The 113,967-nt window shown below is 73.8% G+C and carries 110 protein-coding genes and 4 tRNA genes (2 of these 114 only partly in view); 91 read left to right on the forward strand and 23 right to left on the reverse strand.

The window, feature by feature from the left end; translation table 11 throughout:
* Positions 1-1,069: the 5' portion of a pyridoxal phosphate-dependent decarboxylase family protein gene (locus tag ACI790_RS08240; protein WP_456569308.1), read on the reverse strand. It extends 167 nt beyond the left edge of the window; 1,069 of the gene's 1,236 nt are visible here — the first part of the coding sequence; its start codon is at positions 1,067-1,069; its stop codon lies beyond the left edge, outside the window.
* Positions 1,070-1,206: 137 nt separating this feature from the next.
* Between ACI790_RS08240 and ACI790_RS08245 the strand changes: the two genes are divergently transcribed.
* The 9 genes from ACI790_RS08245 (at position 1,207) to ACI790_RS08285 (ending at position 12,387) form a co-directional block, all read left to right on the forward strand.
* Positions 1,207-2,634, forward strand: a complete 1,428-nt coding sequence (locus ACI790_RS08245; protein WP_456569309.1) for an amidase — start codon at positions 1,207-1,209, stop codon at positions 2,632-2,634.
* A 199-nt stretch (positions 2,635-2,833) separates the two neighbouring features.
* Positions 2,834-3,958, forward strand: coding sequence for an alanine dehydrogenase (gene ald / locus ACI790_RS08250; protein ID WP_456569310.1), 1,125 nt, complete (start codon positions 2,834-2,836; stop codon positions 3,956-3,958).
* A 132-nt stretch (positions 3,959-4,090) separates the two neighbouring features.
* Positions 4,091-4,969: a transketolase gene (locus ACI790_RS08255; RefSeq protein WP_456569311.1), complete on the forward strand. Its 879-nt coding sequence runs from the start codon at positions 4,091-4,093 to the stop codon at positions 4,967-4,969.
* Complete coding sequence (locus ACI790_RS08260) at positions 4,966-5,985, forward strand: transketolase family protein (RefSeq protein WP_456569312.1); 1,020 nt, start codon at positions 4,966-4,968, stop codon at positions 5,983-5,985. Before ACI790_RS08255 ends, ACI790_RS08260 begins: the two co-directional genes overlap by 4 nt.
* Positions 5,982-7,223, forward strand: a complete 1,242-nt coding sequence (locus tag ACI790_RS08265; protein ID WP_456569313.1) for an aminotransferase class III-fold pyridoxal phosphate-dependent enzyme — start codon at positions 5,982-5,984, stop codon at positions 7,221-7,223. The genes ACI790_RS08260 and ACI790_RS08265 overlap by 4 nt, the downstream gene beginning before the upstream one ends.
* A 127-nt stretch (positions 7,224-7,350) precedes the next feature.
* Positions 7,351-8,022, forward strand: a complete 672-nt coding sequence (locus ACI790_RS08270; RefSeq protein WP_456569314.1) for a class II aldolase/adducin family protein — start codon at positions 7,351-7,353, stop codon at positions 8,020-8,022.
* Entirely contained in the window at positions 8,019-8,993 is a 975-nt protein-coding gene (locus ACI790_RS08275) for a cyclase family protein (protein WP_456569315.1), read from the forward strand. The genes ACI790_RS08270 and ACI790_RS08275 overlap by 4 nt, the downstream gene beginning before the upstream one ends.
* 11 nt (positions 8,994-9,004) lie before the next feature.
* Entirely contained in the window at positions 9,005-10,006 is a 1,002-nt protein-coding gene (locus tag ACI790_RS08280) for a carbohydrate kinase family protein (protein WP_456569316.1), read from the forward strand.
* Positions 10,007-10,080: 74 nt separating this feature from the next.
* A complete protein-coding gene (locus tag ACI790_RS08285; protein WP_456569317.1) occupies positions 10,081-12,387 on the forward strand; it encodes a penicillin acylase family protein in 2,307 nt (768 codons plus the stop codon).
* 68 nt (positions 12,388-12,455) lie between these two features.
* Here ACI790_RS08285 and ACI790_RS08290 read toward each other — a convergent pair whose 3' ends face one another.
* On the reverse strand, positions 12,456-13,862 hold the full coding sequence (locus ACI790_RS08290) for an amidase (RefSeq protein ID WP_456569318.1): 1,407 nt from the start codon (positions 13,860-13,862) through the stop codon (positions 12,456-12,458).
* 442 nt (positions 13,863-14,304) lie between these two features.
* On the opposite strand from ACI790_RS08290, the gene ACI790_RS08295 reads away from it, so the two are divergent.
* The 6 genes from ACI790_RS08295 (at position 14,305) to ACI790_RS08320 (ending at position 22,556) form a co-directional block, all read left to right on the forward strand.
* Positions 14,305-16,443, forward strand: a complete 2,139-nt coding sequence (locus ACI790_RS08295) for a dipeptide ABC transporter ATP-binding protein (RefSeq protein ID WP_456569319.1) — start codon at positions 14,305-14,307, stop codon at positions 16,441-16,443.
* Between the two features lie 249 nt (positions 16,444-16,692).
* Complete coding sequence (locus tag ACI790_RS08300; RefSeq protein ID WP_456569320.1) at positions 16,693-18,153, forward strand: ABC transporter substrate-binding protein; 1,461 nt, start codon at positions 16,693-16,695, stop codon at positions 18,151-18,153.
* 32 nt (positions 18,154-18,185) lie between these two features.
* Complete coding sequence (locus tag ACI790_RS08305; RefSeq protein ID WP_456569321.1) at positions 18,186-19,130, forward strand: ABC transporter permease; 945 nt, start codon at positions 18,186-18,188, stop codon at positions 19,128-19,130.
* Between the two features lie 74 nt (positions 19,131-19,204).
* Positions 19,205-20,122, forward strand: a complete 918-nt coding sequence (locus ACI790_RS08310; RefSeq protein ID WP_456569322.1) for an ABC transporter permease — start codon at positions 19,205-19,207, stop codon at positions 20,120-20,122.
* A 108-nt stretch (positions 20,123-20,230) separates the two neighbouring features.
* Positions 20,231-21,607, forward strand: coding sequence for an amidase (locus ACI790_RS08315; protein ID WP_456569469.1), 1,377 nt, complete (start codon positions 20,231-20,233; stop codon positions 21,605-21,607).
* A gap of 358 nt (positions 21,608-21,965) precedes the next feature.
* Positions 21,966-22,556 (forward strand): TetR/AcrR family transcriptional regulator, encoded by a 591-nt coding sequence (locus ACI790_RS08320; protein WP_456569323.1) that lies wholly within the window; start codon positions 21,966-21,968, stop codon positions 22,554-22,556.
* A gap of 35 nt (positions 22,557-22,591) precedes the next feature.
* Here the strand turns inward: ACI790_RS08320 and ACI790_RS08325 are convergent, their stop codons facing one another.
* Entirely contained in the window at positions 22,592-23,455 is an 864-nt protein-coding gene (locus tag ACI790_RS08325; protein ID WP_456569324.1) for a class I SAM-dependent methyltransferase, read from the reverse strand.
* Between ACI790_RS08325 and ACI790_RS08330 the strand changes: the two genes are divergently transcribed.
* On the forward strand, positions 23,389-24,498 hold the full coding sequence (locus tag ACI790_RS08330; RefSeq protein ID WP_456569325.1) for a UDP-N-acetylmuramate dehydrogenase: 1,110 nt from the start codon (positions 23,389-23,391) through the stop codon (positions 24,496-24,498). The genes ACI790_RS08325 and ACI790_RS08330 overlap by 67 nt on opposite strands.
* Before the next feature lie 2 nt (positions 24,499-24,500).
* On the opposite strand, the gene ACI790_RS08335 is transcribed toward ACI790_RS08330, so the two are convergent.
* Both ACI790_RS08335 and ACI790_RS08340 read right to left on the reverse strand, forming a co-directional pair.
* Positions 24,501-25,007, reverse strand: a complete 507-nt coding sequence (locus ACI790_RS08335) for an N-acetyltransferase family protein (protein ID WP_456569326.1) — start codon at positions 25,005-25,007, stop codon at positions 24,501-24,503.
* Positions 25,004-25,789 carry an SDR family oxidoreductase gene (locus ACI790_RS08340; protein ID WP_456569327.1) on the reverse strand — a complete coding sequence of 262 codons (786 nt, stop codon included), beginning with the start codon at positions 25,787-25,789 and terminating at the stop codon, positions 25,004-25,006. Before ACI790_RS08340 ends, ACI790_RS08335 begins: the two co-directional genes overlap by 4 nt.
* 84 nt (positions 25,790-25,873) lie before the next feature.
* Between ACI790_RS08340 and mshA the strand changes: the two genes are divergently transcribed.
* From mshA to ACI790_RS08365, 5 genes are all read left to right on the forward strand, one after another.
* Positions 25,874-27,211, forward strand: a complete 1,338-nt coding sequence (mshA, locus tag ACI790_RS08345; RefSeq protein WP_456569328.1) for a D-inositol-3-phosphate glycosyltransferase — start codon at positions 25,874-25,876, stop codon at positions 27,209-27,211.
* Positions 27,208-27,753 carry a YbjN domain-containing protein gene (locus ACI790_RS08350; RefSeq protein ID WP_456569329.1) on the forward strand — a complete coding sequence of 182 codons (546 nt, stop codon included), beginning with the start codon at positions 27,208-27,210 and terminating at the stop codon, positions 27,751-27,753. The genes mshA and ACI790_RS08350 overlap by 4 nt, the downstream gene beginning before the upstream one ends.
* Positions 27,750-29,342, forward strand: coding sequence for an MFS transporter (locus ACI790_RS08355; RefSeq protein ID WP_456569330.1), 1,593 nt, complete (start codon positions 27,750-27,752; stop codon positions 29,340-29,342). The genes ACI790_RS08350 and ACI790_RS08355 overlap by 4 nt, the downstream gene beginning before the upstream one ends.
* Positions 29,343-29,440: 98 nt before the next feature.
* Positions 29,441-30,691, forward strand: coding sequence for an aminotransferase class I/II-fold pyridoxal phosphate-dependent enzyme (locus ACI790_RS08360; RefSeq protein WP_456569331.1), 1,251 nt, complete (start codon positions 29,441-29,443; stop codon positions 30,689-30,691).
* Positions 30,692-30,750: 59 nt separating this feature from the next.
* Positions 30,751-31,518, forward strand: a complete 768-nt coding sequence (locus ACI790_RS08365) for a phosphoglyceromutase (protein ID WP_456569332.1) — start codon at positions 30,751-30,753, stop codon at positions 31,516-31,518.
* Between the two features lie 3 nt (positions 31,519-31,521).
* On the opposite strand, the gene phoU is transcribed toward ACI790_RS08365, so the two are convergent.
* Complete coding sequence (gene phoU, locus ACI790_RS08370; RefSeq protein WP_456569333.1) at positions 31,522-32,169, reverse strand: phosphate signaling complex protein PhoU; 648 nt, start codon at positions 32,167-32,169, stop codon at positions 31,522-31,524.
* Positions 32,170-32,336: 167 nt separating this feature from the next.
* On the opposite strand from phoU, the gene ACI790_RS08375 reads away from it, so the two are divergent.
* Complete coding sequence (locus tag ACI790_RS08375) at positions 32,337-33,539, forward strand: sensor histidine kinase (protein WP_456569334.1); 1,203 nt, start codon at positions 32,337-32,339, stop codon at positions 33,537-33,539.
* Positions 33,536-34,222, forward strand: a complete 687-nt coding sequence (locus tag ACI790_RS08380) for a winged helix-turn-helix domain-containing protein (RefSeq protein WP_456569335.1) — start codon at positions 33,536-33,538, stop codon at positions 34,220-34,222. Before ACI790_RS08375 ends, ACI790_RS08380 begins: the two co-directional genes overlap by 4 nt.
* A gap of 8 nt (positions 34,223-34,230) precedes the next feature.
* Here ACI790_RS08380 and ACI790_RS08385 read toward each other — a convergent pair whose 3' ends face one another.
* Positions 34,231-34,419, reverse strand: a complete 189-nt coding sequence (locus ACI790_RS08385; protein ID WP_456569336.1) for a DUF3072 domain-containing protein — start codon at positions 34,417-34,419, stop codon at positions 34,231-34,233.
* Between the two features lie 10 nt (positions 34,420-34,429).
* A complete protein-coding gene (locus ACI790_RS08390) occupies positions 34,430-34,648 on the reverse strand; it encodes a hypothetical protein (protein WP_456569337.1) in 219 nt (72 codons plus the stop codon).
* Between the two features lie 81 nt (positions 34,649-34,729).
* On the opposite strand from ACI790_RS08390, the gene ACI790_RS08395 reads away from it, so the two are divergent.
* The gene (locus tag ACI790_RS08395; RefSeq protein ID WP_456569338.1) at positions 34,730-35,809 is read left to right on the forward strand and encodes a helix-turn-helix domain-containing protein; all 1,080 of its coding nucleotides are present in this window, start codon (positions 34,730-34,732) and stop codon (positions 35,807-35,809) included.
* Here ACI790_RS08395 and ACI790_RS08400 read toward each other — a convergent pair.
* A complete protein-coding gene (locus ACI790_RS08400) occupies positions 35,702-36,520 on the reverse strand; it encodes a hypothetical protein (RefSeq protein ID WP_456569339.1) in 819 nt (272 codons plus the stop codon). The genes ACI790_RS08395 and ACI790_RS08400 overlap by 108 nt on opposite strands.
* 41 nt (positions 36,521-36,561) lie before the next feature.
* On the opposite strand from ACI790_RS08400, the gene ACI790_RS08405 reads away from it, so the two are divergent.
* Together ACI790_RS08405 and ACI790_RS08410 are read left to right on the forward strand one after the other, a co-directional pair.
* The gene (locus ACI790_RS08405; protein ID WP_456569340.1) at positions 36,562-37,506 is read left to right on the forward strand and encodes a Ppx/GppA phosphatase family protein; all 945 of its coding nucleotides are present in this window, start codon (positions 36,562-36,564) and stop codon (positions 37,504-37,506) included.
* A complete protein-coding gene (locus tag ACI790_RS08410; RefSeq protein ID WP_456569341.1) occupies positions 37,506-38,270 on the forward strand; it encodes a hypothetical protein in 765 nt (254 codons plus the stop codon). Before ACI790_RS08405 ends, ACI790_RS08410 begins: the two co-directional genes overlap by 1 nt.
* Positions 38,271-38,286: 16 nt before the next feature.
* Here ACI790_RS08410 and ACI790_RS08415 read toward each other — a convergent pair whose 3' ends face one another.
* Positions 38,287-38,853 carry a type 1 glutamine amidotransferase domain-containing protein gene (locus ACI790_RS08415; RefSeq protein WP_456569342.1) on the reverse strand — a complete coding sequence of 189 codons (567 nt, stop codon included), beginning with the start codon at positions 38,851-38,853 and terminating at the stop codon, positions 38,287-38,289.
* Between the two features lie 59 nt (positions 38,854-38,912).
* On the opposite strand from ACI790_RS08415, the gene ACI790_RS08420 reads away from it, so the two are divergent.
* From ACI790_RS08420 to ACI790_RS08445, 6 genes are all read left to right on the forward strand, one after another.
* Positions 38,913-39,560, forward strand: coding sequence for a hypothetical protein (locus ACI790_RS08420; RefSeq protein WP_456569343.1), 648 nt, complete (start codon positions 38,913-38,915; stop codon positions 39,558-39,560).
* A complete protein-coding gene (gene proC, locus ACI790_RS08425) occupies positions 39,557-40,375 on the forward strand; it encodes a pyrroline-5-carboxylate reductase (RefSeq protein WP_456569344.1) in 819 nt (272 codons plus the stop codon). Before ACI790_RS08420 ends, proC begins: the two co-directional genes overlap by 4 nt.
* Before the next feature lie 331 nt (positions 40,376-40,706).
* Positions 40,707-41,051 (forward strand): helix-turn-helix domain-containing protein, encoded by a 345-nt coding sequence (locus ACI790_RS08430; RefSeq protein ID WP_456569345.1) that lies wholly within the window; start codon positions 40,707-40,709, stop codon positions 41,049-41,051.
* A 425-nt stretch (positions 41,052-41,476) separates the two neighbouring features.
* On the forward strand, positions 41,477-41,575 hold the full coding sequence (locus ACI790_RS08435) for a 30S ribosomal protein bS22 (protein ID WP_012854759.1): 99 nt from the start codon (positions 41,477-41,479) through the stop codon (positions 41,573-41,575).
* A 10-nt stretch (positions 41,576-41,585) separates the two neighbouring features.
* Positions 41,586-42,692 (forward strand): NAD-dependent epimerase/dehydratase family protein, encoded by a 1,107-nt coding sequence (locus tag ACI790_RS08440; protein WP_456569346.1) that lies wholly within the window; start codon positions 41,586-41,588, stop codon positions 42,690-42,692.
* Complete coding sequence (locus ACI790_RS08445; RefSeq protein ID WP_456569347.1) at positions 42,685-43,593, forward strand: lysophospholipid acyltransferase family protein; 909 nt, start codon at positions 42,685-42,687, stop codon at positions 43,591-43,593. Before ACI790_RS08440 ends, ACI790_RS08445 begins: the two co-directional genes overlap by 8 nt.
* 9 nt (positions 43,594-43,602) lie before the next feature.
* Here the strand turns inward: ACI790_RS08445 and ACI790_RS08450 are convergent, their stop codons facing one another.
* The 3 genes from ACI790_RS08450 to ACI790_RS08460 form a co-directional block, all read right to left on the reverse strand.
* Positions 43,603-44,517, reverse strand: coding sequence for an HAD family hydrolase (locus ACI790_RS08450; RefSeq protein WP_456569348.1), 915 nt, complete (start codon positions 44,515-44,517; stop codon positions 43,603-43,605).
* 107 nt (positions 44,518-44,624) lie between these two features.
* Positions 44,625-45,767: a DUF5667 domain-containing protein gene (locus ACI790_RS08455; protein WP_456569349.1), complete on the reverse strand. Its 1,143-nt coding sequence runs from the start codon at positions 45,765-45,767 to the stop codon at positions 44,625-44,627.
* A gap of 100 nt (positions 45,768-45,867) precedes the next feature.
* Positions 45,868-46,635: a sigma-70 family RNA polymerase sigma factor gene (locus tag ACI790_RS08460; protein ID WP_456569350.1), complete on the reverse strand. Its 768-nt coding sequence runs from the start codon at positions 46,633-46,635 to the stop codon at positions 45,868-45,870.
* A 202-nt stretch (positions 46,636-46,837) separates the two neighbouring features.
* Here ACI790_RS08460 and ACI790_RS08465 point away from each other — a divergent pair, with 202 nt between their 5' ends.
* The 15 genes from ACI790_RS08465 (at position 46,838) to ACI790_RS08535 (ending at position 61,716) form a co-directional block, all read left to right on the forward strand.
* On the forward strand, positions 46,838-48,478 hold the full coding sequence (locus tag ACI790_RS08465) for an AMP-binding protein (protein WP_456569351.1): 1,641 nt from the start codon (positions 46,838-46,840) through the stop codon (positions 48,476-48,478).
* Positions 48,471-48,719, forward strand: a complete 249-nt coding sequence (locus tag ACI790_RS08470; protein ID WP_456569352.1) for a glutaredoxin family protein — start codon at positions 48,471-48,473, stop codon at positions 48,717-48,719. The genes ACI790_RS08465 and ACI790_RS08470 overlap by 8 nt, the downstream gene beginning before the upstream one ends.
* Before the next feature lie 286 nt (positions 48,720-49,005).
* Positions 49,006-49,665 (forward strand): redox-sensing transcriptional repressor Rex, encoded by a 660-nt coding sequence (locus ACI790_RS08475; RefSeq protein ID WP_456569353.1) that lies wholly within the window; start codon positions 49,006-49,008, stop codon positions 49,663-49,665.
* Positions 49,666-49,738: 73 nt separating this feature from the next.
* Positions 49,739-51,091: a glutamyl-tRNA reductase gene (locus ACI790_RS08480; protein WP_456569354.1), complete on the forward strand. Its 1,353-nt coding sequence runs from the start codon at positions 49,739-49,741 to the stop codon at positions 51,089-51,091.
* On the forward strand, positions 51,088-52,068 hold the full coding sequence (gene hemC / locus ACI790_RS08485; protein WP_456569355.1) for a hydroxymethylbilane synthase: 981 nt from the start codon (positions 51,088-51,090) through the stop codon (positions 52,066-52,068). Before ACI790_RS08480 ends, hemC begins: the two co-directional genes overlap by 4 nt.
* 121 nt (positions 52,069-52,189) lie before the next feature.
* A complete protein-coding gene (locus tag ACI790_RS08490; protein ID WP_456569356.1) occupies positions 52,190-53,734 on the forward strand; it encodes a uroporphyrinogen-III synthase in 1,545 nt (514 codons plus the stop codon).
* Positions 53,731-54,747 (forward strand): porphobilinogen synthase, encoded by a 1,017-nt coding sequence (gene hemB, locus ACI790_RS08495; protein ID WP_456569357.1) that lies wholly within the window; start codon positions 53,731-53,733, stop codon positions 54,745-54,747. The genes ACI790_RS08490 and hemB overlap by 4 nt, the downstream gene beginning before the upstream one ends.
* Before the next feature lie 23 nt (positions 54,748-54,770).
* On the forward strand, positions 54,771-55,256 hold the full coding sequence (locus ACI790_RS08500) for a hypothetical protein (RefSeq protein ID WP_456569358.1): 486 nt from the start codon (positions 54,771-54,773) through the stop codon (positions 55,254-55,256).
* Positions 55,253-56,620, forward strand: a complete 1,368-nt coding sequence (gene hemL / locus ACI790_RS08505; RefSeq protein WP_456569359.1) for a glutamate-1-semialdehyde 2,1-aminomutase — start codon at positions 55,253-55,255, stop codon at positions 56,618-56,620. The genes ACI790_RS08500 and hemL overlap by 4 nt, the downstream gene beginning before the upstream one ends.
* Positions 56,617-57,252 (forward strand): histidine phosphatase family protein, encoded by a 636-nt coding sequence (locus ACI790_RS08510; RefSeq protein WP_456569360.1) that lies wholly within the window; start codon positions 56,617-56,619, stop codon positions 57,250-57,252. The genes hemL and ACI790_RS08510 overlap by 4 nt, the downstream gene beginning before the upstream one ends.
* Positions 57,249-57,878, forward strand: coding sequence for a TlpA family protein disulfide reductase (locus ACI790_RS08515; RefSeq protein WP_456569361.1), 630 nt, complete (start codon positions 57,249-57,251; stop codon positions 57,876-57,878). Before ACI790_RS08510 ends, ACI790_RS08515 begins: the two co-directional genes overlap by 4 nt.
* A gap of 2 nt (positions 57,879-57,880) precedes the next feature.
* Positions 57,881-58,744: a cytochrome c biogenesis CcdA family protein gene (locus ACI790_RS08520; RefSeq protein WP_456569362.1), complete on the forward strand. Its 864-nt coding sequence runs from the start codon at positions 57,881-57,883 to the stop codon at positions 58,742-58,744.
* Entirely contained in the window at positions 58,741-60,357 is a 1,617-nt protein-coding gene (gene resB, locus ACI790_RS08525; RefSeq protein WP_456569363.1) for a cytochrome c biogenesis protein ResB, read from the forward strand. Before ACI790_RS08520 ends, resB begins: the two co-directional genes overlap by 4 nt.
* On the forward strand, positions 60,350-61,303 hold the full coding sequence (gene ccsB, locus ACI790_RS08530) for a c-type cytochrome biogenesis protein CcsB (RefSeq protein ID WP_456569364.1): 954 nt from the start codon (positions 60,350-60,352) through the stop codon (positions 61,301-61,303). Before resB ends, ccsB begins: the two co-directional genes overlap by 8 nt.
* Before the next feature lie 122 nt (positions 61,304-61,425).
* On the forward strand, positions 61,426-61,716 hold the full coding sequence (locus ACI790_RS08535; RefSeq protein ID WP_456569365.1) for a hypothetical protein: 291 nt from the start codon (positions 61,426-61,428) through the stop codon (positions 61,714-61,716).
* A gap of 25 nt (positions 61,717-61,741) precedes the next feature.
* On the opposite strand, the gene ACI790_RS08540 is transcribed toward ACI790_RS08535, so the two are convergent.
* Positions 61,742-61,954, reverse strand: a complete 213-nt coding sequence (locus ACI790_RS08540) for a hypothetical protein (RefSeq protein WP_456569366.1) — start codon at positions 61,952-61,954, stop codon at positions 61,742-61,744.
* Between the two features lie 106 nt (positions 61,955-62,060).
* Here ACI790_RS08540 and ACI790_RS08545 point away from each other — a divergent pair, with 106 nt between their 5' ends.
* Both ACI790_RS08545 and ACI790_RS08550 read left to right on the forward strand, forming a co-directional pair.
* The gene (locus tag ACI790_RS08545; RefSeq protein ID WP_456569367.1) at positions 62,061-62,489 is read left to right on the forward strand and encodes an Lrp/AsnC family transcriptional regulator; all 429 of its coding nucleotides are present in this window, start codon (positions 62,061-62,063) and stop codon (positions 62,487-62,489) included.
* Positions 62,482-62,805: a DUF4229 domain-containing protein gene (locus ACI790_RS08550; RefSeq protein ID WP_456569368.1), complete on the forward strand. Its 324-nt coding sequence runs from the start codon at positions 62,482-62,484 to the stop codon at positions 62,803-62,805. The genes ACI790_RS08545 and ACI790_RS08550 overlap by 8 nt, the downstream gene beginning before the upstream one ends.
* Before the next feature lie 4 nt (positions 62,806-62,809).
* On the opposite strand, the gene ACI790_RS08555 is transcribed toward ACI790_RS08550, so the two are convergent.
* Positions 62,810-63,679, reverse strand: a complete 870-nt coding sequence (locus ACI790_RS08555; protein ID WP_456569369.1) for a 1,4-dihydroxy-2-naphthoate polyprenyltransferase — start codon at positions 63,677-63,679, stop codon at positions 62,810-62,812.
* A 2-nt stretch (positions 63,680-63,681) separates the two neighbouring features.
* Positions 63,682-64,833 (reverse strand): o-succinylbenzoate--CoA ligase, encoded by a 1,152-nt coding sequence (menE, locus tag ACI790_RS08560; protein WP_456569370.1) that lies wholly within the window; start codon positions 64,831-64,833, stop codon positions 63,682-63,684.
* 41 nt (positions 64,834-64,874) lie between these two features.
* Between menE and ACI790_RS08565 the strand changes: the two genes are divergently transcribed.
* Together ACI790_RS08565 and menD are read left to right on the forward strand one after the other, a co-directional pair.
* Positions 64,875-65,840 (forward strand): o-succinylbenzoate synthase, encoded by a 966-nt coding sequence (locus ACI790_RS08565; RefSeq protein WP_456569371.1) that lies wholly within the window; start codon positions 64,875-64,877, stop codon positions 65,838-65,840.
* A complete protein-coding gene (menD, locus tag ACI790_RS08570) occupies positions 65,837-67,525 on the forward strand; it encodes a 2-succinyl-5-enolpyruvyl-6-hydroxy-3-cyclohexene-1-carboxylic-acid synthase (RefSeq protein ID WP_456569372.1) in 1,689 nt (562 codons plus the stop codon). Before ACI790_RS08565 ends, menD begins: the two co-directional genes overlap by 4 nt.
* Positions 67,526-67,527: 2 nt before the next feature.
* Here the strand turns inward: menD and ACI790_RS08575 are convergent, their stop codons facing one another.
* On the reverse strand, positions 67,528-68,772 hold the full coding sequence (locus ACI790_RS08575) for an isochorismate synthase (protein ID WP_456569373.1): 1,245 nt from the start codon (positions 68,770-68,772) through the stop codon (positions 67,528-67,530).
* 35 nt (positions 68,773-68,807) lie between these two features.
* Between ACI790_RS08575 and ACI790_RS08580 the strand changes: the two genes are divergently transcribed.
* The 20 genes from ACI790_RS08580 (at position 68,808) to ACI790_RS08675 (ending at position 92,181) form a co-directional block, all read left to right on the forward strand.
* Positions 68,808-69,527, forward strand: coding sequence for a demethylmenaquinone methyltransferase (locus tag ACI790_RS08580; RefSeq protein ID WP_456569374.1), 720 nt, complete (start codon positions 68,808-68,810; stop codon positions 69,525-69,527).
* Between the two features lie 66 nt (positions 69,528-69,593).
* Positions 69,594-71,108 (forward strand): DUF222 domain-containing protein, encoded by a 1,515-nt coding sequence (locus ACI790_RS08585; RefSeq protein ID WP_456569375.1) that lies wholly within the window; start codon positions 69,594-69,596, stop codon positions 71,106-71,108.
* Between the two features lie 255 nt (positions 71,109-71,363).
* Positions 71,364-72,023 carry a phosphoribosyltransferase gene (locus tag ACI790_RS08590; RefSeq protein WP_456569376.1) on the forward strand — a complete coding sequence of 220 codons (660 nt, stop codon included), beginning with the start codon at positions 71,364-71,366 and terminating at the stop codon, positions 72,021-72,023.
* 89 nt (positions 72,024-72,112) lie between these two features.
* Positions 72,113-73,384 (forward strand): geranylgeranyl reductase family protein, encoded by a 1,272-nt coding sequence (locus ACI790_RS08595; protein ID WP_456569377.1) that lies wholly within the window; start codon positions 72,113-72,115, stop codon positions 73,382-73,384.
* Positions 73,385-73,477: 93 nt separating this feature from the next.
* Positions 73,478-73,840 carry an NADH-quinone oxidoreductase subunit A gene (locus ACI790_RS08600; RefSeq protein ID WP_347060736.1) on the forward strand — a complete coding sequence of 121 codons (363 nt, stop codon included), beginning with the start codon at positions 73,478-73,480 and terminating at the stop codon, positions 73,838-73,840.
* Between the two features lie 13 nt (positions 73,841-73,853).
* Positions 73,854-74,528, forward strand: a complete 675-nt coding sequence (locus ACI790_RS08605) for a NuoB/complex I 20 kDa subunit family protein (RefSeq protein ID WP_456569378.1) — start codon at positions 73,854-73,856, stop codon at positions 74,526-74,528.
* Positions 74,525-75,277, forward strand: a complete 753-nt coding sequence (locus ACI790_RS08610; protein WP_456569379.1) for an NADH-quinone oxidoreductase subunit C — start codon at positions 74,525-74,527, stop codon at positions 75,275-75,277. The genes ACI790_RS08605 and ACI790_RS08610 overlap by 4 nt, the downstream gene beginning before the upstream one ends.
* Positions 75,274-76,605, forward strand: coding sequence for an NADH-quinone oxidoreductase subunit D (locus ACI790_RS08615; protein ID WP_456569380.1), 1,332 nt, complete (start codon positions 75,274-75,276; stop codon positions 76,603-76,605). Before ACI790_RS08610 ends, ACI790_RS08615 begins: the two co-directional genes overlap by 4 nt.
* A complete protein-coding gene (gene nuoE, locus ACI790_RS08620) occupies positions 76,602-77,684 on the forward strand; it encodes an NADH-quinone oxidoreductase subunit NuoE (RefSeq protein WP_456569381.1) in 1,083 nt (360 codons plus the stop codon). The genes ACI790_RS08615 and nuoE overlap by 4 nt, the downstream gene beginning before the upstream one ends.
* 3 nt (positions 77,685-77,687) lie before the next feature.
* Positions 77,688-79,016 carry an NADH-quinone oxidoreductase subunit NuoF gene (nuoF, locus tag ACI790_RS08625; protein ID WP_456569382.1) on the forward strand — a complete coding sequence of 443 codons (1,329 nt, stop codon included), beginning with the start codon at positions 77,688-77,690 and terminating at the stop codon, positions 79,014-79,016.
* Positions 79,013-81,508, forward strand: a complete 2,496-nt coding sequence (locus ACI790_RS08630; protein ID WP_456569383.1) for an NADH-quinone oxidoreductase subunit G — start codon at positions 79,013-79,015, stop codon at positions 81,506-81,508. The genes nuoF and ACI790_RS08630 overlap by 4 nt, the downstream gene beginning before the upstream one ends.
* Complete coding sequence (nuoH, locus tag ACI790_RS08635; RefSeq protein ID WP_456569384.1) at positions 81,505-82,989, forward strand: NADH-quinone oxidoreductase subunit NuoH; 1,485 nt, start codon at positions 81,505-81,507, stop codon at positions 82,987-82,989. Before ACI790_RS08630 ends, nuoH begins: the two co-directional genes overlap by 4 nt.
* Positions 82,982-83,596 (forward strand): NADH-quinone oxidoreductase subunit NuoI, encoded by a 615-nt coding sequence (gene nuoI / locus ACI790_RS08640; RefSeq protein WP_456569385.1) that lies wholly within the window; start codon positions 82,982-82,984, stop codon positions 83,594-83,596. Before nuoH ends, nuoI begins: the two co-directional genes overlap by 8 nt.
* On the forward strand, positions 83,593-84,450 hold the full coding sequence (locus ACI790_RS08645; RefSeq protein ID WP_456569386.1) for an NADH-quinone oxidoreductase subunit J: 858 nt from the start codon (positions 83,593-83,595) through the stop codon (positions 84,448-84,450). Before nuoI ends, ACI790_RS08645 begins: the two co-directional genes overlap by 4 nt.
* Positions 84,447-84,746 carry an NADH-quinone oxidoreductase subunit NuoK gene (gene nuoK, locus ACI790_RS08650; RefSeq protein ID WP_456569387.1) on the forward strand — a complete coding sequence of 100 codons (300 nt, stop codon included), beginning with the start codon at positions 84,447-84,449 and terminating at the stop codon, positions 84,744-84,746. Before ACI790_RS08645 ends, nuoK begins: the two co-directional genes overlap by 4 nt.
* A 16-nt stretch (positions 84,747-84,762) precedes the next feature.
* On the forward strand, positions 84,763-86,658 hold the full coding sequence (gene nuoL / locus ACI790_RS08655; RefSeq protein ID WP_456569388.1) for an NADH-quinone oxidoreductase subunit L: 1,896 nt from the start codon (positions 84,763-84,765) through the stop codon (positions 86,656-86,658).
* A gap of 112 nt (positions 86,659-86,770) precedes the next feature.
* Positions 86,771-88,363 carry an NADH-quinone oxidoreductase subunit M gene (locus ACI790_RS08660; RefSeq protein ID WP_456569389.1) on the forward strand — a complete coding sequence of 531 codons (1,593 nt, stop codon included), beginning with the start codon at positions 86,771-86,773 and terminating at the stop codon, positions 88,361-88,363.
* Positions 88,360-89,916 (forward strand): NADH-quinone oxidoreductase subunit NuoN, encoded by a 1,557-nt coding sequence (gene nuoN, locus ACI790_RS08665; protein WP_456569390.1) that lies wholly within the window; start codon positions 88,360-88,362, stop codon positions 89,914-89,916. Before ACI790_RS08660 ends, nuoN begins: the two co-directional genes overlap by 4 nt.
* The gene (locus ACI790_RS08670) at positions 89,916-90,971 is read left to right on the forward strand and encodes a polyprenyl synthetase family protein (RefSeq protein WP_456569391.1); all 1,056 of its coding nucleotides are present in this window, start codon (positions 89,916-89,918) and stop codon (positions 90,969-90,971) included. The genes nuoN and ACI790_RS08670 overlap by 1 nt, the downstream gene beginning before the upstream one ends.
* A gap of 22 nt (positions 90,972-90,993) precedes the next feature.
* The gene (locus tag ACI790_RS08675; protein ID WP_456569392.1) at positions 90,994-92,181 is read left to right on the forward strand and encodes a PQQ-dependent sugar dehydrogenase; all 1,188 of its coding nucleotides are present in this window, start codon (positions 90,994-90,996) and stop codon (positions 92,179-92,181) included.
* Here the strand turns inward: ACI790_RS08675 and ACI790_RS08680 are convergent.
* Positions 92,165-92,851 (reverse strand): pyridoxamine 5'-phosphate oxidase family protein, encoded by a 687-nt coding sequence (locus ACI790_RS08680; protein WP_456569393.1) that lies wholly within the window; start codon positions 92,849-92,851, stop codon positions 92,165-92,167. The genes ACI790_RS08675 and ACI790_RS08680 overlap by 17 nt on opposite strands.
* A gap of 84 nt (positions 92,852-92,935) precedes the next feature.
* On the opposite strand from ACI790_RS08680, the gene pdxR reads away from it, so the two are divergent.
* Positions 92,936-94,360: a MocR-like pyridoxine biosynthesis transcription factor PdxR gene (gene pdxR, locus ACI790_RS08685; RefSeq protein ID WP_456569394.1), complete on the forward strand. Its 1,425-nt coding sequence runs from the start codon at positions 92,936-92,938 to the stop codon at positions 94,358-94,360.
* 1 nt (position 94,361) lies between these two features.
* Here the strand turns inward: pdxR and ACI790_RS08690 are convergent, their stop codons facing one another.
* Both ACI790_RS08690 and ACI790_RS08695 read right to left on the reverse strand, forming a co-directional pair.
* Positions 94,362-95,468 carry a 2-oxoacid:ferredoxin oxidoreductase subunit beta gene (locus ACI790_RS08690; RefSeq protein ID WP_456569395.1) on the reverse strand — a complete coding sequence of 369 codons (1,107 nt, stop codon included), beginning with the start codon at positions 95,466-95,468 and terminating at the stop codon, positions 94,362-94,364.
* Positions 95,465-97,465 (reverse strand): 2-oxoacid:acceptor oxidoreductase subunit alpha, encoded by a 2,001-nt coding sequence (locus ACI790_RS08695; RefSeq protein ID WP_456569396.1) that lies wholly within the window; start codon positions 97,463-97,465, stop codon positions 95,465-95,467. Before ACI790_RS08695 ends, ACI790_RS08690 begins: the two co-directional genes overlap by 4 nt.
* Positions 97,466-97,658: 193 nt before the next feature.
* Here ACI790_RS08695 and htpX point away from each other — a divergent pair, with 193 nt between their 5' ends.
* Positions 97,659-98,537 carry a zinc metalloprotease HtpX gene (htpX, locus tag ACI790_RS08700; protein WP_456569397.1) on the forward strand — a complete coding sequence of 293 codons (879 nt, stop codon included), beginning with the start codon at positions 97,659-97,661 and terminating at the stop codon, positions 98,535-98,537.
* Between the two features lie 102 nt (positions 98,538-98,639).
* Here the strand turns inward: htpX and ACI790_RS08705 are convergent, their stop codons facing one another.
* The gene (locus ACI790_RS08705) at positions 98,640-99,131 is read right to left on the reverse strand and encodes a YajQ family cyclic di-GMP-binding protein (RefSeq protein WP_456569398.1); all 492 of its coding nucleotides are present in this window, start codon (positions 99,129-99,131) and stop codon (positions 98,640-98,642) included.
* A gap of 106 nt (positions 99,132-99,237) precedes the next feature.
* On the opposite strand from ACI790_RS08705, the gene ACI790_RS08710 reads away from it, so the two are divergent.
* A tRNA-Tyr gene (locus ACI790_RS08710) sits at positions 99,238-99,319 on the forward strand.
* A 59-nt stretch (positions 99,320-99,378) separates the two neighbouring features.
* On the opposite strand, the gene ACI790_RS08715 is transcribed toward ACI790_RS08710, so the two are convergent.
* Positions 99,379-99,810 (reverse strand): pilus assembly protein TadG-related protein, encoded by a 432-nt coding sequence (locus tag ACI790_RS08715; protein WP_456569399.1) that lies wholly within the window; start codon positions 99,808-99,810, stop codon positions 99,379-99,381.
* 688 nt (positions 99,811-100,498) lie between these two features.
* Here ACI790_RS08715 and ACI790_RS08720 point away from each other — a divergent pair.
* The 6 genes from ACI790_RS08720 to ACI790_RS08745 all read left to right on the forward strand — a co-directional run bounded on the left by ACI790_RS08720 (position 100,499) and on the right by ACI790_RS08745 (position 104,508).
* Positions 100,499-103,033 carry a putative bifunctional diguanylate cyclase/phosphodiesterase gene (locus tag ACI790_RS08720; protein WP_456569400.1) on the forward strand — a complete coding sequence of 845 codons (2,535 nt, stop codon included), beginning with the start codon at positions 100,499-100,501 and terminating at the stop codon, positions 103,031-103,033.
* Between the two features lie 96 nt (positions 103,034-103,129).
* Positions 103,130-103,202: transfer RNA gene (locus tag ACI790_RS08725), tRNA-Thr, on the forward strand.
* 55 nt (positions 103,203-103,257) lie between these two features.
* A tRNA-Met gene (locus tag ACI790_RS08730) sits at positions 103,258-103,331 on the forward strand.
* A gap of 107 nt (positions 103,332-103,438) precedes the next feature.
* Entirely contained in the window at positions 103,439-103,603 is a 165-nt protein-coding gene (rpmG, locus tag ACI790_RS08735; RefSeq protein WP_456569401.1) for a 50S ribosomal protein L33, read from the forward strand.
* A 33-nt stretch (positions 103,604-103,636) separates the two neighbouring features.
* Entirely contained in the window at positions 103,637-104,095 is a 459-nt protein-coding gene (locus ACI790_RS08740) for an FAS1-like dehydratase domain-containing protein (RefSeq protein ID WP_456569402.1), read from the forward strand.
* On the forward strand, positions 104,092-104,508 hold the full coding sequence (locus tag ACI790_RS08745) for a MaoC family dehydratase (protein ID WP_456569403.1): 417 nt from the start codon (positions 104,092-104,094) through the stop codon (positions 104,506-104,508). The genes ACI790_RS08740 and ACI790_RS08745 overlap by 4 nt, the downstream gene beginning before the upstream one ends.
* A gap of 53 nt (positions 104,509-104,561) precedes the next feature.
* On the opposite strand, the gene ACI790_RS08750 is transcribed toward ACI790_RS08745, so the two are convergent.
* A complete protein-coding gene (locus tag ACI790_RS08750; protein ID WP_456569404.1) occupies positions 104,562-105,818 on the reverse strand; it encodes a pyridoxal phosphate-dependent aminotransferase in 1,257 nt (418 codons plus the stop codon).
* A 226-nt stretch (positions 105,819-106,044) separates the two neighbouring features.
* Between ACI790_RS08750 and ACI790_RS08755 the strand changes: the two genes are divergently transcribed.
* The 11 genes from ACI790_RS08755 to ACI790_RS08805 all read left to right on the forward strand — a co-directional run.
* Positions 106,045-106,117: transfer RNA gene (locus ACI790_RS08755), tRNA-Trp, on the forward strand.
* A 74-nt stretch (positions 106,118-106,191) separates the two neighbouring features.
* Positions 106,192-106,728: a preprotein translocase subunit SecE gene (gene secE / locus ACI790_RS08760; protein ID WP_456569405.1), complete on the forward strand. Its 537-nt coding sequence runs from the start codon at positions 106,192-106,194 to the stop codon at positions 106,726-106,728.
* A gap of 45 nt (positions 106,729-106,773) precedes the next feature.
* Positions 106,774-107,661, forward strand: a complete 888-nt coding sequence (gene nusG / locus ACI790_RS08765; RefSeq protein WP_456569406.1) for a transcription termination/antitermination protein NusG — start codon at positions 106,774-106,776, stop codon at positions 107,659-107,661.
* A 44-nt stretch (positions 107,662-107,705) separates the two neighbouring features.
* Positions 107,706-108,137, forward strand: a complete 432-nt coding sequence (rplK, locus tag ACI790_RS08770; protein WP_456569407.1) for a 50S ribosomal protein L11 — start codon at positions 107,706-107,708, stop codon at positions 108,135-108,137.
* Between the two features lie 95 nt (positions 108,138-108,232).
* A complete protein-coding gene (gene rplA / locus ACI790_RS08775) occupies positions 108,233-108,952 on the forward strand; it encodes a 50S ribosomal protein L1 (RefSeq protein ID WP_456569408.1) in 720 nt (239 codons plus the stop codon).
* A gap of 402 nt (positions 108,953-109,354) precedes the next feature.
* A complete protein-coding gene (gene rplJ, locus ACI790_RS08780; protein ID WP_456569409.1) occupies positions 109,355-109,966 on the forward strand; it encodes a 50S ribosomal protein L10 in 612 nt (203 codons plus the stop codon).
* A 17-nt stretch (positions 109,967-109,983) separates the two neighbouring features.
* Positions 109,984-110,376, forward strand: a complete 393-nt coding sequence (gene rplL / locus ACI790_RS08785; RefSeq protein WP_456569410.1) for a 50S ribosomal protein L7/L12 — start codon at positions 109,984-109,986, stop codon at positions 110,374-110,376.
* Between the two features lie 332 nt (positions 110,377-110,708).
* Positions 110,709-111,845, forward strand: coding sequence for an ABC transporter ATP-binding protein (locus ACI790_RS08790; RefSeq protein WP_456569411.1), 1,137 nt, complete (start codon positions 110,709-110,711; stop codon positions 111,843-111,845).
* Positions 111,842-112,657 carry an MlaE family ABC transporter permease gene (locus tag ACI790_RS08795; RefSeq protein WP_456569412.1) on the forward strand — a complete coding sequence of 272 codons (816 nt, stop codon included), beginning with the start codon at positions 111,842-111,844 and terminating at the stop codon, positions 112,655-112,657. The genes ACI790_RS08790 and ACI790_RS08795 overlap by 4 nt, the downstream gene beginning before the upstream one ends.
* Complete coding sequence (locus ACI790_RS08800) at positions 112,657-113,526, forward strand: MlaE family ABC transporter permease (RefSeq protein ID WP_456569413.1); 870 nt, start codon at positions 112,657-112,659, stop codon at positions 113,524-113,526. Before ACI790_RS08795 ends, ACI790_RS08800 begins: the two co-directional genes overlap by 1 nt.
* An 87-nt stretch (positions 113,527-113,613) precedes the next feature.
* Positions 113,614-113,967: the start of an MCE family protein gene (locus ACI790_RS08805; protein WP_456569414.1), read on the forward strand. It continues 1,026 nt past the right edge of the window; 354 of the gene's 1,380 nt are visible here — the first part of the coding sequence; its start codon is at positions 113,614-113,616; its stop codon lies beyond the right edge, outside the window.

Raw genomic sequence — 113,967 nt, forward strand, 5'->3', positions numbered from 1 at the left:
TGTACTTGGCGATCGCGGGGAGGGAGAACACGTCCGAGCCGAAGGCCAGGAGACTGGCGTGCGGGGAACCGAGAACGTGCAGGCCGGGGATCCGGCCGATCCCGGCCAGGATCGAGTCCGACGCCGTCAGCGCGCGCTGGGTCAGGCCGTCGTACCCCTCCCGCCCCAGGTGGGTGAGCGCGGCCCAGGCCGCGGAGATGGCACCGCCGGGCCGGGTGCCGGCCACGTTCGGTGCCGCGTAGTGGCCGCCGGACCAGTCGTCGAAGACGAACGGCTGGTGGGCGAAGTAGGACGGGTCCCGGTAGAGCACGAGTGACGCGCCCTTGGCGGCGTAGCCGAACTTGTGCAGGTCGACGGACATGGAGGACACCCCGGGGACCGTGAAGTCGAAGTCGGGGATGCTCCTGCCGAGATCCCGCACGAACGGCAGGAGCATGCCCCCGACGCACGCGTCCACGTGGAGCGGGATGTCCCGTGCCGCGACGAGCGCAGCCAGTTCGGCCACCGGATCGACGACCCCGTGGGGATAGGACGGGGCGGACGCGACCACGAGGGCCGTGTCGTCCGTTGCGGCGTCCAGCATCCGCCCCGGATCCGCTCGGAGGCTGACCGGGTCCACCGGTACGCGCGTCGTGGTCATCCCGAGCAGGTGAGCCGCTTTGCTGAACGCGGGATGTGCCGACATCGGCAGGACGACCCGCGGTCGGCCGACCGCGGGATGCCGCTCGACCAGCCTGTCGCGTGCGGTCTTGACCGCGAGGAGGATGCTCTCCGACCCGCCGGAGGTCATGCTGCCCGCGGGGGACGGGCAGCCGAGGAGATCGCCGACCATCTCGATCACCTCGCCCTCCATACGGGCCAGGCTCGGGAACGCCGACGGGCTGAGGCCGTTGGTCGAGAAGCCGGCCAGGTACGCCTGCTGGAGCAGGTTCTCGAGCGCCTCGTCGCCGTGGTAGACGTAGGCGAAGGCGCGGCCGTCCCGCCAGGCGATGTCCTCGTCCTGCAGAGCCTCGATCCGGCTGAGGACTGCGGACGCGTCGGCGGCCGACGCCGGGAACGGTGTGCTCATGCGGGTGCCTCCGTCGTCGTCCGTCGTCGGGCTCGGCGCCGACGCTAGACGACATGCCGGAGGGAGCAGGGACCGTCGCGACCCGGCCTGCGTTGACGCGGCGGCTACGTTCGGCCACACCCGACACGGAGGCGGTCATGGATCTCGAGCTTTGCTACATGTCCGCGGTCGAGCAGCGGTCGCTGCTCCGCGCCGGTGAGCTCTCGGCACGCGAGCTGCTGCGCAACTCGCTCGAGCGCATCGAGCAGGTCAACCCCCTCCTCAACGCCGTCGTGACCCTCGACCCGGAGGGGGCGCACCGTCAGGCGGCCGCCGCCGACGAGGCCTTCGCCCACCGTGAGGACCTGCCGCCGCTGCATGGTCTGGTGATGGCGCACAAGGACCTGCTGGCCACGGGGGGCATGCGCACCACCTGGGGCTGCCGGCTGTTCGCCGACCACGTCCCGGCCGCGGATGCGCATGCCGCCGCCCGCATGGCGAAGGCCGGGGCCGTCCGGGTCGGCAAGACCAACGTCCCCGAGTTCGGGCTCGGTTCGCACACCGTCAACCCGGTGTTCGGCAGCACGGGTAATCCCTACGCCCCGGACCGCAGTGCAGGTGGCTCGTCGGGCGGCGCCGCCGCGGCGCTGGCCTCGGGGATGGTCAGTCTCGCGGACGGTGGCGACATGGGTGGTTCCCTTCGCAACCCCGCTTCCTTCTGCAACGTCGTCGGCCTGCGCCCTCCGGCGGGGCGCGTGACCCAGGCTCCCCTGGAGCGGGGGAGCTGGCCCGACCTCGCCGTCCTGGGGCCCATGGGGCGCACGGTTGCGGACACCGCCCTCCTGCACGGCGTGCTCAGCGGCTTCGACGCCGCTGACCCGAACTCGATCCCCGGTACGGGGGAGGAGTTCCTCGCCATCGCCGACGAGCCGCCCCGGGACCACTGGTCCCACCTCCGGGTCGCGTGGACGCCCGACCTCGGCGGCCTGCCTGTCGACCCCGAGGTGGCCGCGGTCCTGGAGCGGGCCGGACTGGCCGCACTGGAGCATCTGGGCACGTCGGTCGGCGACTGGGCGGCTGACTTCCGCGGGGCCGACGCGGCCTTCCACACCATCCGGGCCTGGAGCATCGCAGGCCGGTTCGGGTCGATGTACCGGCAGCACCCGGACGTCCTGGGCGAGAACCTGCGGACCAACGTCGAGGACGGTTTCCGGGTCACCGCGGCCGATCTGTACCGCGCGGTCCAGCAGCAGTCGGCGGTACGGGCGCGCGTGCTCGCGGCGTTCGACCATGCCGACGTGCTGGCCATGCCCACCGTGCAGCTGCCACCGTTCCCCATCGAGTGGGACTGGCCGCACGAGGTGGCGGGTCAGCGGCAGGAGCACTACCTGACCTGGATGCGGTCCTGCTGGTACATCACCCTCACGGGGTTGCCCGCCATCTCGGTGCCCTGCGGGTTCACCGACGACGGCCTCCCCGTTGGCATCCAGCTGGTCGGCAAACCGTACGGCGAGGTGGAACTGCTCCGCGTCGCAGCCTCGTTCGAGCTGGTCGATCCGGCGGGGGCCAGGCGTCCCCCGCTCTGACGGGAGAGGCGGAAAGGGCTGCTCGGGCCGGCACACCCCCACCCCTGCTGTCGGCGTGCTCGAAGGTGTGGGTCCGCAAGCGGATAGGCGTCTCCGAGACGGTGGTGATTATGCCGGACGAGTGATATAAAACCCGCACCGGTCGCTGCGGATGCCGACCGCCCTCACCTCCTTCCCACCGTGTGCACGAGGAGTCCCGTTGAAGGTCGGAGTTCCCAAGGAAGTCAAGGCCCACGAGTTCCGGGTCGCCCTCACCCCGGCCGGTGCGCACGAACTCGTGGCACGCGGTCACGACGTGTACGTGGAGAGCGGTGCCGGCGCCGGCTCCGGCATGGCGGACGAGGAGTACCTCAGCGCGGGCGCGAAGATCCACGACGTCGACGACGTGTGGGCTCAGGCGCAGCTCGTCCTGAAGGTCAAGGAACCCGTGGCCGGTGAGTTCCACCGCATGCGCCGCGGGCAGACCCTCTTCACCTTCCTCCACCTCGCGGCCTCCCGCCCCTGCACCGAGGCGCTGCTGGATTCGGGCATCGACTCGGTCGCCTACGAGACCGTGCAGCGGGCCGACCGTTCGCTGCCGCTGCTGGCCCCGATGTCGGAGGTGGCCGGGCGACTGGCGACCCAGGTCGGGGCGTACCACCTCATGCGGCACGCCGGTGGGGGAGGCGTCCTCATGGGCGGGGTTCCCGGCGTCGCACCCGCGAAGGTGGTGGTGATCGGCGCAGGGGTCGCCGGCCTGAACGCCACCGCGATCGCCGTGGGGATGCACGCCGACGTCGAGCTGCTGGATCTCGACGTCGACCGGCTCCGGGCGGCCGACGCGCTGTACCGGGGGCGCGTGCGAACCACCACGTCGAACGCCTACGAGGTGGCCCGGGCCGTCGCGGGGGCCGACCTCGTCATCGGGGCGGTGCTGATCCCGGGGGCGCGAGCGCCCCGCCTGGTGGACAACGCCCAGGTGGCAGGGATGAAGCCGGGCAGCGTGCTCGTCGACATCTCGATCGACCAGGGGGGTTGCTTCGAGGACTCCCGCCCCACGACGCATGCCGACCCCACCTATCCCGTGCACGGCTCGCTCTTCTACTGCGTCGGCAACATGCCGGGGTCGGTCCCGTCCACGTCCACGCGCGCGCTGACGAACGCGACGCTGCGCTACGTCCTCGCCCTGGCCGACAAGGGCACCCGCCGAGCGGTGGAGGAGGACGCGGAGCTGGCCGCCGGTGTCAGCACCATCGGTGGCGCCCTGGTGTCCTCGGCTGTCGCGGAGGCCCTCTCACTGCCGGCCACCGAGCTCGGTCGAGTGCTGTCCGGGACGTCCACCTAGCGCGGCGACGGCCGGCTGGGCGTGGCCGCGCCTACCTCTTCCGGGGCGGGCTGACCACTTGCTATACCGGACGCCCGGCCAATATAGTGAACCCCACTCCCGTACCCCGGTACGGGCGACCGAAGGACGATCATGAGCCTCAGCACGGTTCGACCGGCGTCTGCCGCCGCGAGCCCCGACCTGCTCGCGCAGAAGGCGATGTTCATCAGGCTGGAGACGGTCCGGCTGAGCCGGATCGCCGGCGCCGGTCACTACTCGGCCGTCTTCTCCGCCGCGGAGTTGCTCGCGGCGCTGTACTACTCCGAGCTGCAGGTCGACCCGGCCAACCCCCGCGACCCTCGGCGCGACCGGTTCGTGCTGAGCAAGGGGCACGCCGCTATCGGCCTCTACCCCGTCCTGGCCGACCTGGGTTTCTTCGACCCGGCCCTGCTGGACGACTACACGCGGCTCGGCAGCGCCTTCGGCGACCACCCCGACATGAAGAAGATCCCCGGCATCGACTTCAGCTCCGGCTCCCTCGGTCACGGGCTGTCCGTCGGGTTCGGCATGGCCATGGCAGGGCGGATGTCGGGCGCGGACTATCGCACGTGGGTCATGCTCGGCGACGGCGAGCTCGCCGAGGGGCAGATCTGGGAGGCGGCCATGTCGGCCGGTCACTACCGGCTCGGGCGGCTGCGGGCGCTCGTGGACGCCAACCAGCTGGGCATCGACGGCTTCACCCGGGACGTGATGACGGTGGAGCCGATCGCGCAGCGGTTCGAGTCGTTCGGCTGGGCGACCCACCGCATCGACGGGCACGACATCCCCAGCATCCTGGCCGCCTTCGCTAGCCTGCCGGACGCCGACGACGGGCGACCGCAATGCATCATCGCCGACACGGTCAAGGGCCGCGGTGTGCGCCGGATGGAGCTGAGTCCCGACTGGCACGTCGGAAACCTCGTCGGCGCCGACTACGACGACGTCGTCGCGGAGCTGTCGGCCGGCCTCTCGAGCGGCGGTGACCCCCGATGAGTGAGTGGCAGGACCAGTCGGAGATCTTCAACGGCACGGCCGACACCGGGCTCAAGGACGTCAGGTCCGCCGACGGCAACGACCGGCGCGGGACCACCGCCTTCGTCTTCGGCGACGAGCTCGCCGACATCGCCGACCACGACCCACGCGTCGCGGTGCTCACCGCCGACCTGGCGCGGTCGAACCGTGCCGTGGACTTCCAGGGGCGCCACCCCGAGCGGTTCGTCAACGTGGGGATCGCCGAGAAGAACATGATCACCGCGGCCGCGGGGATGGCCTCGTGCGGGTACGTCCCCTTCGCCGCCACCTTCGCCTCGTTCGCCGCGCTGCTGGGCTGCGAGCAGATCCGGACCGACTGCGCGTACCCGCGGCTGCCGGTCCGCATCGTCGGCCACCACTCCGGCATGTCGATGGGCTTCTACGGCACCAGCCACCACAGCCTCGAAGACCTCGGCATCATGCGGACGATCGCGGATCTCACCGTCGTGTGCGTCACGGACGAGAACCACCTCCGCGCCGTGCTGCGGGCGTCGATGGACCATCCCGGCGCCATGTACCTGCGCCTCGGCCGAGGACGTGACCCCGAGGTCTACCCCACCGTCCCGGAGATCACCTTCGGCCGCTCCATCCGGTTGCGGGAGGGGAGCGATCTCACGATCTTCGCGACGGGCTCCACCGTCCGTCCGGCACTCGATGCCGCCGCCCTGCTCGCCGACGACGGGTTCTCCACGCGCGTCGTCGACATGTTCACGGTCAGCCCGCTGGACAAGGACGAGGTCGTGTCCTCGGCCGCGGCCACCGGTGCCGTCCTCACCGTGGAGGAGCACAACATCACCAACGGCCTCGGGACGGCGGTCGCGGAAACGCTGTTCGAGGCCGGGGTGTCCGGGTCGCGGTTCAAGCGCCTCGGCGTCCCCGACGAGCATGTGCTCCTGGGACCGCCCGCCGCCCTCTACGCGCACTACCAGCTCGATGCGACGGGCATCGCCACTCAAGCGAAAGAGTTGATGAGATGACGCAGGTTCTCGCCGCCCGGACGGCTGATGCCGCCCTCCGTGCCCGGGCCAGTTCGGTGATCCCCGGTGGCATGTACGGGCACATGAACGTGGCCGGCATGCCCGACGCCTACCCGCAGTTCATGACCGCCGGCGAGGGGAGCCGGCTGTGGGACGCCGACGGGAACGAGTACATCGACTTCATGTGCGGCTGGGGTCCGGTTGTCCTCGGCCGGAAGCACCCGGCTGTCGAGGCCGCGGTGCGTGCGCAGCTGGACACCGGGGACCTGCTCAACGGGCCGTCACCGGTGATGGTGGACCTCGCCGAGCTGCTCGTCGACATGGTCCCGCACGCGGACTGGGCCATGCTGGCGAAGAACGGCACCGATGCCACGACTGCCTGCGTCACGATCGCCCGGGCGTCCACGGGACGGCGGAAGATCCTCATCGCCGACGGCGCGTACCACGGCGCGATCCCGTGGTGCACCCCCAAGGCCGGGGGAGTCCTGGCCGAGGACCGCGCCCACCTGGGCTATTTCGAGTACAACGACGTCGCGTCGTTGGAGGCCGCCGTCGCCGAGGCGGGGAACGACCTGGCCGGCATCATCGTTGCGCCGGCCCGTCAGGGACTGGCCAGTGACCAGCAGATGGGAAGCGTCGAGTTCGCCCGTGCGGTCCGGGCCATCTGCGACCGCACGGGAGCGGTCATGATCCTCGACGACGTGCGGTGCGGCTTCCGCCTGGACCTGGGTGGCAGCTGGGAGCCGTACGGCGTCCAGCCCGATCTGGCCGCCTGGTCCAAGGCGATCGCCAACGGGTACTCGCTCGCCGCGATCACCGGCAGGGACAGCCTCCGCCAGGGCGCGACGAGCGTCTACGTCACCGGTTCGTTCTGGTACTCGGCCGTGTCCATGGCGGCGTCGGTCGCCACGCTGACCGTGCTGCGGGACACCGACGCCCTCGCCCGGATGGCGGATGCGGGGCAGTACCTGCGTGAGGGGCTGACCGCCCAGGCGGCGGCGCACGGCTTCGCCGCGCGGCAGACCGGGCCGGTCCAGATGCCGCTGATGCGCTTCGCCGACGACACCGCCGACTCCACGCTGGCCCGGATCTGGACCAACGAGGCCGTCAAGCGCGGGGTGTACCTCCACCCGGTGCACAACTGGTTCGTCTGCGCCGCCCACACCAGGGCGGACATCCACCAGGCGCTGGAGCGCACCGACGACGCATTCGCCGAGCTCAGCCGCCTCGTGGGCTAGTCCGACCGGGCCCGGCCCGGTCCCGGGCGCCCGGCGGCCCGGCCAACTGAACGAAGACCCGAGATCCAGGCGGGCGTCCCGGTCCGCGGGCAACCCGACCGCCCCGGCACGAGGATGGCGAGCAGAGATGGTCCCCGACCCCGAACGACGTGCGGCCGCCGGCAGCCTGATCGAGTACGGACGGCGGCTGAACCCCGACGGATTGGCGGTGGGTCCGGCCGGGAACCTCAGCGTGCGCCTCGGCGACGTCGTCGCGATCACCCCGTCGCAGATCCGCTACGAGGAGATCACTCCCGAGTCGATCTGCTTCGTGACCCTCGACGGCGAACACGTCGGGGGGCAGGGCAAGCTCTCGGCGGAGACGCCCATGCACCTGTCCGTCTACCGGGACACGGATGCGGCCGCGATCGTGCACACGCACTCCCCGCGCGCGGTCGCGGCCTCGACAGTGGTGGACGAACTCCCGGCCGTGCACTACTGCGTCCTGCGCGCCGGTGGTGGCCCGACGATCCGCGTCGCGCCGTACGAACGGTTCGGATCCGATGCGCTGGCGAGGGTGGCGTTGGAAGGCCTGGCGGACCGGACGGCGGTCCTCCTGCAGAACCACGGGGCCATCACCTATGGGCCCGACCTCGCCGAAGCCTACGAGCGGGCACAGCTCGTCGAGTGGCTGGCGGACGTGTACCTGGCCGCGCGCGGGTTGGGGGCGCCGCGCATCCTGACCCCCGAGGAGCTGGGCGAGGTCGCGTCGGAGTCCGCTCGTCGGAGGTACGGCGGAGCGAAGGCGGCGAGCCGGTGATCGGGGACGGCCACGGCGGGCTGCCGGCGTACGACGCCCTGCCGCGGGACGATGCCGGCGCACCAGTCGGGTGGGGCGTCTTCGGCCCGGGGGACGCCGTCGGCCGCATGAACCTGCAGTCGACCGGAGCGGTCGCGGCCGCCGCGCGTTCGGTGGAACGAGGGGCGGTCTTCCCGCTGAACGCGCCGCACGACCTCTTCACCCCGCCGCTGTTCGGCCGCGGGAGGATCCGGCACACCCGGCTTCCCGTCGCCGGTGGGGCGGCCTTCGATGACGTGTACGACAACTACTACCCGCAGGCGTCGAGCCAGTGGGATGCGCTGGCGCACGAGGCGTACCGACCCGACGCGTTCTACCAGGGCGTCTCGGCGGCGGAGATCGCCCGGGGGGAACGCAACGGCATCGAGGCGTGGGCGCAGCGGGGCATCGCCGGCCGGGGGGTCCTGCTGGACGTGTCCCGGACGCTGGCCGCGGCGGGCCGGCCCCTCGACCCCGGGAGCAGCACCCCGCTGACGGTGGCGGACCTGGAGCTCACCCGGAGCGAAGCGGGCATCGAGTTCCGGCCTGGTGACGTCGTGCTCATCCGCACCGGGTTCGTGGAGTGGTACCAGCGGCAGGACCAGACCGCTCGGATCGCGATGTCCCGCCCGGGTGGGCTGACGGCCGCGGGCATCGAGCACACGGAGGCGATGGCGCGGTACGTCTGGGACAGCGGAGCGGCCGCCTTCGCCAGCGACGCGCCGGGGCTTGAGGTGTGGCCACCGGACCCCCGCCCTGAGGCGGCCCCCTTCGGCTACCTGCACCGGGTCCTGATCGGACAGTTCGGCCTGGCGGTCGGCGAGCTGTGGTGGCTGGCCGATCTCGCGGACGACTGCGCCGCCGACGGACGGTACGACTTCCTGTTCTGCAGCGCTCCGGTGAACGTGCCCGGCGGCATCGGCTCCCCGGCCAACGCCGTGGCGATCAAGTGAGGAGGACGGGCATGTCCACGAACGGCGAAACACCGTCGATGACGCACGAGGGCGGCACACCCGATGCGCCGCGGGTCGCCTGCGTGGGGATCTACATCCTCGACGTCCTGGGCCGGGCCATCGACGAGCTCCCGACGACCCAGCGGTCGCTGATCATCGACGAGATCCGGATGACCGTGGCCGGCACGGCCGGGGGAACGGCCGTCGACCTCGCCCGCCTGGGCGCCGACGTCCTGGCCGTGGGCGCCGTGGGACAGGACAGCGTGGGTGCGTTCGTGCGGACCGTGCTGCAGCAGGAGGGCGTGGACGTCAGCGGCCTGGTGGTCAAGCCGGGCGTGCCGACCTCGGCCACCATGCTCCCGATCAGCAGCGCCGGTGTCCGTCCCGCCTGGCACGTGCGCGGGGCGAATGCGGAGCTGGGCCCGGCGGACCTGCCGTGGGACGCCCTCGCCCGTGTCGACGTCCTGCACTACGGCGGGGTCTCCGCGTTGCCCGGGCTGGACGGCGACCCCTCCTGCGAGCTGCTGTCCTTCGCCCGGGCGCACGGCGCCCTCACGACTGCCGACTGTCTGGGCGTCAAGCGCCCCGACGCGCTGGAGCTGTTCGCCGCCTCGCTGCAGCACGTCGACGTCTTCATGCCCAACCGGGACGAGGTCGCGCTGCTGACCGGCGTCTCCTCGCCGTACGACGGGGCCCGGGCCATCCTCGACCTCGGCCCGCGGGCGGTGCTCGTGAAGCTGGACGCCGAGGGATGCTTCGGGGTCACCGCGGAGGGCGAGTTCTCCCTCCCCGCCATCCCCGGGCCGATCGTGGACTCTACCGGCTGCGGCGACGCCTTCTGCGCCGGCGTGATCCGCGGGTTGTCCCTCGGATGGCCGTTGGAGAAGGCGGCGGAGCTCGGCATCGCGTCGGGCACCCTGACCGCGGGGGGCCTCGGCTCCGACGCCGGCCTGCGGGATCTGGACTCGACCCTCGCCTTCCTCGACGGGCACCGCGGCACCCGCTCCCGGTGACCCGTGGCGCACGGCAGGCCCACGGAGGCGGCCACGTCGCAACCGAACCCAGCCCGACGACGAGCGGAGCGACCATGCAGAGCGATAGCGGTACCCGAGGCAGGACACGTCTGGCCGGACTGGCCGACGACGTCGAGATCCACCGGGACGAGTGGGGCATCCCGCACGTCCGAGCGCGCTCCTCGGACGACCTCTTCTTCGCCCAGGGGTACGTCCACGCGCAGGATCGGCTGTTCCAGATGGACGCCGCTCGGCGGAAGATGGAGGGGCGCTGGGCGGAGTGGGTGGGGCCGGAGGGGGTCGCGGCCGACGTCCTCGCGCGCCGGCTGGGGGTGCCGGCCGCGTGCCGGCGCGACTACGACGTCCTGGCCGCAGAGGCGCGGGAGATGCTCACCGCCTACGCGGCAGGGGTCAACGCGTACCTGGGGGGCGTCGACCGGCTGCCCCTGGAGTACGGACTGCTCGACGTCGAGCCCGAGCGCTGGGAGCCGTGGCACAGCATCGCCGCGATGCGGCAACGCGGCTATCTGATGGGGTCGGTCTGGTTCAAGCTCTGGCGGGCCGCGGCGCTGCGCGCCATCGGTCCCGGCGAGGTCGGTCTGCTGCGGTACGACGACGGCGGCACGGACCGGCTCTGCATCCCGCCCGGCGCCGACGCGCAGCGCTGGGTCGCCCTGCTCGAGACGCTCGCCCCGGCCATCGAAGCCGTGGCCGGGCTGGCGGGTCCGGACGCCACCGGCGGGGGAAGCAACAACTGGGCGGTGTCCGGCACGCGCACGTCCACCGGCCGCCCGCTGCTGGCCGGCGACCCGCACCGTGCGTTCGAGATGCCGGGGATGTACACGCAGACCCACCTGGCGTGCGACCAGTTCGACGCCATCGGGCTCACCGTTCCGGGGGTGCCGGCCTTCCCCCATTTCGCCCACAACGGCTCGGTGGCCTGGTCGGTGACCCACGCCTTCGCCGACATCCACGACCTGTACGTCGAGCAGTTCGCATCCGATGGCTCCAGGTACCGGTTCCAGGACGGCTGGCGCCCGACGCGCACCCGCTCCGAGCGCATCCTCGTCGAGGGCGGCGATCCGGTGGACGTACGCGTCGTCGAGACCCATCACGGCCCGGTCGTCGCGGGGGATCCCGCGGATGGTGCCGCGCTGACGCTGCGGTCGGTGCAGTTCGCCGAGACCGATCGATCGTTCGACTGCCTGCTGCCGATGCTCCGGTCGCGCACCTCCGCAGAGCTGTTCGAGGCATGCCGTGGCTGGGGGCTGATCGACCACAACCTCGTGGCGGCGGACACTGCCGGCAGCATCGGGCACCTGGTGCGGGCCGTCGTCCCGAAGCGGCCCCGGCTCAACGGCTGGCTGCCGGTCCCCGGCTGGACCGGGGAGTACGAGTGGGACGGGATGATCCCGTGGGAGTCGATGCCACGGACGTCGGACCCTGCCCGGGGCTACATCGTCACGGCCAACAACCGCGTGGTCGCCGACTCCGGGGAGGGGGACTACCTCATGACCGATTGCCATCCCTCCTACCGCGCCCGCCGGGTCGAGGAGCGGCTGGCCGGCCTCCCCGAGGCGACCGTCGAGGACATGCGGGACATCCACGGAGACGTGCGGAGCCTGAGCGCTCCGGTGTTCCAGCGGGCGCTCGCGGCGACGGAGGTTCCCGACGACCGGTGCGCCGATCTCCGCGATCTCATCGTCGGCTGGGACGCCGAGCTGAGCGCGACCTCGGTGGCCGCATCCGCCTACACGTCGTTCCGCTGGGCGCTGGCCGAGGTGCTGACCGAGCGGTCCGGGCTGGACCGGGCGGCTGCTGATCCGCTGGTCGTCGCACTGCCGCCCGGAGTGGACGTCCGGAACCAGCTCTGGTGGACGCTGCCCGGGCTGCTGCGCGCGGACGACACCTCGCTCCTGGGCGGGTGGACCTGGGAGCAGGCGATCATCGAGGCGCTGGGTCGCACGGCAGCTCTCGTGGAGGCCGAGCCGTGGGGCCAGCGGCACCCGGCCACGATGGTCCATCCGCTGGCGAGCGCGTTCCCCGGCGCCGCCGGCCGGCTCGCTCCACCTGGGGCTGCGGTGGGTGGGGACAACGACACAGTGCTGGCCAACGGCTGCCTGTCGGCGTCCGGAACGCGTGCGGTGTACGGGGCCGTGGCGCGGTACGTCTTCGACGTGGGGGCCTGGGACAACAGCTCCTGGGTGGTCCTCACCGGAGCCTCCGGTGACCCGGATGACGAGCACTACCTGGACCAGCACCGCTCCTGGGCCGCGTGCGAGATGGTCCCCATGCGCTACGACTGGCCCACCATCGCGTCCCTGGGGCAGTTGGCGGTGCTGCGCCCGGCGGCCGACGAGGAGGCCGCCGGGGCGAGGTAGGCCCCGTCCGGACCGACCGCCGGCGGGCCGACCGGGTGCGGTGGTCGGTCCGCCGGCGTCTCAGCGTCTCAGCGCGTCGGGGGGCGCAGGTGCGCCCACGGTCGGGCGCTCTCCACCACGGCGGCCAACCGGAGGACGTCGGAGTCGGCCCACCACGGGCCCACGATCTGGACGCCGGTGGGAAGGCCGTCCGCGCCGAATCCCGACGGCACGGAGGCGGCGGGGTGCCCGGTCAGGTTGAAGGGATAGACGTAGGCGTTCCAGCCCTTCATCAGCCGTGGTTCCTGGCCCTCCGCGTTGTCCACCGCGGCCGGGGCCGTCGTCGGCAGCGTCGGCGTGAGCAGGAAGTCGACCTGATCGAACAGCGCCTGCACGCCGCGGTAGAGGGCGCTCCGCGCGAGGCCCGCCGTCCGGTAGTCGCGCACCGTGTAGTTGCTGCCCCCCTCGATGTATTCGATCAGGCTGGGGTCCAGCCGGTCGCCGTACTCGGCCCGGAACGGGCCGTAGGCGACGAACTGGTGGGCGAGGTAGAGCACGCGGGCGGCGTGGGCGGCCCAGTCCAGGCCGTCCCCGACCTCGTCGACCTGTGCGCCGCGGTCTGCGAGCGACGCGAGCGTCGCGAGCGTCTGCTCCTGCACGTCGTCGGCCACCGTGGTGTTGGACATCCGCGGGATGTAGCCGATGCGGACCCCGGAGAGGTCGTCGCCGATCAGCTGAGGCATGCGACGCGCTCGACCACGACCGAGCGACCACGGATCGATGGTCGTCGGCCCGGCCAGGGAGTCCATCATCAGAGCCGCGTCGGCGACGGTGCGCGTCAGCGGGCCCGCCGCCGCGTAATTGCTGAACACATCGCTGGCCTGCTCGTAGGGCACTGCCCCGTTCGTCGGCTTCAGGCCGACGACCCCGCACGCTGCTGCGGGGATCCGGATCGATCCGGCGCCGTCCGTGCCGAGTCCGAGGGGGCCGAAACCGGCCGCGACGGCGGCCGCGGCTCCACCGCTGGATCCACCGGCCGCACGATCGAGATCCCAGGGGTTGCGGGTCACCCCGAACACGGGGCTGTCGGTCACCCCCTTGTGGCCGAACTCGGGGGTCGTCGACTTCCCGACCATGATCGCGCCGGCGGAGTTCAGCCTCTGGACCAGCACGTCGTCGTGGTCGGGAACGTTGTCGGCGTACACCACGGAGCCGTAAGCCGTCCGGACTCCCGTGGTGGCGAACAGGTCCTTGATGTTGACCGGCACGCCGTGGAGGGGACCGAGCTCCGCACCGTCGACGACCGCCTGCTCGGCGCGTCGTGCCGCCGCGCAGGCAGCCTCCGCCGTCACCGTGGCGAAGGCGTTGATCTCCCCTCCGCTCGTGTCGATGGCCCTCAGCACGCGGCCCACGTACTCGACGGGGGACAGTTCCTTGCTCCGGATCAGGGCCGCTGCCCTCGTCGCCGGCAGGAAGAGCAGGTCATCGTCGCTCATGAGCAGGTCCACGTCCTTCTCGAAAGGGGCACAGGTGGGGGGCGGCCGGGCCTGCGGCCGAGGATCGACCGCGTGCCCGGCGGGATCTCTGCGGCGGTGGAGGCGCGGACGGGACGGTCCGTCACCGGGCTACGAACGAGGGAAACTGCTGCAGATCGAACGTTCGTAATAAAAAGACGATCGTTGGTGGCCGCGTGGCGGCGAGATTAGCAGCATGTCCACGCTGCGAACAGATCCCGCGCCGCCCTGAGACCCAAAGGCGACGAGTCGGCTCGTCCCAGCGACGCGGCGGCGTCCACGGCATGGTGCGGCTTCGAAATTTCTTGTCGATCGCTCTTTCTTATTTCGGCCGCTCGCTGCAAGATGACCCGCATCCAGACCGTCGGTGATGATCTCCATCACATCTTGGTCGGGGTGCTGTCCCCCGCGAGGAAGGACGACCGTGTCGCTGCTGGACGTTCGTGATTTCACCGTCGATCTCGACGGTGAGGACGCGCCGATCTCACTCGTCCGCGAGCTCTCCTTCGCCGTGGAGCGGGGGGAGTTCCTGTGCATCGTCGGGGAGTCCGGGAGCGGCAAGACCGTGGCGGCGCTCTCGCTCATGCGGCTGCTGGAGTTCACCGCTCCCACCGCCCAGACCGGGCAGGCCCTCCTCGACGGCGACGACCTGGTCGCGGCCGGCCAGGAGCAGATGGCGACGCTGCGCGGCCGCAAGATCGCCATGATCTTCCAGGAGGCGATGGAGGCCCTGAACCCGACGAAGGTCGTCGGTGCGCAGCTGATCGAGGCCGTCCAACAGCATCCTGAGGGACTGCTGGCGTCGACCGGGTCGAACCGACGCGGAATCGCCGACGCCGCCCGGACGAAGGCGGTCGACCTCCTCAGGCAGGTGGGCATCCCGGACCCGGTCGGCTGCATGGACAAGTACCCGCACCAGCTGTCCGGCGGCATGCAGCAACGGGCCATGATCGCCATGGCGCTGATGTGCGACCCCGAGCTGCTCATCGCGGACGAGCCGACCACCGCGCTCGACGTCACGATCCAGGCGGAGATCCTCACCCTGCTCGTGCGGCTGCAGCGCGAGCGCGGCATGGCCTGCATCCTGATCACGCACGACATGGGCGTCGCAGCCGAGATCGCCGATCGGGTGGCGGTCATGTACTCCGGCCGCCTCGTCGAGATCGGCGCCGTCCAGGAGATCCTGTCCAGGCCCCGCCACCCCTACACCCGGGCTCTCCTGGAGTGCGTGCCGCGCGTCGGGCTCATCGCCCAGAAGGAACTGAAGACCATCCCCGGCTCGGTGCCCCACCCGGGCATGCAGTTGCCGGGTTGCCGGTTCGCGCCCCGGTGCCCCCACGCGTCCGAGCAGTGCACGTCCACCGAGCCGGCGCTCGCCCCGGTGCCGCTGCAGATCGCTGTCGGCGTCGGCGTCGGTGCCGGTGCTGGTGTCGGTGCCGCGGCACTCCGGACGAGCGACCGGCTCGTCGCGTGCTGGCACCCGGAGGCCACCGCCCCACCAGGGGACGTGGAGGAATCGGCCCAGCTCGACGACGAACTGGCAGCAGCCTCCGGGCCGGCGGAGCCCTACCTGGTGCTCGAAGGCGTGTCCAAGCGGTATGCGTCGAGCGCTCGTCGCGAGTCCCTCGGCTCGGGTCGCGGTGGCGGTGGCGTGCTCGCCGTCGACTCCGCGACGGTCTCGATCGCCCGAGGTGAGTTCTTCGGCCTGGTGGGTGAGAGCGGATCCGGGAAGAGCACCCTCGGTCGGCTCATCGCCAAGCTCGAGGCGCCGACGAGCGGTTCGATCCAGGTCGGCGACGTCTCCGTGGAGCAGCTCCGGGGCCGCAAGCGGATCCACAGCTTCCGGCGCGACGTCCAGATCGTCTTCCAGGACACGACCGGGTCGCTGGACCCCCGGCAGACGATCGGTCGCTCGGTGAGCGAGCCGCTCCGCTCGCTGACCGACGTCCGGGGGGAAGCGCTCGACGCCCGCGCCAGGGAGCTGCTCGAGACCGTCGGCCTACCGCTGGACTACTTCCACAAGATGCCGTCGGAGCTCTCGGGCGGGCAGCGGCAGCGCGTCGCCATCGCCCGCGCGATCGCCTCCGACCCCCGGCTGGTGGTCGCCGACGAGCCGACGTCGGCGCTCGACGTCTCCGTGCAGGGCCAGATCGTCAACGTGCTGCGGCGTCTGCAGCGGGAGCTGGGCCTGACCTACGTGTTCATCACCCACAACCTGAGCCTCGTGCTCTCGGTGGCCGACCGGATCGGGGTGATGTACCTCGGCGCCCTGGTCGAGATAGCCGATGCGGCGACGCTCGTCCGTGCACCCGCGCACCCGTACACCCAGGTGCTGCTTCGCGCGAACCCGGACCCGCACAACCCTCGGCGCCGGTCGCCCGATGCGCCCGAGGGTCAGAACCTCGGCCTGGACGCCGAAACCGCCCTCGTCGACCGGACGCAGGGATGCCGGTTCCGGGACAGGTGCCCTCGACGCCAGGCGCGGTGCGACGTCGAGTCCCCCCCGCTCACCGAGAAGCAGCCGGGCCAGTTCGCGGCCTGCCACTTCCCGCTCGTCTCCTGATCCAGCACATCTCGCACTGCCCACCACCACCGATGTCCGCAGTTACCCGAGACAAGGAATGACATGAGAACTCGAAGCTCGTTCCACGGAAAGCGCCCACTCCGGTCGTCGCGGCTACGTCTCGCCGTCGCGGGCACGGCACTGGCGATGGGGCTCGCGGGCTGCGGCTCGGAGGCAGGGGGAGAGGGTGACCCCGCCGCGGCCGAAGGCTCCTCGACGCCAGTCGAGGGCGGCACCATCATCGCCGCGTTGGCCGGTGACCCGCAGAGCCTCGACGTGGCGCAGAACAGCGGCGCGCTCACGATCTACGCGGGGCAGAACGTCTTCGAGCAACTGTTCGCGTACGACGCGGAACTGGTTCCCCGTCCCATGCTCGCCGAGGACCACACCATGTCCGACGACGGGCTGACGTACACGATCCCGCTGCGCGACGGGATCACGTTCCACGACGGCCAGCCGATGACCGCGGACGACGTCGTGGCGAGCCTCGAGCGCTGGATGGTCGTATCCGGCCCCGGCAAGCTGGTTGCGCAGGACATCGCCTCGGTCACCGCGACGGACGACTCGACGGTGGAGATCGTCCTCAACAAGCCCCGCTACTCGCTGATCAGCGACCTGGCGGCGTACGTCCAGGCCGCGATCATCGTTCCGGCCGAGATCGCCGAGGCCGCCGGCGACCAGCCGATGTCCGACGACCAGATCATCGGAACCGGTCCGTACAAGCTGGCCGAGTACACCCACGGTCAGCGGATCGTGCTGGAGAAGAACCCTGACTACTCGTCCCTCGAGGAGGAATGGGGCGGATTCGCCGGCGCCAAGGAGGCGTACGCCGACGCGATCGAGTTCCGCTTCGTCGCGGACCCGACCCAGCAGCTCAACGGCCTGCAGACCGGGCAGTTCCACTGGGCCCAGTCGGTCAGTCCGGACCAGTACGACGCCATCAAGGACAATCCGGCGCTCGACGTGCAGGTGACCGACACCGGTCTGGTCAGCACGGTGCTGCTCAACCACGACCCGGCGTCCCCGTTCAGCGACCTCCGGGCGCGGCAGGCCATGAACATGCTGATCGACAAGGAGGCCATGTCGAGGGCGGCCTTCGGTCCCGAGATCCTTTGGACGCCGCTGAGCGGTTCGTTCGCCTTCGAGATCAACAAGCCGATGTACTCCGACGCCGGCAGCGAGGTCTACGAGACCTACGACCCCGAGCAGGCGAAGGAGCTGTTCGCCGAGGCGGGGGTGACCGCGAACACGCCGATCCGCATCGCGACGACCCAGACCTACGAGAAGTACTTCCAGATGGCCGTCGTCATGCAGGCCGAGCTGGAGGAGATCGGCCTCACCGCGCAGGTCGACGTCTTCGACTTCCCGACCATGATCGACAGGCTCACCTCCGCCCCGACCTCGTGGGACATCAGCATGACCGGTTTCAGCGGGATCCCCGGAGCGCCCAGCCAGGTCAACTACCTCACGCCGACCTGGCCCGGCGGGTACAAGTCGCCGAAGATGGACGCCCTCCTGGCCGAGTACAACCAGGCCACGAGCGCTGACGAGGCCCACGACGTCGTCGACCAGATCCAGCAGACCGTGTGGGACGAGCTCCCGGTCATCCCCATCTCGCCGAACAAGAGCCTGCAGGTCTCAAGCGCGGATCTGAAGAACCTGTCCACCTTCAGGCCCGGAATCCTCTGGAACGCCTGGCTCGCCGAGTAGGTCCCGCGACGGAGGAGTGAAGGGAGCGACAGGTGGCTGGTCTGGTCCTCAGACGGATCCGGGATCTCGTGATCGTCTTGTTTCTGGTGGGAACGGCGATGTTCTTCATCATCCACCTGATCCCGGGCAACCCGGCGATCGCGTTGCTGGGTCCGTACGCAACGCAGGAACAGATCGCGGACCTCACGGCATCGCTGGGACTGGACCAGCCACTGGTCACCCAGTACGTCACCTGGCTCCGGAATGTCGTCCAAGGCGACATGGGAACGTCGATCATCTTCGCGCAGCCCGTGCTCCCCGTGATCCTCGATCACCTCACGCCGACGATCCTGCTGGCGCTGGGGAGCACGGTCATCAGTGCCGTGATCGCCGTCCCGCTGGCGATCCACGCGGCTGCGAAACCGCGGTCGCTCTGGGCCCGGATGGTGACGCCGGTCACTGCCTTCGGGCTCGCCATGCCCTCGTTCTGGCTGGCGCTGGTCCTGGTCCTGGTGTTCGGCGTCATCTTCCGGCTGCTGCCGACCAGCGGGTACGTCGACTTCTCGACCGATCCGGCGGAGGCGATCAAGTACCTCATCCTCCCGATCGTGGTCCTGGTCTCGCACCAGGCCGCGCTGTTCGTCGCGACTCTCCGGGAGAGCATGTCCGGTGAGCTGCTGAGCCTCTACCTGCGCTCTGCGCGGGCCAAGGGCGTCAAGGAGCGGGGAGTGCTCTACCGGCACGCGCTCCCCAACGCGCTGCTGCCCGCCATCACTGTCATCGGCAGCAGTTTCGGCAACGTTCTGGGCGGGGTGGTCGTCATCGAAACCGTGTTCTCGATCCCGGGGTGGGGCCAGCTGCTCTACAACGGGATCACGTCACGTGACTACCAGCTGATCATCGGGGTCACCCTGATGATCGCCGTGGTCTACGTCGTCGTGAACCTCATCGCCGACCTGCTCTACCTGGTCGCCGACCCGCGGGTGCGCGTCCGATGAGCGTCGAAGCGGTGCTCGTGAGAAACGAGGAGCCCGGGGTCGTCGACGACCAGGGCCCTCGGAAGCGCGGGCGGATGAGCGGCTGGCGGCGTGGGCTGGGGGGGCTGTGGCAGCGCGACGCACCGGCCATCGTCTGGGGGGCCGTCCTCCTGTTTATGATCCTCGTGTCGGCGATCGGTCCGTTCTTCCTGCCGTCGCCCGATGCCATCGAGCCGGCCAACCGGCTGATGCCACCGTCGATGGCGCACCCGTTCGGCACCGACGAGTACGGCCGCGACCTGCTGTCCCGCGTCGTCTCCGCGGGTCGGGTCTCGCTCGGACTGGGCGTTCTGATCACGTTCGTCGCGGTGCTGATGGGCACCCTCGTCGGCTCGATCGCCGGCTTCTACGAACGGTCCGCCGGGGTGCTGATGCGGCTCATGGACGCGTTGATGGCCTTTCCGGCGATCGTGCTCGCGATCGCACTCGTCATCTCCCTGCGGTCGGGGATCTGGAGCGAGATCATCGCCCTCGGAGTTGTCTTCATCCCCTACGTCGCCCGGGTGGTGCGCAGCCGCGTCCTCACCCTGCGGGAACGCGGGTACGTCACCGCGGCACGCGCGGCGGGCGTCTCGGGGCCGAAGATCCTGCTCACCCACATCCTGCCGAACGCGGCGCCGGCGATTCTCGTGCAGGCGGTGTTCGTCTACGCCTCGGCGCTGCTCGCCGATGCCGCGCTCAGCTTCCTCGGCCTGGGCGTCCAGCCCCCCACGCCGACCTGGGGGAACATGATCGGCGAAGCGCGCACTTTCATCACGCTCGCGCCCGGCTTCATGATCTTCCCCGGTCTCGCCATCGTGATCAGCGTGATGGCGCTCAACATGGTCGGCGAAGGGGCGCGTGGCCTCATCGACCAGCGTGCCCGGGCGGTGCTCGAGCTGGAGCGGGTGCGGAAGAGGCAGGCCAAGGAAGAACGCCGCCGACGCGCCGCGCAGGGTTCCGTCATCGACTAGCGGCAGGTCCAGCAGCCGCCGCGGCCGGACCGCCGCGCGGCACAGACGAGAGGAGTGTGCGTGAGCGGCAACGAGTTGTGGGCGACGTCGGCGACAGAGCTGGCAGGGATGATTCGGTCGAAGTCCGTCTCGCCGGTCGAGATCCTCGACTCGGTCCTGGACCGGATGGACACCGTCGAGCCGACGGTCCACGCCTTCATCACCGTCACCGACGACCTGGCGCGGAGCGAGGCGGCTGCCGCGACGGAGCGGGCCCAGCGTGGCGAGCTGGTCAGTGCCATGGACGGCATCCCCTACTCGATCAAGGACCTGGAGAACACCGCGGGAATCCGGACCACCTTCGGGTCGATGTTCTTCACCGACAACGTTCCTGACACGGACAGCGTGGTCGCCGGCCGGCTGCGCTCGAGCGGTGGCGTGCTGCTCGGCAAGACGAACACGCCCCACTTCGGTTACAAGGACATGGCGGACAATCTCGTCGCCGAGACAACCGTCAACCCCTGGAACATGACCCGCACGGTCGGTGGTTCCTCCGGTGGTGCCGCTGCGGCCGTGACCGCAGGGGTGGGCCCGCTGGCGCAAGGATCGGACGGGGCCGGGTCCATCCGCATCCCGGCGGCCCTGTGCGGCGTCGTCGGCTTCAAGCCGTCGTTCGGTCGGATCCCGGTGCACCCGGGCCGCGAGTACTGGTCCCACCGCACGCACAACGGCCCTCTTACCCGCACCGTCGCCGACGCCGCGCTCATGACCGCGGTGATGGCCGGCAACGACGACCGCGACGCCTTGTCGCTCACCTCCGACCTCGAGGCATTCACGCCGCTGCCGCCGTCGGAGCGTCCGCTCGCCGGCCGCAAGATCCGGTGGAGCCCAGACCTGGGATACGGGATCGTCAGTGCAGAGGTGGCAAGCATCGTCGCGGGCGCGGTGCGGTCGCTGGAGGAGCTCGGCTGCTGGGTCGAGGAGAAGGCCCCCGGATGGGACGACCCCAGCAGCTTCCACCGAGTCATCTACACCAGCCAGATCGCCGCCGGGATCGGGCCGCTCGCCGACCGTCATCCGGAGTGGGTCGAGGACACCCTGATGCAGCTGATCTCGGTCGGCAGGTCGTTCTCGGCGGTCGACCTGAAAACCGCGGAGATCAAACGGGGTGCTCTCTACAACGCCGCCCGAAGCCTCTTCGAGGACATCGACTTCCTGGTCACGCCGGCCATGCCGCTCGAGGCGTGGTCTGCGGAACCCGGTTCCGGCCTGCGGGAGATCGACGGCACGCCGCTGCCGGCCGACATGGGGCGGTCCTACGCGGTCAACCCGTTCAACCTGACCGGCCAGCCGGCGATCAGCATTCCGTGCGGCTGGACCGAGGCCGGTCTTCCGGTCGGTCTGCAGATCGTCGGGCGGCGGAACCGCGACATCGATGTGCTGCAATTCGCGCACGTGCTGGAGCAGCACCTGTCGCTCATGGACCGGTGGCCGTCGTTGCCCTGACCGAGCCGCCGATCATTCGTAGACGGAGGGGCACGACCATGCTCGTGCAACCGCGTCAAAGCCGTCCCCGTGCGTCGTCCGTTTCATCACGATGGAGCGCTCGTGCCAGGCGCAGTTGGTCGCCGAGGCTGCGGGGACCCCATCCTCATCGATCACGAGACAGCGGAACGGACCTAGCGCGAGATCGGCGGCCCCGAATCGGCGTGGCTTAGCTTCCAGCCCTGTAGGAGAACATGCTGAGGATGCAGCCGGACCTGTGTGACTGATCAAAGAGAAGAACCGGCAGAATTGGCCGCGGATCACGGGCGCGCCCCCACTCCTCACCGAATCGGCGCGGTACCAGGCCCAGGGGGCACAGTTGCCAAAGATCGTCGACCACAACGAACGCCGTCAGGCCGTCATAGAGGCGACGTGGCGCGTCATCGCCCGGGAGGGCATCGCCAATGCGACCACCCGGGAGATCGCCCGGGAGGCCAACTGCTCCAGCGGCATCCTGGCGCACTACTTCAAGGACAAGGCCGACATCATGGCCTCCGCGATGCTTGCCGCGCACGCCGAGGTGCACGTGCGTCAGGATCCGCGGCTGACCGGTCTTGCCTCCGTGCGTCAGTACATGCTGGAGTGCCTGCCCCTGGACGAGCGGCGTCGCTTCCTGGCCGTCATCGAGGTCAGCTTCTGGGGGCAGGCGGTCGGCAACCCCCGGCTCATCGAGGTCTACACCAACGAGGTGGAGAGTTTCCGTCGGAGGTTGCGCATCCGCCTGCTCGAGGCGCGTGACCACGGGGAGCTCAAGCCCGAGGTCGAGGTCGAGGCGGTCGTGCACGAACTCCACGTGCTGATGGACGGGCTGAGCATCCAGGCGGCGCTGCACCCACACAGCGCAACGAAGAAAGACCAGGTCGCAATGCTGGACGCCGTCCTGGACCGGGTGCGCAATCACGGGGCGTGAGCCTCCGGACGAACCGCGCCGGAGGCGGCGGCTCCTCAGATGGGCGCGACCGCCGACCAGCGCACGGTGACCTCTCCGTGCCGCCACCGCCGGCTCGAGCCCACCAGCGGCCAGCCCTGCTCGCCCAGCGCCTCCACCGCCGCCGTCCACCGCTGCCGGGGGCCGAACGCGCTCATCCCGGCCGCGGCGGCCCAGGCGGCGTCGAAGGCGCGCAGGAACGCGTGCACCGGCTGCCCCGGCACGTTGTGGTGGATCAGCGCCTTGGGCAGCCGCTCGGCGAGGTCCGACGGCGTGGCGATGTCGGACACCCGGGCGGCCAGCGTGAGGGTGAGCGGACCGTCGGCGTCGAGGGCCACCCAGGCCGAGCGGCGGCCCCACTCGTCGCAGGTGCCCTCGACGAGCAGCCCGCCGGGCGTCAGCGCCCCGCGCATCGTGTCCCAGGCGCGGGCGGCGGACTCCTCGTCGTACTGGCGCAGCACGTTGAAGGCGCGCACCAGCACCGGCTGCAGCCCGGCCAGCTCGAAGCCGCCCACCCGGAAGTCCACCCGCGGCGGGTCCCGGTCGGCCGCCACCGCGGTCACGCGCTCGGGATCGATCTCCAGGCCCACGACCTCCAGGCCGTCGACCTCGGGCCCGAGCCGGTCCACGAGCTCCAGCGTGGTGACGGCGGACGAGCCGTAGCCCAGGTCGACGACGAGCGGTCGCGCCGAGTCGCGCAGCCGCGGGACCTGGGTGGCGACGAGCCAGCGGTCGACCCGGCGCAGCCGGTTGGCGTTCGTCGTGCCGCGGGTGGGCAGGCCCAGCGCCCGCGCCCGGCCGGCGGCCAGCCGGGGTGCCTTGCGGGCCGGCTGAGGGGACAGCGAGGCCCGGCGCTTGTGCTCGTTGCCCGCCTCGCTCACCGGGCGGAAGCGTAGTCCCGGCTACCGTCGACCCCGTGCAGGTGCGATCCGACGTCCCGCTGGCGGAGCTGACCACCCTCGGCGTCGGCGGCCCCGCCGAGCGGTTGATCGAGGTGGAGACCGCTGCCGAGCTGGTGGCTGCGGTGCGCGACGCCGACGAGGCCGGCCGCCCGCTGCTGCTCGTCGGCGGGGGGTCGAACCTGATCGCGCCCGACGAGGGCTGGCCCGGTGACGTCGTCGCCGTCCGCAGCCGGGGCATCGCGCGGACCGGGGACCGGCTGACCGTGCAGGCGGGGGAGGACTGGGACGCGCTGGTCGCGCACACCGTCGAGCACGGGCTGGCCGGCATGGAGGCGCTGTCGGGCATCCCCGGCTCCACCGGGGCCACGCCGGTGCAGAACGTCGGCGCCTACGGCCAGGAGGTCGCGCAGACGATCACCGCCGTCCGGGTGTACGACCGCGCCGAGAAGACCCAGCGCCTGCTCGCTCCCGCCGAGTGCGGCTTCGCCTACCGCGACAGCCGGCTCAAGCGCGAGCCCGGCCGCTTCGTCGTCCTGGACGTGACCTTCGCGCTCGACCCCGGCGAGCTGTCGCGGCCGGTGGCCTACGCGGAGCTGGCCCGCAGCCTCGGCGTCGAGGTAGGGCAGCAGGCTCCGCTGGCCGACGTCCGGGACGCCGTCCTCGCGCTGCGCCGGGGCAAGGGCATGGTCTGGGACCCGGCCGACCCCGACAGCCGCAGCGCCGGGTCGTTCTTCACCAACCCGATCGTGCCGGTGGCGCGGGCCGTCGAGGGCTGCCCGGGCTGGCCCGCCGGCGACGGCCTGGTCAAGCTCAGCGCCGCCTGGCTGGTGCAGCACGCCGGGTTCGGCCGGGGTACCCGGTACGGCCACGTCGGGACGTCGTCGCGGCACAGCCTGGCCCTCACCACCGAGGACGGCGCGACGGCGGCCGAGCTGCTCGCGTTCGCCGACCGCGTCGTCGCCACCGTGCGCGAGCGCTTCGGCGTCACCCTCGACCGCGAGCCGACGACCGTCCGTCCCTGAGGTCAGCCGCGGGTCAGGTCCAGGTGCATCACGTGCAGGCCGACGTAGCCGTGCTCGGGGTGCTCGAAGGCGCCGGGCACCGTGCCGACGATGCGGAAGCCCAGCGAGCGCCACAGCGCCACCGCGCCGGTGTTGGTCTCGACGACGGCGTTGAACTGCATCGCCCGGTAGCCGGCCGCGCGCGCCCACCCGACGACGTGCTCGCCCAGCGCCCGGCCGATGCCGCGGCCCTGCGCCGCCGGATCGACCATGAAGCCCGCCGTCGCCACGTGGGACCCGCGCCCCGGCCGGTTGGGGCCGGCCTTGGCGGTGCCCAGGACGGCATCGCCGTCGACGGCCACCACGGTGCGGCTCGGCGGCGGCTCCATCCACACGGCCCGCGCCTGGTCGGACGACAGCCCCGCCGGATAGGTGTAGGTCTCCCCGGCATCGACGACCGCCCGGAAGATCGGGTGGATGGCCGGCCAGTCGGCGTCGGTCGCCTCGCGGATGCGCACGGGCCCGGTCATCCGTCCCGGGCCACCTTGTGCTGCGCGGCCTGCGCCCGCGGGCGGACCACCATGAGGTCGACGTTCACGTGGTGCGGCCGGGTCACGGCCCAGGCGATGCAGTCGGCCACGTCCTCGGCGACCAGCGGCTCGCGCACCCCGCGGTACACCGCGTCGGCGGCGTCGGCGGACCCCAGCCGGTTCAGCGAGAACTCCTCGGTGTGCACCATCCCGGGCGCGATCTCGATCACCCGCACCGGCTCGCCGGCGAGTTCGAGGCGCAGCGTCTCGGCCAGCGTGTGCACCCCGTGCTTGGCCGCCGTGTACGACGCTCCGCCCTCGTAGGAGATCAGGCCGGCGGTCGAGCTCACGAACAGCACGTCGCCGGCGCCCGAGGCCCGCAGCGCCGGCAGCAGCGCCGTGGTCAGCCGCACCGTCCCGAGCACGTTGACGTCGTAGGTGCGCGCCCACGAGTCGAGGTCCGCCTCGGCCACCGGGTTGGCGTCGAACGCCCCGCCGGCGTTGTTGACCAGCACGTCCACCCGGTCCAGCGCGCCGGCGAACGCCGCCACCGACGCCGCGTCGGTCACGTCCAGGGGCAGGGCCCGGGCGCCGATCGACCCGGCGAGGGCGGTCAGCCGGTCGGCGCGGCGGGCCCCGACGACGACGTCGAAACCCTCGGCGGCCAGCCGGGCGGCCGTGGCCGCGCCGATGCCGCTGGAGGCGCCGGTGACGACGGCGGTTCGGCCCGTCCCGGGCAGCGTGGGGTACCCCGACGGGGCGGGGAGTGAGGGACCTGACATGTGCCCATCCTGGCGCTGATGCAGGATGGGGGACCGACAGGGGTGCCGGTGGTGGGCCCTCGCGGGAGCAGAGCGGAGGTCCACGTGCCCGTTCGTCGCTTCTCCCGGCCGGGTCTGCCCTCGCGGGTGGCCACCCTCTCGGTGCACACCAGCCCGCTCGACCAGCCCGGCGCCGGTGACGCCGGCGGCATGAACGTCTACATCGTCGAGGTCTCCCGCCGGCTGGCCGCGCGCGGCATCGCCGTCGACGTGTTCACCCGGGCCACCTCCAGCGAACTGCCGCCCGTGGTGGAGATGAGCCCCGGGGTCACCGTGCGGCACGTCAGCGCCGGGCCGTTCGAGGGCCTGGGCAAGGAGGAGCTGCCCGCGCAGCTGTGCGCCTTCACCGCGGCGGTGCTGCGCGAGGAGGCCCAGCACGAGCCGGGCTACTACGACGTCGTCCACTCGCACTACTGGCTCTCGGGCCAGGTGGGCTGGCTGGCCCGGGACCGGTGGAGCGTGCCGCTGGTGCACACCGCGCACACCCTGGCCAAGGTGAAGAACGAGGCCCTGGCCGCCGGCGACCGCCCCGAGCCGCGGGCCCGCGTGATCGGGGAGGAGCAGGTCGTGGCCGAGGCCGACCGGCTGATCGCCAACACCGACGAGGAGGCTCGCCAGCTGGTGCGCCTGTACGGGGCCGACCCCGCGCGCACGCTCGTCGTGCCGCCCGGCGTCGACCTCGACCGGTTCACGCCCGGCAGCCGGGCCGCGGCCCGGCGGGCCGTCGGGGTGGCCGACGACGCCGTCGCCCTGCTGTTCGTCGGCCGGATCCAGCCGCTCAAGGCGCCGGACGTCCTGCTCGCCGGCGCCGCGCGGATGCTGGCCGAGGCCCCCGCCCTCCGCGCCCGCCTGGAGGTGCACGTCGTCGGCGCGCCCAGCGGCTCGGGGCTGGCGGCGCCCCGGCAGCTCGAGCAGCTGGCCGTCGCCCTGGGCATCGCGGACGTGGTCCGGTTCCACCCGCCCCAGCCACCCGACCGGCTGGCCGAGTTCTACCGCGCCGCCGACGTCACCGTGGTGCCCAGCCACAACGAGTCCTTCGGCCTGGTGGCGCTGGAGTCGCAGGCCTGCGGCACCCCCGTCGTCGCCGCCGCCGTGGGCGGGCTGCCGACCGCGGTCCGCGACGGAGTCTCCGGCGTGCTGGTCGACGGCCACGACCCGGCCGACTACGCGGCCGCGGTCCGGGCGGTGCTGGCCCGCCGGGAACTGCTCGCCGCCGGCGCCCGCCGGCACGCCGCCCGCTTCTCCTGGGACCGCACCGCCGACGCCCTCGTCGACGCCTACGTCTCGGCCGCGGCCGAGATGGCGACCGGGCCGGCCGCCCCGCTGCGGGACCGGCGTCCCGGCCCGCTGCGGGCGCTCCCCGGGTTCGGGGTGGCCCGGTGAGCCGGGCGATCGAGGAGCTCGACGCCGTCATCGAGCAGACCCTCCGGGACAGCGAGCTGGTGCACGAGCACCCCCGGCCGGGCACCTGGCTGGTCGACCTCCCGGGCACCAAGAAGCTGAAGACGGTCTGCGGGCTGATCGTGGGCGAGCACGCGCTGCGGGTCGAGGCGTTCGTCTGCCGCCAGCCCGACGAGAACCGCGAGCAGCTGTGGACCTACCTGCTGCAGCACAACGCCCGCATGTACGGCGTCGCCTACTCGGTCGACTCGGTCGGCGACGTCTACCTGACCGGCCGGCTGCCGCACGCCGCGGTCACCCCCGAGGAGCTCGACCGGATCCTGGGCTCGGTGCTCAGCTACGCCGACGACCACTTCAACACCATGCTCGAGATCGGCTTCGGCACCTCGATCCGCCGCGAGTGGGAGTGGCGGGTCAAGCGCGGGGAGTCCCTGCGCAACCTGGAGGCGTTCGCCGCCTTCGTCGACCCCTCGCACCGCGCGGGCGGGCGCCCCGCCGGCGCCGACCCGGCCCCCGGGGCGTGACGGCGACGGACAAGCCGCAGCCGGGCGCCGTCGCGCCCGGTGAGGAGCGGGGTCCCGGCTACGAGCGCCGGTGGTGGGTGCTCGCCACCATGACCGTCTGCCTGCTCGTGGTGATCATGGGGAACACCATCCTCAACGTCGCCATCCCGACCCTCCAGCGGGAGCTGGGGGCCACCCAGGGCGAGCTGCAGTGGGCCGTGGACGCCTACATCCTCGTGTTCGCCGGCCTGCTGTTCTCGTGGGGCGTGATCGGCGACCGGATCGGCCGGCGCCGGGTGCTGCTGATCGGGCTCGGGATCTTCGCGGTCGGCTCGGTGCTCGCCGCGTTCAGCGACAGCGCGCTGGAGCTCATCGGGTGGCGGGCGGTGATGGGCATCGGCGGCGCCGCCGTCCAGCCGACGACGCTCGCGGTGATCACCAACGTCTTCCCGGGGCGGGAGCGCGGCCGCGCCATCGGGGTGTGGGCCGGTACCGCCGGGATCGCGGTCGCCGGCGGGCCGCTGGCCGGCGGCGCCGTCCTGGAGCACTTCTGGTGGGGTGCGGTCTTCCTCGTGGGCGTCCCCGTCGCCGTCCTCGGGATCGTGGCGGTGCTGGCCGTCGTCCCCGAGTCCCGGGACCCCCACCCCGGGCGGCTGGACGTGCCGGGCGTGCTGCTGTCCATCGTCGCCCTGGCCGGGCTGGTGTTCGGCATCATCCGGGGCGGCAGCGGCGCGGGGTGGACGTCGCCCGGTGTGCTGGTGCCGCTGGTCGGCGGCGTGCTGCTGCTGGTGCTCTTCGTCTGGCTGCAGCGCCGGTCGGCCCATCCCGCGCTGGACGTCTCGCTGTTCCGCAACCCGGCGTTCTCCGCGGCCGCCGGGGCGCTCGGCCTGAACTTCTTCGCTCTGCTCGGCGCGACCTTCTACCTCGTCTACTACCTGCAGGGCGTGCGCGACTACAGCCCGCTGCAGAGCGGCGCGGCGCTCATCCCGGTCGCCCTCGGCATGGCGATCATGGCGCCGAACAGCTCCCGGCTGGCCGAGCGGTTCGGGGCCAAGGCCGTCTGCGCCACCGGGTTCCTGCTGATCGCCCTCTCCTTCGCCGGCGTGCAGCTGCTCGACCTCACCTCGCCGGTGTGGCTGCTGCTGACCGTGCTGTCCGTGCAGGGCGTCGGCATGGGGGCGGTGATGGCGCCCGCGACCGAGTCGATCATGTCCGTCGTCCCCCGCGAAAAGGCCGGTGCCGGGGCAGCGGTCAACAACTCCGTGCGCCAGGTGGGCGGGGCCCTCGGCGTCGCGATCCTCGGCTCCCTGCTGGCCGCCACCTACTCGGCGCAGCTCGGGTCCGCGGCCGAGGGCCTGCCCGCCGGAGCGCGCGAGGACGCGCGCCACTCGATCGTGGCGACGCTGGAGGCGGTCCGCGGGGCGCAGGCCGAGGGGACGCCGGAGGCGGCCCGCGCCGCCGCCGCGGTGGTGGAGCCGGCCCGGGAGGCGTTCGTCACGGCGATGCACGTGACCGCGATCGGCACCGCGGCCGCGACCCTCATCGCGGCGGTGGTGGTGCTGATCTGGCTGCCGGGCCGGCCGAAGCGGGTGTCCTCGGTCACGCAGTGACTCGATAGGGCAACGGAGGGTTGACGCTCGCCGGTCCGTTGCCCAGGCTGACCGCGACGCGAGCGGGGCTCCCCCGCGCCGAACGGAGGGAGTCCGCCGTGCCCGACCACGCCCACGACCAGGGCCCGGGGCGCCGCGACCCCTTCGCACCGCTGCTGCAGAACCCGCTGGCGGCAATGCTCCGGGAGCACAGCCGCGCCGGCGAGGCGACCCACTCCGTGCCGACCGGTGGGGCACCGCTGCCGGTGACCACCTACGCCGACGGCCGGGCCCGGATCAACCTGGGCACCGGCAACTACCTCGGGCTGGCCGGCGACCCGCGGGTCGTCGAGGCCGCGGCGGCCGCGCTGCGCCGCTACGGCACCAGCGCCTCGGGCAGCCGGGTGCTCAACGGCACCACCGCGCTCCACCTGGAGCTCGAGGAGGAGCTCGCCGACCACTACGGCACCGAGGCGGCGGTCCTGACCTCCTCGGGCGTCAACGCCAACCTGGCGCTGCTGTCGACCGCCTGCGGGCCCGACGACGTGCTGCTCGTCGACGCCCACGTGCACGCCAGCCTGCACGCCGCCGCGGCGGCCAGCCGGGGCACGGTCGTGCGCTGGCGGCACAACGACCTCGAGTCCCTCGCGGAGCGGCTGGAGGGCGTGGACCCGCGTGCCGGGATCGTGGTCGTGGTCGACGGCGTCTACTCGATGACCGGTGAGCTGGCCCCGCTGGCCGGGCTCGTGGCGCTCTGCGAGCGGTACGGGGCGCGCCTGGTCGTCGACGAGGCGCACGGCCTCGGGGTGCTCGGGGCCGCCGGGCGGGGCGCCGCCGAGCAGGTCGGGGTGCTCCACCGGGTGGACGCGGTGACCGTGGCGCTCAGCAAGTCGCTGGCCAGCGTCGGCGGCGCGGTGCTGACCTCGCGCGCCGCCGCCGACGGCATCCGCGCCGGCGCCATGCCCTACGTCTTCAGCGCGGGCAACGACCCCGCCTCGGTGGCGGCCGCGCTCGCCGCCCTGCGCATCCTGCGCAGCGAGCCCGAGCGGCTCACCCGTCTCCAGCACAACGGGGAGCTGCTGCGCCGCGAGCTGGCCGCGGCGGGGGCCGCCCCGGTCCCGGGCCGCGGCGCGGTCCTCGCGGTGCCCACCGGGACCGAGGAGGTCACCGCGGCGGCGTGGCGGGGCAGCTTCGACGCCGGCGTCTACACGAACGCGGTCGCCTACCCGGCCGTTCCGCGCGGCAAGGGCGTGCTGCGGCTGACCGTCATGGCCACGCACACCGACGAGCAGCTCCGCGAGGCCGCGCACGTGGTGGCCGCCGCGGTCCGCGCCACCCGGGACGGGGAACGCGAGCTGGCCTTCGCCTGACCGGGCTGCCGGGGTCCCGTCCGACGGCGCTGCTGCCCGCGCGGACGCCGTCGGGCAGGATGATCGCCGTGACGACCTCCCCGGGAACCCTGGTGCTGCTCCGCCACGGCGAGAGCGAGTGGAACAAGGCCAACCTCTTCACCGGCTGGGTGGACGTCCCGCTGTCGGAGAAGGGCCGGGCCGAGGCCGCCCGCGGCGGCCGGCTGCTCGCCGAGCACGGGCTGCTGCCCGACGTCTCGCACACCTCGCTGCTCCGGCGGGCGATCATGACCGCCGAGCTGGCCCTGCACGAGGCCGACCGGCAGTGGATCCCGGTGCACCGCTCCTGGCGGCTCAACGAGCGGCACTACGGCGCGCTGCAGGGCAAGGACAAGGCCGCCACCCTCGCCGAGTACGGCGAGGAGCAGTTCATGACGTGGCGCCGGTCCTACGACACCCCGCCGCCCCCGATCGAGCCGGGCAGCGAGTACTCGCAGGACGGCGACGCCCGCTACTCGTTCCTGCCGCCGGAGGCCCGCCCGGCCACCGAGTGCCTGGCCGACGTCGTCGTCCGGATGCTGCCCTACTGGTACGACGCGATCGTGCCCGACCTGCGCCTGGGCAAGACGGTCCTGGTCGCCGCCCACGGCAACAGCCTGCGGGCGCTGGTGAAGCACCTCGACGGCATGAGCGAGGACGACGTCGTCGGCCTGAACATCCCCACCGGGGTGCCGCTGCGCTACGACCTCGACGCCGACCTGCGCCCCACGAAGCCCGGCGGCGAGTACCTCGACCCCGCGGCGGCCGCAGCCGCCATCGAGGCCGTCCGGAACCAGGGCAAGAAGTAGGCCCTAGACCGCGTAGCGCTCGCCGGTGACCAGGTAGACGACCCGGCGGGCGACGCTGACCGCGTGGTCGGCGAAACGCTCGTAGTAGCGCCCGAGCAGGGTGATGTCGATGGCCGTCTCGATGCCGTGCGGCCAGTCGTCGGAGAGCAGCTGCCGGAACAGCCCGCGGTGGATCTGGTCCATGTCGTCGTCGTCGGTCTCGAGCTCGCGCGCGGCCTCGAGGTCGCGCTTGGCGATGACCGTGGCGGCCTTCGTGATGAGCAGCTCGGCGACCTGACCGGCCTCCAGGAACGCCGGGCGGACGTCCTGCGGCACGGCGTGGTCGGGGAACCGCATCCGGGCGACCTTCGCGATGTGCTCGGCGAGGTCGCCCATGCGCTCGAGGTCGCTGACGATGCGCATCGCCGTGGTGATGATCCGCAGGTCGCCGGCCACCGGCTGCTGGCGCGCGAGCAGCGTGAAGCAGCGCTGCTCGATGCTCTCCCGGGTCGCGTCGATCTCCTGGTCGCCGGCGATCACCAGGTCTGCCAGGGCGACGTCGGCGTCGAGCAGCGCGGTCGTCGCGGTCCCCATCGCCGAGCCCACCGAGTTGGCCATGGCCACCAGGCAGTCGTTGATGTCGTCGAGCTCCTCGCGGTAGCTGTCCCGCACGGTCGTCCTCTCGTCGTGGTTCCCCGGCGACAGTAGGCGCGCCGGGGGCCGGCCCGGCCGCCACCGGGTGAACGTCGGCCCCCCGCGCGGTGAACAGTGGCCCGTCCGAGCGGTGAACCTCTCGCCGAGTGCTGTCCACCGGCCCCGACGGACCTACCATTCGGGCCGTGAGCCCACTGGTCGCCCTGGTGGTCGGCCTCATCCTGGGTGGGGTGGTGGCCGCCACAGTCATCATCCGCTCCCGCCCCGGGATGGGGCGACGTGCCCACGACGGCGCGGCCGTACCGCTGCCCGAGGGCGCACTGGCCCGGCGCCTGGTGGACCTCATGGACCCGGCGGTCGTGGTCCTCGGCATCGACGACGCCGTCCTGCTGGCCAACCCCGCCGCCCGCGCCCTCGGCATCGTGCGCGGAACCCGGTTGCTGGTCCCGGAGCTGCTGGACCTCGCCCGCGCCGTGCGCAGCGGGGGCACCCGGCGCGCCGACGTCCGGTTGCCCGGCGACCTGGTCGGCTCCGGTCCGCGGCTGGTCGGGGTGCACGGCGCCCGGCTGGACAGCGGCACGGTGACGCCGCCCGGCCCCGTGGCGCTGGTCCTGCAGGACGTGACGGAGGCCCGCCGGATCGAGGCGGTGCGCCGCGACTTCGTCGCCAACGTGGGCCACGAGCTGAAGACGCCGGTGGGCGCCCTGGCGCTGCTGGCCGAGGCGATCGAGGGCGCGGCCGACGACCCGGAGGCGGTGCAGCGGTTCGCCGCGCGGATCGCCCACGAGGCCGACCGGTTGGGCCGGCTGGTGCGCGAGCTGATCGACCTCTCCCGGCTGCAGGGCGGCGAGCCGCTCCCCGAGCTGGTGCCGGTGGAGGTGGACCGGGTGCTCAGCGAGGCAGCGGACCGCACCCGCACGGCGGCCCGCGCCAAGAAGCTGGAGATCGTGCTCGGTGGTCAGCCCGGCCTGGTCGTGCGCGGCGTGGAGAGCCAGCTGGTCACCGCTGTGACGAATCTGCTGGCCAACGCGGTGGCCTACAGCACGGGCAGCAGCCGGGTCGCGGTCGCGGCCCGGGCCCGGTCGGGGTTCGCGGAGATCGCGGTCACCGACAGCGGCATCGGCATCCCGCGCGCGGACCGGCACCGGGTGTTCGAGCGGTTCTACCGGGTGGATCAGTCCCGGGCCAGCAGCACCGGCGGGACCGGGCTGGGCCTGGCCATCGTCAAGCACGTCGCGAGCAACCACGGTGGCTCGGTGACCGTCTGGAGCGAGGAGGGGCTCGGCTCGACGTTCACCCTCCGCATCCCGCTCGCCGCTCCGGCCGATCCTCCGGCGGAGTCGCCCACCGTTCCGGCCAACCAGAGTCTGGAGACCAAGCGTTCATGAGCCGTGTCCTGGTCGTCGAGGACGAGGAGTCCTTCTCCGACGCGCTGTCCTACATGCTGCGGCGGGAGGGCTACGAGACCGTCGTGGCCGCCACCGGGCCCGATGCCCTGGCGGAGTACGACCGCGGTGGCGCCGACATCGTGCTGCTCGACCTGATGCTCCCCGGCCTGCCGGGCACCGAGGTGTGCCGGGCGCTGCGGGCCCGCGGCAACGTCCCGATCATCATGCTCACCGCCAAGGACGCCGAGATCGACAAGGTCGTCGGCCTGGAGCTGGGCGCCGACGACTACGTCACCAAGCCGTACTCGGCGCGCGAGCTGGTCGCCCGCATCCGCGCGGTGCTGCGCCGCCGGGGGGAGGTGGCCGACGCCGCCCCGGCGGAGGGCGTGCTGGCCGCCGGACCGGTCCGGATGGACGTCGAGCGGCACGTCGTCGCCGTCGACGGCGAGCAGGTGGCGCTGCCGCTCAAGGAGTTCGACCTGCTGGAGTTCCTGCTGCGCAACGCGGGCCGGGTGCTCACCCGGGCGCAGCTGATCGACCGCGTCTGGGGTTCCGACTACGTCGGGGACACCAAGACCCTCGACGTCCACGTGAAGCGGCTGCGGGCCAAGCTCGAGCCCGACCCCGCGAACCCGAAGTACCTGCTGACGGTGCGGGGTCTGGGCTACAAGCTCGAGGCCTGACGACGGTCCTAGCTCTTGAGGTCGTCGATCTTCTTCGAGGCGTCGGCCTTCGAGAGGTCCTCGGGGATCTCCTCGTCGGTGCCCCGGGCGAGGGTCTCCAGGTAGCTCTTCTGCGCCCCGGTGGCCGGCTCGTCGCCGGTCACCCAGGTGTCGGGGTCCTTCTCGGTGGTCTGGTCGGCGGAGTTGGCTTCGCTCATGTGTTCGATGCTAGGCGCGGGCGAGCTCCTCCGCTCGCCGGGCGACGGCCTCGGCCCGGGCGGCCCGGGTCGCGGCCCAGCGGCGCCCGGTGCGGTAGACGTGCACCTCGCCGCACGCGGGGCAGGCCACGTGCAGCGCAATGTGCGTCGGGTGGTTGGTGACCGACCGGATCCGGCGGTCGGCGACCAGTTCGACGGTGCGGGTGACGGGGCAGGTGATCAGCAGCATGGGTCGACCCTGGCGACGCCGACCGGCGGCGACGAGTGGCAGGAGTGACCCCGATCGCAGTTTTCCTGCCATGATGCCGACATGGCTGCCCCCGATCGCCCGCTCGTCGTCAGCGTCGTGGTCACCGACGGCCTCGTCGGCAGCTTCGGTCTCGGCGTCTGCTGCGAGGTGTTCGGGTACGACCGCCGGCACATGGGCCTGCCGCTGTTCGACTTCGGCCTGGTGACCGAAGTGCCGGGCGTCCTGCGCACCGACACCGGCATCCCGATCACCGTCGAGCACGGGCTGGAGCGCCTGGCCCGCTCCGACATCGTCTCGATCACCGCGTGGGAGCTGTTCGACCGCGTGCCCTCGCCCGCGCTGCTCGACGCGCTCCGGGCGGCGCACGCCCGGGGCGCGACGATCGTCAGCCACTGCACCGGCGCCTTCGTGCTCGCCGCGGCGGGCCTGGTCGACGGCAAGCGGGTCACCACGCACTGGAAGTACGCCGGCGAGCTGGCCGCCCGGTTCCCGTCGGTGACCGTCGACCCGTCGGTCCTCTACGTCGACAACGGGCAGGTCATCACCGGTGCGGGGACGGCGGCCGGGGTCGACACCCTGCTGCACCTCGTGCGGCGCGAGTGGGGGGCCGGCGCGGCCAACTCCCTCGCTCGCGAGATGGTCGTGCCGCCGCACCGCGACGGCGGCCAGGCGCAGTTCATCGACGCCCCCGTCCCGGCCTGCGAGGACGACCTGCTGGGTGCCGTGCTCGGGTGGGCCACCGGGCACCTGGCGGAGGACATCTCCGTCGAGGTGATGGCCCGCCGGGCCCTGATGAGCCCGCGCAGCTTCGCCCGCCGGTTCAAGGCCACGACCGGCACGACGCCGCACGCCTGGCTGCTCGGTCACCGGCTGGCGGCCGCGGAGCAGCTGCTCGAGGAGACCGACGCGCCCGTCGAGGAGATCGCCCGGCTGGTCGGGTTCGGGACCGCGGCCGGGCTGCGCGAGCAGTTCACCCGCCGGCGTGGCGTCTCCCCGCGGGCCTACCGGCAGACCTTCCGGTCCGGCGCGGCCTCAGCTGCCGGGGCGGCGCCGGTGCAGCTCGACGGGCACCGGCCGCGGGCTGGCCGGGTGGGGAGCGACGAGGCCCTGGTCGAGGCGGGCCTCGGTCAGCCGGCGTAGCTCCGCGTACGCCGGGGCGCCCAGCAGCGCGGTGAGCTCGGCGGCGTAGGTGAGCACCAGCGGCTCGGGGGCGACGTGCGCCGTCGGCGACCCGGTGCACCACCAGTGCAGGTCGTGCCCGCCGGGGCCCCAGCCGCGGCGGTCGAACTCGCCGATGGTCGAGACCAGCACCCGGGTGCCGTCGGGGCGGTCGACGTGCTCCTGCTCCCGGCGCACCGGGAGCTGCCAGCAGACGTCGGGCTTGGTCGTCAGCGGGTGGAGCCCGGTGCGCAGCGCCATGCGGTGCAGGGCGCAGCCGCTGCCACCGGCGAACCCGGGCCGGTTCAGGAACACGCAGGCCCCGTCGACGACGCGGGTGCGCAGCGACCGCACGGGCTCGGCGCCGTCGGCGTCCTCGGCGTCGTCCTCCTCGGTCCACGCCCCGCGCGCGGCAGGTGCCAGCTGCCAGTCCTCGTCGGTCAGGTCCGCGACCGCGGCGGTCACCCGGAGCAGGTCGTCCTCGTCGGTGAAGAAGGCGCCGTGGCTGCAGCACCCGTCGTCGGGCCGGCCCTCCACCACACCCGCGCAGCCCCGCCCGTAGACGCACGTCCAGGCCGACGTCAGCCAGGTCAGATCGGCCCGGACCAGGTGCTCGGGGTTCTCGGGATCGGAGAACTCCACCCACTCCCGGGGGAAGTCCAGGCCGACCTCCTCGGGGGGCTCGTTCCGCACCGGGCCAGCCTAGGTCGCCGCCGACCGGCAGAATCGGGCCCATGCGGCTCGGTGTGCTGGACGTCGGATCGAACACGGTCCACCTGCTGGTGGTTGACGCCCATCGCGGGGCGCACCCCACGCCGATGCACGACGACCGGTGGCTGCTGCGGCTCGCCGAGCAGATCGGGGACGACGGGCTGCTGTCGAAGGCGGGGGAGAAGGCGCTCCTGCGCGCGGTGCAGGCGGCCTGCGACCAGGCCGAGAAGCAGGGGTGCGAGGAACTGCTCGCGATGGTCACCTCCGCCATCCGGGATGCGGCCAACGGCCTCGAGGTGCTCGACCGGATCCGCGAGCGGACCGGCGTCGAGCTGCAGGTCCTGAGCGGTGAGGACGAGGCCCGGCTGACGTTCCTCGCCGTCCGCCGGTGGTTCGGCTGGAGCGCGGGGCGGCTGCTGATCTTCGACATCGGCGGTGGGTCGCTGGAGCTGGCCAGCGGTGTCGACGAGGAGCCGGACGTCGCCCTGTCCCTGCCGCTCGGCGCCGGTCGCATGACCCGGCGGTTCCTCCCCGAGGCCCAGCGGGGCGGGCGGCCGGACCTGGCGGCGCTGGACGAGCTGGGCGCGTACGCGGACGGGCTGATCGAGCCGGCCGCGAAGAAGCTGCGCGGCGCCGGGGCGCCGGACCTCGTGGCGGCCACGAGCAAGACCTTCCGCACCCTCGCCCGGCTGACGGGCGCCGCCCCCTACTCGGCGGGGCTGCAGGTCCCGCGCGAGCTCAGCGCCGACGGGCTGGGGCAGCTGGTCGGCTTCATCTCGCGGATCGAGAGCTCGGCGCTGGCCGAGCTCCGGGGGGTCTCACCCGACCGCGCGCACCAGGTTCCCGCTGGAGCCGTTGTCGCTGCCGCAACTCTGCGTGCGCTGGACGTACCGTGCGTGCGGATCTGTCCGTGGGCGCTGCGCGAGGGAGTCATCCTGCGCAGGCTGGACTCGTTGGGAGGGGTGTGATGGCCGAACCGGACTGGAACCCGGACACGGGAGGGCGCTCGCTCGCCGAGATCCTGCGCGAGGCCGGCATCGAGTCCGCCGCCCGGACGGCCCGCAGGCGTCGCGTCGACGACGACGACACCGGCATCCGCCAGCGGCGGGCCGACGACGTGGCCGCCGGCGACCGCGCCGCCTACGGGCGGCGCCGCAGCGATCTGCAGCTCTCCGAGTCGGCCCCGGCGCGGGAGGACCGGGCACCGAAGCGCGCGCCCGACCCCGCGACCGCCGCCATCCCCGGCCTGCGTCCTGACCGCAAGCCCGGCGTCCCGCAGCCGTCGGCGCCGGTGCCTCCGCTGCGCCGGCCGGCCGAGGCCGCCGGGCCGCAGCGTACGGCCTCCCGCACCGCGTCGCGGACCGCGCCCGCCCGGGTTGGGGCCGCCGGCACCGGGCCGATCCCGGTGGTGCGCGCCGACGACGTCGACGCCGATCTCGACACCACGCCGCGGGAAAGCGCGCTGGCCTGGCTCCGGTTCGCCGGCGAGCTGGTGATCGCCCTGGTGGCCGGGGTGGGCATCTACTTCGCCGCCACCGTGCTGTGGGAGATGATCCCGCACCTGGCGGTCTTCCTGGCTCCGCTCGCCGTCACCGGCCTGGTGGCCGGGGTGAACGTGTGGCGCCAGCGTCAGGGCACCGAGCCGGTGGGGGCCCGCATGCTCGCCGTCCTGGTCTTCGCGGGCACCCTGCTGACCATCGCCCCGGCGGCCACGCTCCTCGCGACCTCCTGACCGCCGGGGGCGGCGGTCACGCGTCGGCCGACTCCTCCTCGCGCGAGGCGGCGAACTCGTCGACGATCGCGGCGCCGAAGGCGTCGAGGTCGTCGGGCTTGCGGCTGGTGATCAGGTTGCCGTCGACGACGACCTCCTCGTCGACCCAGTCCGCCCCGGCGTTGCGCAGGTCGGTCTGCAGCGAGGGCCACGAGGTCATGCGCCGGCCGCGGACGACGCCGGCCTCGATCAGCACCCACGGCGCGTGGCAGATGGCGGCCACCGGCTTGCCGGCGTCGAAGAACGCCTTCACGAAGGTGACCGCGTCCGCGTCGGCGCGCACGAAGTCGCCGTTGATGACGCCGCCGGGCAGCACCAGGGCCGCGTAGTCGTCCGGGTCCGCCGCGCTCAGATCGGTGTCGACCGTGCGGCGCTCGCCCTTCTCGATGTGCTCGTAGGCGGTGATCGTGCCGGTGGCGAACGAGACCAGCTCCGGCTCGGCACCGGCCTCCTCGAGGGCCTGCCAGGGCCGGTCCAGCTCGACCTGCTCGACGCCGTCGGTGGCCAGCACGGCCACCCTCATCCCGTCCAGTTCTCCTGCCATGCGGGCGGCGCTACCCGGCCCCCGGACCGCGCACACCCCGGAGCACTACGGTTTCGGGCGTGCCCGTCCGTCCGCGTTCCCGCCGGCTGCCCGGCCGGCGCGCAGCCGCGGCGCTGGGCCCCGAGGACGCCGTCCGCGCCGCCGGCGACCTGGTCGCCGCCGGCCGGCTGGTCGGCCTGGACCTCTCCGGCGGTGTCCCGGCGGAGCTCGCCGGCCGGGTGCTCGACGCGGGGCTGGCCGCCGCCTGCGAGCTGACCGTGCCCGGCGGCACGGGCGCGGCGGAAGGGCTCGTGGCCCGCGGCCTCGCGGTCGCTCTGACCGGTCCGCCCGGCGTCGTCGACCCGGTGGCCCGGGCGCTGCCCGGCAGTCGGGTGGTGGTCCCGGCCGGCGAGCCGTCGGCCGAGGCGCGGTGCCGGGCACTCGCCGGCGGGCGGGTGCGCCTGGTCGCCGGCCGGGGGGCGGCGGCGGAGCTTGCCTTCGTCCGCTGCCTGAACGTCCTGATGGCCGCGGATGGCGAGCCGGCCGTCGCGACCACCGATCCACGACTGATCGCCATCACCGGTGAGCGCGCGGCCTGGAACGGCCGCGCGCCCGACAGCTGGGAGCACGTCATGCCCATGGGAGAACCGACCGGGGACCAGCGCCGCCTGCTGGCCGCCGGCCACACCGTCCGCGTGCTGGTGCCCGTCGCGGGGGGCCGGGCGTGACCGCCACGGGCCGCCGCGGCCTGGCCATCATCGGGGGCGGCAAGATCGGTGAGGCGCTGCTCTCCGGTCTGGTCCGGCGCGGCGGGGCCGACGGGATCCTGGTGGTCGAGCGCAGCGCCGAGCGCGCCGCCCAGCTGACCGAGCGCTACGGCGTCCCCGCGGTGGAGCTGGCCGACGCGGCAGCCCGCGCCCGGGTGCTGCTCCTGGCGGTGAAGCCGCAGGACATCGACACGCTGCTCGGGCTGGTGTCCGGGCACGTCGACGCCGGCCACCTGGTGGTGTCGGTCGCCGCCGGCGTGCCGACGACGCGGATCGAGGCGGCCCTGCCGGCCGGGGTGCCGGTCGTGCGGGTCATGCCGAACACGCCGGCGCTGGTGGACGAGGGCATGAGCGTGCTCTCGGCCGGGGCGCACGCGGGCGAGGAGCACCTGGACGAGGCGGAGGCCCTGCTGGCCGCCGTCGGCCAGGTGCGGCGGGTACCGGAGTCGCAGCAGGACGCGGTGACGGCGCTCTCGGGCAGCGGGCCGGCCTACTTCTTCTACCTCGTCGAGGCCATGGTGGACGCCGGCATCCTGCTGGGCCTGCCCCGCGCGCTGGCGGCGGACCTCATCGTGCAGACCGCACTGGGTGCCGCGGTGATGATGCGCGACTCGGGGGAGCACCCCGTCCAGCTGCGCGAGGCGGTCTCCAGCCCGGGCGGCACGACCATCGCCGCGATCCGGGAGCTGGAGAAGCACGGGGTCCGCGCGGCGCTCATGGCCGCGATCGAGGCGGCGCACGCGCGATCGGTGGAGCTGGGCGTCGACAAGTCCTGACGTCGACCGGCCGGGACGCGGTGCCCACGCCTTCCCGTGTCGACAGGTCGACGTGCACCCGGCGTGAGCGGGCGAACACGGTAGTGCAAATCGGCGTCCAGTGGTGTGACTCAGCGTCAACGATCTCTCACCGTGTCGCGAAACGCGCCGGAACGGGTGGGCACCGTGTTGCATAGGTGTAGTTCTGCCTAGTACGGACCGGTCCGCCTGTTCGTTTCACCCATCGCTTCAGTCACGCCAGCCCCCTTACTCTCAGTACCAGCGCGTGCGTGTTCAGTTGCCGGTGGGGAAGCCGGCGCCACGACACGAGCTAGGTTCCGGAGACGAAGACATGACCATGCCCCAGCGCCACGCTGCCGCCACCGTCGTCCGTCCGGGGATGCCCATGCCCCGTCAGATGGGTCGCCCGATGAGCGCCGCCGCGATGGCCCGCCCCGTGCCGGCCCAGCACCCCGCCGCGATGCCGATCGGCCGCCAGGCCGTCCCGGCGCCCCGCGCCGCCGTCACCTTCCTGACCGTCGCCGAGGTCGCCTCGATGATGCGCGTCTCCAAGATGACCGTGTACCGCCTCGTCCACGCCGGCGAGCTCTCCGCCGTCCGCGTCGGCCGCTCCTTCCGCGTGCCGGAGCGCGCCGTGCAGGACTACCTGCGCGACGCCTACACCGACATCGCCTGAGACCTTCCTGTTCGGTCGTGCCGAGTGGGCCCGGAGGGGTCCGCGCAGGCACGACAGGCCGGCTCCACCCGACGGGAGCCGGCACGTGGCCGCGGTGGGGGGGGGGGGGGGGGGGGGGGGGGGGGGGGGGGGGGGGGGGGGGGGGGGGGGGGGGGGGGGGGGGGGGGGGGGGGGGGGGGGGGGGGGGCGGGGCGCCCCCCCCCCCCCCCCCCCCCCAGGCCGGCTCCACCCGACGGGAGCCGGCACGTGGCCGCGGTGTCGCCCGGAGGGCGACAGTGTCATGGGCCGCGGTGTCGCCCGGAGGGTGACCGTGCAGCAGCGTCGCCGCGGGGTGGCTCGGGTACCCTCAGTGGCCGGGCGACACCGGGGACGACCCGCTGTCGCGTTCGAGCTGATCTGTTTCGTCACGACGTCGGGAGCACCACGTGGGTTCGGTCATCAAGAAGCGGCGCAAGCGGATGGCGAAGAAGAAGCACCGCAAGCTGCTGAAGAAGACGCGCGTTCAGCGTCGCAACAAGAAGTGAGCTGACGCTCGTGCCGCCCGCGGTCGTCCTGGTCACCGGTGTGAGCCGGTGGTTGGGCGGCGCGCTGGCGGCCGAGCTCGCAGCTGATCCGCGGATCACGCGCGTCATCGGCGTGGACACCGTCCCGCCGTCGCCGGAGATGCTGCGCCGGCTCGGCCGCACGGAGTTCGTCCGGGCCGACATCCGCAACCCGTTGATCGGGAAGGTCATCGCAGCGGCGTCGGTCGACACCGTCGTGCACATGAACATCAGCTCCACGCCCGCCGGTTCCGGTGGGCGGGTGCCGATGAAGGAGCTCAACGTCATCGGCACGATGCAGCTGCTGGCCGCCTGCCAGCGGGCGCCGTCGGTGCGCCGGTTCGTGCTCAAGTCCACCAGTGCGGTGTACGGCGCCTCCTCGCGCGACCCCGCGGTCTTCACCGAGACCATGCAGGCGCGGCAGGTCCCCTCGGGTGGTTTTGCCAAGGACAGCGTGGACATCGAGGGCTACGTGCGCTCCTTCGGCCGTCGCCGTCCCGACGTGGACGTCGCCGTGCTGCGCTTCACCAACTTCATCGGTCCGCGGATCGACTCGCTGCTCACCGGTTTCCTGCGCATGCCGGTGGTCCCCACCGCGCTGGGCTACGACGCCCGGGTGCAGCTGCTCCACGAGGACGACGCCCTCGCGGTGCTCACCCGCGCCACCACCGGCGACTTCGTCGGCACCGTCAACGTGGGCGGGCAGGGCACCCTGCTGCTGTCGCAGGCGATCCGCCGGCTCGGCCGGATCCAGCTGCCGCTGCCCTCGCCGACGCTCGGCTCGGTCGGCCGGGTCTCCCGCCGCTTCGGCTTCGTGGACTACTCGCCCGAGCAGATGCGGTTCCTGAACTTCGGCCGGGTCGTGGACACCACCGTCTTGCGAACCGAGTTCGGCCACACCCCCCGATACACCACGGAGGCCGCGCTGGCCGACTACGCCCGCACCGTCGCCCCGGTCATCGACCCGGGTGCCGTGCGCACGATCGCGGGAGGGCTGCGCTCGGTGCTCGGCCGGGTCGGTGACACGGCGAGCGCCGTGGAGCAGCGGCTGCGCCCGGCACCCCCGGCGCCCGGCCTGCGGGCGGTGCGCGATGCCTGAGGCGCGCGTGATCCCGCTACGGCCGGACGACGACGAGCCCTTCGTCCCCGCGGCGCCGCCGCCGGGCTGGGAGGAGCAGCTCACCGGCGGGGTGGAGTTCCTGCAGCGCCGGGTGACCGGTGACTACCCCACCGACGAGTTCGGTTTCGACCCCGACCTGGCCGACCACGTCCTGCTGCCGGCGCTCCGCCCGCTGTTCCGCAGGTGGTTCCGCGTGGAGACCCTGGGGCTGGAGAACGTGCCGGCCGACAGCGGTGCGCTGGTGGTGGCCAACCACTCGGGCACGCTGCCGATCGACGCGCTGATGACCACCGTCGCGCTGCACGACGAGCACCCCGCCGCCCGGCGGTTCCGCCTGCTCGGCGCCGACCTCGTGTTCGAGATCCCGGTGGTCGGCGCCATGGCGCGCAAGCTCGGCGCCACGCTGGCCTGCAACGAGGACGCCGAGCGGCTGCTCACGGAGGGGGAGCTGGTCGGCGTCTTCCCCGAGGGGTTCAAGGGCATCGGGAAGCCGTTCCGCGAGCGGTACACCCTCCAGCGCTTCGGCCGCGGTGGCTTCGTCTCGGCGGCCCTGCGGACCGGGGCGCCGATCATCCCGTGCGCGATCGTCGGCGCCGAGGAGATCTATCCGATGATCGGCAACGCGAAGACCGCCGCCCGGCTGCTGGGCCTGCCCTACTTCCCGGTCACGCCCACGTTCCCGCTGCTGGGCCCCCTCGGCCTGGTGCCGCTGCCGTCGAAGTGGCTCATCGCCTTCGGCGAGCCGATCGAGACGGCGTCCTACGGCCCGGCCGCCGCCGAGGACCCGATGCTGGTCTTCAACCTCACCGACCAGGTGCGCGAGACCATCCAGCACTCGCTCTACCAGCTGCTCCTCCGCCGGAAGAGCGTGTTCGGGTAGCCCGACGGCTCAGAACGGGAACTTCTGGCGCCGGCGCAGCGCGAGCGCGCCGCCCACCAGCCCGCCCGACAGCGCGGCCGCCGCCACCGTGGGAACGCCGATCTTCGCCGCCTTGCGGCCGGTCCGGTAGTCGCGGATCGTCCAGCCGCGGGCGCGGGCGACGGCGCGCAGCTCGGTGTCTGGGTTCACCGCCACCGCCGTTCCGGTCAGCGACAGCATCGGCAGGTCGTTGGCCGAGTCGCTGTAGGCGGTGCACCGGGACAGGTCCAGGCCCTCCCGCTCGGCCAGGGCGAGGACGGCCTCGGCCTTCGCCGGGCCGTGCATGAGCTCCCCGACCAGCCGGCCGGTGTACTGGCCGTCGACGATCTCCGAGACGGTGCCGAGGGCGCCGGTCAGGCCGAGCCGCTGCGCGATGATCGACGCCAGCTCGACCGGCGTGGCCGTCACCAGCCACACCCGCTGGCCGGCGTCCAGGTGCTTCTGCGCGAGGACACGGGTGCCCGACCAGATCCGGTCGGCCATCAGCTCGTCGTAGATCTCCTCGCCGGCCTGCATGATCTCGGAGACCTGGCGGCCGGCGACGAAGGCCAGCGCGTTCTCGCGGATGGTGTGCATGTCGTCGGCGCTCTCGTTGCCGGCGATGCGGAACTTCGCCTGCTGCCAGACGAAGCTGGCCAGGTCGCGGCTGGAGAAGTACTTGCGGGCGGCCAGCCCGCGGGCGAACCAGAACAGCGACGCGCCCATCATCATCGTGTTGTCGACGTCGAAGAAGGCCGCCGCGGTGAGGTCGGGCTCGACGACCGACGGCGCCGCGACGTCGGCGGCCGCGGCCGACGCCGCTCCGGCGACGTGCGCCCGGGTCTCCTCGGCGGTCCGCTCCGCGGCCTGCGCGGCCCGGCGCCCGCGTACCGGCAGTCGGGGCACTGCGACCTCCTGATCCGCTCCGTCTCGATCTGCCGGGACGTGCTGACCGCTGCCCCGGCACCGACCCTGCGACCCTAGCCGGATCCCGGCTCGCGGTCAGACCGTGGTCAGCAGTCCCCGATGGTGGCCAGCGGTGGCAGGCAGATCCGGATCGGCCCCGGCAGCGGGACGGCGATCACGGGTGGTGGCGGCGTCCGGGCCGGGCCGGCACCGGAACCGACAGGCGGCGGGGGGTCGGGCAGGGTCGGCAGGACGCCACTCCCCGGCGTCGGCACCGGGACCTGCGTCGGGACGGGGTTCTGCCCGGGGCCCCGCGGGTTCGGAGGGGCGGTGCCGGCGTCCGAGGGCTCGGGCGTCGCCGGAGCCGACGGGGCGGCCGGGTCCGCCGCCGGCGGAGCACCCGTGCCGGGATCGGGCTGGATGGTGGTGGGCGGGGCCTCGACCACCTCCGGCGGGCTCTCCGCCAGGCAGAGACCGGGAACCGGGCCCAGGGCGTCGGCGCCGACGGTGGCCGGGCCGGCCGCGCAGCCCAGCGCCGCCCGCAGGCTCTCGGCGCGGACGGTCAGGGCTCCCAGCAGGTCGGCGGACCGGTCGAAGGCGGGCTCCGCGCCGGCCGGGACGGTCGCCGCCAGTGCGGACAGGCCGGCGGACTGCTCGGCCGTCCACCGGGCCAGGGCCTGGAGGGGCTCGGTCTCCCGGGTCCGCACCGCGCGCTCGGTGAGCCAGGCGGCCCCCTCCGTGGTGTGCTGGTCCATCGCGGCGAGCGTGCGCCCGACCAGTGCGGCGTCCCCCTCGCCGAGGATCAGCCCGAGCTCGTCGAGCCGGGTGCTCGCCAGCTCGAGGAGGGTCTGCCCCCGGCTGTCGCCGGCCAGCGCCAGCTGGGTCTGCTCGGTGCCGCGCTTGAGGTCGTAGAGCGGGTCGCCGGGCTGCGCGCCGGCCGCGACGGCGACCAGCGCCGCCAGCCCGGTCACGCCCACGGCCGCGCCGGCCAGCCCCGCGGTGATCCGGCCGCGCCAGCGGGACGGTGGCCGGTCGACCGCCCGGGCCGCCAGCAGGCGGTCGCGCAGCGAGCGGGGGGCCGGCTCGGGGGTGCGGACCGCGGCCATCGCCACCAGGCGGGTGCGTGCCCGTGCCCGGTACTGCGGGTCGGGGCCGGTGTCCAGCTGGGTGGCGAGGGACTCGAGGCGGGCGACGATCGCGGCCTCGGGATCGGGGCCGGTCAGGGTCGAGCCGTCGTCGTGCCGGATCACTCGCCACCTCCCGTCCTCGTCCCGCTCCCGCCGGGAGCACGCTGTGGCGTGTCCAACGACGAGGAGGTCCGGTCGGTTACGCGGGCGCAGCGCGCCCGGGTCACCGCAGGCCCTCCGGGAGCAGGCTCGCCAGCCGCCGGACCGCCCGGTGCTGGAGCGCCTTGATGGCGCCGTCCTTCTTGCCCATGATCTCGGCAGTCTCGGACACGGACAGACCGTGCAGGAAGCGCAGCACGATGCACTCCTGTTGCTCGCTCCCCAGCTGTCTCACGCAGGCGAGCAGCTGCTCGTTGGTGAGGTGCTGGAGCACCGCGTCCTCGGGGCCGTCGGTGGCGCGGTCGGCGTCGCGCATGTCGGCCGTGCTGATCTCCAGGCGGAACCGGCTGCTCTTCACCTGGTCGCGGATGATGTTGCGCGCGATGGTGACCAGCCAGGCGCCCACGTCGCGCCCCTGGAACGACAGCGAGTCGATCCGCCTGAGCGCCCGCACGAACGTCTCGCTCGTGATGTCCTCGGCCGTGGCCCGGTCCCCGACCCGGTGGTAGGCGTACCGGTGCACCAGCGTCACGTAGTGGTCGTAGAGCTGCCCGAACGCCTCGGCGTCCCCGCCCTGTGCCCGGCGGACCAGCGCCCAGACGTCGACGTCCCCGGCCGTGCCGGCACCGGACCGGGCCGCGAGCTCCTCGACGACGTCGGCGGGTAGCCCGGCGGGGTCCTCAGCCGGCTCCGCCGGCGTCCCGGGAACCGCGGCGGAGCCGGGGACGGCCAGCGCCTCGGAGCTCGACCGGGGGAACGGCGTGGGGCGCGGACCGGCCCCGGGCCGGGCGGCCGCGTCGGCCGGGCGCCCGGCGTCCAGCGGGTGCGGCATGCGGGCGATCGACCTCCTCGTCGGCCCGCGGATGCCTGGACCGTGCTGGTTCACCGCGCGCGCCGGAACGGCGCGCGCGGGCTGCGGCGCAGGGCCCATGGTGACAACATCGGCCCAGCCCGTCCACGGCAGCCTGCCCGCACGCGCCCCCGAGCGCGCGCCGGAGCCCGGCTGCGCGCCGCACCGACGACAGGAGAAGCCAGTGTCCGAGGCAGGCACCTCGCTCGCCGCGCTCGTCCGCACCGCCGCGCAGCGCGACCCCGGGGCGCCGGCCGTGGTGGCCGGGGACCGGCGGCTGACCTGGGGCGAGCTCGACGCGGCGGTGGACCGGGTCGCGGCCGGGTACGCCGGCCGCCGGCTCACCCCCGGGGAGCGGGTCGCCGTCCAGCTGCCGAACGGGCTCGACTGGCTGCGCGCGGTCCTCGGCGCGCTCCGGGCCGGGCTGGTCGTCGTCCCGGTGAACACCGCCTACACCGACCCGGAGCTCGAGCACGTCCTCACCGACTCCCGCGCGTCGCTGCTGGTGACCGCCGCCGAGCGTGACTCGCCGGCCGGCGTGCCGGTCTGCGCGGGGCCGCCCGAGGCGGACGGCCCGCCCGCCGCGGTGCCCGACGACCCGGAGGCGCTGGCCTTCCTCTGCTACACCAGCGGGACCACCGGGCTACCGCGCGGCGCCATGCTCACCTCCGCGGCGCTCCGGGCCAACCAGGAGCAGTGCCTGGCGATGACGCCGCCGCCCGTGCGGACCGACGACCGGGTCCTGCTGGTGCTCCCGCTGTTCCACGTCTACGGGCTGAACGCCGGCTTCGGCCTGGTCGCCGCCACCGGCGCCTGCGCCGTGCTGCTGGAGACCTTCGACCCGCGCGGATCGCTGGCGGTCATGGCGGAGGAGCAGGTCACCGCCGTGCCGGGCGCTCCGCCGATGTACCAGGCGTGGCTCGCCGCGGCCGACGCCGCCGGCAGCGACGCCGAGCTGCGGCGGGGCTTCGCCGCGGTGCGGATCGCCTCCGCCGGGGCCGCGCCGCTGCCCGAGGACATCTGGACGGCGATGCGCGAGCGCGCGGCGGTCACCGTGTGGGAGGGCTACGGCCTGACCGAGGCGGCGCCCGTGGTGGCCAGCACCCTGGCCACCGGCCGCGCCAAGCCGGCGTGCATCGGCGGCCCGCTGCCGGGGCTGGAGCTGGCGCTGCGCGACACCGCCATGATCGGCGCGGACACCGCGGAGCCGTCCGCGGGTGAGGAGGGCGGCGAGGACGCCGGGCGCAGCGGGGGCGCCGACGAGGAGGCCGGGGACGCCGACGACGCCGACGAGGGGCCGGGCGAGATCTGGGTGCGCGGCCCCAACCTCTTCTCCGGCTACTGGCCCGACGGCGTCGACGGGCCCGACGCCGACGGCTGGCTCGGCACGGGGGACCTCGCCTACCGCGACGCCGACGGCGACCTGCACCTGGTCGACCGGCGCAGCGACCTCGTCCTGGTCAGCGGGTTCAACGTCTACCCGGCCGAGGTGGAGCGCGTCCTCGACCAGCACCCGGCCGTCGTGGAGAGCGCGGTCATCGGCATCCCCTCCCAGCGCACCGGCGCGGCGGTCCGGGCCGTCGTCGTCCTGGCGCCGGGGGAGAGCCTCACCGTGGAGCAGCTCCAGGCGCACGCGGCGGAGTCCCTGGCCCGGTACAAGGTGCCGACGTCGGTGCACTTCCTCCCGTCGCTGCCGCACTCGCTGACCGGCAAGGTCAGTCGGGCCCGGCTGCGGGAGCTCGGCCTCACCGAGGCCGAGGCCGAGGCGGCGGCCGGCGCCGAGGCGACGGTCCCGGCCGGGGCCGGGGAGCCCACCGGTGGGTGAGCAGCCGCGGCTGCAGCTGCTGGTGCGGGACGGCTGCCACCTCTGCCTCACCGCGGCCGAGCAGCTGGCCCCGATCGCCGCCCGGGCCGGACTGGAACCGCGGCAGGTCGACGTCGACGCCGATCCGGAGCTCCAGGCCGAGTACGGCGACCGGGTGCCGGTGCTGCTCCTGGACGGGCGGGAGCACTCCTACTTCACCCTCGACGTCCCCCGCCTGCGGCGGGATCTCGGGCTGGACTGACCGCCGCCGGACCGCCGGGCCCGGCGGCCGGGGCGGGCCGGCGCCGGCGGCGCCACCGTCCCGGACCCCCCGTCCGGGTGGACCCCCCCGGCGGTTAGGGTGGTCTCGGCCACACCTGTCGCCGGATCCGGCCAGGTCAGCGGGCCGGGGCCCGTCCGGCGACTTTGTTCCTGCGTTCACAAGCGGCTACCGTGGCGGACGCGAGCACGTGCTGCTCGCGTCCTGATGTCGCAGCTCCGCCCCGGCGCCCGCCGGGTTCCCGGGTGCGACCGCTGTGGAGTGCCCCGTGATCCAGCCGCGGCCCCGGACCATCCCGGAGGCCACCGTCGCACGTCTGGCCGTGTACCTGCGGGTGCTGACCAGCTTCGCCGACGGCGGCCGGACCACCGTCTCCTCCGGTGAACTCGCCTCCGCGGCCGGCGTCAACCCGGCCGGGCTGCGCAAGGACCTGTCCCACCTGGGCTCCTGCGGCGTGCGGGGGGTCGGCTACGAGGTGCGCGCGCTCCGCGAGCGGATCGCGCGGGTGCTGGGCGCCGAGCAGTCCCGGGCCTGCGTGCTCGTCGGCATCGGGAACCTCGGCACCGCGCTCGCGGACTACGCGGGCTTCGGCAGCCGGGGCTTCGAGTTCGTCGGCCTCTTCGACGCCGCGCCCGACCGGATCGGCCGCCGCATCGGGGGGCTGACGGTGCAGGACACGACCGACCTGGAGGGCACCGTGGCGAGCACGCAGGCCTCCATCGGGGTCATCGCGACCCCGGCCGACGTCGCGCAGCAGGTCTGCGACCGGCTGTCCGCGGCCGGGGTGAGGAGCATCTTGAACTTCGCGCCCGTGACGCTGTCGGCCCCGGCGGGTGTCGACGTCCGCCACGTCGACCTCTCCGTCGAGCTGCAGGTGCTGGCCTTCCTCGGCCAGCAGCGCACGACCGTGGGGGAGGAGTCAGCGTGAACGAGCTCGCGAGTTCCGCCATGGGTGGGACGAGCCCGCGGATGCGCCCCACCAATGCCGGCGAGGAGGACTCATGAGCCTCCTGGCGGTGGGTGTGAGCCACCAGACCGCGCCGGTCGCGCTGCTCGAGCAGTTCGCGATGGGCGGCGACGACCGGGTCAAGGCGCTGCACGAGCTGGTCGGCAGCGACCACGTCAGCGAGGCCCTGGTGCTGGCGACCTGCAACCGGGTCGAGGTGTTCGCCGAGGTCGAGCGCTTCCACGGCGGCGTCACCGACGTCAGCCGGGTGCTGGCCCGGCAGGCCGGGGCCACGGTGGAGGAGCTGTCCCCGTACGTCACCGTGCACTACGAGGACCAGGCCGTCGCCCACCTGTTCACGGTGGCCGCTGGGCTGGACTCGATGGTCGTCGGGGAGACCCAGGTGCTCGGGCAGCTGCGCGCGGCCTACGCCCTGGCCCGCGAGGAGGGCACGGTCGGCCGGGCGCTGCACCCGATCGCGCAGCGCGCGCTGCGGGTGGGCAAGCGGGTGCACTCCGAGACCGGCATCGACCGGGCCGGCGCCTCGCTGGTCTCGGTCGCCCTCGACCGGGCCGAGGCCCGCGTCGGTGCGCTCGCCGGGCGCCCCGTGCTCGTGGTCGGCGCCGGCTCGATGGGCGCGCTGGCCGCGACCACGCTGGCCCGCCGCGGCGCCGACGTCGTCGTCAGCAGCCGCACCGAGGCCTCCGCGCACCGGCTCGCCGAGACCGTCGGCGGGCGTACCGCGGCGCTGGACCGCATGGCCGAGGAGCTGGCCGCCGCCGACGTGCTGCTCACCTGCACCGGCGCCACCGGGCTGGTCGTGACCACCGACGTCGTCGCCGCGGCGATGACCGGTCGCGGCGACCGGCCGCTGGTCGTCATCGACCTGGCGCTGCCCCGCGACGTCGACCCGGGCGTGGCCGCGCTGCCCGGGGTGCACGTCGTCGACCTCGCCCTGCTGCAGGGCGAGCGGCGTGACGGCGAGTCCTCGCCCGGCCCGGTCGCCGCCGACGACATCACCACCGCGCGCGCCATGATCGAGACCGAGACCGCGCTGCTGCGCGCCGAGCGCCAGGCCGCCGAGGTCGGGCCGACGGTGTCCGCGCTGCGCAGCCAGGCCGCCGAGGTCGTCGACGCCGAGCTGCTCCGCCTGTCGGGCCGGCTGCCCGACCTGGACGCGCGGGCCCGGGCCGAGATCGCCCGCACCGTGCGCCGCGTCGTCGACAAGCTGCTGCACGAGCCGACCGTGCGGGTGAAGGAACTGGCCGCCACGCCGGGCGGCACGGACTACGCCGGGGCCCTGCGGGCGCTGTTCGGCCTGGGCATCGACGCCGACGTCACGCCCGGGGCGGGCCGGCTGGCCGACGCCGTCACCGTCGACCCCGACCGTCCGGGAGGCCCGGCATGACCGCCATCGAGGCGCAGACCACCACCGCCGCGGGCGCCGGCGTCCCGCTCCGGCTCGGCACCCGGGCCAGCGTCCTGGCGCGGACCCAGTCGCAGGCCGTCGCCGACGCGCTCACCGCCGCCACCGGCGTGCCGGTGGAGCTCGTGCTGATCAGCACCGAGGGCGACCGCTCGCAGGCCACCATCGCGCAGATGGGCAGCACGGGCGTGTTCGTCGCGGCGATCCGCCGGGCGCTGCTGGCCGGCGCCGTCGACCTGGCGGTGCACAGCTACAAGGACCTCCCCACGGCGCCGGAGCCCGGCCTCAGCCTCGCCGCGGTGCCGGTGCGGGAGGACCCGCGCGACGCCCTGGTCGCCCGGGACGGGCTCACCCTCGGCGAACTCCCGCCCGGCGCGCGGATCGGCACCGGCGCGCCGCGCCGGGTCGCCCAGCTGCGGGCCCTCGGGCTCGGCCTGGAGATCGTGCCGATCCGGGGCAACGTCGACACCCGGCTCGGCCGGGTGGCCGGCTCGGCGGGTGGCCAGGGCGACCTGGACGCCGTCGTCCTGGCCCGCGCCGGGCTCAGCCGGATCGGCCGCACCGACCGGATCACCGAGACCCTCGACCCCCTGCAGGTGCTGCCGGCCCCGGCCCAGGGAGCCCTCGCCGTGGAGTGCCGCACCAGCGACGCCCGCACCCGGGAGCTGCTGGGCCGGCTCGAGGACACCGCCACCCGCGCCTGCGTGGTGGCCGAGCGGGCGACCCTCGCCGCGCTCGAGGCCGGGTGCAGCGCCCCGGTGGCCGCCTACGCGGAGGTCGCCGAGGGCGAGGCCGGGCCGGAGCTCTACCTCCGCGCCTCGGTGACGGCGATCGACGGCAGCGACGCCGTGCGCGGCTCGCTGACCGGCCCGCTGCCCGACGCCGGCGCGCTGGGCCGCGCCCTCGCCGCCGAGCTGCTCGACCGCGGCGCGGCCGCCCTCATGGCGGCCGGAGCGTGACCGGGGCCGCGAGGTCCCCGGCGGCGTCCACCGCCCCGCACCACCCCCAGACCCCCCCATCGGCCCGGTACCGGGCCATGACACACGCCCGGGACTCCCGGGCCAGGATCAGGAGCACGCGATGACGCGCTTCCGCAAGACCGCAGGCCAGTCCGGCCGGGTCGTGTTCGTCGGCGCCGGCCCGGGCGACCCGGGCATGCTCACCGCCCGCGCCACCGCGGCGCTGGCCGAGGCCGCGGTGGTCCTCGTCGACCCCGACGTCCCGCCCGCCGTCCAGGACGCCGTCCGCGAGGCGAACCCGGGCACCGAGCTGACCCCGGTGTCCGGCGAGCCCGCCGACGTCGCCAAGGGCGCCGTCGCGGCGGCCAAGAACGGCTCGGTGGTCGTCCGCCTGGTCACCGGTGACCCCTACACCTCCGACGAGGTGGTCAAGGAGGTGGTCGCCGTCGGCCGCACCTCCGTTCCCTTCGACGTGGTTCCCGGCGTCGCCACCGCGACCGCCGTCCCCGCCTTCGCCGGGGTCGCGCTGGGCAGCACCGCGGTGACCGCCGACCTGCGCAGCGGTGTCGACGTCACCGCGCTGGCCGGGGCCGCCACCGCGGCCGGCGGCACGCTCGTCCTGCAGGGGACCGCCGACCAGCTCCCCGATGCCGCCGTGCGGCTGGTCGAGGGCGGGCTGTCCGGCAGCACCCCGGTCGTGGTCACCACCGGTGGCTCCGGGACGGGCCAGAAGAGCATCGTCGCCAAGCTCTCCGCCGTGGCCGAGAAGACTGCCGGCCTCGACCCCCTGAGCGGGCAGGTCGTCGCCACCATCGGGACGGCCGTCGACAAGCGGGCCCGCATGTCGTGGTGGGAGAGCCGCCCGCTGTTCGGCTGGCGGGTGCTGGTGCCGCGCACCAAGGACCAGGCCGGCGAGATGAGCGACCGGCTGCGCGCCTACGGCGCGGTGCCGGTCGAGGTGCCGACGATCGCCGTCGAGCCGCCGCGCAGCCCCGCCCAGATGGACCGCGCCATCAAGGGCCTGGTCACCGGCCGCTACGGCTGGATCGTGTTCACCTCGGTGAACGCGGTGAAGGCCGTCCGCGAGAAGTTCGTGGAGCTCGGCCTCGACGCCCGCGCCTTCGCCGGGGTCAAGGTCGCCTGCGTCGGCGAGCAGACCGCCGAGGCCGTGCGCGCCTTCGGCATCCAGCCCGAGCTCGTGCCGACCGGCGAGCAGTCCAGCCAGGGCCTGCTGGCCGACTTCCCCGAGTACGACGACGTCCTCGACCCGATCGAGCGGGTGCTGCTGCCGCGCGCCGACATCGCCACCGAGACCCTGGCGGCCGGCCTGGTCGAGCGGGGCTGGGAGATCGACGACGTCACCGCCTACCGGACGGTGCGCGCCGCGCCGCCGGCCGCGTCGGTGCGCGAGGCGATCAAGGGCGGCGGCTTCGACGCCGTCTGCTTCACCTCGTCGAGCACCGTGCGCAACCTGGTCGGCATCGCCGGCAAGCCGCACGCGAAGACCGTCGTCGCGGTGATCGGCCCGGCGACGGCGGCCAGCGCCCAGGAGTTCGGGCTGCGGGTCGACGTCCAGCCGGAGATCGCCGCGGTCGCCCCGCTGGTCGACGCGCTCGCCGAGTACGCCCTGTCGCTGCGCGAGGCGGAGGACGGCGAGGGCAAGTGAGCGACCTTGCGAGCTCACCGATGAACGGGGGCGCGAACCCGGGCTTCGCGCGGGGGCGGCGGCTGCGGTCGACGCCCGCGCTGCGGCGGCTGACCGCGCAGACCCGGCTGGCCCCGGCCGACCTGGTGCTGCCGGTCTTCGTCAAGCAGGGCATCGACGCACCGGTCCCGATCAGCTCGATGCCCGGCGTCGTCCAGCACACGCCGGACTCGCTCCGGAAGGCCGCGCAGGAGGCCGCCGAGGCCGGCATCGGCGGGCTGATGCTCTTCGGCATCCCCGCGGAGAAGGACCCGATCGGCTCCCAGGCCGACGCCGCCGACGGCATCGTCAACGTGGCGCTGCAGCAGCTGCGGTCGGACCTGGGCGACGAGCTGGTGCTCATGGCCGACCTCTGCCTGTGCGAGTACACCGACCACGGGCACTGCGGCGTCGTCACCCCGGCCGGGGTCGTGGACAACGACCCCACGCTGGACCGGTACGCCGCCGTGGCGATCGCCCAGGCGCAGGCCGGGGCCCACCTGGTGGCGCCCAGCGGGATGATGGACGGCCAGGTGGCGGCGATCCGCGCGGGGCTGGACAGCGCCGCCTTCACCGAGGTGCCGATCCTCGCCTACGCCGCCAAGTACGCGTCGAGCTTCTACGGCCCGTTCCGCGAGGCCGCCGAGGGAGCCCCGCAGTTCGGCGACCGCGCGAGCTACCAGATGGACCCGCCGAACGCCGACGAGGCGCTGCGCGAGGTCCGGCAGGACCTCGCCGAGGGCGCGGACGCCGTCATGGTCAAGCCCGCGCTGCCCTACCTGGACATCGTGGCCCGGGTGGCCGACGCGGTCGACGTGCCGGTGAGCGCGTACCAGGTCAGCGGCGAGTACGCGATGGTCGAGGCGGCCGCCGCCAACGGCTGGGTGGACCGCGAGCGGGCGATCCTCGAGACGCTCATCGCCATCCGCCGGGCGGGCGCCGGTCAGGTGCTCACCTATTGGGCGGTCGAGGCCGCGCGGCTCCTCGGGCGCTGATCGGCCGGGTGGGGGACAGCACGGTGGATCCGTACGTCGAGCCCGGGGGCTCCTGGCGGCCGTTCTGGACGGTCACCGGGGCCCTCGGGCTCTTCCTCGTCTGGGACCTCGTGCTGCCCGGCCCCGACGTCCCCCCGCTGCTGTGGCTGGTCGCCCTGGTCGCGGTGCCGGGCACCGTCGCGCTCGGTTGCCTGTCGGCCCGGCGGGTCTGGACGGTGCGGGTCGACGCGGACGGGCTGGCCGTCGGCCGGGAGCAGGTGCCGCTCCGCGACGTCGACGGCGCCGCGCTCCGGGACACCGGCCAGGGCGTGGACGCCGGCGCGCCGGTGCTGGGCGGCGGCGGCTGGTCGCTGCCCCGCGGCCGCACCGGCCTCCCGCTGCGGCTGAACGACGGACGCACCGTGCTGGTGCCCACCCGCGACCCCGCCGCGCTGCGGGCCGCGCTCCTGGCCGGTGTGCGCCATGCCTCTGACCGGTCCCGGGGAACAGAGGGGACACTGGGTCCGTGACCTCGCTGGACAGCTCGCCCTACACCTACGAGGCCCCCGTCTCGGCCGGCCTCTTCGCCCGCGGGCAGGAGATCACCCCCGGTGGCGTGAACTCGCCCGTCCGCGCCTTCCGCGCCGTGGGCGGCACCCCGCGCTTCATGGTGGAGGGCTCCGGTCCCTGGATCACCGACGCCGACGGGCGGCGCTACGTCGACCTGGTCAGCTCGTGGGGCCCGATGATCCTCGGGCACGCACACCCCGCCGTCGTCGACGCGGTGGCCACGGCGGCCGGGCGGGGGCTGTCGTTCGGCGCCCCGACCGAGGGCGAGCTCGACCTCGCCGAGGAGATCCGCGACCGGGTGGCGCCCGTGGAGCGGGTGCGGCTGGTCAACTCCGGCACCGAGGCGGTGCTCTCGGCCGTCCGGCTGGCCCGCGGCACCACCGGCCGGCCGCTCCTGGTCAAGTTCGCCGGCAACTACCACGGCCACGTCGACGCGCTGCTGGCCTCGGCCGGCTCGGGCGTCGCCACGCTCGGGCTGCCGGACACCCCCGGGGTGACCACCGGTGCGGCCGCCGACACGATCGTGCTGCCCTACAACGACGTCGCCGCCGTCGAGGCCGTCTTCGCCGAGCGGGGCAGCGAGATCGCGGCCGTCATCAGCGAGGCCGCCGCCGGCAACATGGGCGTCGTCCCGCCGCTGGACGGCTTCAACGCCGAGCTGCGCCGGATCACCGCCGCGCACGGCGCGCTGCTGATCCTCGACGAGGTCATGACCGGCTTCCGGGTGTCGCGCTCGGGCTGGTACGGCCTCGACCCCGTCGACGCCGACCTGTTCACCTTCGGCAAGGTGATGGGCGGCGGGCTGCCCGCGGCCGCGTTCGGCGGCCGCGCCGACCTGATGGCCCACCTCGCGCCGAGCGGGCCGGTCTACCAGGCAGGCACGCTGTCGGGGAACCCGGTCGCGGTCGCCGCCGGGCTGGCCACCCTGCGGAACTGCACCGACGACGTCTACGCGCACTGCGACGAGGTGTCCGCCGTGCTGCGTGGCGCCGCCAGCGCGGCGCTGTTCGCCGAGGGGGTGCCGCACCGCGTGCAGCAGGCCGGCAACATGTTCTCGATCTTCTTCGTGCCCGACGAGCGCCAGGTGCGCGACTACGACGACGCCCGCACCCAGGACGTCGACCGCTACACCGCGTTCTTCCACGCGCTGCTCGCCCGCGGGGTGTACCTGCCGCCCTCGGCGTTCGAGGCCTGGTTCGTCAACGCGCAGCTCTCCGGGGAAGCCCTGGACCGGGTGCTCGAGGCGCTCCCCGCCGCGGCGCGGGCCGCGGCCGAGGTGGCGACCCACCGCACCGGCGCGCTGGACAGCGAGCGGTCCTCATGAGCCGGACGACCGTCGTCCACCTGCTCCGGCACGGCGAGGTGCACAACCCCGGCGGCGTGCTCTACGGCCGGCTGCCCGGGTTCCGGCTGTCCGCCGCGGGGGAGGACATGGCCCGCCGCGCCGCGGACTGGTTCGCCGGGCACGACGTCACCCACCTGGTGTCCAGCCCGCTGGAGCGGGCGCAGCAGACCATCCGCCCGCTCGCGGAGGCCACCGGGCTCGAGGTGGTGATCGACGAGCGGATCATCGAGGCGGGCAACGCCTTCGAGGGCATGGTCGTCGGCGGCGGGGGCGGCGTCTTCCGGGCCCCGCGCAACTGGTGGAAGCTGCGCAACCCCTTCCAGCCCTCCTGGGGCGAGCCGTACGTGGCGATCGCGGCGCGGATGCTCGCCGCCGTCGAGGCCGCCCGCGACGCCGCCCGCGGGCACGAGGCCGTGCTGGTCAGCCACCAGCTGCCCATCTGGGCCACCCGGCTGCACGTCGAGGGCCGCCGGTTCGCCCACGACCCGCGCCGCCGGGAGTGCTCGCTGGCCAGCGTCACGTCCCTCACCTACGACGGCGACCGGCTCGCGGGCGTCTCCTACGCTGAGCCGGCCGGCGCCACCGATCCCGACGCGGTGCCGGGCGCATGACCACTCCACGGGATCGCTCCGCCGGCGTGCTCCGTCTCCGCGGGAACCCCGGTCGGCGGGTGCTCGCGGCCGCGCTGACGGCCGCTGCGCTGCTCACCGGGTGCAGCACCGGCGCCGACGCGGTGCAGGTCAACAACGGCGGGGAGTTCCGGTTCGTCGCCGGCACGCCGCGCGGTGAGGTGATCCCGGAGGCCGAGCGGGCCGCGGCGCCGGAGTTCGCCGGCACGCTGCTCGGCGGCGGGGAGTTCTCCTCCGCCGAGCTCGACGGCGACATCGCGGTGCTCAACTTCTGGGGCTCCTGGTGCGCGCCCTGCCGGGTGGAGACGCCGGAGTTCCAGGAGGTCTACGCCGACGTGCGGGACCAGGGCGTGCAGTTCCTCGGGCTGAACGTCAAGGAGACCAGCGACCAGTTCGCGCTGGCCTTCGTCGAGCGCTTCGGCATCGAGTTCCCCTCGATCTACGACCCGCGCGGCGAGGTGGCCCTGGCCTTCCGCGACTACCCGGCGACGGCGATCCCGTCGACCGTCGTGCTGGACCGGGAGGGCCGGGTGGCCGCCGTCTTCACCGCCGAGGTGTCCCAGGAGGACCTGCGCAGCACCCTCGACCTGCTGCTGGCGGAGGTCTGACCGTGGGGGAGACCTTCGCGGGCCTCGTCACCGACGGCCCGCTGCTCGTGGCGGCGGCCGTGGCCGCGCTGGTCGGGCTGATCAGCTTCGCCTCGCCCTGCGTGCTGCCGCTGGTCCCCGGCTACCTGTCCTACGTCACCGGCCTCGTCGGCAGCGGCTCCCGGGTGCCGGCACCCACGCCGGCGTCCACGCCGGCGTCCGCGCCGGCGTCCGTGCCCGCCGGAGAGGGCGCGGGCAGCACCGCCACCGCGGTGCGTGCCCCGGCCGACGAGCGCGCTCCGCGCGGCCGCGTGGTGCTCGGCGCGGTGCTCTTCGTGCTGGGGTTCAGCGCCGTCTTCATCGCCTTCGCGACGGCGTTCGGCGGCCTGGGCCGGCTGGCCCTCCAGTACGCGCGGACCCTGGACGTCGTCTTCGGGCTGATCACCGTGGTCGTGGGGCTGGCCTTCCTCGGCTGGCTGCCGCTGCTGCAGCGCACCAAGAAGCTGGCGGTCCGCCCCGCGGCCGGGCTGGCCGGCGCCCCGCTGCTCGGCGTCGTGTTCGGGGTGGGCTGGACGCCGTGCCTCGGACCCACCCTGGGCGCGGTCTACTCGCTGGCGGTCAGCGAGGCCTCGGCCGGGCGGGGCGCGATGCTGGGTGTCGCGTACTGCCTGGGCCTCGGGGTGCCCTTCGTGCTGGTCGCGCTCGGCGCCCGCTGGGCGGTGGGGGCCACCACCTTCCTGCGCCGGCACGCCGGGGCGGTGACCCGGATCGGCGGCGTCGTCCTCGTCCTCATCGGGCTGCTCCTGCTCACCGGTGCCTGGTCGGAGATGATGGGCTGGCTGCGCTCCTGGCTCGCCGCCAGCGGCCTGGCGGAGACCTCGCTGTGAGCACCGTCGCCCCGCCGCGGCCGGCGACGCCGGTGCCGCCGGCCGGCCCGTCCGCGGGCCGCCGCCTCGGCGGCCTGCTGCTGCGCTGGTGGCGGCGGCTGACCGCCATGCGGACGGCGATCGTCCTGCTGTTCCTGCTCGCCCTGGCGGCGGTGCCCGGCTCGCTGCTGCCGCAGCGGTCGCTGTCCCAGAACAACGTCAGCCAGTACTTCGCCGAGCACCCCGACCTCGCACCGGTGCTCGACCGGCTCTACCTGTTCGACGTCTTCAGCTCGCCGTGGTTCGCCGCGGTGTACCTGCTGCTGTTCATCTCGCTGATCGGCTGCGTGGTGCCCCGGGCCCTGGAGCACGCCCGCGCGCTGCGCACCCCGCCGCCGCCCGTGCCGCGGAACCTGCTCCGGCTCCCCGACTCCGGGGAGCTGCGCAGCCCGCTGGGCGGCGCGGCCACCCTCGACGTCGTCGAGGAGGAGCTGCGGGTGCGGCGCTACCGGGTGGTGCGCCGCGACGGCGCTCGGGGCCCCGAGCTGTCGGCCGAGAAGGGCCACCTCAAGGAGACCGGCAACCTGGTCTTCCACCTCTCGCTGCTCGCGCTGCTGCTCGGCCTGGCGGGCGGGAAGCTGTGGGGCTACGAGGGCAGCATCCTGGTCACCGAGGACCAGGGGTTCTGCAACGCGTTCCAGCAGTACGACACGTACTCCGCCGGCCCGCTGGTCGACAGCGGCGACCTCAACGCGCTCTGCGTCGACCTCGACGAGTTCCGGGCCGAGTACGAGGAGAACCTCACCGCGGCCTCGTTCACCGCCGACATCCGCTACGGCGAGCCCTCCGCCGAGGGGCGGCCGACCACCATCGGTGTCAACGACCCGCTGCGGATCGACGGCGACCGGGTCTACGTGACCGGGCACGGCTTCAGCCCGACCTTCACCGTGACCGTTCCCGACGGGACCACCTTCACCGACCTGACCGTCCCGTTCCTGCCCAGCGACCAGCAGACGATGGCCAGCGAGGGCGCGCTCAAGCTGCCCGACATCCCCGGGCGGGACGAGCAGCTCGCCCTGGAGGGCTTCTTCGCGCCCACCGGCCTCGTCCAGGGCGGTGTGCTGACCTCGGTCGACCCGCGCCCGCTGGCTCCGCAGATCGCCGTCGTGGCCTACTCCGGCTACCTCGGCCTGGACTCGGGCTTGCCGCAGTCGGTGTACTCCCTGGACGCCGGCCAGATCGAGCGGGGCCGGCTCAGCGAGGTGGGGGCGGCGAACCTGTCGGTGGGCGAGTCCCTGGACCTGCCCGACGGGACCCGCATCACCTTCAGCGGGGCCAAGGAGTTCGCCGCCCTGCAGTACTCGCACGACCCCGGCCAGCTGTGGGTGCTGGGCTCCGCGATCGCCCTGCTCGCCGGCCTGCTCGGCATGCTGCTGCTCGCCCGGGAACGGGTCTTCGCCCGGGCCGAGCCCGGCCGGGACGGCGGCGGTACCGTGCTGACGCTCGCCTCGCTCACGCGGGGCGGCGGCGAGAGCGGCTCCCGGTTCGCGACCCTGTCCGACGACCTGCGGGACGCGCTGAGCGCCCCGTCCGCCCGCACCGCACCCGAACCGGAGGTCCCCCCGCGTGACTGACTCGTCGCTGGCCGAGCTGTCGGACAGCCTCTTCTCCGTGAGCGTCGCGCTCTACTCCGTCGCGCTGCTCGCGTTCTGCGCGCAGCTGGCGTTCGGCCGGCGGCTCACCGCCTCGCGCGAGCTGGTCGGCGCCGGGGGCGGCCCCGCCCCGCTGGAGCCTGCCCCCGCGGCGGACGCCCCGGTGGCCGAGACCCCGCGGGGCAACCGGTGGGGGCTGGCCGCGATCGCGCTGACGGTGCTGGGTGCGCTCACCCACGCCGGCATCCTGGTCACCCGCGGGATGGCCACCGACCGGCTGCCCTGGGGCAACATGTACGAGTTCGCCACGGCGGTCGTCCTGGTGGCGGTCGTGGCCTTCGTGGTGCTCGCGGTGCGCTCGCCGAACCTGCGGCACATCGGGGTGTTCGTGCTCGGCCCGGTCGTGCTGGCGCTCGTGGCGATCGGCCTCGGGCTGTACACGGAGGCGGCGCCGGTCGTGGCCGCGCTCCGCTCCTCCTGGCTGGCCATCCACGTCACCGCGGCCATCCTGGGCTTCGGCATCTTCATGGTCAGCGGCATCGCCAGCGTCCTGTACCTGGTGCGCTCCCGGCCGGGGGCCGACGAGGGCAGCGGGATCGTCGCGCGCCTGCCGTCGGCCGCGGCGCTGGACCGCGTCGCGCACCGCACCGCCGTGCTCGGCTTCCCCATCTGGACCTTCGCGGTGATCGCCGGGGCCATCTGGGCCGAGGCGGCCTGGGGCCGCTTCTGGGGCTGGGACCCGAAGGAGACCTGGTCCTTCGTCGCCTGGGTGGTCTATGCGGCCTACCTGCACGCGCGGACGACGGCCGGCTGGCGCGGCCGCCCGGCGGCCTGGGTGAACGTCGTCGGGCTGCTCGTCATGATCTTCAACCTGACGTTCGTCAACCTCGTCTCCAGCGGGCTGCACAGCTACGCCGGCGTCGAGTGACCCCCGCGCGGTGCCCCCTCGGGGGAACACCGCGGCGCGCATCGCGTGCGATTGCGGGTCCGCGTGCTTCCATGCCCCCATGGAGCTGACCAGCAGCGCATCGGCCCGCCGGGAGGCGCGGCGTGGGTAGGCACGCGGCGGCCGACGGGGCGTCGCCGCACCCGCTCGTCGTGGCCGCGCTCGCCGGCCGGGCGGCCGACGGCGCCGGTGCCCACCGCGGAAGCGGCCCGCAGGGCGCGGCGCAGGAGGGCGGTCTCGGCTGGCCGGGCGGCCCCACCCGTGAGGGCGGCGGCCTGGGCTGGCCCGGGGACGCCGACGGTCCGGCACCCGAGCCCGAGCCGGCCGGCGGCGCGGCGGAGTCGCGCGGGCGCCGCGGCTGGCGCCGGCTGTTCGGAACCGCGCGGGCGGCCTGAGCTCAGGCGGCCCGCGCGGGGAGCATCAGGCCGGGGAGCCGTCGTCCCGGCGTGCCCGGCGCTCGAGCTCGCGCAGGAACTCCGGGTCGTCGTCCGGGGCGACGAAGCGCACCGGGCCGCGCGGCCGCTGCGGCGGCCGCGCCGGACGGGCGCCCCTCTCCGGGTCGGCGTTCGCGGCGGCGCGCACCACCAGGCCCACGACCACCACTGCCATCACGAGAACCACCAGGAACAACACGGGCCCACCCCCTCGTCGGAACCCAGGGTACGTCCGCGGCGATACTCGGTGCCGAGAATCGGACGATCCCCGTGCCGGGGCAGGACGGAGAACTCCCATCGACGCCGTGGACCAGCAGCTCATCGACCTGCTGCGCGCCAACGGCCGCGCCAGCTACGCCGAGCTCGCCCGGCAGGTCGGCCTGTCCTCACCCGCCGTGCACGAGCGGGTGGGCAAGCTGGAGACCGCCGGCGTGATCACCGGGTACCGCGCCGTCGTCGATCCTGCGGCGGTGGGGCTGCACGTCACCGCGCTGGTGAGCGTCATCGAGAGCGACGCGGTCGACGACACCGGGATCGAGGCCGGCCTCCGCGAGATCCCGGCGGTCGAGGACTGCTGGCGGGTCGCCGGCAGCGAGGGTTACGTGCTCAAGGTGCGCGTGACCGACATCCCGGCACTCGAAGCGGCCATCGACGCGTTGAACCGGATCAGAGGGGTCGCACGCACGAGGACGACGGTCGTTCTCTCGACCAAGTGGGAGGGCCGTCATGGCTGAGAACAACCCGACCGGCAGTACCCCGGTGGGCCCGGGGGGCGGCGCCGCCACCCCGCCGAAGGTGCTGCCGTGGCTGCTGGTCTACACCGTCGGCCGGTTCGCGATCGCCGCCGCGCTGGTGCTGATCCTCTGGTGGGCGGGGCTGGGCAGCTTCCCCGGCCTGCTCTTCGGGCTGCTGCTGTCGATGCCGGTGTCCTACCTGCTGCTGCGCCCGTCGCGGGAGCGGCTGAACGAGGCGCTCGCCGCCCGCAGCGTCGCCCGGCGGGCGGCCAAGGAGGACCTGCGCGACCGGCTGAGCGGCACCGGCGGACAGTAGCCGCTCAGGAGAGGGCGAGGCCCGCGCCGAGCAGCACGCCGGTGACCAGGGTGAGAAGGCCGGTCGCCTGCAGCACCGCGATCAGCGCGGGCCCGCGGGCACCGGAGAGCACGGTGCGGATCGGCGACAGCGCCAGGGGAGCGGCGGCCAGGCCGAGCAGCGCCCACGGCCGGGTCAGCCCGACGGCGGCGACGACCACGAACGGCACGACCAGGAGCGCCGCGAAGGCGATCCGGGTGGCGCGGTCGCCCAGCAGCACGGCGAGGGTGCGCTTGCCGACCTGCTCGTCGCCCTCGATGTCGCGCAGGTTGTTGACCACCAGGATCGCCACGATGAGCAGGCCGACCGGCACCGACACCGCGAACGCCAGACCGGGCAGGGTGCCGGTCTGCACGAACGTCGTCCCGACGACGGCCACCGGCCCGAAGAAGACGAAGACGAAGACCTCGCCGAGGGCCCGGTAGCCGTAGGGCAGCGGGCCACCGGTGTAGGTCCACGCGGCGGCCATGCAGACCGCGCCGACGGCGACCAGCCACCAGCTGGACAGCGCCGCCAGCGCCAGGCCGGTCACCCCGGCGACCGCGAAGGACAGCAGCGCCGCGCCCAGCACCTGGCGGGGAGCGGCCGCCCCGGAGCCGACCAGCCGCATGGGGCCGACCCGGTCGGCGTCGGTGCCGCGCCGGCCGTCGGAGTAGTCGTTGGCGTAGTTGACCGCCACCTGCAGGGCGAGGGCGACCAGCAGCGCGAGCAGCGCCGGGACGAGCCGGAAGCCGTCGAGGGCGACGGCGGCGCCGGTGCCGACGAGCACCGGGGCGAGCGCCGCGGGGAGCGTGCGCGGGCGGGCGCCGGCCAGCCACTGGGCGGGGGTGGCCATGGTCAGTGCGCTCCCTGGGGGATCGATGCGGCGACCGCGCGGCGGTCGGGCTTGCCGGTGTGCAGGAGGGGGACGGCGGGGACGAGGTGCAGCTCGCGCGGGGCGGCGGGCGCGCCCAACCGCTCGCTGACCCACGGCCGCAGCACGGCCAGCTCCGGGGTGGCGCCGGCGGAGGGGACGACGGCGGCGACGACGCGCTGGCCCCACTCCGGATCGGGCCGGCCCAGGACCACCGCGTCGGCGACGTCGGGGTGCTCGCGCAGCGCCGCCTCGACCGCGGCCGGCGCCACGTTCACCCCGCCGGTGATGACGACGTCGTCGAGCCGGCCGTGCACGGTGAGCCGTCCGCCGGCGTCGAGGGTGCCGGCGTCGCGGGTGCGGAACCAGCCGTCGGCGAACGCCGCCGCGGTCGCCTGCGGATCGCCGCGGTAGCCGAGGGCCAGGGTCGGCCCGGAGAGCTCGATGCCGCCGTCGGCGACGCGCACGCCGACGCCGTCCAGCGGCCGGCCGTCGTAGACGCAGCCGCCGGCGGTCTCGGTCATCCCATAGGTGGTGACGACGCCGACCCCCTCGGCGCGGGCGCGGGCCAGCAGTGCGGGATCGGCGGCAGCGCCGCCGACCAGGATCGCGTCGAAGGCGCGCAGGGCGCCGGGCTCGCCGTCGAGCGCGCGCCGCAGCTGGGTGGGGACCATCGACGTGTAGCGGCGGGTGCCGGCCGGCATGCGGGCGACGGCGTCGGCCAGCGTCTCGCCGGCCCCCAGCCGGGTCGCCGGCCGCCCGGCCAGCGCGCTGCGGCAGAGCACCTGCAGCCCGGCGACCGCCGACGCGGGCAGGGTGAGCAGCCAGCTGCCGGGCCCGCCCAGCCGGTCGTGGGTCGCCTCCGCCGAGGCCCGGACCGCGCCGGCCGGCAGCAGCACGCCGCGGCCGCCCCCGGTCGAGCCGGAGGTGAGGACGACGAGGTCGGCGCCGGGTTCCAGGGGCTCCTCGGGACGCAGCACCGCGCGGGCCGCGTCGACCACCGCGGGCGGGCCGGCCGGCAGCACGGCGAGCGGGCGGGCGCTGTCGAGGGCGGCGCGGAGGTGGTCGTCGGTGAGCTCGGCCGCGGGCACCAGGGTGAGCCGCCGGCGTGCGCCGCCCCCTCCCGTTCCCGCCACGACGCCCAAGCCTACGACGCTGCCGATCTACGCTGACCGGCATGACCGCCGCCCCCGCCGCCGCTCTCCCGGCGGGGATGACCGAGCTGGCCGTCTACGAGGTGCCCATGCGCACCCGGTTCCGCGGCATCGACGTCCGCGACGGCGTGCTGCTGCGCGGCCCGGCCGGCTGGGGCGAGTTCTCGCCGTTCTGGGACTACGACGCCGCCGAGAGCCGCCGCTGGTGGGCCTCGGCCGTGGAGTCGGCCGTCGAGGGGTGGCCGGCGCCGGTGCGCGACGCGGTGCCGGTCAACGTCACGGTCCCGGCGGTCGGGCCGGAGCGGGCGCACGCGATCGTCCGGGCCTCCGGCTGCCGGACGGCGAAGGTGAAGGTCGCCGAGCCCGGGCAGCCGGCCGCCGACGACCTGGCGCGGGTGGAGGCGGTGCGCGACGCCCTCGGCCCCTCCGGCGCGATCCGGGTGGACGCCAACGCGGCCTGGGACGTGGACACCGCCGTCGCCCGGATCCGCGCGCTCGACCGGGTGGGTCTGGAGTACGTCGAGCAGCCGTGCGCGACGCTCGACGAGCTGGCCGCGCTGCGCCGCCGCATAGAGGTGCGGATCGCCGCCGACGAGGTGGTGCGGCGCGCCGACGACCCGCTGCGGGTGGACCTGCGCGAGGCCTGCGACGTCGTCGTCCTCAAGGTGCAGCCCCTCGGCGGCGTGCGGGCGGCGCTGCGGGTCGCCGAGGCGCACGGGCTGCCGTGCGTCGTCTCCTCGGCGCTGGAGTCCTCGGTCGGCATCGCCGCCGGCGTCGCGCTGGCCGCAGCCCTGCCGGAGCTGCCGTTCGCCTGCGGGCTGGCCACGGTCGCCCTGTTCGCCGACGACGTCAGCGGTGCTCCGCTGCTGCCGGTCGACGGCGCGCTGCCGGTGGGCCCGCGCGAGCCCGACCGGCTGTCCGCCGTGGCCGCGGGCCCGGGGACCACGGGCCGCTGGCTGGCCCGGATCGCCGAGGTGCGGGCCGCGTGAACCCCGCCACCGCCTTCGCCCGCGTGCTGGTCGACGAGCTGGTGCGCGGCGGCGTCACCGACGCCGTCCTCTCGCCCGGCTCCCGGTCGGCTCCCGTGGCGCTGGCCCTGGCCGCGGCCGAGCGGGACGGCCGGCTGCGGCTGCACGTGCGGATCGACGAGCGCACCGCCGCCTTCCTGGCGCTCGGGCTGGCCAAGGCGGCCGGCCGGCCGGTGCCGGTGCTGACCACGTCGGGGACGGCGACCGCGCACCTGCACGCCGCGGTCCTGGAGGCCGACGCGAGCGGGGTGCCGCTGCTGGCGCTGACCGCCGACCGCCCACCGGAGCTGCGGGCCACCGGCGCCAACCAGACGATCGAGCAGGCCGGCCTGTACGGGGCGGCCGTGCGCTGGGCGGCCGACGTCGGCGTGCCCGAGGCGGGGCGCGAGGAGGCCCAGAACCGGTACTGGCGGTCGCTGGTGGCCAAGGCGCTGACCGTGGCCGCCGGCACGCTGTCGGCCGACCCCGGCCCGGTGCAGCTGAACCTCGCGCTGCGCGAGCCGCTGATGCCCGACGACGAGCTCCCGGCCGAGCTCGCCGCGCCCTGGGCCGGCCGCCCCGGCGGGCAGCCGTGGACGGCGGCCGAGCCGTCGGCGGGGTGGGCGGCGCGGGCCTCCCGGCTGCCGCCGCGCACGCTGGTGATCGCCGGCGACGGGCCGCTGCACGCCGTTCCGGGGCTCGCGGAGGGCTCCGCCCGGCCGGTCGTCGCCGAGCCGAGCAGCGGGCTCTGGGGCCGGCCGGGCAGCGTGCGCGGCGGCGTCCTGGCGCTCGGCGCGCCCGACTGGCTGGCCGCGCACCGGCCCGAGCGGGTGCTGGTGGTGGGCCGGCCGACGCTCTCCCGGCCGGTCGGCGCGCTGCTGGCCGACCCCGCCGTGACGGTGGAGACGGTGAGCGCCTCCCCGCGGTGGGCCGACGCCGGCCGGTCGAGCAGCCGGGTCGCGCGGCTGTTCGCCGGCGCCGACCCCGAGGACCCGGTCGACGCCGCCTGGGCGGCCGCCTGGCACGCGGCGGGTGACCGGATCGGCGCCGCTGTCGACGCGGCCCTCGACGCGGCGCCGGCGCTGACCGCCGCCCGGCTGGCCCGCGACGTCGTCGCCGCCCTGCCCGCGGGCGCGCTGCTCGTGCTGGGGTCGTCCACCCCCGTGCGGGACGTCGACCGGTTGGCGGTGCCGCGCGCCGACGTCACCGTGCTGGCCAACCGCGGCGTCGCCGGGATCGACGGCACGCTCTCCACCGCCGTGGGCGCGGCGCTGGTGCACGGCGGACCGGCGTTCGCGCTGATGGGCGACCTGACGTTCCTGCACGACCTCACCGGGCTGCTGCTCGGCGAGGGGGAGCGCCGTCCGGATCTCACCGTGGTCGTGCCGGACAACGACGGCGGCGGGATCTTCGCCCAGCTCGAGCCGGGGCAGGACCGCTACGCCGCGGACTACCGCCGGGTGTTCGGCACCCCGCACGGCCGGGACCTGGTCGCGGTCGCGGAGTCGCTGGGCTGGCCGGCGACGCGGGTGTCGACGCCGGCCGAGCTGGCGGCAGTCCTGGGTCTGGCGGGGCCGCAGGTCGTCGTCGTCCGCACCGACCAGCGCGCCGAGGCGGCGCTCGCCGCCGACCTGCGCGTCGCGGCGGCGACCGCGCTGGCGACCTGAGCTCAGCCCTCGAGCGCGGCCTGGAAGGCGGCGAACTTCGACTGGGTCTCGGCCAGCTCGGCGGCCGGATCGGAGCCGGCGACGATGCCGCACCCGGCGAACAGCCGCGCGCCGTCGTCGCCGACCAGCTCGGCGCAGCGCAGCGCGAGCCCGAACTCGCCGTCGCCGGCCGCGTCGATCCAGCCGACCGGACCGGCGTACCGGCCGCGGTCCATGCCCTCCAGCTCGCCGATCAGCGCGGCGGCGTCCGGCGTCGGGGTGCCGCAGACCGCCGCCGTGGGGTGCACGGCCCCGACCAGCTCCAGCAGGCCGGCGGAGCCGCGCTGGGTGCCGACGACGTCGGTGGCCAGGTGCCGGACGTTGGCCAGCGTGAGCAGCTCCGGCTCGGCCGGTGCCGTGAGCTCCCGGCAGTACGGCTCCAGCGCGCGCACCAGGGAGTCGACGGCGAGCGCGTGCTCGGCGCGGTCCTTCCCCGAGCCCATCAGGGCGGCGGCCAGCCGCTCGTCCTCGGCGCCGGCCCCGCGCGGCGCCGTTCCGGCCAGCACGCGGGAGGACAGCTGCCGGCCGGTGCGGCGCAGCAGCAGCTCCGGCGTCGCGCCGAGCAGCCCGTCGACGGCGAACGTCCAGCAGCCGGGGAAGCGCGCGGCCAGCCGGCGCAGCATCCGCCGCGGGTCGAGCGGGACGTCGGAGGAGACCAGCAGGTCGCGGGCGAGCACGACCTTCTCCAGCTCGCCGGCGTCGATGCGGGTGACGGCGGCGGCCACCGCGGCGCACCAGCTGGCGGGGTCCAGCGCGCCGTCGGCGTAACGCAGCCGGGGTGCCGGGCCGTCGTCGGCCGGGGCGTTCCCCGGCAGGTCCGGGGCGGCGCCGAGGGCGGTCACCCAGCCGACGCCGTCGCGTCGTCCCACCACGACCTCGGGGACGACGAAGACCGACGTCCCGGCGGCCGGGTCGAAGGCGATGCCGGCGAACAGCACCGGGCCGGTGCCGGGCACCTCGAGCTCGTCCGCGACGTCCAGGCCGGCGGTGTACTCGTCCCACCACTCGGCGGCGTCGGCCAGCGCGCGGGGGCCGGAGACCTCCAGCCGCGCCGCCTCGCCCCAGCCGACCAGGCCCTCGCCGTGGCGGACCCACGAGAGGCCGCCGGTGGCCGGGAGGAGGTCGAGCAGCGCGGCGGCGGCGTCGGACCGGACCGTGGTGACGGTGCGGGACGCCGCTGCCGGGGAGGTCAGGGCGGCCGCGGTCACGGCTCCAGATTAGGAGGCCTTGTAGCGTCGCTGCCGTGGCAGACCGGCGAGACCCCCCGCACACCGCCGGCCTGCGGGCCGGGCTGGACAAGCGACCGGCCGACGTCGCGGCCATGTTCGACCGGGTCGCGAAGCGCTACGACGTCACCAACACGGTCCTCTCCGGCGGCCTGGACGCCGGCTGGCGGCGGGCCACCCGCGAGGCGCTGGGCGCCCGGCCGGGCCAGACCGTGCTGGACGTCGCGGCGGGGACGGCGGTCTCGACCGTCGAGCTCGCCGCCGGTGGGGTGCACGCCATCGCCTGCGACTTCTCCCAGGGGATGCTGCGCGCCGGGGCGTCGCGGCCGGTGCCCAAGGTTGCCGGGGACGCGATGGCGCTGCCGCTGGCCGACGAGAGCGTCGACGGCGTCGTCATCTCCTTCGGCCTGCGCAACGTGGCCGACCCCGACGCCGCGCTGCGCGAGTTCTCCCGGGTGACGAAGCCGGGCGGCACGCTGGTGGTCTGCGAGTTCTCCAGCCCCACCTGGTCGCCGTTCCGGACCGTCTACACCGAGTACCTGATGAAGGCGCTGCCCCGCATCGCCCGGGCGGTGAGCAGCAACCCGGAGGCCTACGTCTACCTCGCCGAGTCGATCCGCGCCTGGCCCGGCCAGGCCGCGCTCGCCGGCCGCCTGCAGGACGCCGGCTGGGCCGACGTCGCCTGGCAGAACCTGACCGGCGGGATCGTCGCGCTGCACCGGGGCCGCAAGGTCTGACCGGCGGCCGCGTCCCGGCGGGGCCGTGGTCGGAGAACCGTCGTACCCCGAACGTATGTTCGGACTGTGACCGCGGCGGTGCTGGACCGGAGCCTCCTGGAGGCCGCGCTGGCCGGGTGGCTGGTCGAGCGCCCGCCATCGGTCGACCGGCTGCCGGTGCACCTGCTGTCGGCCGAGGAGAAGGTGGCCCAGCTGCGGCGGCTGCAGGCCCGCAAGGCGATGGACTGCGCCTACGAGGCAGAGCTGGTCATGGCCCTGGCCGCCGACCGGCCGGACACGGACGACCCGCCGCCCGGCCATCCCGGCGCCCGGCGGCGGGGGCCCGGCTCGCCGGTTCCGGGGACGAGCGAGTTCCTGCCCCAGGAGCTGGCCATGGTGCTGAACTGCTCGCCGACCTTCGCGGCGGGCGTGCTCTCCGACGCCTACGTGCTGGTCGAGCGGATGCCTGCGGTGTGGCAGGCGTGCGGTAAGGGGCGGCTGGACTGGTACCGCGCCCGGGTCTTCGCCGACGTGCTGGGGCCCGCGTCCGACCCGGTGGTCGCCGCCGTGGTGGCGGCCGTGCTGCCGGAGGCGGCGCAGCTGTCCTCGGGAAGGCTGCGCCGGCGGCTGGTGGCCGCCGCGATCGCCGCGGACGAGGAGTTCGCCGAGCAGCGCCGGATCGAGGCCGAGCGCCGGGCCGACGTGCGCACGCGCCCCACCGGCGACGGGATGTCGGTGCTGGCCAGCGACCTCCCCTCGCCGGTGGCCGCGGCGATGTGGTCGACGATCGACCAGGCCGCACAACTCGCCAGGACCGGCGGGGACGATCGGCCGATCGGCGTGCTGCGCGCCGAGGCCCATGCGGCCCTGGTGCTGCGGCCGTGGGACGGCAGCCGCCCGGCGCTGACCGGGAACGTCACCGTGGTCGCCCCGCTGCGGGCGCTCGGCGGGCCCGTGGGCCCGGATCGACCGGTCCCGGCCGGCGTCGACGGTGGTGAGCCGGGCCCCAGCGTGAACGGCACGCCCGTCACCGCGGCGCACCTGCGGGAACTGCTCGCCCGGCTCGACGCGCTGGGGGTGCAGGCTCCGCCGGGGGGCAGCCTGGCGGTTGCGCTCACCGACGAGGACGGCGCCGTGCTGGCCGCCGTTCCCGCCGCCGAGCTGCGCCGGGCCGCCGAGCGCGGTTGCCCGGCGCACGGTCGGGAGGCGGGCTGCGGCTGCGCGCTGCTGCGGCCACCCGCGGAGGTCGCCGGGCACGATCCCTCCGCGGCGCAGGAGCGGTTCGTGCGGCTCCGGGACCGCACCTGTCGGCATCCGGGCTGCTCCCGGCCGGCGGGCCGCACCGACATCGACCACGTGCTGCCCTACGACTGCGGTGGGCGGACCGCCTGCCAGAACCTCTGCTGCCTGTGCCGGACGCACCACCGGCTCAAGACGTTCGCCCGGGGATGGCGCTTCGAGTTGCTCGCCGACGGCACGCTCCGGGTGACCACGCCCAGCGGGATCACCCGCACGACCCGGCCGCCGGGCCTGCGGGATCCCGCCCGCCAACCGGCTCTGCCGGCACCACCTCCACCGCCGGTCGAGCCGCCACCGTTCTGAGGCGTTCCGGGCTGCCGGAACGAGCGCGCGAGGGGTGGGAGCGGGCGGGTTCGTCATCTAGCGTCGGTCCGTGACGAGCCCACCCGTTCCGCCGACGCCCGGGCCGACGCCGTCACCCGGCCCGACACCGCCCCCGGGACCGGCACCGACCGATCCGATCCCGCCGCCCACGCCGGCCCCGTACCCGACGCCCGACCCGGCCGACCCCGTGGCGCCGCCGCCCGCGCGGGCCCCGGAGCCGCTGTAGCGGCGGCCGTGTCCAGCTCCCGATACGCCGACCGCGAGGACGCCGGCCGGGCCCTCGCCGCCGCCCTCGCCGGGCGGGCGGACGCGCGCGCCCTGGTCCTGGGCCTGCCCCGCGGAGGAGTGCTCGTCGCCGCCGAGGTGGCCGCCGCCCTCGGCGCGGAGCTCGACGTCCTCGTCGTCCGCAAGCTGGGCGTCCCCGGGCACCCGGAGCTGGCGATGGGCGCCATCGCGGCGGTCGGCGAGGCCGTCGAGACGGTGTGGGTCCGCAGCGTCCTGGACCGCGCCGGGCCCGATCCCGTCGCCGTGTCCGAGGTCCACGACCGGGAGCTCGCCGAACTCCGCCGGCGGACCACGGCCTACCGCGGCACCCGGCCCGCACCCGCGGTCGCCGGGCGCCACGTCCTGCTCGTCGACGACGGCCTCGCCACCGGGGCCACCATGCGCGTCGCCGTCCGGGCGCTGCGGCGGAGCGGCCCCGCGCGGATCACCGTCGCCGTCCCGGTCGGCTCGCCGGACGCCGTGGCCGGGCTGGCCGGCGCCGTCGACGAGGTGGTGTGCCTGCAGCAGCCCGCCGGCTTCCGCGCGGTCGGGCAGGCCTACGCCGACTTCTCCGACACCCCCGACGACGACGTCCTGGCGGCGCTGCACCGAGGGGGGACTGTCGGCTAGATCACATCGCGGCCTAGACTCGGACCCACGCCCTTGTGAACCTTTTCACAAGGACGACCGGACTCGGGCGACGGACCGGAGGGAGCGACGTGGCACTGGCCTCGATCGAGCACACCGCCGACGTCGTCGTGGTCGGCGCCGGGCCGGCCGGGTCGAGCGCCGCCTGGCACCTCGCCTGCGCGGGCCTGGACGTGGCGGTGCTGGAAAAGGCGCAGTTCCCGCGGGAGAAGGTCTGCGGCGACGGGCTGACCCCGCGCGGGGTGCGGGCGCTGCACGACATGGGCGTGGACACCTCGACCGCGGGCTGGGTGCGCCGCCTTGGGCTTCGGGTGCACGGCGGGGGCCGGGTGGCCGAGGTCGACTGGCCCCGGCTGGACTCCTGGCCCGACCACGGCCTGGTCCGCACCCGCCGGGAACTGGACGCGCTGCTGGCCGACCACGCCGTCCGGGCCGGCGCGCGCCTGGTCACCGGGACGACGGTCACCGAACCGCTGCTCGACGACGGCGGCCGGGTGGTCGGCGTCCGCGGGGAGGCCGGCGACGACGGCCAACCGGTCACCTGGCGGGCTCAGCTCGTCGTCTCGGCGGAGGGGCTGTCCGGTCGCCTGGCCAAGAGCCTGGGGCTGCTGCGGCGCACCGACCGGCCGCTGGGCGTCGCGCTCCGGCGGTACGTGCGCAGCCGCCGCAGCGACGACGACTACCTCGACATCGCCTTCGACCTCACGGCGCAGGGCCCGACCCGGGACGCCATGCCCGGCTACGGCTGGATCTTCGGCATGGGCGACGGGACGGCGAACGTGGGCTACGGCCTGCTCGACACCCGCCGCGGCACCGGCGCCGACCGCAGGATGGTCCTCCGGCGCTGGCTGGACACCTTCCCGGCCGAGGACGGGCTGGGGGAGGACGACGCCGTCACCCCGCTGCGCGGCGCCGGGCTGCCGATGGCGCTGAGCCGGGGCCCCGCCTACACGCGCGGGCTGCTGCTGGCCGGCGACGCCGCCGGCACGGTGAACCCCTGCAACGGCGAGGGCATCAGCTACGCCGTCGAGAGCGGCCGCATGGCCGCCGAGGCCGTCGTCGACGCGCTCCGGCTGCCCGCGGGCGCCGTCCGCGAGGAGGTCCTGCACCGCTACCCCGAGCGGCTGCGCGCCGAGCTCGGCCGGCACCACCGCCTCGGCCTCGGCTTCCTCGCGCTGCTGACCCGCCCGGCCGTCGTCCGGCTCGTCGCGGGGCGCGGGCTGCGCCGGCCCGCGCTCACCGACGCGGCGCTGCGGGTCATGGGCAACCTGTCCGACGGCCGGGACGGCGACGCGGTCGACCGCGCGCTCGCCGTCATCCTCCGACTGACGCCGGCGACCTGAGGTGGCTGCTGTGCCGACACGACGACCCGACACGGACGCTCCGTGGCCGAAGCGTGACCTCTACGTGACCGACATCACCCTAGGGTGGCGATGATGCTCTCGACCTACGTCCCGATCGTCGGGCTCTTCGCGCTGGCCGCGGCGTTCGCGCTGTTCTCGGTCGCCGTCGCTCCGTTCGTGGGCCCCCGCCGGTACAACCGGGCAAAGCTGGCGGCCTACGAGTGCGGCATCGAACCGGTCGACCAGCCGCTCACCGGCGGCCGCTTCCCGGTCAAGTACTACCTGACCGCGATGTTGTTCATCGTCTTCGACATCGAGATCGTCTTCCTCTACCCCTGGGCCGTCGCCAACGACGCGCTGGGTGTGTGGGGCCTGGTCGCGATGGTCGTATTCATCGGCACCGTCTTCCTCGCCTTCGCCTACGAGTGGCGGCGCGGGGGGCTCGAGTGGGACTGACAGGGAGCACCTGATGGGACTCGAGGAGAAGCTGCCCAGCGGCGTCCTGCTGACCAGCGTGGAGAAGCTGGTCAACTGGACCCGCAAGTCGTCGCTGTGGCCGGCCACGTTCGGCCTGGCCTGCTGCGCCATCGAGATGATGGCGTCCGGCGCCGGCCGGTACGACCTCGCCCGGTTCGGCATGGAGGTCTTCCGCGCCTCGCCGCGGCAGGCCGACCTGATGATCGTCGCCGGCCGGGTGAGCCAGAAGATGGCGCCGGTCCTGCGGCAGATCTACGACCAGATGCCCGAGCCGCGCTGGGTGCTGGCGATGGGCGTGTGCGCCAGTTCCGGCGGCATGTTCAACAACTACGCGATCGTGCAGGGCGTCGACCACGTCGTCCCGGTGGACATGTACCTGCCCGGCTGCCCGCCGCGGCCGGAGATGCTCATGGACGCGATCCTGAAGCTGCACCACAAGATCCAGCACGAGCCGCTGGGCGAGAAGCGGGCCCGCCAGCAGCAGCAGGCCCGCGAGGACGGCACCGCGAAGGACCTCCTGGTCGAGATGCCCTCGACGGTCCGCGTCGACAAGGCCGCCCGCCGCGCCTACGAGCAGGCCGCCGCCGAGGGCCGCACCGGTCAGTTCCTCATGGAGCAGCGCGAGGGCAACGCGGTGCTGCTGCCGGGGGCGGGGGACCGGCGATGAGCAACGACGGCGGGTCGAACGTCGTCCCCGGCCGCGAGGAGGCCGGGTACGACGACAGCACGGCGCCCTCGGGCGGTTTCCGGAAGGGCTCCTTCGGCGTCAGCGGCAGCGGCGACACCTCCGGTTTCGGCGGGCTGGTGCGCGTCGAGCCCGGCGGGGCGGTGGCGCTGCACTCCACCGAGCGGCCCTACGGCGGCTACTTCGACGAGGTCACCGACGCGCTGATCGAGGCCGTCGGCGAGGCGACCTACGCCGCCGCCGTCCAGCGGGTGCTGGTCGACCGGGGCGAGATCACCTACTTCGTCGCCCGCGAGCACCTGCTCACCCTCGTGCAGGCGCTCCGCGACGACGAGGCGCTGCGCTTCGAGCTGTGCAGCAGCGTCTCCGGGGTCGACTACCTCGACAGCGGTGGCCCCGAGGTGGCGCCCGGCCGGCCGCGGCTGCACGTCGTCTACCACCTGACGTCGATGACCTACCGGCGCCGCGTCCGGCTGGAGGTGGCGGTGACCGCGGAGGACCCGCACGTCCCGTCGGTCACCGGGATCTACCCGACGGCGGACTGGCACGAGCGCGAGACCTGGGACATGTTCGGCGTCGTCTTCGACGGCCACCCGGCGCTGACCCGGATCCTCATGCCCGACGACTGGGACGGCCACCCCCAGCGCAAGGACTACCCGCTGGGCGGGATCCCGGTGGAGTACCACGACGCGACGATCCCGCCGCCGGACACCCGGAGGGCGTACCGATGAGCACCACGTACAACCCGAGCGACCCCTACGCGGGCTCGCGCGAGACCACCGAGGGCCGCGTCTACACGGTCACCGGCGGGGACTGGGACCTCACGCTCGGCGCCGATCCGCACGGCGAGGAGCGCCTCGTGGTCAACATGGGCCCGCAGCACCCCTCGACGCACGGCGTGCTGCGGCTGGTCCTGGACCTCGAGGGCGAGACGGTGACGAAGGCCCGGGTGGTCATCGGCTACCTGCACACCGGCATCGAGAAGAACACCGAGTACCGCAACTGGGTGCAGGGCACCACGTTCGTGACCCGGATGGACTACCTGGCCCCGCTGTTCAACGAGGCCGGCTACTGCATGGCCGTCGAGAAGCTGCTGGGCGTCGAGGTGCCGCAGCGGGCCCAGACGATCCGCGTGCTGGTGATGGAGCTCAACCGGATCGCCTCGCACCTGGTCGCGCTGGCCACCTTCGGCATGGAGATGGGCGCCCTCACCGGCATGACCAACGGCTTCCGCGAGCGGGAGATGGTCCTCGACCTGCTCGAGGAGATCACCGGCCTGCGGATGAACCACGCCTACATCCGCCCGGGCGGCCTGGCGCAGGACCTCCCCGAGGGCTCGGTCGAGAGCATCCGCGAGTTCCTGGAGGTCTTCCCGAAGCGGGTCGCGGACTTCCACCGGCTGCTCACCGGACAGCCGATCTGGCAGAACCGGCTCAAGGACGCCGGCTACCTGGACCTGACCGGCTGCGTCGCGCTCGGCGTCACCGGGCCGGTCCTGCGCGCCACCGGCCTGGCGTGGGACCTGCGCAAGGTCGAGCCCTACCTCGGCTACGAGACCTACGACTTCGAGGTGCCGACGGCGGACACCTGCGATGCCTGGGGGCGGTACCTGGTCCGCATGGCCGAGGTGAACGAGTCGCTGCGGCTGATCGGCCAGGCGCTGGACCGGCTCGAGCCCGGCCCGGTGATGGTCGACGACAAGAAGATCGCCTGGCCCGCCCAGCTGAGCCTCGGGCCCGACGGCATGGGCAACTCCCTCGACCACGTCCGGCACATCATGGGCCAGTCCATGGAGGCCCTGATCCACCACTTCAAGCTGGTCACCGAGGGGTTCCGGGTGCCGGCCGGCCAGGTCTACGTGCCGATCGAGTCACCCCGCGGGGAGCTCGGCTACCACGTGGTCAGCGACGGCAGCACCCGCCCGTGGCGCGTCCACGTGCGGGACCCCAGCTTCGTGAACCTCCAGGCCACGGCGGCGATGAGCGAGGGCGGCATGATCGCCGACGTCATCGCCGCGATCGCATCGATCGACCCGGTGATGGGGGGCGTCGACAGGTGAGTGCACTTCCGGGCAGTCCCGAGGCGACGGCGGTGACCGGGCTCGACTCGAGCCCGGTCGACGTCGCGTCCCTCGCCGAGGTCCCGCCGCTGACCGAGCAGGCCCGCATCGAGGCGCGGGAGATCATCGCCCGCTACCCGGTGGCCCGGTCGGCGCTGCTGCCGATGCTGCACCTGGTGCAGAGCTACCAGGGCTACGTCACCCCCGAGGGCGTCGCGCTCTGCGCCGAGGAGCTCGGGCTGACCAAGGCGGAGGTCGGCGCGGTGGCGACCTTCTACACGATGTACAAGCGTCGGCCGACCGGGCGGCACCTGGTCAGCGTCTGCACCAACACGCTGTGCGCCGTCCTCGGCGGGCAGCGGATCATGGACGCGCTGTCGGCCGACCTCGGCGTCCACCACGACGAGACCGCCGCCGACGGCTCGATCACCCTCGAGCACGCCGAGTGCCTGGCCGCCTGCGACTACGCGCCGGTGGTCACCGTCGACTACGAGTTCTACGACCAGCAGGACGTCGACAGTGCCCGCGAGCTCGTGGCGGCCCTGCGCCGGGGCGAGAAGCCGGCACCCACCCGCGGCGCCCCGCTCACCGACTTCCGGGGGATCTCCCGGCAGCTGGCCGGGTTCTCCCAGCACCCGGACGCCGCGGCCGCGGCCGCCGCCGTCGACGCTCCGGGCCACTACGAGCCGACGCTGCGCGGTCTGCGGCTGGCCGCCGAGCGCGGCGAGTCGGCCCCGCCGATGCGCGGCCCGGAGCCCGAGCCCGCCGATGCCGGTGAGCCGCGAGAGACGGTCCGCCCGTCGGGCGGCACGGGTGAGACCCCGGGCAAGGAGGCGGCAGACGCGCGCGTCGCTGCCGCGGACACCCCGGCCGAGAAGGCCGGCGCCGCGGGTTCCCACCCCGACGCCCCTGAACCGGCCGGCCGGCGGCTGCCGGACGGCCGGGGGGGCACCGACACGCCCGCGGGCCAGGAGCCGGGGACCACCGGGCAGGGGCCCGGCGGCCGACCCCCAGCTCCCCAGGGGCCCGATGCCCCGTCCCGGACGACCCAGGGCCGCGGCCCTCAGCGGAGGCGATGAGCCGTGCCCCTCACTCCTGTCCTCACCAGCCGCTGGGGCGCCGAGCAGTCGTGGCGGCTGTCCACCTACGAGCGGCTCGACGGCTACGCCGCGCTGCGGACCGCGCTGACGATGCAGCCCGACGAGCTGGTCACCCTGGTCAAGGACTCCGGCCTGCGCGGCCGCGGCGGCGCCGGCTTCCCGACCGGGATGAAGTGGAGCTTCATCCCGCAGCCCAAGCCCGGGGAGGAGCCCAGCGGCCCGGCGGCGATGCCGAAGTACCTGGTGGTCAACGCCGACGAGGGCGAGCCGGGCACCTGCAAGGACCTGCCGCTGATGATGGCCGACCCGCACTCGCTCATCGAGGGCGTGATCATCTCGTCCTACGCGATCCGGTCGAAGCTCGCCGTCATCTACGTCCGCGGCGAGGCGGTGCACGCCCACCGGCGGCTGCTCAACGCCGTGGGCGAGGCCTACGCCGCCGGCTACCTCGGCACCGACATCCTCGGCTCCGGATACGACCTCGAGCTGGTCGTGCACGCCGGCGCCGGGGCGTACATCTGCGGCGAGGAGACCGCGCTGCTGGACTCCCTCGAGGGCTACCGCGGCCAGCCCCGGCTCAAGCCGCCGTTCCCCGCGGTCGCCGGCCTGTACGGCGCCCCGACGGTCATCAACAACGTGGAGACCCTGGCCAGCGTGCCGTTCGTCGTCCGCGGCGGTGCCGAGTGGTTCAAGGCGTTCGGCCCGGAGAAGTCGCCGGGCCCGAAGATCTACTCGCTGTCGGGCCGCGTCGTCCGGCCGGGCCAGTACGAGGCCCCCATGGGGACGACGATGCGCGAGCTGCTGGAGATGGCCGGCGGCGTCCGCCCCGGCCACGAGCTGAAGTTCTGGACGCCGGGCGGCTCGTCGACGCCGTACTTCACCGCCGAGCACCTCGACGTCCCGCTGGACTTCGACTCGGTCGCGGCGGCCGGCTCCATGCTCGGCACCACCGCGCTCATGGTGTTCGACGAGACCGACTCGATCGTCGAGGCCACCCTGCGGTTCACCGAGTTCTACGCCCACGAGAGCTGCGGCAAGTGCACCCCCTGCCGCGAGGGCACCTACTGGCTGGTGCAGGTCCTCGAGCGGATCGCGCACGGCCGGGGCACCGCCCAGGACCTCGACGTCCTGGTCGACACCTGCGACAACATCCTCGGCCGCTCGTTCTGCGCCCTCGGGGACGGCGCCACCAGCTGCATCACCAGCTCGCTGAAGTACTTCAAGGACGACTACGTCGCCCTGCTGCCGCCCGAGGAGCAGGCCCGGCTCGGCCGCTCCCTCCCCCTCGAGCCGGTCGGAGCCGCGTCATGACGCTCACGCCCACCAACCCGCCCCCCGCCCCAGCGGTGCCGCCGGGCGCCCCCGGTCCGCACACCCCGCCGGACGCCGTGCACTGCACGATCGACGGCTTCGACGTCGCCGTGCCCAAGGGGACGCTGATCATCCGCGCCGCCGAGCAGATCGGCGTCCAGATCCCGCGGTTCTGCGACCACCCGCTGCTGGAGCCGATCGGTGCCTGCCGGCAGTGCCTGGTCGAGGTCGAGGGCCAGCGCAAGCCGGTCGCCTCCTGCACCATGCCGGTCAGCGAGGGCATGGTCGTGCAGACCCAGCTCACCAGCCCCCAGGCCGACAAGGCTCAGCAGGGCACGATGGAGCTGCTGCTGATCAACCACCCGCTCGACTGCCCGGTCTGCGACAAGGGCGGCGAGTGCCCGCTGCAGAACCAGGCGATGAGCAACGGCCGCGCCGAGAGCCGGTACGTCGACGAGAAGCGCACCTACCCCAAGCCGCTGCCGATCAGCAGCGAGATCCTGCTCGACCGGGAGCGGTGCGTCCTCTGCGCCCGCTGCACCCGGTTCTCCCAGCAGGTCGCCGGCGACCCGTTCATCGAGCTGTTCGAACGCGGCGCGCTGGAGCAGGTGGCCATCTACGAGGACGAGCCGTTCGAGTCCTACTTCTCCGGCAACACCACCCAGATCTGCCCGGTCGGCGCCCTCACCAGCGCCCAGTACCGGTTCCGCGCCCGGCCGTTCGACCTGCGCAGCGAGCCCAGCGTCTGCGAGCACTGCGCCTCCGGCTGCGCGATGCGCACCGACTACCGGCGCGGCAAGGTCACCCGGCGGCTGGCCGGGGATGACCCGGCGGTCAACGAGGAGTGGACCTGCGACAAGGGCCGCTACGCGTTCCGTTACGCCACCGCCAACGAGCGGCTGACCACCCCGCTGGTGCGGGGAGCGGACGGCCGGCTGGCGCCCGCGTCCTGGCCCGAGGCGTGGGCCGCGGCCGCCGCCGGGCTGCTCCGGGCGCGGGCCGAGGGCGGCGTCGGCGTGCTCCCCGGCGGCCGGCTCACGCTCGAGGACGCCTACGCCTGGGCCACCTTCGCCCGGGTGGCGCTGGGCACCAACGACGTCGACGCCCGCGCCCGCGCGCACTCGGCCGAGGAGCTCGCCTTCCTCGGGACGGCGATCGCCGGCACCGGACCGGCGACCGGCGGCGTCACCTACGACGACGTCGGCTCCGCGCCCGCCGTGCTGCTCGCCGGGCTGGAGCCGGAGGAGGAGTCGCCGATCCTCTTCCTGCGGCTGCGCCGGGCGGTCCGCACCGGCGGCCTCGCGGTCTTCGACCTCGCCCCGTTCGCCACCCGCGCGGCCGAGAAGCTGCAGGCCACCGTGCTCACCACGTTCCCCGGTGCCGAGGCTCGCTCGATCCAGGCCCTCGCCGAGGGCAGCTGGGGTGGCCCCGCCGTCGAGGCGCTACGCCGACCGGGGGCCGTCGTCCTCGCCGGTGAGCGGCTGGCCGAGGTGCCCGGCGCGTTCACGGCGCTTCTGGAGCTGGCCCGGGCCACCGGCGCCCGGCTGGCCTGGGTGCCGCGCCGCGCCGGGGAGCGCGGCGCCGTGGAGGCCGGCGCGCTGCCGACCCTGCTGCCCGGTGGCCGGGCCGTCGACGACGCCGCCGCCCGCGCCGAGGTGGCCGCGCTGTGGGGCATCGACCCCGCGGCCGTGCCCGCCGAGCCCGGCCGGGACGTCACCGGCATCCTGACCGCCGCGCGCAGCGGGCGGCTGCCCGGGCTGCTCGTCGGCGGCGTCGACCCGGCCGACCTGCCCGATCCCGCGCTGGCCCTGGCGGCGCTGGACGCCGCGGCGTTCGTCGTCAGCCTGGAGATGTTCCCGAGCGAGGTGACCGAGCGCGCCGACGTCGTCCTGCCGGTCGCCGCCGCGTCGGAGAAGTCGGGCAGCTACCTCGACTGGGAGGGCCGCCTGCGGCCCTTCGACGCCACCCTGCACGGCACCGGGCGGCTGACCGACGGCCGCGTGCTGCACGGCCTGGCCGACGAGATGGACGTCGACCTGCGACTGCCCACCCCGGACGTCGCCCGGGCCGCGCTGGCCGCTCTCGGCGCCCGCCGGTCCGCCGCCGAGGGGCCGGCGCCGTCCGTCGCGCCGCCGGCCGCACCGGAGCTGCGCGACGACGAGGCGGTCCTCGCGTCGTGGCGCCAGCTGCTCGACGTCGGCACGCTGCAGCGCGACGAGCCCGAGCTCGCCGGCACCGCCCGGCGCCCGGTCGCCCGCGTCGGCGCCGGGACCGCCGCCCGGCTGGGCCTCGCCGACGGCGACCGGCTCACCGTCAGCGGGTCCACCGGCTCGGTGAGCCTGCCGGTGCTGATCACCCCGATGCCCGACCAGGTGGTGTGGCTGCCGATGCGCTCGCCCGGCAGCGAGATCCGGACGGCGCTGGGCGCCGGACCCGGGAGCGTCGTGCGGCTGGCCCGCACGAGCGCCGACGCGGGGGAGGCCGTGCGATGAGCGTGTGGGCCCTCGAGGCCGACCAGCCGACGCTGGCCGACTTCGGTCAGGACGTCTGGTGGGTCGTCCTCATCAAGGTCGTCGGCGTCTTCGCGGTGCTGGTGCTGATGACGCTGTTCGCGATCGTGTTCGAGCGCAAGGTCGTCGCGCGGATGCAGCAGCGGATCGGGCCCAACCGGGTCGGCCCGCGCGGCTACCTGCAGAGCCTCGCCGACGGGCTGAAGCTGGCGTTCAAGGAAGACATCATGCCGGCGCTGGCGGACAAGCCGGTGTACTTCCTGGCCCCCGTGATCGCCACGATCCCGGCGTTCGTCGCCTTCTCGGTCATCCCGCTCGGCCCGGTCGTGAGCATCTTCGGCCAGCAGACGCCGCTGCAGCTCACCGATGCCCCGATCGGGGTGCTGATCATCCTGGCGATGTCCGCCATGGGCATCTACGGCATCGTCCTGGGCGGCTGGGCCTCCGGCTCGACGTACCCGCTGCTGGGCAGCCTGCGCAGCGCGGCCCAGATGATCAGCTACGAGATCGCGATGGGGTTGTCGCTGGTCGCGGTGTTCCTCTACGCCGGGACGATGTCGACCTCGGAGATCGTCGCCGCCCAGGCCGACGGTTCGCAGCTGTCCTTCTTCGGCTGGGAGTTCACCGGGCCCAGCTGGTACATCGTGCTGCTGCCGGTCTCCTTCGTGATCTACGCGATCGCCGTCGTCGGGGAGACCAACCGGGCGCCGTTCGACCTGCCGGAGGCCGAGAGCGAGCTGGTGGGTGGCTTCCACACGGAGTACTCGTCGCTGAAGTTCGCGCTGTTCTTCCTCGCCGAGTACATCAACATGGTCACCGTCTCCGCGCTGGCCGCGACGCTGTTCCTCGGTGGCTGGCGCGCGCCGTGGCCGATCTCGATCTGGGACGGCGCGAACAGCGGCTGGTGGCCGCTGCTGTGGTTCTTCCTCAAGGTCGTCGCCGCGCTCTTCGTCTTCATCTGGCTGCGCGGCACGCTGCCCCGGCTCCGGTACGACCAGTTCATGCGGTTCGGCTGGAAGGTGCTGGTCCCGGTCTCGCTGGTGTGGATCCTCGTCGTCGCCACGATGCGGACCGTCTCCCGCGAGGCCGATCTCTCCGCCGGCGAGGTCGCCCTCTACGTGGGGGTGCCCATCGCGATCGTCCTGCTGGTGGGCCTCTGGTTCGCCGGCCGGGCCGGGCACCGCGACACCCGGCTGGCGGCGGTCGAGGCCGCCGCCGGCTCCAACCACCCGACGCACACCGAGCCCGAGGTGCTGCCCCCGGCCGGCGCACGCCGCCGCCCGGCCGGCGGTCCGGTCCGGGCCGAGGGCGGCTTCCCGGTCCCGCCGATGGACCTCCGGGTCCCGCCGTCGCCCCGGCTGCGGCGGCAGCCGGTGAGCACCGACGGCGAGCCGGTCCCCGGAGCGGTCGTCGGCACCGGACGGCGCGGCGCTCCCAGATCAGAGGAGGACGGCGATGCCTGAGCACAGCAAGCCCGGCGAGCACGACATGGTGCGGCGCTCCCGGGGGGAGGTCGAGCACTCCACCGAGGGCGGCCGGAGTCGCCCGGCGGTACGCGACAGCCTGCTGCCCGCCGCCGTTCAGGGCTTCGGCGTGACCTTCGGGCAGATGTTCCGGACGGTCACCACCGAGCAGTACCCGTTCGAGCCCAAGGTGACCAAGCCGCGCTACCACGGCCGGCACGTGCTCAACCGGCACCCCGACGGGCTGGAGAAGTGTGTCGGGTGCGAGCTGTGCGCATGGGCCTGCCCGGCCGACGCCATCTACGTCGAGGGCGGCGACAACACCGAGGACGCCCGCTTCTCCCCGGGCGAGCGGTACGGCGCGGTCTACCAGATCAACTACCTGCGCTGCATCTTCTGCGGGCTGTGCATCGAGGCCTGCCCCACGCGGTCGCTGACCATGAGCAACGACTTCGAGCTGGCCGACGACAACCGGCGCGACCTGATCTACACCAAGGAGCAGCTCATGGCTCCGCTGCTGCCCGGCATGGAACCCACGCCGCACCCCATGCGGCTCGGCGACGACGAGAAGGACTACTACGTGCGCGAGCCGGAGCCCCGCCCGTGACCCCGGAGACCGCCGGCGTCGTCATCGGCACCGGCGAGGCCGTCATCTTCTGGATCCTCGGCCCGCTCGCCCTCGCGGGGGCGCTGGGCATGGTGCTCAGCCGCAACGCGATCCACTCCGCGCTGTGGCTGGTGCTGACCATGCTGTCGCTGGGCGTCTTCTACGTGGTGCAGGAGGCGCCGTTTCTCGGCGCGGTGCAGGTGATCGTCTACACCGGGGCGATCATGATCCTGTTCCTGTTCGTGCTCATGCTGGTCGGCCGGGACTCCTCCGACTCGGTGGTCGAAACGCTGCGCGGCCAGCGGGTCGCCGCGCTCCTGCTGGGCGCCGGCTTCGCCGCCCTGGTCGGCGCCGGCATCGCCCGGGCCACCCAGGACCTGCCCGTCGTGGGCCTGGAGGCGGTGCAGGGCGGTGTGCGCGGGCCGGCGTCGGGCAACGTGGAGGCGGTCGCCGGGCTGCTGTACACCCGCTACCTGCTGGCCTTCGAGGTCACCGGTGCGCTGCTCATCGTCGCCGCGGTCGGCGCCCTGCTGCTCACCCACGTGGAGAAGGAACCGGGCACCCGGCAGACGCAGAAGGAGCGGTCCCGGGCGCGGTTCCTCACCGACCGCCCGCAGACCCTGCCCGGCCCGGGCGTCCACGCCCGCGCCACCTCGGTGGCCGCGCCGGGGCTGCTGCCCGACGGCAGCCTCGCCGAGGACAGCTTCGCCACCGGGATCGAGCCGCAGCAGGTGGAGCAGATGCCCCGCCCGATCGGCCGGGAGCAGCTCGGCTCCCCGGACGCCGCGCTCGGCTCCCCCGCCCCCTCGCTCAGCGACACCCCGGGCGGCCGGACGGGAGGGGAGCACAGGTGAACCTCAGCTACTACCTGGTGCTCGCCGCGATCCTGTTCACGATCGGCGCCGTCGGCGTCCTGGTGCGGCGCAACGCCATCGTCGTCTTCATGTGCGTCGAGCTGATGCTCAACGCGGTGAACCTGACGCTGATCACCTTCGCCCGGTCCACCGGCACCGTCGACGGCCAGATCATCGCGCTGTTCGTCATGGTCGTCGCCGCGGCCGAGGTGGTCGTGGGCCTCGCCATCATCATGTCGATCTACCGGACCCGCCGGTCCGCCTCGGTCGACGACGTCAACCTGCTGAAGTACTGACCGGGACGGGGTTGCAGTGCCTGCTGAAGGGCTCCTCGCCGCCTCCTGGCTGCTGATCGCGCTGCCGCTGGCCGGTGCCGCGGTGCTGCTGCTGGGTGGCCGGCGCACCGACCGCTGGGGTCACCTGCTGGGGACGGCGACGGTCGTCGCGGCCTTCGTCCTCGCCGTGGCGTGCACCGTGCAGCTCGCCGGCCTCGACGGGCGCGCCGCCGACGTCGAGGTGTTCACCTTCATCGCCACCGGCGAGCTGGACGTGACCGCCGGGCTGCTCTACGACCCGCTGTCGGCGGTGTTCGTCCTGCTGACCACCGGCGTCGGGTCGCTGATCCACGTCTACTCGATCGGCTACATGGCGCACGACCCCGCGCGCCGGCGGTTCTTCGCCTACCTGAACCTGTTCGTCGCGGCGATGCTGCTGCTGGTCCTCGGCAACAGCTTCGTGGCGCTCTACGTGGGCTGGGAGGGCGTCGGCCTGGCGTCCTACCTGCTCATCGCCTTCTGGTACACCCGCCCGGCCGCGGCCACCGCGGCGAAGAAGGCGTTCATCATGAACCGGGTCGGCGACGTCGGTCTGGCCCTGGCGATCTTCGTGATGTTCGCCCAGCTCGGGACGACGTCCTACGCCGGCGTCTTCGGGTCGGTGGGCACCCTGGCGGGCGGGACGATCACCGCGATCGGGCTGCTCCTGCTGCTCGGCGCGTGCGGCAAGTCCGGCCAGTTCCCGCTGCAGGCGTGGCTGCCCGACGCCATGGAGGGGCCCACGCCCGTCTCCGCGCTCATCCACGCGGCCACGATGGTCACCGCCGGCGTCTACCTGATCGCCCGCTCGGCCCCGATCTACGACCTGACGCCGACGGCGCGGGCCGTCGTCCTCGCGGTCGGCGCGCTGACCCTGCTCATCGGCGCGATCGCCGGGTGCGCCTACGACGACATCAAGAAGGTGCTGGCCTACTCGACGGTCAGCCAGATCGGTTACATGTTCCTGGCCGTCGGGCTGGGCCCGGCCGGCTACGTGGCGGGCCTGGCGCACCTGCTCGCGCACGGGTTCTTCAAGGCCGGGCTGTTCCTCGGTGCGGGCTCGGTCATGCACGCGATGGACGACTCGGTGGACATGCGCCGGTTCGGCGGGCTCTGGAAGAGGCTGCCGGTCACCTTCGCCACCTTCGGGCTGGGCTACCTGGCTCTGATCGGGTTCCCGTTCCTGTCCGGCTACTTCACCAAGGACGCGATCATCGAGGCGGCGCTGGACCGCGGCGACGTCTGGGGCTGGGTGCTCGGTGGCGTGATGGTCCTCGGTGCCGGGCTGACCGCCTTCTACATGACCCGGCTGATGCTGATGACCTTCTTCGGCCGGGCACGGTGGGAGGAGGGCGTCCACCCGCACGAGGCCCCGGCGGTGATGACCGCGCCGATGGTCGTGCTGGCGTTCGGCTCGGTGTTCGCCGGCGCGCTGCTGGTGTCGGTGTTCCCGCTGGCCGACTGGCTGGCGCCGGTCTACGGCGAGCCGGCGGAGGCCGCGCACGTGGTGGCCCCGGCCGTCATCGGGCTGGTGGTGACCGCCGTGATGGTGCTCGGCGTCCTGGTCGCCTGGCTGTTCGTCGGCCGCCGCGAGGTGCCGGTCACCGCGCCGGTCCGGGTCTCCCCGGTGACGCGGGCAGCCCGCAACGGGCTCTACGCCGACGCGGTCAACGAGTCGCTGTTCATGCGGCCCGGCCAGTGGCTCACCCGCGCCCTGGTGTGGGTCGACAACCGCGGCGTGGACGGCGCGGTCAACGGCCTGGCCGCCGGGCTCGGCGGCTCGTCGGCCCGGCTGGGCCGCGCGCAGACCGGCTTCGTGCGCACCTACGCGCTCGGGATGCTCGGCGGTGCGGTCGTGGTGGCCGGTGCCCTCCTGGCGGTGACGGCGGGATGAGCGGACAGGGGCGTGCGCATCGCAGCGAGGAACGAGTGGGGAGCGGAGCGCCCCGCGTGAGCGACCAGGTGGCGACGAGCGCCGCTTCCCCGGATCGAAAGGCGTCCCGACGGTGACGGACTTCCCCTGGCTCCTGTCGATGATCGCCGTCCCGGCGATCGGTGCCGCGGTCGTCGCCGCACTGCCCCGCGGGCGGGAGCTGCTGGCCAAGCAGGTGGCGCTCGGCGTCAGCCTCGTCGTCCTGCTGCTGGCGCTGCTCACCACGGTGGCGTTCGACGCCGGCGGTGAGCGGTTCCAGCTGACGACGGCGGTGTCCTGGATCCCGGACTTCGGGTCCGAGTTCGCGCTCGGCGTCGACGGCATCGCGCTGGTGATGCTGCTGCTCATCGGCGTGCTGGTGCCGCTGGTGATCACCGCCTCCTGGCACGAGGCCGACGCCGGGCCGCGTCCGGCGCGGGTCTTCTTCGCCTGGCTGCTGCTGCTCGAGGCGATGATGGTCGGCGTCTTCGCCGCCACCGACATCCTGCTGTTCTACGTCTTCTTCGAGGCGATGCTCGTCCCGATGTACTTCCTGATCGGCAGCTTCGGCGGGCCGCGCCGGCAGTACGCCGCGGTGAAGTTCTTCGTCTACAGCCTGGTCGGCGGGCTGGTCATGCTCGCCTCGGTCATCGGGCTGTACGTGGTGAGCACCAGCCAGCTGGGGGAGGGCACCTTCGCCTTCGACGCGCTCCGGCAGCTCGACATCGACCCCGACGTGCAGAAGCTGCTGTTCCTCGGCTTCTTCGTCGCCTTCGCCATCAAGGCGCCGCTGGTGCCCTTCCACACCTGGCTGCCCGACTCCGGTGCCGAGGCGCCGATCGGCGGGGCGGTGCTGCTGGTCGGCGTCCTGGACAAGGTGGGCACGTTCGGCTTCCTGCGCTACTGCCTGCCGCTGTTCCCCGACGCCTCCCGCGACCTGGCGCCGTTCGTGCTGGTCCTGGCGGTCGTCGGCATCCTCTACGCCGCGCTGCTGGCCATGGGGCAGAGCGACATGAAACGGCTGGTGTCCTACACGTCGATCTCGCACTTCGGCTTCATCGCGCTGGGCATCTTCGCCTTCACCACCGAGGCGGCCACCGGCGCGGTGCTCTACATGGTCAACCACGGCCTCGCGACGGGCCTGCTGTTCCTCGTCGTCGGCATGCTGATCAGCCGGGGCGGCTCGCGCCAGATCCGCGACTACGGCGGCGTCGCGGCGAAGGCGCCGCTGCTGGCCGGCGCCTTCCTGGTGGCGGGCCTGGCCTCCCTGGCGCTGCCCGGCACCAACAGCTTCGTCAGCGAGTTCCTCGTGCTGATCGGCTCGTTCCCCGAGCGGCCGGTCTTCACGGTCCTGGCGACGGTCGGCATCATCCTGGCCGCGCTCTACGTGCTGCTGATGTACCAGCGGACCATGCATGGGCCGGCCCGAGGCGTGCTGCTGCAGGAGGACCCGGCCGAGCCCCTGCCGGCCGGCGGGGGCGGCGCCACCGCCACCGCCGTCCGCACCGCACCGCGCGGCACGCTCCGGGTGCTCGACCTGAGCCGGCGCGAGCTGGCCGTGGTCGCGCCCCTGGTGGCGCTGATCATCGGCCTGGGCGTCTACCCGCAGCCGCTGATCGACCTGATCGAACCCGCCGTCGTCGCCACCCTCGGCGACCTGGGCGCCCCCGGAGGGACCGACCGATGATCGAGGCGCCCGACCTCTCCTTCGCCGCGCTGGCGCCGCTGCTGCTCGTCCTCGGCGCCGCCTGCGTGGGCGTCCTGGTGGAGGCCTTCGCCCCGCGCAGGCTGCGGCACCCGCTCCAGGTGGGGCTCGCGCTCACCGGCACCGTCGGGGCGTTCCTGGCCACGCTGCTGCTCGCCGGCACCCGCGACCTCCCCGCCGAGGCCGAGGTGACCGCCGTGGGCGCGCTGGCCGTCGACGGTCCGGCGCTCTTCCTGCAGGCGACGATCACCGGCCTCGGCGCGCTGTCGATGCTGCTGTTCGCCGAGCGGGCGCTGGACCCGGCGCGGTCGGCGTTCGTCGTCAGCGCAGCCGTTCCCGCGGGCAGCCCGCGGGACCGCGAGCTGGCCACGGTGCCCCAGGTGCAGACCGAGGTCTACCCCCTGGCGCTGTTCGCCATCGGCGGCATGATGCTCTTCGTCGCGGCCAACGACCTGCTGGTCATGTTCGTGGCGCTGGAGGTGCTCAGCCTGCCGCTGTACCTGATCAGCGGGATGGCCCGGCGGCGCCGGCTGCTCTCCCAGGAGGCGGCCGTCAAGTACTTCCTGCTGGGCGCCTTCGCCTCGGCCTTCTTCCTCTACGGGCTGGCGCTGGTCTACGGCGCCACCGGCAGCGTCCTGCTCCGCGACATCCGCGAGGTGGCGACCGCCGACGCCGGTGGGGTGCTGCTCGTCCTGGGGCTCGCCCTGCTGATCGTCGGCCTGCTGTTCAAGGCCAGCGTCGCGCCGTTCCACTCCTGGACCCCCGACGTCTACCAGGGCGCCCCGACGCCGGTGACCGCCTTCATGGCCGCCTGCACGAAGGTGGCGGCGTTCGGCGCGATCCTGCGGCTGCTCTACGTGGCCTTCGGCACCGCGGAGTGGACCTGGCGGCCGCTGGTCTACGCCGTGGCCATCACCTCGATGGTGGTGGGGGCGGTCCTCGGCCTCACCCAGACCGACCTCAAGCGGATGCTCGCCTACTCCTCGGTCGCCCACGCCGGCTTCCTGCTCACCGGCGTCATCGGGCTCGGCGCCGACGGCGGCGGTTCCGGCCTCGCGGCCACGATGTTCTACCTGGTCACCTACGGGATCACCACGCTCGGCGCCTTCGCCGTCCTCACGCTGGTGCGCGACGGCGACGGCGAGGCCGGCCACCTGTCGCAGTGGGCCGGCCTCGGGGCGCGGTCCCCGCTGACCGCGGCGGCGATGACGCTGTTCCTGCTGGCGCTGGCCGGCATCCCGCTCACCGCCGGGTTCACCGGGAAGTTCGCCGTCTTCCGGGCGGCCATCGAGCAGGGCGCCTGGCCGCTGGTCCTGGTGGCGCTGCTGGCCAGCGCGGTCGCCGCCTTCTTCTACCTGCGGGTGATCGTGCTGATGTACTTCTCCGAGCCGGTCGCCGACGGGCCGACGGTCGGCGTCCCCGGTCTGCCCACGACGGTCGTGCTCGCGGTGACGGCGGCGGGGACCCTCGTGCTCGGCATCCTCCCCGGGGCGGTGCTCGCCCTCGCGGAGGAGGCGGCTATCTTCGTCGGTTGATGACCGGAGCACGTGCCGCAGTCGAGGGCACTCCCACCGAGGCCTGGCACCGGATCTCCACCCCGGCGTCGACCATCGGCCCCTGGCTCCCCGAGGGCGAGCTCGGGGAGGCGCTGGCCGACGGGCTCTCCCGGGTCGAGGCCGCGCTCGCCGAGGCCGTGGGCAGCGAGCACCCGTTCGTGCGGGAGGCCGCCGGTCACCTGATGGCCGCCGGGGGCAAGCGGTTCCGCCCGATGCTGGCGCTGCTCGCCGCCCAGCTCGGCGACCCGGCCCGCCCGCAGGTGACGCAGGCCGCGGTGGTCTGCGAGCTCACCCACCTGGCGACGCTGTACCACGACGACGTCATGGACGAGGCCGCCGTCCGCCGGGGGGCGCCGAGCGCCAACAGCCGGTGGAGCAACAGCATCGCCATCCTCACCGGGGATCTGCTCTTCGCGCGGGCGTCGGACATCCTGGCCGACCTCGGCCCGGAGGCCGTGCGCATCCAGGCCCGCACTTTCGAGCGGCTGGTCACGGGGCAGATCAAGGAGACCGTCGGCGCCCAGCCCGGCGACGACGCGATCGCCCACTACCTCGACGTGCTGGCCGACAAGACCGGATCGCTGGTGGCGACATCGGCCCGCTTCGGCGCCTCCTTCGCCGGCGTGGACGCCGGCCTGGTGGCCGCGCTGACCGAGTTCGGCGAGGAGGTGGGCGTCGCCTTCCAGATCTCCGACGACCTGATCGACATCGTCAGCCGCGCCGGCGTCTCGGGGAAGTCGCCCGGCACCGACCTGCGCGAGGGCATCGCCACGCTGCCGGTGCTGTTCGCGCTGGCCGGCGAGGACCCCGCGGAGGCCCGGCTGCGCGAGCTGGTGGCCGGCCCCGTCACCGACGACGCCCTGCACGCCGAGGCGCTGGCGCTGCTGCGCGCGTCGCGGTCGCTGGAGCGCGCCACCGAGGTGCTGCGCGAGTACGCCGACCGGGCGCGGGCGCGGCTCGGCGCCGTGCCGGAGGGCGACGTCCGCGACGCGCTGTCGGCCCTGTGCGACTACGTGGTGACGCGTACCAGCTGAGCGGCGTGGGCACCGCCGGACCATGCGGTCGCCCCTCTCCTGCCTGCTCGCGCTGGCCCTTCCGCTCGCCGCCTGCTCGGGCGGGGCGGAGGACGACGCCGGCTCGGTCTCGACGCCGCCCACGACCTCGGCGCCCACGGGCGCCCCGGCGCTGACGGTGGAGGTGGTGGCCGACGGGCTCGACCACCCCTGGGACGTCGCCCAGGCCGAGGACGGCACCCTGCTGGTCGACGAGCGGGCCGACGGCTTCACGGCGGTGCTGCCCGACGGCACCGTCCAGCAGGTGGCGGCCGACCTCGGTGACCTCTTCGCCACCGGGGAGACCGGCCTGATGGGTCTGGCGCTGGACCCGGCCTTCGCGGACAACCGCCGGTTCTACACCTGCCAGGGCGTGTCCGGCGGCGGCGCCGCCTCGATCGAGGTGATCGCGTGGACCGTCGCCGGGGACTGGCGCTCCGCGCGCCGGGTCGACGACCCGCTCATCGGCGGCATCCCGGTCAACGAGCGCTCCGGGCGGCACGGCGGCTGCCGGCTGGCGTTCGGCCCGGACGGGGCGCTGCTGGTGGGCACCGGCGACAACGCGGTGGGCACCACCCCGCAGGACCTGGGTTCGCTGGCCGGCAAGGTGCTGCGCGCCGATCCGGTGACCGGGGAGGCGCTGCCGGACAACCCGTTCGCGGCCCCGGACGACGGCGCCGCGGACCTGATCTGGACCTACGGGCACCGCAACGTGCAGGGCCTGGCCGTCCGCCCCGGCACCGGGCAGGTCTACTCCGTCGAGCACGGTCCCGACCGGAACGACGAGGTCAACCTGTTGCAGCCCGGCGGCAACTACGGCTGGGACCCCGCGGGCGGCGGGGGCTACGACGAGAGCGTGCCGATGACCGACCCGGGGATCGAGGGCGCGGTGCCGGCGGTCTGGGACTCGGGGGCCCCGCCGATAGCGCCGAGCGACGGCACCTTCCTCGACGGCAGCCAGTGGGGCGACTACGACGGGCTGCTCCTGCTCGGCGCGCTGCGCGGGCAGCACGTGCTGGCGCTGCGCCTCGACGAGTCGGGATCCCTCGTCGAGCAGTTCCGGTTACCCGAGCTGGACGGCACCTACGGCCGCATCCGCACGGTCGAGCAGGGGATCGACGGCGCGCTCTACGTGACGACCGACAACGGAGGCGACCGGGACCAGCTGCTCCGCGTCATCCCCCAGGGCTGAGCCGGCGCTCCCGGACCCGCGCCGGCACCGGCACGTGCGCGGGGAGCTGCGGATCGCGCAGCGGCTCCCCGACCACGGTGCGCAGCGGCAGCACCCCGGCCCAGACCGGGTCCGGGCCGGAGTCGGCGGCCAGCTCGCGCTCGTCGTCCCCCGGCGGGCCGGTGCGGATCTTCACGCTCGCCTCGGTCAGGTCGAGGGCGAGCACCGCGGTCGCGGCCAGCTCCCGGCGGTCGGGCAGTCGGGTCGCCGTCCACGAGCCGGGAGCCAGGTGCTCGGTGAGCACCCGGAGGCCGAGCAGCCGCTCGTCGGCGTCCTCGACCAGCCGGGCCCGGCCGTGCACGACGGCGCAGCGGTAGTTGACCGAGTGGTGGAAGGCGGAGCGGGCGTACACGATCCCGTCCAGGAGCGTGACGGTGAAGCACACCGGCACCCCCTCCGCGGCGGCCCGCAGCGTCGCCGCCCCCGTCGAACCGTGCAGGTAGAGGATCTCGCCGCGCCGTCCGTAGCCCGTGGGCAGCACGACCGGGGCCCCGCCGAGCTCGATCCCCAGGTGGCCGATGAGCCCCGCGTCGAGCACCGCGTGGAGGTCGGCGCGGTCGGTGCGCGCACGCCTGCTGCCGCGGCGCACGGTGCTGCGGTCGGTGGGGGAGAGCGGAGGAGCGACGTCCATGCCGTCGATCCTCCGTGGTGCGGTGGCCCTCCGGAACGGCCAATGCACTAGGTTTCCGGCAGGCCACCGTGCCGGAGGAGGACCGTGACCGGCATCCCGCCCCTGGTGCTCGACCGCGCGTCGGGCACCCCGCTGTCGGTGCAGCTCGCCGACGCGCTGCGCACCGCCGCCGCCGAGGGGACGCTGCGCCCGGGGGACCGGCTGCCGTCGACGCGCGAGCTCGCCGGGGCGCTGCGGGTCAGCCGGACGGTGACGGCGGCGGCCTACGACCAGCTGCTGGCCGAGGGATGGGCCGGCGGGCGCCGCGGGGTGGGCACGTTCGTGCTGGGCGCGGCGCCGTCGTCGCCGGCGGCCGCGGCGCCCCCACCGCGGCCGGGGCCCGCCGTCCCCGCGCTCGTCGACCTGCGCGCGGGATCGCCCTGCCTGGAGGTGCTGGACCGGGCGGTCTGGCGCCGCGCCTGGCGGGCGGCGGGCGACCTGCCGCCCGACGGCGGCCCGGACGCCGCGGGCGATCCCGCGTTCCGCCGGGTGGTGGGGGAGCACCTGCTCCGCCACCGCGGGCTCGGCGCCGGCCCCGACGACGTGCTCGCCACCGGTGGCACCTCGGCGGCGGTGGGCGAGGTGGCGCGCACCCTCCCGCCGGGCAGCCGGGTGGCCGTGGAGGACCCGGGCTACCAGCGGGTCGCCGGCGCGCTCCGCGACGCGGGGGTGGCGGTCGTCCCGGTGCCCGTCGACGACGACGGCCTGGTCGTCGACGCCCTGCCGCCCGGTCTGGCGGCGGTCTACTGCACGCCGGCGCACCAGTACCCGCTCGGCCGGCGGATGTCCGCCGCACGCCGGCTCGAACTGGTCGCCCGGGCCCGCGCCGAGGGCTGGTGGGTGCTCGAGGACGACTACGACGGCGAGCTGCGCTACGACGTCGCCCCGCTGCCGCTGCTGGGTGCGCTGGCACCCGACGTCGTGGTCCACCTGGGCACGACCAGCAAGATCCTCAGCCCCACGCTCGGCGTCGGCTGGCTGGTGGCCCCGCCGGCGCTCCGGACGGACCTGCTGGCCCGCCGCACCGCCACCGGCACCCGGCCGGCACGGGCCGGGCAGCGGGTGCTGGCCGCGCTGGCGTCCTCCGGCGACCTGGCCCGCCACCTGCGCCGGCTGCGCCGGGAGATGGCGGGGCGGCGGGACGAGGTCCGCGCCGCGGTCGCCGCGGCCGGGGTCGCCGTGGAGGGGGATCCGGCCGGTGCCCACGTCCTCGTGCCGCTGCCGGACGTCGCCGCCGAGGACGCCGTCCTGGCGGCCGCCGCGCGGCGGGGAACGGCCCTGGACGGCCTCGGTCGGCACCACCTCGACGGCGTCGGCCGCCGGGCGGGGCTGGTGCTGGGCTTCGCCGCCCCGACCCGGGCGGAGCTGCGCCGGGTGCTACCCGTGCTCACCGCGCTGCTGGCCGAGCACGCCGGGAACGACCGCGGGCCCGCCTCCCCGGAGGGAGGCGGGCCCGCGGTGATCGCCTAGCTCAGCTCTCCACGGTCCAGGTGTCGCCGCCGGCGAGCAGCGCGTCGAGGTCGCCGGGGCCCTGGAGGCGTGCCTCGTGGAGCTGCTCAGCCATCATCGCCTCGTACGAGGGCTTCTGGATCGACCGGAAGACGCCCATCGGGGTGTAGCGGAGGTCCTGCGAGGACAGCCGCGACAGGGCGAACGCGTAGGACGGGTCCTGCCGGGTGGCGTCGTGCACCACGATCTCGCTCGCGTCGACCTGGTTGGTCTCGGCGATCCGCAGCCCGCCGAAGTCGTCGCGGACCACGCACGAGGCGCCGTCCGGGCCGAACACCAGCGGCTTGCCGTGCTCGAGCGGGATCGTCCACATCGGGCCCGTGCCCGGGTCCTTGAGCAGGTCGAACGCGCCGTCGTTGAAGATGTTGCAGTTCTGGTAGATCTCCACCAGCGACGTGCCCTGGTGCTCGGCGGCCTGCCGCAGCACCTCCGTCAGCCCCTTGCGGTCGGAGTCCATCGCCCGGCCGACGAAGGTGGCGTCGGCGCCGATGGCCAGCGACACCGGGTTGAACGGGTGGTCCAGCGAGCCCATCGGCGTGGACTTGGTGACCTTCCCGACCTCGGAGGTGGGGGAGTACTGGCCCTTCGTGAGCCCGTAGATCCGGTTGTTGAACAGCAGGATCGTCATGTTGACGTTCCGCCGCAGCGCGTGGATCAGGTGGTTGCCGCCGATCGACAGCGCGTCGCCGTCACCGGTGACGACCCAGACCGACAGGTCGGGACGGGAGGCGGCCAGGCCGGTGGCGATCGCCGGCGCCCGGCCGTGGATCGAGTGCATCCCGTAGGTGTCCAGGTAGTACGGGAAGCGCGACGAGCAGCCGATGCCCGACACGATCACCATGTCCTCGCGGGCGATGCCGAGGCTGGGCAGGAAGCTCTGGACCGCGTTGAGGATGACGTAGTCACCGCACCCGGGGCACCAGCGCACCTCCTGGTCGGTCTTGAGGTCCTTGGCCTTGAGCGCGGTCTGCTTCTCGCCCTGGGTCTCGACCGAGGCGGTGATGGCGTCCGCGATGGGGCCGGGCGGGATCGGCGACCCAGCCGGCATGCCGAGGTCGATGGTGCTCACTGGAGGGCTCCGTTCACAGCGTCGGTGTTCACAGCGTCGGTGTTCACAGCGTCGGTGCTCCCGCTGTCGATGGCGTCCTGGATGACCGCGGCCAGCTCGGCGGAGCGGAACGGCATCCCGCGCACCTGGGTGTGGCTCTGGACGTCGACCAGGTACTTCGCGCGCAGCAGCAGGGCCAGCTGGCCGAGGTTCATCTCCGGGCAGATCACCCGGTCGTACCGGGCCAGGACCTCGCCCAGGTCGGCCGGGAACGGGTTGATGTGCCGCAGGTGGATCTGGGCGACCTTGCGGCCGGAGCTCCGGATCCGCCGGCAGGCAGCGCCGATGGGGCCGTAGGTGGAACCCCACCCGATGACGGCGACGCGGGCGTCGCCGTCCGGGTCATCCACGTCGGTGGGCGGGATCGACGCGGCGATGCCGTCGACCTTGGCCTGGCGCGTGCGGGTCATGAAGTCGTGGTTGGCCGGGTCGTAGGAGATGTTGCCGGTCTTGTCGGCCTTCTCCAGCCCGCCGATCCGGTGCTGCATGCCGGCGGTGCCGGGGATGGCCCAGGCGCGGGCCAGCGTCTCCTCGTCCCGCAGGTAGGGGAGGAACTCGCCGTCCTCGCCGTTGGGCTCGGTGGCGAAGCCGACGGCCGGCGTCAGGTCGGGGAGGGAGTCGACGTCCGGGATGGCCCACGGCTCCGCGCCGTTAGCCAGGTAGCCGTCCGACAACAGCATGACCGGCGTCCGGTAGGCCAGGGCGATCCGCGCCGCCTCGACCGCGGCGTAGAAGCAGTCGCCCGGGGAACGCGGTGCGATCACCGGCACCGGCGCCTCGCCGTTGCGGCCGAACATCGCCTGCAGCAGGTCCGACTGCTCGGTCTTGGTGGGCAGGCCGGTGGAGGGCCCGCCGCGCTGCACGTCCACGATGACCAGCGGCAGCTCGGTCATGACCGCCAGGCCGATCGTCTCGCCCTTGAGCGCCACACCGGGGCCCGACGTCGTCGTGATGCCCAGCGCGCCGCCGAAGGAGGCGCCGAGGGCCGCGCCGATGCCGGCGATCTCGTCCTCGGCCTGGAACGTCCGCACACCGAAGGACTTGTGCCGGGACAGCTCGTGCAGGATGTCCGAGGCCGGGGTGATCGGGTAGGCGCCGAGGAACACCGGCAGCCCGGAGCGCTGGCCGGCGGCCACGAGCCCGAGGGCGAGCGCCTGGTTCCCCGAGATGTTGCGGTAGCGCCCGGGCTTCATCGGGGCCGGCTTGATCTCATAGGAGACGGCGAAGGCCTCGGTGGTGTCGCCGTAGTTGTAGCCGGCGCGGAACGCGGCGATGTTGGCCGCGGCGATCTCCGGCTTGCGGCGGAACGTCCGCTCGAGGAAGCGGATGGTGCCCTCGGTGGGCCGGTGGTACATCCACGACAGCAGGCCGAGCGTGAACATGTTCTTGCTCCGCTCGGCCTCCTTCTTGCCGAGGCCGGAGTCGGCGAGCGCGTCGAGGGTCATCGACGTCAGCGGCACGCTGACCGTCTGCCAGCCCTCGAGCGAGCCGTCCTCCAGCGGGTTGGTGGCGTAGCCGACCTTGGCCAGGTTGCGCGGCGTGAACTCGTCGGAGTCGACGATCAGCAGACCCCCACCGGGGAGCTCGGCGAGGTTGGCCTTGAGCGCGGCCGGGTTCATCGCCACGAGCACGTCCGGGGCGTCGCCCGGCGTCATGACGTCGTGGTCGGCGAACTGCAACTGGAAGGAGCTGACGCCCGGCAGGGTCCCCGTCGGCGCCCGGATCTCGGCGGGGAAGTTCGGCAGCGTCTTCAGGTCGTTGCCGAAGGACGCCGTCTCGCTGGTGAACCGGTTGCCGGTCAGCTGCATGCCGTCGCCGGAGTCACCGGCCAGCCGGATGACGACGCGGTCGAGCTCCACGACGCTCTTGACGAGCCCGCCGGGGGCCGCGCTGGACACCGTGGTGGCCAGTGCGCCGTTCGAGTCCGACGGCGCGACGGTCGGGTTGGTGCCAGTCATCAGCGGTCTACCTCCATCGGGCGAGGTTACGTGCGTGTGTCGGCGGCGGGGATGTGCAACCGGACACGCTGCGGCGGCGAGGATTTCACCGCGTCCGCACGGGCCAACGGTGCCGGGCGCTCCGTCATTCCACCGGGGGACACGGGGCACGCCCACCGGGAACGTGGTCCCGGGGGACGACGTTGGAGCGGACGTGCAGCGCTGGAACAACGGACTGAAGACGGCCCTGCTCCTGGGCCTCATGGGCGGGCTCATCCTGATGGCGGGTGCGCTCATCGGCGGCCGCGGTGGCCTGGTCATCGCGCTGGTGATCGCGCTCGGCGTCAACGGCTACGCGTACTTCAACTCCGACAAGCTGGCGCTGCGCGCGATGCGGGCCTTCCCGGTCACCCAGACCCAGGCGCCGGCCCTGTACGCGATCGTCCGCGAGCTGGCCACCGAGGCGCGGCAGCCGATGCCCCGGCTCTACGTCAGCCCCACCGCGCAGCCCAACGCCTTCGCCACCGGCCGCAACCCGCGCAACGCCGCCGTCTGCGTCACCCAGGGCATCCTCGAGCTGCTCGACCGCCGGCAGCTTCGCGGCGTGCTCGCCCACGAGCTCTCGCACGTCTACAACCGCGACATCCTGATCAGCTCGGTCGCCGGTGCCATGGCCACGGTGATCACCTACCTGGCGCACATGGCGATGTTCGCGTCGCTGTTCGGCGGCCGGTCCGGCGAGGACCGCGGCGGCGGCAACATGATCGGCGGGCTGCTGCTCATGCTGCTCGGCCCGCTCGCCGCCGGGCTGGTGCAGATGGCGGTCAGCCGCAGCCGCGAGTTCCAGGCCGACGCCTCGGGTGCCCAGCTGTCGCAGGACCCGCTCGCGCTGGCCGACGCGCTCCGGGTCATCGAGCGGGGGACCGCCGCCCGCCCGCTGCCGCAGGAGGAGCGGTTGGTCACCCAGAGCCACCTGATGATCGCCAACCCGTTCCGCGGTCAGGGGATGGCCTCGATGTTCGCCAGCCACCCGCCCATGCCCGAGCGGATCGCCCGCCTGGAGCAGATGGCCCGCGAGCTCGGCCAGCGCTGAGGGAGCGTCCCCAACACCTGGCAGTGTGCGCGGGGGAGGGGTTCTGCGGTGCGGAACCCCCCGCCCGCGCACACCGTCCGGGGTCAGCCGCCGGCGGCGTCGTCAGCGGTAGTTGTCGAACTGCAGGGCGACGTCGAGATCCGCCCCGCGCAGCAGCTGCTGCACCGCCTGCAGGTCGTCGCGCTTCTTCCCGCTCACCCGGAGCTGGTCGCCCTGGATCTGCGCCTGGACGCCCTTGGGGCCCTCGTCGCGGATCAGCTTGGAGATCTTCTTCGCGGTGTCGGACTCGATGCCCTGCTTGATCTTCGCGCCGATCTTGTAGCTCTTGCCCGAGGCCTGCGGCTCGCCGGCGTCGAGCACCTTGAGCGAGATGCCGCGCTTGATCAGCTTCTCCTTGAACACCTCGAGCGCCGCGACGACCCGCTCCTCGGTGTCGGCCTGCAGCGTCACGCCGTCCTCCCCGGCCCAGGCGATGGTCGCGTTGGTGCCGCGGAAGTCGAAGCGCTGCGAGAGCTCCTTGCCCGCCTGGTTGAGGGCGTTGTCGACCTCCTGCCGGTCGACCTTGCTCACGACGTCGAAGGATGCGTCGGCCATGTCGTTCCTCTCCGTGCGGGACGGGGCCGCCACGGCGGCCCGTCGGTGGGGACCCGTTCCGTGCCGGGGCCCCTCGTCTTGTTACTCTCTCCCGCGTACCAATCGCGGCGGGTTGCCCGAGTGGCCAATGGGAGCGGACTGTAAATCCGTCGGCTTAGCCTACGAAGGTTCGAATCCTTCACCCGCCACGCCCGGTACGACGGCCCCCGACCACCTGGTCGGGGGCCGTCGCCCGTCCGGGGTCGGCTCAGGGCAGCGTGGGGGCCCGGGCGCTGGAGACGGCGGTCCGCTCGAGCTGCTGCCCGCCCAGGAACAGCCAGCCGAACGCGATGTCGACGGAGCGGGTGCACCGCACGGTCACCTCGGCGCCGTCGGTCTCGGCCGCCCAGCTGTCCAGCCGCACCCCGCCGTCGGCCAGCTGGTCGGCCACCGCGGCCTGCGCCGCGGCGCGCGTCAGCGGGAGCTCCGTGCCGACGCCGCGGGCGTAGACGACGGCCTCGTCGGCCTGGTTGGCCGCGGCGAGGGCGGCGCCGTCGCACACCGACTGCACGTCCTGCTGCTCGAGGAAGGCGTCGGAGGCCGCGATGGCACCGAAGGCCATCAGCGCGGCGACCAGCCAGCAGACCAGGACGAACGGCAGCGTCGAGCCGCGTTCGCGGTCGTCCTGGCCGGGGCGCACGCGCGGCAGCGTAAGCCCCGGGCTCCGGTCGTCCACCACCTGTGGACACGATCTGTGGACACTGTGGACGGCGGTTCACCCGCCCGGCGCACGCCCGGCCACGGCCTGTGGACGACGGTCGCGCACGGACCCCCGGGACCACCCCGGCCGGCGCCGACCGCCCGGCTCCCCGTTCCGGACGGGCCGGCCCTGAATGGCCGGATCGGCCGGGGACCCGGCGCGTCAGGTCACTGTTCGTGTGACGTATGTGGCGGCTGGTGACGACATGACGAAGATCGCGGCGTGTCACCAGCGACATGCTTGTCGCCAGTCGTGACGGGAAGGAGTGTCTCCCGCGCGGTCCGTATTCAACGACGCTCTGCCCCCGCGCGTGGATGGCTTCCGCTACAGCCAATCAGTCATTCCCAGAGGGAGGCGCCATGAACAGCACCGTGCAGCGCAACGTCCAGGTCCGCGGCGTCAAGTGGACCCGTGGCGTCAAGTGGACCCGTCGGTCGGCCTGATTCCTTTTCGTTCGTCCCCCGGGGCGGCAGTTCTCCGGAGCGGCCGCCCCGGAGAGCCACGGCCCGTGAACGCCGTGTTTCCTCTGTCGGTCGACTGACTCTTCCGGGTTGGACGAGGCTGGTAGTGGCCGAGGTCGCTGTTAGCCTTCGCCCGCCCAACGACCCGGGAGAGAGCGCAGTTTCACGTGGCTGAACAGGACGACCGCGAGCCTCATCGGCCGCGCGCGGTGCGCAGTCCGTGGCTGGCCGCGCTGCTCGGGCTGTCGTTCGCCTGCCCGGTCGGTGTCCTGCTACTCACCAGCGAGCCGCGGGTCGTCCCGGCCGCGGTTCTGCTGGCGGTGCTCTTCACCGCGGTCGCCGCCGAATGGGTCAACGTCCACGTCGAGTTCCGCCGGCAGAGCTTCCACAGCTCGGCGAGCGAAGTGGCCTTCGTCATCGCGCTGCTCGAGGTCGGTGGCGCGTGGACCGCCGCCACCCGGGCCGCCGCGGTCGCCGTCGTCCTCCTGGCCCAGCGGCTCCCCGCGGCGAAGGTCGTGTTCAACACCGAGGTAGCGGTGCTGGAGGCGGGGGTCGCCACCGCCATCCTCACGCTCCTGTCGCCCGACGGCCTCGCCAGTCCGTCCACCTGGCTCGCCTGCCTGCTCGCCGTGTTCGCCGCGAACGTCGTGGGCGCGGGCCTCGTCGCCGGGGCGATCACCCTCACCCAGGGCTACCCCGGGCGGGCCATCTGGAGCAGCCTCTTCGTCCCGGTCGTCGTGGTGCAGCCGGTCGCCGTCACGATCGGCCTGGCCATCCTCCTGCTGCTGCACACGACGCTGTGGTCGTGGCTGCTCGTCGTGCCGATGGTCGCCGCGTTCGTGCTGGTCTACCGCCGGTTCGCCGGCGTCACCCGCGAGAGCCACTCCCTCGAGCGGGTCTACGAGTTCGCCCGCCGGGTGGAGGAGGTCGCGCCCGACGACGCGGGCACCCGGCAGATCGTCCAGGCCGTGCGCGAGCTGCTCAACGCCGAGCGGGTGGCGCTCTGGCTGCCGCCCTACCTCGACGAGGGCCCCCGGCTCGTGGTCGCCACCGAGGACGGCGCCGACTGGTACGACGGCCCCGGGGACTCCGACGACCTGCTGCGTCGCCGCGCGGTCGCCTCCACCGGCGGGGCGATCCGGGTCTCGGCGAACCGCGCCGACGAGCGCGAGGCGGCCGCGCTGTCCCGCCGGGGGGTCTCCGAGCTGCTGGGGGCGCCGGTGACCACGGCCGCTGGCGAGCCGGGCTATCTGGAGGTCTGCGACCGCCGCAGCGACATCGTGTCCTTCGGCCGCGCCGAACGCGGGGCGCTGGACTCGATGCTCACCCACGTCAACGCCGCGATCCGGCAGCAGCAGCTGCTGACCCGCATCCGCTACGACGCCGACCACGACCGGCTCACCGGCCTGCCCAACCGGCAGCGTCTCGCCGACGAGCTCAGCCGGCTGGTGTCGGGCGACGACGGCGGCCAGGCCGGGTTGATCCTGGCCTCCCTCGGCACCTACGCCGACGTCACCGACACCCTCGGCCACGCGGCCAGCGACGAGCTGCTGCTGGTCACCGCCGGTCTGCTGCGCGAGCACGCCCCGCCGCGGGCGCTCCTGGCCCGCATGGAGCGCGAGCAGTTCGCGGTGCTCCTCCCCGGTCTCTCCCTGGCGGCGACCGAGCAGGCCGCGCGGCGGCTGCGGGAGGCCGCGGCCACCCGCGTCCGGGTGGCCGGGCTCGACCTCGAGGTGTCGCTGACCATCGGTGTCGCCGCCGCCCCCGGGCACGGCACGGACGCCGGGACGCTCATGCAGCGGGCCGACGTCGCCCTGCTGGCCGCGGGGAGCTCCGGCGGCGTCGCCAGCTACCACCCGGTGCTCGACCAGCAGAGCCTCCGGCGCCTGCAGCTGGGCACCGAGCTCGAGCACGCCATGGCCGACGGTCAGATCGGGGTCGTCTACCAGCCGGTCATCGACGCCAAGACCTCCGACATCGTGTCGGTGGAGACGCTGGTCCGCTGGGCCCACCCGCGCTACGGCAGCATCCCGCCCGAGGACGTGATCAGCCTGGCCGAGCAGGTGGGCCGGATCGGCGCCGTCACCGACCACGTCCTGGACCTCGCGCTCGCGCGCTGCCGGCGCTGGCTGGACCAGGGGATCTCGCTGTCGGTGGGGATCAACATCTCCGCGTGCTCGCTGAGCGAGCCCGACCTGGTCGAGCGGATCCGCGACGCCCTCGCGAGGCACCAGGTGCCCGGTGAGCTGCTCGTCCTGGAGCTCACCGAGAGCAGCGTCATCGACGACTCGGTGCGCGAGAGCACGGTCCTGGAGGACCTGCACGACCTCGGGCTCCGGCTGGCGATGGACGACTTCGGCACCGGCTACTCCTCGCTGTCGCAGCTGCGCCAGCTGCCCATCGACGAGCTGAAGATCGACAAGTCCTTCGTCCTCACCATGGCGACCAGCCAGGGCGAGTCGTTCATCGCGCGCTCGATCATCGAGCTGGCGCACAACCTGGGTCTCTGCGTGGTGGCCGAGGGGGTCGAGGACGAGATGACGCGGAACCAGCTGATCGCCATGGGCTGCGACAAGCTGCAGGGCTTCCTGATCAGCCGGCCGCTGCCGGAGGACCGGCTGGAGAAGTGGCTGCTCGCGCGCACCGGCGTGCGCTCCGCAGCGCCGGGTGCCACCCACCGCCGACTGTTCGTCCGGACCTGACTGATAGAGTTCCGCCGCACGGTTCGGAGGGGACCTGCGCCCCCGGCGCAGACCCGGCCACCACGGTCAGGTACAGTCTTCGACGGCTCCGAGCACGCCCCTTTAGCTCAGTCGGCAGAGCGTCTCCATGGTAAGGAGAAGGTCTACGGTTCGATTCCGTAAAGGGGCTCTGGCAGTACCCGACCTACCGGTCCTGTCGCGAGACCGGCCCGGGTGGTCACCCCGGCGGTGTAGCTCAGCCTGGTAGAGCAAGCGGCTCATAATCGCTGTGTCACCGGTTCAAGTCCGGTCACCGCTACTCCCGACGGACCCCGCACTCCGGGGTCCGTCGCCGTACCGGCACTCGTGCCGGCCCGGCAGCAGGGCTCGGTCCCGGGCCCTGTCCCACAAGGCTAGGAGCGCCCCATGGCAGCCACCGACGTCCGCCCGAAGATCACCCTGGCCTGCCAGGAGTGCAAGAACCGCAACTACATCACCCGCAAGAACCGGCGGAACGACCCCGACCGGATCGAGCTGAAGAAGTACTGCCCGCGCGAGCGCAAGCACACGCTCCACCGCGAGACCCGCTGACCGCGGTTCGCGACTGAGCAGGAGGGCGGGAGCATGGCGCTGGACCGAGGACTGGTCGGGCGCAGCTACCCGCCCTCTGCCGTCTACGAGGTCGGCCGGGTGGCGCTCGCCGAGTTCGCCGCCGCCGTCGGTGCCACCGATCCGGTGCACCTGGACCCGGCGGCCGCCCGCGCCGCCGGCCACCCCGACGTGATCGCGCCGCCGACGTTCGCCGTCGTCGTGTCGCTGGGCGCGGCGAACGTCGTCCTGGACGATCCCGACGTCTCCCTGGACTACAGCCGCGTGGTCCACGGCGAGCAGCGGTTCGCGCACCACCGGCCGATCCGTGCCGGCGACCGGCTGGTCGCCACCACCAGCATCGAGGCCGTGCGCAGCGTCGCGGGCAACGACCTGCTGACCACCCGGGTCGAGCTGGCCACCGAGGACGGCGAGGCCGTCTGCACGGCGACGACGATGCTGGTGGCCCGCGGTGCGGACGGAGGAACGGCGTGAACCGGCCCGAGATCGCCGTCGGCACCGAGCTGCCGGAGCGCACCTTCCCGGTGACCCGCGCCGACCTGGTGCGCTACGCCGGCGCCTCCAAGGACTTCAACCCCATCCACTGGAGCGACCGGGTGGCCACGGCCGTCGGCCTGCCCGGGGTGATCGCGCACGGCATGCTCACGATGGCGCTGGCCGCCCGCGCCGTCACCGAGTGGACCGGCGATCCGGGGGCCCTGGTCGAGTACCAGGTGCGCTTCGGCCGTCCCGTGGTCGTGCCCGACGACGACGCCGGTGCCGAGGTCGTGGTGCGCGGCAAGGTGGCCACCGTGGGGGACGACGGTCGCGTCCGCATCGACCTGACCGTCACCAGTTCCGGGGAGAAGGTCCTCTCGCTCGCCCGCGCGGTGGTCCGCCTCCGCTGACCCGTCGCCGGGTCCACGGCGACCGGCCCCGCTGGACCCTGCCGGGCCCCCGGTCAGTCCGCCTGGGTGAGCAGGCGCTGCATGCGGGTGACGCCCTCGACGAGGTCGTCGTCGCCGAGCGCGTAGGACATCCGCACGTACCCCGGCGTGCCGAAGGCCTCGCCGGGGACGACGGCGACCTCCGCCTCCTCCAGGATCAGCTCGGCCAGCTCCGCGCTGGTGTGCGCGGTGCGCCCGGCGATCGGCCGGCCCAGCAGACCCTTCACCGACGGGTAGACGTAGAAGGCGCCCTGCGGCTCGGGGCAGGCGATGCCGGGGATCTCCCGCAGCATCGACACGATCGTCTGCCGGCGCCGGTCGAAGGCCGCGCGCATGGTGGCCACCGCGGACAGGTCGCCGTTGAGCGCCGCGACCGCGGCGGCCTGCGAGACGTTGGCGACGTTGGACGTCGCGTGCGACTGGAGGTTGGTCGCGGCCTTCACCACGTCGGCCGGGCCGACGATCCAGCCGACCCGCCACCCGGTCATCGCGTAGGTCTTTGCGACCCCGTTGACGACCACGCAGCGGTCGGCCAGCTCGGGGACGACGACCGGCATGGACGCGGGGGTCACCCCGCCGTAGGTGAGGTGCTCGTAGATCTCGTCGGTGAGCACCCAGAGGCCGTGCTCGACGGCCCACCGGCCGATCTCCTCGACCTGCTCGGCCGGGTACACCGCGCCGGTCGGGTTCGACGGCGAGCAGAACAGCAGCACCTTGGTGCGCGGGGTCCGGGCGGCCTCCAGCTGGGCGGCCGACACCAGGTAGCCGCTCTGCTCGTCGGCGACCACGGGCACCGGCACGCCGCCGGCCAGGCGGATGGCCTCCGGGTAGGTGGTCCAGTAGGGCGCGGGCAGGAGGACCTCGTCGCCCGGGTCGAGCATGGTGGCCAGCGCCTCGTAGACCGCCTGCTTGCCGCCGTTGGTGACCAGCACCTGCGCGGGGGTGACCCGCAGGCCGGAGTCGCGCGCGGTCTTGGCGACGATCGACTCCTTGAGCGCCGGCAGCCCGCCCGCTGGGGTGTAGCGGTGCATGGCCGGGGTGCGGGCCGCGGTGATGGCCGCCTCGACCACGTAGTCGGGCGTGGGGAAGTCCGGCTCGCCGGCGCCGAAACCGATGACCGGCTTGCCGGCGGCCTTGAGCGCCTTCGCCTTGGCGTCCACGGCCAGGGTCGCGGACTCGGCGATCGCGCCGATGCGGCGGGACACGCGCCGCTCGGTGGGCGGCAACGGGATCGAGGGGGCGGCGGACTCCGGCGAGGAGGCGGCGGTCATGGACCCATCGTGTCAAAGACCACCGTCCGCGCGAGGCCCGGTCGCTGCCGGCCGCGCGGATGCCGCCCTCGGGTGGGCTCCGGGCGGGAGGTTGGCTCCCGGCGGAACCGTTCCCGTACACTTGCGGCTCTGGGGCAGTTGACCCCGCCACCGGCGTGCCCCGGATCTCCCCCCGAGGTCGGGCGCCGTCATGGCGAGGTCGCCGTTCCGGGCCCATCCAGGGCACAGGGGTGTAGCTCAATTGGCAGAGCAGCGGTCTCCAAAACCGCAGGCTGCAGGTTCAAGTCCTGTCACCCCTGCCGAGCAGGACAACGGCACCACCGACCGACGGCCCGCGCGCGAGCGGCCACCACGACGAGGCGAGCGAGGCGCAGTGAGCGACGAGAAGCCGGACCGCGAGGACGACGCTCGCGCCGCCTCCGACGCCGAGCTCACCGACGAGCAGCTCGACCGCGAGGCCCCGGGCGTCGACGACGCGTCCGCGCTCGAGGCCGCCGAGGACGAGATCGCCGGCGAGGCCGCGGCCGACGAGGACAAGGTCGTCGCCGGCACGGGTGACCGGCGCAGCCGCCGGCGGGGCCGGATCACCGCCGAGGGCGACGAGGACGACGAGCCGGTCGCGGGCACCGGGCGGGCCGCCCGCTCGGCCACGGCCGCGGGCCGGGACGGCGCCGGGACCCGCTCGCGGGCCGCGGCGGAGCGGGCCCGCGCCGAGGAGATGCGGCCCCGCCGCTCGCTGGCCCGGTTCCTGCGCGAGGTCGTCGCCGAGCTGCGCAAGGTCATCTGGCCGGGCCGCCGCGAGCTGATCACCTACACCACCGTGGTCATCGTGTTCGTGGCGTTCATCGTCGCGCTGGTGGCCGGCCTCGACCTGCTCTTCTCCGCGGGCGTGATCGCCGTCTTCGGCTGACCTCCGTCCTGCGCCGCACCGCCCCCTGACAAGGAAGAGACCTCTGTGACAGACCCCCGCGAGCCCTTCGAGACCGACAGCGCGGTCGAAGGCACCGACCTGGACGACGCCCGCTTCGACGAGCGCGGCACCGCCGACGTCGAGACCGGCGCCGGTGAGACCGGCGCCGCCGAGGGGTCCAGCGACACCGCCGACCTCGACACCGACACCGCCGTCTCCGACGTGACGCCGGAGATCGAGACCGGCGACCCGGACACCCTCGCCGCCGACCCGCTGGCCGCCCCGGCCCCCGGCTCCGGCGTCGAGCCGGAGGAGGACGAGGACCCTGCCGAGGCGATGAAGAAGGCGCTGCGGATCGCGCCGGGCGACTGGTACGTCGTGCACTCCTACGCGGGCTACGAGAACAAGGTGAAGACCAACCTCGAGGCGCGCATCCAGTCGCTGGACGTCGAGGACTACATCTACCAGATCGAGGTGCCCACCGAGGAGGTCACCGAGATCAAGAACGGCAAGCGCTCGCAGGTCAACCGCAAGGTGCTACCGGGCTACCTGCTGGTCCGCATGGAGCTCAACGACGAGTCGTGGGGCGCGGTCCGCAACACCCCCGGCGTCACCGGCTTCGTGGGCGCCACCTCCAAGCCCTCGCCGCTGACCCTCGACGAGGTCGTCAAGATCCTGGTGCCCGCCACCGCGCCGCAGGCGCCCCGGGCCACCGAGGCCGCCGCGTCGGCCGGTGGCGCCCCCGCGGCGCCGGCCCAGGTCGTCGACTTCGAGGTCGGCGAGTCGATCACCGTCATGGACGGCCCGTTCGCGACGCTGCCCGCCACCATCAACGAGATCAACGCCGAGCAGCAGAAGCTGCAGGTGCTGGTCTCCATCTTCGGCCGCGAGACGCCCGTCGAGCTGTCGTTCAGCCAGGTTCAGAAGATCTGACCCGGTAACCCGTACGAGCTGTTCAGTCACAGAAGAAGGAAGTCATGCCCCCCAGGAAGCGGTTGACCGCGGTCATCAAGCTCCAGATCAACGCCGGTGCGGCCACCCCCGCGCCGCCCGTGGGTCCGGCGCTGGGCCAGCACGGCGTCAACATCATGGAGTTCTGCAAGGCGTACAACGCCGCGACCGAGTCGCAGCGCGGGAACGTCGTCCCCGTGGAGATCTCGGTCTTCGAGGACCGGACCTTCACGTTCGTCACCAAGACCCCGCCGGCCGCGCGCATGCTGCTCAAGGCCGCCGGTGTCGAGAAGGGGTCGGGCGAGCCGCACAAGACCAAGGTCGCCACGGTCACCCGTGACCAGGTCCGCGAGATCGCCACCACCAAGATGGCCGACCTCAACGCCAACGACCTCGAGCAGGCCGAGAAGATCATCGCCGGCACCGCCCGGTCGATGGGCATCACGGTCCAGGGCTGACCAGCCCGCTCCCGCACCACCCAGCACCCGTGGGAGGGCCCCGCCAGGCCCGGACACCACACGACCGGGGCGTACGCCCCCGGAGAGGAACCACCATGGCGAAGCACGGCAAGAAGTTCCGCGCCGCGGCCGACAAGGTCGACCGCGACACGCTGTACAGCCCGCTCCAGGCCGCCTCCCTGGCCAAGGAGACGTCGACGACCGCCTACGACGCCACCGTCGAGGTCGCCATGCGCCTGGGTGTCGACCCGCGCAAGGCCGACCAGATGGTCCGCGGCACGGTCAACCTGCCCCACGGCACCGGCAAGACCGCCCGCGTCATCGTCTTCGCGACCGGTGACAAGGCCGCCGAGGCCGAGGCCGCCGGCGCCGACGTCGTCGGGTCCGACGACCTGATCGAGCGGATCCAGGGTGGCTTCCTGGACTTCGACGCGGCGATCGCCACCCCCGACCAGATGGCCAAGGTCGGCCGGATCGCCCGCATCCTGGGCCCCCGTGGTCTGATGCCGAACCCGAAGACGGGCACCGTGACCCCCGACGTCACCAAGGCCGTCAACGACATCAAGGGCGGGAAGATCAACTTCCGCGTCGACAAGCAGGCCAACCTGCACCTGGTCATCGGCAAGACGTCGTTCGACCAGGCCAAGCTGGTCGAGAACTACGCCGCGGCCCTCGACGAGGTGCTCCGGGCCAAGCCGTCCTCGGCCAAGGGCCGGTACGTCAAGAAGGTCACCATCTCCACCACGATGGGCCCGGGCATCCCGGTCGACCCGAACCGCACCCGCAACCTGACGGTGGACGAGCCCACCGCCTGAGCGACAGCCCCGGGCGCATCGCAGCGAGGAACGAGCGAGGAGCGGACCGGGGCGCGGAGCAAGACCATGGGCACCGCCTGAGCGACGCACTGAAAGGGCCCCGCAGCGCACCGCGTTGCGGGGCCCTCGCGCGTTCCGGCAGGGCTGCCTCCCGGCTGCGGGCCGACATGGCGTACCCTTGGCGACGTTCCCCCCAAGACCGCTGGTCGTCGCACGTCCGCGTGCGATCGAAGGTCCGCAGATGTCGGGCGACCCGCGCAGGAGGACGGTTCGGTAGCCGGACGCCACGCGCGTCCGCCATCGCCCCGTGCGCCCTGCGCCGGGGCGTTTCGTGTCTCCGGAGCGATCGATCGCCCGTCGTCGTGCAGCGTCCGTGGTCGCCCGACAGACGAGAGGAGGCCCATGCCCACGCAGGCGAAGGCCGCGGTGATCGACGAGATCACCGAGCGGTTCCAGTCGTCCAGCGCAGCGGTGCTCACCGAGTACCGCGGGCTGACCGTGGCGCAGCTGACCCAGCTGCGTCGTTCCCTCGGTGAGGGCAGCAGCTACGCCGTCGTCAAGAACACCCTGACGAAGCGTGCGGCGGAGCAGGTCGGTTTCTCCGACCTCGCACCGCTGCTCAACGGTCCCACCGCGATCGCCTTCATCGAGGGTGACCCGGTGAACGCCGCCAAGGCCATCCGTGACTTCGCGCGCACCAACCCGCTGCTCGTCGTCAAGGGCGGCGTGGTCGAGGGCCGTACGGTCGACGCCGCCGAGGTCACCCGCCTCGCCGACGTCGAGAGCCGTGAGGTCCTGCTGGCCAAGCTGGCCGGTGCGATGAAGGGCAACCTGACCAAGGCTGCCGGGCTGTTCCAGGCCCCGCTGTCGCAGGTCGCCCGGCTGGCCGCCGCGCTGCAGGAGAAGAAGGCCGCCGACGCACCGGCTGCCGAGGCTCCCGCCGCCGAGACCGCTGCTGCTGACACCACCCCCGACAACGACACCGCTGCCGCCGACGCGGCCAGCGACGACTGATCCCAGAAGGAGACACCATGGCCAAGCTTTCCAGCGCCGAGCTGCTCGACGCCTTCAAGGAGATGACCCTCCTCGAGCTGTCCGACTTCGTGAAGCAGTTCGAGGAGACGTTCGACGTCACCGCGGCTGCCCCGGTCGCCGTCGCGGCCGCTCCGGCCGCCGGTGGCGGCGGCGGTGGCGACGAGGCTGCTGCCGAGCAGGACGAGTTCGACGTCATCCTCGAGAGCGCCGGCGACAAGAAGATCCAGGTCATCAAGGAGGTGCGCGGCCTGACCTCGCTCGGCCTCAAGGAGGCCAAGGACCTGGTCGACAACGCGCCGAAGCCGGTCCTGGAGAAGGTCGCCAAGGACGCTGCCGACAAGGCCCAGGCCGCCCTCGAGGGCGCCGGCGCCACCGTCACCGTCAAGTGACCCCCTGCCCGGCGGTCCCGACCGCCGGGTGCGTCACCGCAGCGTGACGCCCTCCCCGGCCCGCGACCGGGGAACCGCACAGGGGCCGTCCTCCGGAGGAGGGCGGCCCCTGTCGCATGTCCGGGTGAACTCCCACCCCTAAGGGGAGACGGGGGTCACCGGAACTCCGTGACACACGTAACCTTCCGCCGACGCGTTCGTTACTGAGCAGTAGTGATGCGCGGTGATCACCTCCGGAGCAGGAGGTGATCGAGGTGCCGCGCACTGCCGGGGCCCGCCAGCGCGGCGGGCGGGGAACCGGCGGGGCAGCCGGAGCAGGAGGCGGGGGACAGGTGGGCGTCGCAGTCGAGGTCTCGGGGCTGACCAAGTCGTTCGGCAGCCAGAACATCTGGAGCGACGTCACGCTCACGCTCCCGCCCGGGGAGATCTCGGTGCTGCTCGGGCCGTCCGGCACCGGCAAGTCGGTGTTCCTCAAGTCACTGGTCGGCCTGCTCAAGCCCGAGAAGGGCTCGATCGTCATCTCCGACACCGACATCGTGCGGACCAGCGAGTCCCGCCTCTACGAGGTGCGGAAGCTCTTCGGCGTGCTGTTCCAGGACGGCGCGCTCTTCGGCTCGATGAACCTGTTCGACAACATCGCCTTCCCGCTGCGCGAGCACACCAGGAAGAGCGAGTCCGAGGTCCGCCGGATCGTCCTCGAGAAGATGGACATGGTCGGTCTGCAGGGCGCCGAGGGGAAGCTCCCCGGCGAGATCTCCGGCGGGATGCGCAAGCGCGCCGGCCTGGCCCGCGCCCTGGTGCTCGACCCCGAGATCATCCTGTTCGACGAGCCGGACTCCGGCCTCGACCCGGTGCGCGTCGCCTACCTCAACCAGCTGATCGTCGACCTCAACGCGCAGATCGACGCCACCTTCCTGATCGTCACGCACGACATCGGCACCGCCCGCACCGTGCCCGACAACCTCGGCCTGCTCTTCCGCCGCCACCTGGCCATGTTCGGCCCGCGCGAGCAGCTGCTCACCTCCCAGGAGCCGGTCGTCCGCCAGTTCCTCAACGGCCGCCGCGAGGGGCCGATCGGGATGAGCGAGGAGAAGGACGTCGCCCAGGTCGAGGCGGAGATGGCGGCCCTGGAGGCCCGCGGTGGCGACCAGCACAACGGCATCGGGCCCAAGGGCGCCAGCGGTGGGGACGCCGTCCCGCCGCAGCTGGACCCCTCGCCCGGCCTCCCGGAGCGCCGGGCGGTGCGCCGCCGGCAGGAGCGGGTCGCCCGCATGCTGCACGAGTTCGACCCGGCCACGGCCGAGGCGATCCGGACCTCCCTGCCCGCCGACCTCCTCGCGCAGGCCGACGCCGGCGCGTTCACCCCGACCCGCGGCGCGGGTGGCCGGCACTGGGCTCCCGAGCCCGGCGCCGTCCCGGGCGGCCCGGCCGCCACGGCCGTGCTGCCGCGGCCCGGCGGTGCCGGGTGACCGCCACCGACGGGCCGAAGGCCCCGGGGCTGCTCGACGGGAAGTACTCGCCGACCCGGCCCCTGGCCGCCAGCGGCAACCTGTTCGCCTTCGCGCTCGACGTGCTGCGGGCCCTGCCCAAGCGGCCGTTCCAGGTCCGCGAGTTCATCCAGCAGACCTGGTTCGTCGCCAGCGTCACCATCCTGCCGACGGCGCTGGTCGCGATCCCCTTCGGCGCGGTCATCGCCCTGCAGCTGGGGTCGCTGACCCGGCAGCTGGGCGCGCAGTCCTTCACCGGCTCGGCCTCGGTCCTCGCCGTCCTCCGCGAGGCCAGCCCGATCGTCACCGCGCTGCTCATCGCCGGCGCCGGTGGCTCGGCCATCTGCGCCGACCTGGGCGCTCGCAAGATCCGCGACGAGATCGACGCCATGGAGGTCCTGGGCATCAGCCCGATCCAGCGGCTGGTGGTGCCGCGCGTCCTGGGCGCGATGCTGGTGGCGGTGCTGCTCAACGGCCTGGTCAGCGTCGTCGGTGTCGCCGGCGGGTACTTCTTCAACGTCGTCCTCCAGGGCGGCACCCCCGGCGCCTACCTGGCCTCCTTCAGCGCCCTCGCGCAGGTCGAGGACTTCTGGTCCGGTGAGATCAAGGCGCTGGTCTTCGGGTTGATCGCCGGCATCGTGGCCGCCTACAAGGGGCTCAACGCCGGCGGTGGGCCCAAGGGCGTGGGCGACGCGGTGAACCAGTCGGTGGTCATCACGTTCCTGCTGCTGTTCGCGGTCAACTTCGTGATGACGGCGCTGTACTTCCAGCTCGTCCCCCCGAAGGGGGCGTGATGGCCCTCCTCTCACCGGCCGACCGCATCCGGGTGCGCGCGCGCCGGGTCGCGCGCACCGTCTACCGGCGGCCGCTGGACACCCTCGACGACCTCGGCGACCAGCTCGGCTTCTACGGGCGGGCGCTGGGCTGGGTGCCGCGCACGCTGCGCCGCTACAAGCGGGAGACCTTCCGGCTGCTCGCCGAGGTCACCTTCGGCTCCGGCGCGCTGGCCGTCATCGGCGGCACGGTCGGCGTCATCGCGTTCCTGTCCTTCTTCACCGGGACCGAGGTCGGGCTCCAGGGCTACGCGGCCCTCGACCAGCTCGGCACGTCGGCGTTCACCGGCTTCCTCTCGGCCTACTTCAACACCCGGGAGATCGCCCCGCTGGTGGCCGGGCTGGCGCTCTCGGCGACGGTCGGGTGCGGCTTCACCGCCCAGATCGGCGCCATGCGGATCAACGAGGAGATCGACGCGCTCGAGGTCATGGGCGTGCCGTCCCTGCCGTTCCTCGTCACCACGCGGATCGTCGCCGGCTTCGTCGCCGTCGTCCCGCTGTACGTGCTCGGGCTGCTGAGCAGCTACTTCGCCACCCGCACCATCACCACCCAGGCCTACGGGCAGTCGACCGGCACCTACGACCACTACTTCAACCTGTTCCTGCCGCCGCAGGACGTCTTCTGGTCGTTCCTCAAGGTCCTGGTCTTCGCCGTGGTCATCATCCTGAGCCACTGCTACTACGGCTTCCGCGCCGGCGGCGGCCCCGCCGGCGTGGGGCTCGCGGTGGGCCGGGCGGTGCGCTTCTCCATCGTGGCGGTGATGGTCATCGACCTGTTCCTGTCCCTGGCCATCTGGGGTTCGACGACGACCGTGCGGATCGCGGGGTGAGCGCGGGATGACCACGAGAACGACGGGCGAGCGAGCATCGCAGGGAGCGCCAGCGACCGAGGAGCGGAACGAGTCCGGAGTCGAGCGATGAACAGCAACCGGGGTGCGGTCGTGCGGCGACGGCTGCAGGGGCTGGCCTTCCTGGTCGTCCTGGCCCTCCTGCTCGGGCTGGCGGTGGCCACCTACCAGAAGGCGTTCACCGAGGTCGCCCGCGTGACGCTGGAGGCCGACACGGTCGGCAACCAGCTCCAGGAGGCCTCCGACGTCAAGGTGCGCGGCGTCATCGTGGGCGACGTCCGCGAGGTCCGGACCGGGATGGGCGGCGCCGTCATCGAGCTGGCCATCAAGCCGGAGTACCTCGAGCAGATCCCGGCCGACGTCACCGCCCGGCTGCTGCCGAAGACGCTGTTCGGCGAGCGGTTCGTCTCCCTGGAGCTGCCC

The organism is Blastococcus sp. SYSU DS0539 (assembly GCF_054050855.1).

Excerpts from the sequence above, each read along its gene's own strand:
- ACI790_RS08615 (WP_456569380.1), top strand. The coding sequence starts at position 75,274 with ATGAGCACCACGTACAACCCGAGCGACCCCTACGCGGGCTCGCGCGAG.
- ACI790_RS08340 (WP_456569327.1), bottom strand. The coding sequence starts at position 25,789 with ATGTCAGGTCCCTCACTCCCCGCCCCGTCGGGGTACCCCACGCTGCCC.
- ACI790_RS08315 (WP_456569469.1), top strand. The coding sequence starts at position 20,231 with ATGATTCGGTCGAAGTCCGTCTCGCCGGTCGAGATCCTCGACTCGGTC.
- rplJ (WP_456569409.1), top strand. The coding sequence starts at position 109,355 with ATGCCCACGCAGGCGAAGGCCGCGGTGATCGACGAGATCACCGAGCGG.
- ACI790_RS08460 (WP_456569350.1), bottom strand. The coding sequence starts at position 46,635 with ATGCCGCACCCGCTGGACGCCGGGCGCCCGGCCGACGCGGCCGCCCGG.
- ACI790_RS08430 (WP_456569345.1), top strand. The coding sequence starts at position 40,707 with ATGACCATGCCCCAGCGCCACGCTGCCGCCACCGTCGTCCGTCCGGGG.
- ACI790_RS08480 (WP_456569354.1), top strand. The coding sequence starts at position 49,739 with ATGAGCCTCCTGGCGGTGGGTGTGAGCCACCAGACCGCGCCGGTCGCG.
- ACI790_RS08600 (WP_347060736.1), top strand. The coding sequence starts at position 73,478 with ATGCTCTCGACCTACGTCCCGATCGTCGGGCTCTTCGCGCTGGCCGCG.
- nuoN (WP_456569390.1), top strand. The coding sequence starts at position 88,360 with ATGATCGAGGCGCCCGACCTCTCCTTCGCCGCGCTGGCGCCGCTGCTG.
- ACI790_RS08800 (WP_456569413.1), top strand. The coding sequence starts at position 112,657 with ATGGCCCTCCTCTCACCGGCCGACCGCATCCGGGTGCGCGCGCGCCGG.
- ACI790_RS08605 (WP_456569378.1), top strand. The coding sequence starts at position 73,854 with ATGGGACTCGAGGAGAAGCTGCCCAGCGGCGTCCTGCTGACCAGCGTG.
- rpmG (WP_456569401.1), top strand. The coding sequence starts at position 103,439 with ATGGCAGCCACCGACGTCCGCCCGAAGATCACCCTGGCCTGCCAGGAG.
- rplL (WP_456569410.1), top strand. The coding sequence starts at position 109,984 with ATGGCCAAGCTTTCCAGCGCCGAGCTGCTCGACGCCTTCAAGGAGATG.
- hemC (WP_456569355.1), top strand. The coding sequence starts at position 51,088 with ATGACCGCCATCGAGGCGCAGACCACCACCGCCGCGGGCGCCGGCGTC.
- ACI790_RS08310 (WP_456569322.1), top strand. The coding sequence starts at position 19,205 with ATGAGCGGCTGGCGGCGTGGGCTGGGGGGGCTGTGGCAGCGCGACGCA.
- ACI790_RS08290 (WP_456569318.1), bottom strand. The coding sequence starts at position 13,862 with ATGAGCGACGATGACCTGCTCTTCCTGCCGGCGACGAGGGCAGCGGCC.
- ACI790_RS08490 (WP_456569356.1), top strand. The coding sequence starts at position 52,190 with ATGACGCGCTTCCGCAAGACCGCAGGCCAGTCCGGCCGGGTCGTGTTC.
- ACI790_RS08285 (WP_456569317.1), top strand. The coding sequence starts at position 10,081 with ATGCAGAGCGATAGCGGTACCCGAGGCAGGACACGTCTGGCCGGACTG.
- ACI790_RS08390 (WP_456569337.1), bottom strand. The coding sequence starts at position 34,648 with ATGCTGCTGATCACCTGCCCCGTCACCCGCACCGTCGAACTGGTCGCC.
- ACI790_RS08550 (WP_456569368.1), top strand. The coding sequence starts at position 62,482 with ATGGCTGAGAACAACCCGACCGGCAGTACCCCGGTGGGCCCGGGGGGC.
- ACI790_RS08415 (WP_456569342.1), bottom strand. The coding sequence starts at position 38,853 with ATGGCAGGAGAACTGGACGGGATGAGGGTGGCCGTGCTGGCCACCGAC.
- ACI790_RS08630 (WP_456569383.1), top strand. The coding sequence starts at position 79,013 with ATGACGCTCACGCCCACCAACCCGCCCCCCGCCCCAGCGGTGCCGCCG.
- ACI790_RS08740 (WP_456569402.1), top strand. The coding sequence starts at position 103,637 with ATGGCGCTGGACCGAGGACTGGTCGGGCGCAGCTACCCGCCCTCTGCC.
- ACI790_RS08270 (WP_456569314.1), top strand. The coding sequence starts at position 7,351 with ATGGTCCCCGACCCCGAACGACGTGCGGCCGCCGGCAGCCTGATCGAG.
- ACI790_RS08245 (WP_456569309.1), top strand. The coding sequence starts at position 1,207 with ATGGATCTCGAGCTTTGCTACATGTCCGCGGTCGAGCAGCGGTCGCTG.
- ACI790_RS08695 (WP_456569396.1), bottom strand. The coding sequence starts at position 97,465 with ATGACTGGCACCAACCCGACCGTCGCGCCGTCGGACTCGAACGGCGCA.
- ACI790_RS08610 (WP_456569379.1), top strand. The coding sequence starts at position 74,525 with ATGAGCAACGACGGCGGGTCGAACGTCGTCCCCGGCCGCGAGGAGGCC.
- ACI790_RS08395 (WP_456569338.1), top strand. The coding sequence starts at position 34,730 with ATGGCTGCCCCCGATCGCCCGCTCGTCGTCAGCGTCGTGGTCACCGAC.
- ACI790_RS08335 (WP_456569326.1), bottom strand. The coding sequence starts at position 25,007 with ATGACCGGGCCCGTGCGCATCCGCGAGGCGACCGACGCCGACTGGCCG.
- rplK (WP_456569407.1), top strand. The coding sequence starts at position 107,706 with ATGCCCCCCAGGAAGCGGTTGACCGCGGTCATCAAGCTCCAGATCAAC.
- ACI790_RS08405 (WP_456569340.1), top strand. The coding sequence starts at position 36,562 with ATGCGGCTCGGTGTGCTGGACGTCGGATCGAACACGGTCCACCTGCTG.
- ACI790_RS08280 (WP_456569316.1), top strand. The coding sequence starts at position 9,005 with ATGTCCACGAACGGCGAAACACCGTCGATGACGCACGAGGGCGGCACA.
- nuoI (WP_456569385.1), top strand. The coding sequence starts at position 82,982 with ATGCCTGAGCACAGCAAGCCCGGCGAGCACGACATGGTGCGGCGCTCC.
- ACI790_RS08705 (WP_456569398.1), bottom strand. The coding sequence starts at position 99,131 with ATGGCCGACGCATCCTTCGACGTCGTGAGCAAGGTCGACCGGCAGGAG.
- ACI790_RS08555 (WP_456569369.1), bottom strand. The coding sequence starts at position 63,679 with ATGGCCACCCCCGCCCAGTGGCTGGCCGGCGCCCGCCCGCGCACGCTC.
- ACI790_RS08365 (WP_456569332.1), top strand. The coding sequence starts at position 30,751 with ATGATCGCCGTGACGACCTCCCCGGGAACCCTGGTGCTGCTCCGCCAC.
- ACI790_RS08410 (WP_456569341.1), top strand. The coding sequence starts at position 37,506 with ATGGCCGAACCGGACTGGAACCCGGACACGGGAGGGCGCTCGCTCGCC.
- ACI790_RS08510 (WP_456569360.1), top strand. The coding sequence starts at position 56,617 with ATGAGCCGGACGACCGTCGTCCACCTGCTCCGGCACGGCGAGGTGCAC.
- ACI790_RS08265 (WP_456569313.1), top strand. The coding sequence starts at position 5,982 with ATGACGCAGGTTCTCGCCGCCCGGACGGCTGATGCCGCCCTCCGTGCC.
- ACI790_RS08750 (WP_456569404.1), bottom strand. The coding sequence starts at position 105,818 with ATGACCGCCGCCTCCTCGCCGGAGTCCGCCGCCCCCTCGATCCCGTTG.
- ACI790_RS08680 (WP_456569393.1), bottom strand. The coding sequence starts at position 92,851 with ATGGACGTCGCTCCTCCGCTCTCCCCCACCGACCGCAGCACCGTGCGC.
- ACI790_RS08515 (WP_456569361.1), top strand. The coding sequence starts at position 57,249 with ATGACCACTCCACGGGATCGCTCCGCCGGCGTGCTCCGTCTCCGCGGG.
- nuoH (WP_456569384.1), top strand. The coding sequence starts at position 81,505 with ATGAGCGTGTGGGCCCTCGAGGCCGACCAGCCGACGCTGGCCGACTTC.
- rplA (WP_456569408.1), top strand. The coding sequence starts at position 108,233 with ATGGCGAAGCACGGCAAGAAGTTCCGCGCCGCGGCCGACAAGGTCGAC.
- ACI790_RS08255 (WP_456569311.1), top strand. The coding sequence starts at position 4,091 with ATGAGCCTCAGCACGGTTCGACCGGCGTCTGCCGCCGCGAGCCCCGAC.
- ACI790_RS08380 (WP_456569335.1), top strand. The coding sequence starts at position 33,536 with ATGAGCCGTGTCCTGGTCGTCGAGGACGAGGAGTCCTTCTCCGACGCG.
- ACI790_RS08260 (WP_456569312.1), top strand. The coding sequence starts at position 4,966 with ATGAGTGAGTGGCAGGACCAGTCGGAGATCTTCAACGGCACGGCCGAC.
- ACI790_RS08385 (WP_456569336.1), bottom strand. The coding sequence starts at position 34,419 with ATGAGCGAAGCCAACTCCGCCGACCAGACCACCGAGAAGGACCCCGAC.
- ACI790_RS08670 (WP_456569391.1), top strand. The coding sequence starts at position 89,916 with ATGACCGGAGCACGTGCCGCAGTCGAGGGCACTCCCACCGAGGCCTGG.
- ACI790_RS08445 (WP_456569347.1), top strand. The coding sequence starts at position 42,685 with ATGCCTGAGGCGCGCGTGATCCCGCTACGGCCGGACGACGACGAGCCC.
- ACI790_RS08565 (WP_456569371.1), top strand. The coding sequence starts at position 64,875 with ATGACCGCCGCCCCCGCCGCCGCTCTCCCGGCGGGGATGACCGAGCTG.
- ACI790_RS08675 (WP_456569392.1), top strand. The coding sequence starts at position 90,994 with ATGCGGTCGCCCCTCTCCTGCCTGCTCGCGCTGGCCCTTCCGCTCGCC.